The 112044-nt window shown below is 68.6% G+C and carries 108 protein-coding genes and 1 other RNA gene (2 of these 109 only partly in view); 73 read left to right on the plus strand and 36 right to left on the minus strand.

The features are described 5' to 3' along the window. The 9 genes from BLS74_RS06475 to BLS74_RS06515 form a co-directional block, all read left to right on the plus strand. Positions 1–154, plus strand: the 3' portion of a protein-coding gene (locus BLS74_RS06475; RefSeq protein WP_093103875.1) for an acyl-CoA dehydrogenase C-terminal domain-containing protein. 1643 nt of this gene lie to the left of the window's left edge; only the last 154 of its 1797 coding nucleotides appear in the window; the start codon falls outside the window, past its left edge; its stop codon occupies positions 152–154. 5 nt (positions 155–159) lie between these two features. Continuing rightward, positions 160–591, plus strand: a complete 432-nt coding sequence (locus BLS74_RS06480; RefSeq protein ID WP_093103877.1) for a DUF2147 domain-containing protein — start codon at positions 160–162, stop codon at positions 589–591. A gap of 23 nt (positions 592–614) precedes the next feature. Next, positions 615–3014, plus strand: a complete 2400-nt coding sequence (locus tag BLS74_RS06485) for a 3-hydroxyacyl-CoA dehydrogenase/enoyl-CoA hydratase family protein (RefSeq protein WP_093103878.1) — start codon at positions 615–617, stop codon at positions 3012–3014. 25 nt (positions 3015–3039) lie between these two features. Next, the gene (locus BLS74_RS06490) at positions 3040–4236 is read left to right on the plus strand and encodes an acetyl-CoA C-acyltransferase (RefSeq protein ID WP_093103880.1); all 1197 of its coding nucleotides are present in this window, start codon (positions 3040–3042) and stop codon (positions 4234–4236) included. 44 nt (positions 4237–4280) lie between these two features. Beyond that, positions 4281–5186, plus strand: a complete 906-nt coding sequence (locus BLS74_RS06495) for an alpha/beta hydrolase family protein (RefSeq protein WP_093103881.1) — start codon at positions 4281–4283, stop codon at positions 5184–5186. A 28-nt stretch (positions 5187–5214) separates the two neighbouring features. Continuing rightward, a complete protein-coding gene (locus tag BLS74_RS06500) occupies positions 5215–6048 on the plus strand; it encodes an acyl-CoA thioesterase (protein ID WP_093103883.1) in 834 nt (277 codons plus the stop codon). A gap of 4 nt (positions 6049–6052) precedes the next feature. Next, positions 6053–6781, plus strand: a complete 729-nt coding sequence (locus BLS74_RS06505; protein ID WP_093103884.1) for an SDR family oxidoreductase — start codon at positions 6053–6055, stop codon at positions 6779–6781. A 10-nt stretch (positions 6782–6791) separates the two neighbouring features. After that, entirely contained in the window at positions 6792–7388 is a 597-nt protein-coding gene (locus BLS74_RS06510; RefSeq protein ID WP_093103886.1) for a 2-hydroxychromene-2-carboxylate isomerase, read from the plus strand. 187 nt (positions 7389–7575) lie between these two features. Continuing rightward, positions 7576–8340, plus strand: a complete 765-nt coding sequence (locus tag BLS74_RS06515; protein ID WP_093103887.1) for an enoyl-CoA hydratase — start codon at positions 7576–7578, stop codon at positions 8338–8340. A gap of 74 nt (positions 8341–8414) precedes the next feature. Here BLS74_RS06515 and BLS74_RS06520 read toward each other — a convergent pair whose 3' ends face one another. After that, positions 8415–8837 (minus strand): acyl-CoA thioesterase, encoded by a 423-nt coding sequence (locus BLS74_RS06520; protein WP_093103889.1) that lies wholly within the window; start codon positions 8835–8837, stop codon positions 8415–8417. 41 nt (positions 8838–8878) lie between these two features. Here BLS74_RS06520 and BLS74_RS06525 point away from each other — a divergent pair, with 41 nt between their 5' ends. The 7 genes from BLS74_RS06525 to BLS74_RS06555 all read left to right on the plus strand — a co-directional run bounded on the left by BLS74_RS06525 (position 8879) and on the right by BLS74_RS06555 (position 16225). Beyond that, entirely contained in the window at positions 8879–10711 is a 1833-nt protein-coding gene (locus BLS74_RS06525; RefSeq protein ID WP_093103891.1) for an ABCB family ABC transporter ATP-binding protein/permease, read from the plus strand. A 32-nt stretch (positions 10712–10743) separates the two neighbouring features. After that, positions 10744–11682, plus strand: a complete 939-nt coding sequence (locus tag BLS74_RS06530) for a 2-hydroxyacid dehydrogenase (RefSeq protein WP_093103892.1) — start codon at positions 10744–10746, stop codon at positions 11680–11682. 21 nt (positions 11683–11703) lie between these two features. After that, positions 11704–12684 (plus strand): LysR substrate-binding domain-containing protein, encoded by a 981-nt coding sequence (locus tag BLS74_RS06535; RefSeq protein ID WP_093103894.1) that lies wholly within the window; start codon positions 11704–11706, stop codon positions 12682–12684. Positions 12685–13044: 360 nt separating this feature from the next. Continuing rightward, a complete protein-coding gene (locus BLS74_RS06540; RefSeq protein WP_093103896.1) occupies positions 13045–13944 on the plus strand; it encodes an amino acid ABC transporter substrate-binding protein in 900 nt (299 codons plus the stop codon). A 93-nt stretch (positions 13945–14037) separates the two neighbouring features. After that, on the plus strand, positions 14038–14772 hold the full coding sequence (locus BLS74_RS06545; RefSeq protein ID WP_093103898.1) for an amino acid ABC transporter permease: 735 nt from the start codon (positions 14038–14040) through the stop codon (positions 14770–14772). 1 nt (position 14773) lies between these two features. Continuing rightward, positions 14774–15463, plus strand: coding sequence for an amino acid ABC transporter permease (locus BLS74_RS06550; RefSeq protein WP_093103900.1), 690 nt, complete (start codon positions 14774–14776; stop codon positions 15461–15463). Between the two features lie 24 nt (positions 15464–15487). Beyond that, positions 15488–16225, plus strand: coding sequence for an amino acid ABC transporter ATP-binding protein (locus tag BLS74_RS06555; protein ID WP_093104165.1), 738 nt, complete (start codon positions 15488–15490; stop codon positions 16223–16225). 143 nt (positions 16226–16368) lie between these two features. Here the strand turns inward: BLS74_RS06555 and BLS74_RS06560 are convergent, their stop codons facing one another. From BLS74_RS06560 to BLS74_RS06600, 9 genes are all read right to left on the minus strand, one after another. After that, complete coding sequence (locus BLS74_RS06560) at positions 16369–17403, minus strand: DctP family TRAP transporter solute-binding subunit (protein ID WP_093103901.1); 1035 nt, start codon at positions 17401–17403, stop codon at positions 16369–16371. Positions 17404–17426: 23 nt separating this feature from the next. Further along, positions 17427–18725 carry a TRAP transporter large permease gene (locus BLS74_RS06565; protein WP_093103903.1) on the minus strand — a complete coding sequence of 433 codons (1299 nt, stop codon included), beginning with the start codon at positions 18723–18725 and terminating at the stop codon, positions 17427–17429. After that, positions 18722–19282: a TRAP transporter small permease gene (locus tag BLS74_RS06570; protein ID WP_093103904.1), complete on the minus strand. Its 561-nt coding sequence runs from the start codon at positions 19280–19282 to the stop codon at positions 18722–18724. Before BLS74_RS06570 ends, BLS74_RS06565 begins: the two co-directional genes overlap by 4 nt. Positions 19283–19369: 87 nt before the next feature. Continuing rightward, complete coding sequence (locus BLS74_RS06575) at positions 19370–20365, minus strand: Bug family tripartite tricarboxylate transporter substrate binding protein (protein WP_093103906.1); 996 nt, start codon at positions 20363–20365, stop codon at positions 19370–19372. 36 nt (positions 20366–20401) lie between these two features. Then, a complete protein-coding gene (locus BLS74_RS06580; protein ID WP_093103907.1) occupies positions 20402–22315 on the minus strand; it encodes an acyl-CoA synthetase in 1914 nt (637 codons plus the stop codon). After that, positions 22312–23451 (minus strand): acyl-CoA dehydrogenase family protein, encoded by a 1140-nt coding sequence (locus BLS74_RS06585; protein ID WP_093103909.1) that lies wholly within the window; start codon positions 23449–23451, stop codon positions 22312–22314. The genes BLS74_RS06580 and BLS74_RS06585 overlap by 4 nt, the downstream gene beginning before the upstream one ends. Positions 23452–23461: 10 nt before the next feature. Beyond that, on the minus strand, positions 23462–24670 hold the full coding sequence (locus tag BLS74_RS06590) for an acyl-CoA dehydrogenase family protein (RefSeq protein WP_093103910.1): 1209 nt from the start codon (positions 24668–24670) through the stop codon (positions 23462–23464). An 11-nt stretch (positions 24671–24681) separates the two neighbouring features. Continuing rightward, positions 24682–25872 (minus strand): acetyl-CoA C-acyltransferase, encoded by a 1191-nt coding sequence (locus BLS74_RS06595; protein WP_093103912.1) that lies wholly within the window; start codon positions 25870–25872, stop codon positions 24682–24684. 22 nt (positions 25873–25894) lie between these two features. Continuing rightward, positions 25895–28024 carry a 3-hydroxyacyl-CoA dehydrogenase NAD-binding domain-containing protein gene (locus BLS74_RS06600; RefSeq protein WP_093103913.1) on the minus strand — a complete coding sequence of 710 codons (2130 nt, stop codon included), beginning with the start codon at positions 28022–28024 and terminating at the stop codon, positions 25895–25897. A gap of 111 nt (positions 28025–28135) precedes the next feature. Here BLS74_RS06600 and BLS74_RS06605 point away from each other — a divergent pair, with 111 nt between their 5' ends. Then, the gene (locus BLS74_RS06605; RefSeq protein ID WP_093103915.1) at positions 28136–29044 is read left to right on the plus strand and encodes a LysR family transcriptional regulator; all 909 of its coding nucleotides are present in this window, start codon (positions 28136–28138) and stop codon (positions 29042–29044) included. 12 nt (positions 29045–29056) lie between these two features. Here the strand turns inward: BLS74_RS06605 and BLS74_RS06610 are convergent, their stop codons facing one another. The 3 genes from BLS74_RS06610 to BLS74_RS06620 are packed head-to-tail and all read right to left on the minus strand — an operon-like array spanning position 29057 to position 32501. Continuing rightward, entirely contained in the window at positions 29057–30076 is a 1020-nt protein-coding gene (locus BLS74_RS06610) for an alpha/beta hydrolase (protein WP_093103916.1), read from the minus strand. Then, positions 30073–31488, minus strand: coding sequence for an amidohydrolase (locus BLS74_RS06615; RefSeq protein ID WP_244503789.1), 1416 nt, complete (start codon positions 31486–31488; stop codon positions 30073–30075). The genes BLS74_RS06610 and BLS74_RS06615 overlap by 4 nt, the downstream gene beginning before the upstream one ends. Positions 31489–31511: 23 nt before the next feature. Beyond that, positions 31512–32501, minus strand: a complete 990-nt coding sequence (locus BLS74_RS06620) for a Bug family tripartite tricarboxylate transporter substrate binding protein (protein WP_093103918.1) — start codon at positions 32499–32501, stop codon at positions 31512–31514. A gap of 144 nt (positions 32502–32645) precedes the next feature. Between BLS74_RS06620 and BLS74_RS06625 the strand changes: the two genes are divergently transcribed. Next, positions 32646–33713 (plus strand): LysR substrate-binding domain-containing protein, encoded by a 1068-nt coding sequence (locus BLS74_RS06625; protein ID WP_093103919.1) that lies wholly within the window; start codon positions 32646–32648, stop codon positions 33711–33713. A 17-nt stretch (positions 33714–33730) separates the two neighbouring features. Here BLS74_RS06625 and BLS74_RS06630 read toward each other — a convergent pair whose 3' ends face one another. The 3 genes from BLS74_RS06630 to BLS74_RS06640 form a co-directional block, all read right to left on the minus strand. Next, positions 33731–34378, minus strand: a complete 648-nt coding sequence (locus tag BLS74_RS06630; protein WP_093103921.1) for a dihydrofolate reductase family protein — start codon at positions 34376–34378, stop codon at positions 33731–33733. Between the two features lie 74 nt (positions 34379–34452). Further along, on the minus strand, positions 34453–35421 hold the full coding sequence (locus BLS74_RS06635) for a dioxygenase family protein (RefSeq protein ID WP_093103922.1): 969 nt from the start codon (positions 35419–35421) through the stop codon (positions 34453–34455). Between the two features lie 94 nt (positions 35422–35515). Continuing rightward, positions 35516–36247, minus strand: coding sequence for a response regulator (locus tag BLS74_RS06640; RefSeq protein ID WP_093103924.1), 732 nt, complete (start codon positions 36245–36247; stop codon positions 35516–35518). 165 nt (positions 36248–36412) lie between these two features. On the opposite strand from BLS74_RS06640, the gene BLS74_RS06645 reads away from it, so the two are divergent. The 3 genes from BLS74_RS06645 (at position 36413) to BLS74_RS06655 (ending at position 40379) form a co-directional block, all read left to right on the plus strand. After that, on the plus strand, positions 36413–38545 hold the full coding sequence (locus BLS74_RS06645; protein ID WP_093103925.1) for an ATP-binding protein: 2133 nt from the start codon (positions 36413–36415) through the stop codon (positions 38543–38545). Positions 38546–38682: 137 nt separating this feature from the next. After that, complete coding sequence (locus tag BLS74_RS06650) at positions 38683–39888, plus strand: Zn-dependent hydrolase (protein ID WP_280142619.1); 1206 nt, start codon at positions 38683–38685, stop codon at positions 39886–39888. After that, positions 39888–40379, plus strand: coding sequence for an ureidoglycolate lyase (locus BLS74_RS06655; protein ID WP_093103928.1), 492 nt, complete (start codon positions 39888–39890; stop codon positions 40377–40379). The genes BLS74_RS06650 and BLS74_RS06655 overlap by 1 nt, the downstream gene beginning before the upstream one ends. Here BLS74_RS06655 and BLS74_RS06660 read toward each other — a convergent pair. Then, positions 40366–40830 (minus strand): SRPBCC family protein, encoded by a 465-nt coding sequence (locus BLS74_RS06660; RefSeq protein ID WP_093103930.1) that lies wholly within the window; start codon positions 40828–40830, stop codon positions 40366–40368. The genes BLS74_RS06655 and BLS74_RS06660 overlap by 14 nt on opposite strands. An 11-nt stretch (positions 40831–40841) precedes the next feature. After that, positions 40842–41387, minus strand: coding sequence for a GFA family protein (locus BLS74_RS06665; RefSeq protein WP_093104168.1), 546 nt, complete (start codon positions 41385–41387; stop codon positions 40842–40844). Here BLS74_RS06665 and BLS74_RS06670 point away from each other — a divergent pair. Further along, positions 41340–42164, plus strand: coding sequence for an isocitrate lyase/PEP mutase family protein (locus BLS74_RS06670; RefSeq protein ID WP_093103931.1), 825 nt, complete (start codon positions 41340–41342; stop codon positions 42162–42164). The two genes, BLS74_RS06665 and BLS74_RS06670, sit on opposite strands and share 48 nt — an antisense overlap. Here BLS74_RS06670 and BLS74_RS06675 read toward each other — a convergent pair. From BLS74_RS06675 to BLS74_RS06715, 9 genes are all read right to left on the minus strand, one after another. Beyond that, the gene (locus BLS74_RS06675) at positions 42161–42370 is read right to left on the minus strand and encodes a hypothetical protein (RefSeq protein ID WP_093103933.1); all 210 of its coding nucleotides are present in this window, start codon (positions 42368–42370) and stop codon (positions 42161–42163) included. The two genes, BLS74_RS06670 and BLS74_RS06675, sit on opposite strands and share 4 nt — an antisense overlap. Before the next feature lie 123 nt (positions 42371–42493). Continuing rightward, positions 42494–43672: an amidase gene (locus BLS74_RS06680; protein ID WP_093103935.1), complete on the minus strand. Its 1179-nt coding sequence runs from the start codon at positions 43670–43672 to the stop codon at positions 42494–42496. Positions 43673–43692: 20 nt separating this feature from the next. Further along, positions 43693–44682, minus strand: a complete 990-nt coding sequence (locus tag BLS74_RS06685) for an ABC transporter ATP-binding protein (protein WP_093103936.1) — start codon at positions 44680–44682, stop codon at positions 43693–43695. Between the two features lie 47 nt (positions 44683–44729). After that, positions 44730–45767 (minus strand): ABC transporter ATP-binding protein, encoded by a 1038-nt coding sequence (locus BLS74_RS06690; RefSeq protein ID WP_093103938.1) that lies wholly within the window; start codon positions 45765–45767, stop codon positions 44730–44732. A 4-nt stretch (positions 45768–45771) separates the two neighbouring features. After that, complete coding sequence (locus tag BLS74_RS06695) at positions 45772–46671, minus strand: ABC transporter permease (protein ID WP_093103939.1); 900 nt, start codon at positions 46669–46671, stop codon at positions 45772–45774. A 13-nt stretch (positions 46672–46684) separates the two neighbouring features. After that, positions 46685–47638, minus strand: coding sequence for an ABC transporter permease (locus BLS74_RS06700; protein ID WP_093103941.1), 954 nt, complete (start codon positions 47636–47638; stop codon positions 46685–46687). A gap of 99 nt (positions 47639–47737) precedes the next feature. Beyond that, a complete protein-coding gene (locus tag BLS74_RS06705; RefSeq protein ID WP_093103942.1) occupies positions 47738–49405 on the minus strand; it encodes an ABC transporter substrate-binding protein in 1668 nt (555 codons plus the stop codon). Positions 49406–49478: 73 nt separating this feature from the next. Continuing rightward, positions 49479–50252 carry a 2-amino-5-chloromuconate deaminase CnbZ gene (locus BLS74_RS06710; protein ID WP_093103944.1) on the minus strand — a complete coding sequence of 258 codons (774 nt, stop codon included), beginning with the start codon at positions 50250–50252 and terminating at the stop codon, positions 49479–49481. Next, positions 50236–51252, minus strand: coding sequence for a LysR family transcriptional regulator (locus tag BLS74_RS06715; protein ID WP_093103946.1), 1017 nt, complete (start codon positions 51250–51252; stop codon positions 50236–50238). The genes BLS74_RS06710 and BLS74_RS06715 overlap by 17 nt, the downstream gene beginning before the upstream one ends. 80 nt (positions 51253–51332) lie before the next feature. On the opposite strand from BLS74_RS06715, the gene pyrC reads away from it, so the two are divergent. From pyrC to htpX, 4 genes are all read left to right on the plus strand, one after another. Beyond that, entirely contained in the window at positions 51333–52373 is a 1041-nt protein-coding gene (gene pyrC, locus BLS74_RS06720; RefSeq protein WP_093103947.1) for a dihydroorotase, read from the plus strand. Further along, positions 52370–53113, plus strand: a complete 744-nt coding sequence (locus BLS74_RS06725) for an NYN domain-containing protein (RefSeq protein ID WP_093103949.1) — start codon at positions 52370–52372, stop codon at positions 53111–53113. The genes pyrC and BLS74_RS06725 overlap by 4 nt, the downstream gene beginning before the upstream one ends. Continuing rightward, the gene (locus tag BLS74_RS06730; protein ID WP_093103950.1) at positions 53110–53886 is read left to right on the plus strand and encodes a DUF3025 domain-containing protein; all 777 of its coding nucleotides are present in this window, start codon (positions 53110–53112) and stop codon (positions 53884–53886) included. The genes BLS74_RS06725 and BLS74_RS06730 overlap by 4 nt, the downstream gene beginning before the upstream one ends. 183 nt (positions 53887–54069) lie before the next feature. Further along, positions 54070–54942 carry a protease HtpX gene (gene htpX, locus BLS74_RS06735; RefSeq protein WP_093103952.1) on the plus strand — a complete coding sequence of 291 codons (873 nt, stop codon included), beginning with the start codon at positions 54070–54072 and terminating at the stop codon, positions 54940–54942. Positions 54943–55073: 131 nt separating this feature from the next. Here htpX and BLS74_RS06740 read toward each other — a convergent pair whose 3' ends face one another. After that, the gene (locus BLS74_RS06740) at positions 55074–56699 is read right to left on the minus strand and encodes an NAD(P)/FAD-dependent oxidoreductase (protein WP_093103953.1); all 1626 of its coding nucleotides are present in this window, start codon (positions 56697–56699) and stop codon (positions 55074–55076) included. Positions 56700–56783: 84 nt separating this feature from the next. Here BLS74_RS06740 and BLS74_RS06745 point away from each other — a divergent pair, with 84 nt between their 5' ends. The 3 genes from BLS74_RS06745 to BLS74_RS06755 all read left to right on the plus strand — a co-directional run bounded on the left by BLS74_RS06745 (position 56784) and on the right by BLS74_RS06755 (position 58349). Then, positions 56784–57050 (plus strand): ribbon-helix-helix protein, CopG family, encoded by a 267-nt coding sequence (locus tag BLS74_RS06745; protein ID WP_093103955.1) that lies wholly within the window; start codon positions 56784–56786, stop codon positions 57048–57050. Continuing rightward, the gene (locus BLS74_RS06750) at positions 57025–57447 is read left to right on the plus strand and encodes a type II toxin-antitoxin system VapC family toxin (protein ID WP_093103956.1); all 423 of its coding nucleotides are present in this window, start codon (positions 57025–57027) and stop codon (positions 57445–57447) included. The genes BLS74_RS06745 and BLS74_RS06750 overlap by 26 nt, the downstream gene beginning before the upstream one ends. A gap of 119 nt (positions 57448–57566) precedes the next feature. After that, the gene (locus tag BLS74_RS06755; RefSeq protein WP_093103958.1) at positions 57567–58349 is read left to right on the plus strand and encodes a hypothetical protein; all 783 of its coding nucleotides are present in this window, start codon (positions 57567–57569) and stop codon (positions 58347–58349) included. 4 nt (positions 58350–58353) lie between these two features. Here BLS74_RS06755 and cysK read toward each other — a convergent pair whose 3' ends face one another. Then, positions 58354–59274, minus strand: a complete 921-nt coding sequence (cysK, locus tag BLS74_RS06760) for a cysteine synthase A (protein WP_093103959.1) — start codon at positions 59272–59274, stop codon at positions 58354–58356. 58 nt (positions 59275–59332) lie between these two features. Between cysK and rnpB the strand changes: the two genes are divergently transcribed. Continuing rightward, an RNA gene (gene rnpB / locus BLS74_RS06765) (RNase P RNA component class A) lies at positions 59333–59661 on the plus strand. On the opposite strand, the gene BLS74_RS06770 is transcribed toward rnpB, so the two are convergent. Genes BLS74_RS06770 through BLS74_RS06780 form a run of 3 tightly spaced genes read right to left on the minus strand, consistent with a single transcriptional unit; the run spans position 59656 to position 62671 of the window. Next, positions 59656–60297, minus strand: a complete 642-nt coding sequence (locus BLS74_RS06770) for a Pr6Pr family membrane protein (RefSeq protein ID WP_093103961.1) — start codon at positions 60295–60297, stop codon at positions 59656–59658. The two genes, rnpB and BLS74_RS06770, sit on opposite strands and share 6 nt — an antisense overlap. Beyond that, positions 60297–61007 (minus strand): RNA pseudouridine synthase, encoded by a 711-nt coding sequence (locus BLS74_RS06775; protein WP_093103962.1) that lies wholly within the window; start codon positions 61005–61007, stop codon positions 60297–60299. The genes BLS74_RS06770 and BLS74_RS06775 overlap by 1 nt, the downstream gene beginning before the upstream one ends. Further along, positions 61004–62671, minus strand: a complete 1668-nt coding sequence (locus BLS74_RS06780; protein ID WP_093103964.1) for an MBL fold metallo-hydrolase — start codon at positions 62669–62671, stop codon at positions 61004–61006. Before BLS74_RS06780 ends, BLS74_RS06775 begins: the two co-directional genes overlap by 4 nt. Before the next feature lie 114 nt (positions 62672–62785). Between BLS74_RS06780 and BLS74_RS06785 the strand changes: the two genes are divergently transcribed. Continuing rightward, a complete protein-coding gene (locus BLS74_RS06785; protein ID WP_093103965.1) occupies positions 62786–63793 on the plus strand; it encodes a Bug family tripartite tricarboxylate transporter substrate binding protein in 1008 nt (335 codons plus the stop codon). Between the two features lie 273 nt (positions 63794–64066). Here BLS74_RS06785 and BLS74_RS06790 read toward each other — a convergent pair whose 3' ends face one another. Continuing rightward, the gene (locus BLS74_RS06790) at positions 64067–64558 is read right to left on the minus strand and encodes a tetratricopeptide repeat protein (RefSeq protein ID WP_093103967.1); all 492 of its coding nucleotides are present in this window, start codon (positions 64556–64558) and stop codon (positions 64067–64069) included. A gap of 164 nt (positions 64559–64722) precedes the next feature. Between BLS74_RS06790 and BLS74_RS06795 the strand changes: the two genes are divergently transcribed. From BLS74_RS06795 to BLS74_RS06835, 9 genes are all read left to right on the plus strand, one after another. Next, positions 64723–65970, plus strand: a complete 1248-nt coding sequence (locus BLS74_RS06795) for a 3-methyl-2-oxobutanoate dehydrogenase (2-methylpropanoyl-transferring) subunit alpha (RefSeq protein ID WP_093104169.1) — start codon at positions 64723–64725, stop codon at positions 65968–65970. Next, complete coding sequence (locus BLS74_RS06800) at positions 65967–66980, plus strand: alpha-ketoacid dehydrogenase subunit beta (protein WP_093103968.1); 1014 nt, start codon at positions 65967–65969, stop codon at positions 66978–66980. Before BLS74_RS06795 ends, BLS74_RS06800 begins: the two co-directional genes overlap by 4 nt. After that, a complete protein-coding gene (locus BLS74_RS06805) occupies positions 66981–68222 on the plus strand; it encodes a dihydrolipoamide acetyltransferase family protein (RefSeq protein ID WP_093103970.1) in 1242 nt (413 codons plus the stop codon). Between the two features lie 74 nt (positions 68223–68296). Then, complete coding sequence (locus tag BLS74_RS06810) at positions 68297–69643, plus strand: NfeD family protein (protein WP_093103971.1); 1347 nt, start codon at positions 68297–68299, stop codon at positions 69641–69643. A 2-nt stretch (positions 69644–69645) separates the two neighbouring features. Next, entirely contained in the window at positions 69646–70425 is a 780-nt protein-coding gene (locus BLS74_RS06815) for a slipin family protein (protein WP_093104171.1), read from the plus strand. A 134-nt stretch (positions 70426–70559) separates the two neighbouring features. Next, on the plus strand, positions 70560–71534 hold the full coding sequence (gene corA, locus BLS74_RS06820) for a magnesium/cobalt transporter CorA (RefSeq protein ID WP_093103973.1): 975 nt from the start codon (positions 70560–70562) through the stop codon (positions 71532–71534). Then, complete coding sequence (locus BLS74_RS06825) at positions 71531–72733, plus strand: amidohydrolase family protein (RefSeq protein ID WP_093103974.1); 1203 nt, start codon at positions 71531–71533, stop codon at positions 72731–72733. Before corA ends, BLS74_RS06825 begins: the two co-directional genes overlap by 4 nt. Before the next feature lie 14 nt (positions 72734–72747). Continuing rightward, positions 72748–73239 (plus strand): nucleoside deaminase, encoded by a 492-nt coding sequence (locus BLS74_RS06830; RefSeq protein WP_093103976.1) that lies wholly within the window; start codon positions 72748–72750, stop codon positions 73237–73239. Positions 73240–73342: 103 nt separating this feature from the next. Beyond that, the gene (locus BLS74_RS06835; protein ID WP_093103977.1) at positions 73343–74371 is read left to right on the plus strand and encodes a Bug family tripartite tricarboxylate transporter substrate binding protein; all 1029 of its coding nucleotides are present in this window, start codon (positions 73343–73345) and stop codon (positions 74369–74371) included. Positions 74372–74533: 162 nt separating this feature from the next. Here BLS74_RS06835 and BLS74_RS06840 read toward each other — a convergent pair whose 3' ends face one another. Continuing rightward, positions 74534–75388 (minus strand): class I SAM-dependent methyltransferase, encoded by an 855-nt coding sequence (locus BLS74_RS06840; protein WP_093103979.1) that lies wholly within the window; start codon positions 75386–75388, stop codon positions 74534–74536. Between the two features lie 75 nt (positions 75389–75463). On the opposite strand from BLS74_RS06840, the gene BLS74_RS06845 reads away from it, so the two are divergent. From BLS74_RS06845 to BLS74_RS06865, 5 genes are all read left to right on the plus strand, one after another. Next, positions 75464–75907, plus strand: coding sequence for a helix-turn-helix domain-containing protein (locus BLS74_RS06845; protein WP_093103981.1), 444 nt, complete (start codon positions 75464–75466; stop codon positions 75905–75907). Positions 75908–76048: 141 nt separating this feature from the next. Beyond that, positions 76049–77014, plus strand: a complete 966-nt coding sequence (locus tag BLS74_RS06850) for a tripartite tricarboxylate transporter substrate binding protein (RefSeq protein WP_093103982.1) — start codon at positions 76049–76051, stop codon at positions 77012–77014. A gap of 2 nt (positions 77015–77016) precedes the next feature. Further along, positions 77017–77889 (plus strand): isocitrate lyase/PEP mutase family protein, encoded by an 873-nt coding sequence (locus tag BLS74_RS06855; RefSeq protein ID WP_093104172.1) that lies wholly within the window; start codon positions 77017–77019, stop codon positions 77887–77889. Next, positions 77864–78694 carry an amidohydrolase family protein gene (locus BLS74_RS06860; RefSeq protein WP_093103984.1) on the plus strand — a complete coding sequence of 277 codons (831 nt, stop codon included), beginning with the start codon at positions 77864–77866 and terminating at the stop codon, positions 78692–78694. Before BLS74_RS06855 ends, BLS74_RS06860 begins: the two co-directional genes overlap by 26 nt. Positions 78695–78743: 49 nt before the next feature. Continuing rightward, positions 78744–79730 carry a tripartite tricarboxylate transporter substrate binding protein gene (locus BLS74_RS06865; RefSeq protein WP_093103985.1) on the plus strand — a complete coding sequence of 329 codons (987 nt, stop codon included), beginning with the start codon at positions 78744–78746 and terminating at the stop codon, positions 79728–79730. Here the strand turns inward: BLS74_RS06865 and BLS74_RS06870 are convergent. Both BLS74_RS06870 and BLS74_RS06875 read right to left on the minus strand, forming a co-directional pair. Next, the gene (locus BLS74_RS06870) at positions 79718–80614 is read right to left on the minus strand and encodes a LysR family transcriptional regulator (RefSeq protein ID WP_093103986.1); all 897 of its coding nucleotides are present in this window, start codon (positions 80612–80614) and stop codon (positions 79718–79720) included. The genes BLS74_RS06865 and BLS74_RS06870 overlap by 13 nt on opposite strands. Continuing rightward, on the minus strand, positions 80614–82152 hold the full coding sequence (locus BLS74_RS06875; RefSeq protein ID WP_093103987.1) for a SidA/IucD/PvdA family monooxygenase: 1539 nt from the start codon (positions 82150–82152) through the stop codon (positions 80614–80616). Before BLS74_RS06875 ends, BLS74_RS06870 begins: the two co-directional genes overlap by 1 nt. Positions 82153–82173: 21 nt before the next feature. On the opposite strand from BLS74_RS06875, the gene BLS74_RS06880 reads away from it, so the two are divergent. From BLS74_RS06880 to BLS74_RS34310, 28 genes are all read left to right on the plus strand, one after another. Continuing rightward, complete coding sequence (locus tag BLS74_RS06880; protein ID WP_093103989.1) at positions 82174–82809, plus strand: 2-hydroxychromene-2-carboxylate isomerase; 636 nt, start codon at positions 82174–82176, stop codon at positions 82807–82809. 7 nt (positions 82810–82816) lie between these two features. Beyond that, a complete protein-coding gene (dapF, locus tag BLS74_RS06885; protein WP_093103990.1) occupies positions 82817–83683 on the plus strand; it encodes a diaminopimelate epimerase in 867 nt (288 codons plus the stop codon). Then, entirely contained in the window at positions 83680–84369 is a 690-nt protein-coding gene (locus BLS74_RS06890; RefSeq protein WP_093103992.1) for a DUF484 family protein, read from the plus strand. Before dapF ends, BLS74_RS06890 begins: the two co-directional genes overlap by 4 nt. Continuing rightward, complete coding sequence (locus tag BLS74_RS06895) at positions 84366–84983, plus strand: YdcF family protein (RefSeq protein WP_170855527.1); 618 nt, start codon at positions 84366–84368, stop codon at positions 84981–84983. The genes BLS74_RS06890 and BLS74_RS06895 overlap by 4 nt, the downstream gene beginning before the upstream one ends. Continuing rightward, complete coding sequence (locus tag BLS74_RS06900; RefSeq protein WP_093103993.1) at positions 84967–85983, plus strand: tyrosine recombinase XerC; 1017 nt, start codon at positions 84967–84969, stop codon at positions 85981–85983. The genes BLS74_RS06895 and BLS74_RS06900 overlap by 17 nt, the downstream gene beginning before the upstream one ends. Continuing rightward, positions 85980–87182: a class I SAM-dependent rRNA methyltransferase gene (locus BLS74_RS06905; RefSeq protein WP_093103995.1), complete on the plus strand. Its 1203-nt coding sequence runs from the start codon at positions 85980–85982 to the stop codon at positions 87180–87182. The genes BLS74_RS06900 and BLS74_RS06905 overlap by 4 nt, the downstream gene beginning before the upstream one ends. Before the next feature lie 80 nt (positions 87183–87262). After that, on the plus strand, positions 87263–88309 hold the full coding sequence (locus BLS74_RS06910; RefSeq protein WP_093103996.1) for a CobW family GTP-binding protein: 1047 nt from the start codon (positions 87263–87265) through the stop codon (positions 88307–88309). Between the two features lie 567 nt (positions 88310–88876). Continuing rightward, positions 88877–89521 (plus strand): RNA polymerase-binding protein DksA, encoded by a 645-nt coding sequence (dksA, locus tag BLS74_RS06920; RefSeq protein ID WP_093104176.1) that lies wholly within the window; start codon positions 88877–88879, stop codon positions 89519–89521. A gap of 32 nt (positions 89522–89553) precedes the next feature. Then, positions 89554–91143 carry an STAS domain-containing protein gene (locus tag BLS74_RS06925; RefSeq protein ID WP_093104000.1) on the plus strand — a complete coding sequence of 530 codons (1590 nt, stop codon included), beginning with the start codon at positions 89554–89556 and terminating at the stop codon, positions 91141–91143. Positions 91144–91310: 167 nt separating this feature from the next. Next, positions 91311–91856 (plus strand): ATP-dependent protease subunit HslV, encoded by a 546-nt coding sequence (gene hslV / locus BLS74_RS06930; RefSeq protein ID WP_093104001.1) that lies wholly within the window; start codon positions 91311–91313, stop codon positions 91854–91856. A 19-nt stretch (positions 91857–91875) separates the two neighbouring features. Then, positions 91876–93201, plus strand: a complete 1326-nt coding sequence (hslU, locus tag BLS74_RS06935; RefSeq protein ID WP_093104003.1) for an ATP-dependent protease ATPase subunit HslU — start codon at positions 91876–91878, stop codon at positions 93199–93201. A 259-nt stretch (positions 93202–93460) separates the two neighbouring features. After that, complete coding sequence (gene mraZ, locus BLS74_RS06940) at positions 93461–93889, plus strand: division/cell wall cluster transcriptional repressor MraZ (RefSeq protein ID WP_093104177.1); 429 nt, start codon at positions 93461–93463, stop codon at positions 93887–93889. Between the two features lie 8 nt (positions 93890–93897). Continuing rightward, a complete protein-coding gene (gene rsmH / locus BLS74_RS06945) occupies positions 93898–94818 on the plus strand; it encodes a 16S rRNA (cytosine(1402)-N(4))-methyltransferase RsmH (RefSeq protein WP_093104004.1) in 921 nt (306 codons plus the stop codon). 2 nt (positions 94819–94820) lie between these two features. Next, entirely contained in the window at positions 94821–95183 is a 363-nt protein-coding gene (gene ftsL / locus BLS74_RS06950) for a cell division protein FtsL (RefSeq protein ID WP_093104006.1), read from the plus strand. Then, positions 95180–96937: a peptidoglycan D,D-transpeptidase FtsI family protein gene (locus tag BLS74_RS06955; protein ID WP_093104008.1), complete on the plus strand. Its 1758-nt coding sequence runs from the start codon at positions 95180–95182 to the stop codon at positions 96935–96937. The genes ftsL and BLS74_RS06955 overlap by 4 nt, the downstream gene beginning before the upstream one ends. Beyond that, entirely contained in the window at positions 96937–98421 is a 1485-nt protein-coding gene (locus tag BLS74_RS06960) for a UDP-N-acetylmuramoyl-L-alanyl-D-glutamate--2,6-diaminopimelate ligase (protein WP_093104009.1), read from the plus strand. Before BLS74_RS06955 ends, BLS74_RS06960 begins: the two co-directional genes overlap by 1 nt. Further along, on the plus strand, positions 98418–99863 hold the full coding sequence (gene murF, locus BLS74_RS06965; protein WP_093104011.1) for a UDP-N-acetylmuramoyl-tripeptide--D-alanyl-D-alanine ligase: 1446 nt from the start codon (positions 98418–98420) through the stop codon (positions 99861–99863). Before BLS74_RS06960 ends, murF begins: the two co-directional genes overlap by 4 nt. A 16-nt stretch (positions 99864–99879) precedes the next feature. Beyond that, positions 99880–101058, plus strand: coding sequence for a phospho-N-acetylmuramoyl-pentapeptide-transferase (gene mraY / locus BLS74_RS06970; protein ID WP_093104012.1), 1179 nt, complete (start codon positions 99880–99882; stop codon positions 101056–101058). A 5-nt stretch (positions 101059–101063) separates the two neighbouring features. Next, positions 101064–102746: a UDP-N-acetylmuramoyl-L-alanine--D-glutamate ligase gene (murD, locus tag BLS74_RS06975; RefSeq protein ID WP_093104014.1), complete on the plus strand. Its 1683-nt coding sequence runs from the start codon at positions 101064–101066 to the stop codon at positions 102744–102746. Beyond that, positions 102743–104035: a putative lipid II flippase FtsW gene (gene ftsW / locus BLS74_RS06980; protein ID WP_093104016.1), complete on the plus strand. Its 1293-nt coding sequence runs from the start codon at positions 102743–102745 to the stop codon at positions 104033–104035. The genes murD and ftsW overlap by 4 nt, the downstream gene beginning before the upstream one ends. Then, positions 104032–105093 (plus strand): undecaprenyldiphospho-muramoylpentapeptide beta-N-acetylglucosaminyltransferase, encoded by a 1062-nt coding sequence (gene murG, locus BLS74_RS06985; protein WP_093104017.1) that lies wholly within the window; start codon positions 104032–104034, stop codon positions 105091–105093. The genes ftsW and murG overlap by 4 nt, the downstream gene beginning before the upstream one ends. Next, on the plus strand, positions 105090–106547 hold the full coding sequence (murC, locus tag BLS74_RS06990; RefSeq protein WP_093104019.1) for a UDP-N-acetylmuramate--L-alanine ligase: 1458 nt from the start codon (positions 105090–105092) through the stop codon (positions 106545–106547). Before murG ends, murC begins: the two co-directional genes overlap by 4 nt. After that, positions 106544–107503, plus strand: coding sequence for a D-alanine--D-alanine ligase (locus tag BLS74_RS06995; protein WP_093104020.1), 960 nt, complete (start codon positions 106544–106546; stop codon positions 107501–107503). The genes murC and BLS74_RS06995 overlap by 4 nt, the downstream gene beginning before the upstream one ends. After that, complete coding sequence (locus tag BLS74_RS07000; protein ID WP_093104022.1) at positions 107503–108285, plus strand: cell division protein FtsQ/DivIB; 783 nt, start codon at positions 107503–107505, stop codon at positions 108283–108285. Before BLS74_RS06995 ends, BLS74_RS07000 begins: the two co-directional genes overlap by 1 nt. A gap of 16 nt (positions 108286–108301) precedes the next feature. Continuing rightward, a complete protein-coding gene (gene ftsA, locus BLS74_RS07005) occupies positions 108302–109531 on the plus strand; it encodes a cell division protein FtsA (protein WP_093104023.1) in 1230 nt (409 codons plus the stop codon). Positions 109532–109689: 158 nt separating this feature from the next. Next, a complete protein-coding gene (ftsZ, locus tag BLS74_RS07010) occupies positions 109690–110898 on the plus strand; it encodes a cell division protein FtsZ (RefSeq protein WP_093104025.1) in 1209 nt (402 codons plus the stop codon). A gap of 78 nt (positions 110899–110976) precedes the next feature. Further along, entirely contained in the window at positions 110977–111900 is a 924-nt protein-coding gene (gene lpxC / locus BLS74_RS07015) for a UDP-3-O-acyl-N-acetylglucosamine deacetylase (RefSeq protein WP_093104026.1), read from the plus strand. 18 nt (positions 111901–111918) lie between these two features. Then, a protein-coding gene (locus BLS74_RS34310; protein ID WP_170855528.1) for a hypothetical protein crosses the window boundary here: on the plus strand, positions 111919–112044 show its 5' portion. The gene runs 51 nt beyond the window's last position; only the first 126 of its 177 coding nucleotides appear in the window; it begins with the start codon at positions 111919–111921; the stop codon falls past the right edge of the window.

A 112044-nucleotide genomic window follows, 5' to 3' on the forward strand; every position in this document is an offset into this window, starting at 1 on the left:
GATCGCGGCCGGCAACACCGATCCGTTCTACCAGGCCAAGCTGCAGACCGCGCGCTTCTACTTCGCCAAGCTCTTCCCCGAGACCGCGACGCTGATGCGCACCGCGCGCACCGGCAGCGCGCCGCTGATGAACACCGACGCCGCCCTGGCCTAAGCATCATGAAGCGCCTTCTTGCAGCCATCGCACTCGCGTCGGCCGGCTCGGCTTTCGCGCAGATGTCGCCCGTCGGCGTCTGGCAGAGCATCGACGACAAGACGAACGAAGCCAAGTCGCAGATCCGCGTCGCGGAGTCGGGCGGCGCGCTCAACGGCCGCATCGAGAAGCTGCTGCGCAAGGATGCGAAGCAGGATGCGGTGTGCGACGAGTGCACCGACGACCGCAAGGGCAAGCCGCTGCTTGGTCTCGAGATCATCCGCGGCGCGAAGAAGGCCGAGGGCAGGGAGGTCTGGGAGGACGGCAAGATCCTCGACCCCGAAAACGGCAAGACCTACGCGCTGCGGCTCACGCCGATCGACGGCGGCAAGAAGCTCGAAGTGCGCGGCTCGGTGTTCGGCATCGGCCGCACGCAGACCTGGGTTCGCGTTCAGTAAGACACCTATTTGTTGGAAATTCCATGTCCCGATTTCAAGTGAAAAAGGTCGCCGTGCTCGGCGCCGGCGTGATGGGCGCGCAGATCGCGGCCCATCTCGTCAATGTGCGCGTGCCGGTCGTCTTGTTCGACCTGCCTGCAAAAGAGGGTCCGAAGAACGGCATCGTGAGCCGCGCTATCGACAACCTCAAGAAGCTCAAGCCCGCACCCCTGGGCGATGCGGCCGATGCGACGCTGATCGAGCAGGCCAACTACGAAGACGACCTCGCCAAGCTCGGCGAGTGCGACCTGGTGATCGAAGCCATTGCCGAGCGCATGGACTGGAAGCTCGATCTCTACAAGAAGATCGCGCCGCATGTCGCCAAGCACGCGATCCTGGCCTCGAACACCTCGGGCCTCTCGGTAACCAAGCTCAGCGAGGCGTTGCCCGAGGCGCTGAAGCCGCGCTTCTGCGGCATCCACTTCTTCAACCCGCCGCGCTACATGTTCCTGGTCGAGCTGATCAACACGCCGACCACCGAGCCCGGGGTGCTGGACCAGTTGGAAGCCTTCGTCACCAGCACGCTCGGCAAGGGCGTGGTGCGCGCGCACGACACGCCCAACTTCATCGCGAACCGCGTCGGCATCGCCGGCATGCTCGCGACCCTGAAGGAAGTCGAGAAGTTCGACCTCACGCCCGACGTGGTGGACGACCTCACCGGCAAGAAGCTGGGCCGCGCGACCTCGGGCACCTTCCGCACCGCCGACGTGGTGGGCCTGGACACCATGGCCCACGTGGTCAAGACGCTGCAGGACAACCTGAGTGCGGAGACCGATCCCTTCTACGGCAACTTCGCGACGCCGCCGGTGCTGGCCAAGCTGCTGGAACTCGGCAACCTGGGGCAGAAGACCAAGGCCGGCTTCTACAAGAAGGCCGGTCGCGACATCCTGCGCTTCGACCTCGCCAAGGGCGAGTACGTGCCTTCGGGCGACAAGGCCGACGAGGTCTACGGCCGCATGCTCAAGAAGCCGGCGCCGGAGCGCCTGAGGCTGTTGCGCGAAAGCGAAGGCGCGCAGGGCCGCTTCCTCTGGGCCATCCTGCGCGACAGCTTCCACTACGCGGCCGTGCACCTCGCGACCATCGCCGAGAGCGCGCGCGACGTCGACTTCGCGATGCGCTGGGGCTTCGGCATGAAGCAGGGCCCCTTCGAGCTGTGGCAGGAGGCCGGCTGGGCGCAGGTCGCCAAGTGGATCCAGGAAGATATCAATGCGGGCGAGGCGCTCTCCACTGCGCCGCTGCCCTCCTGGGTGTTCGAAGGCCCGGTCGCGCAAGCGGGTGGCGTGCACACGCCCGAAGGGTCGTGGAGCGCATCGCAGAGCAAGTTCATCGCGCCGCGCCGCCTGCCCGTGCATGAACGCCAGCTGTTCCCCGAGAGCGTGCTGGGCAGCAATGCGCCGGACGCCAACAAGGCCGGCACCACGATTCAGGACGAAGGCGACGTGCGCCTCTGGACGCTCGACGGCGAGGTGCTGATCGCGAGCATCCATTCGAAGATGCACGCCATCAGCCCCGACGTCGCCGATGCGCTGGCCGCGGGCGTCGATCTCGCCGAGCGCGAATACAAGGCGATGGTGATCTGGTCCCCCGACGAGATGTTCTCGGTCGGCGCCGACCTGCAGGCGATGCTGCCGGCCTTCGTGGTCGCGGGCATCGGCGCGGTCGAGGGGGCGGAAGAAGAGCTGCAGAACGTGATGCTCAAGATCCGCTATGCCGGCGTGCCGGTCGTCTCGGCCGTGCGCGGCATGGCGCTGGGCGGCGGCTGCGAGCTGGCCATCCACTCGGCCAAGCGCGTCGCGGCGATGGAAAGCTACATCGGCCTGGTCGAAGTCGGCGTGGGCCTGGTGCCCGGCGCCGGCGGCCTGACCTACATCGCGCGCCGTGCGGCCGAGAACGCCGAAGCCTCCACCGGCACCGACCTGCTGCCCTTCCTGACCGAAGGCTTCACTGCCGCGGCCATGGCCAAGGTCGGCACCAGCGCACTGGAATCGAAGAAGCTGGGCTATCTGCTCGAGAGCGACGTGATCGTGCCCAACAAGGACGAGCTGCTCTACGTCGCATTGCAGCAGGCCAAGGCCATGGCCGACGCCGGCTGGCGCGCGCCGCTGCGCCGTCAATTCAAGGTCGCGGGCCGCAGCGGCGCCGCCACCATCAAGGGGCAACTGGTCAACATGCGCGACGGCGGCTTCATCAGCGAGCACGACTTCCACATCGCGGGCCTGATCGCAGGCGTGGTGACCGGTGGCGACGTCGATGCCGGCAGCCTGGTCACGGAGGAATACCTGATGGCGCTGGAGCGCAAGGCCTTCTGCTCGCTGATCCTGCATCCGAAGACGCAGGAGCGAATCATGGGGATGCTTTCGACGGGCAAGCCGCTACGCAACTAAGTAATACCCAGAAGGAGCATCCTCCATGAAACAACTTCAAGACGCCTACATCGTCTCCGCCACCCGCACCCCCATCGGCCGCTCGCACCGCGGCTTCTTCCGCAACATGCGTCCCGACGACCTGCTCGCGACCACCCTGAAGGCGGCGCTCGCGGCGGTGCCCGGGCTCGATCCGAAGGCGATCGAGGACATCATCTGCGGCTGTGCGATTCCCGAGGCGCAGCAGGGCCTCAACGTCGCGCGCATCGGCGCCGTGCTCGCGGGCCTGCCGACCAGCATCGGCGGCATCACGGTCAACCGTTTCTGCGCCTCCGGCCTGTCGGCGGTGCAGATGGCGGCCGACCGCATCCGCGTCGGCGAGGCCGAGGTGATGATCGCGGCCGGCGTCGAGAGCATGAGCATGGTGCCGATGATGGGCAACTCGCCCTCGCTGTCGCCATCGATCTTCGAGCGCGACGGCGACGTCGGCATCGCCTACGGCATGGGCCTCACGGCCGAGAAGGTGGCGCAGCAGTGGAAGGTGAGCCGCGAGGCGCAGGATGCCTTCGCGCTGCAGTCGCACCAGCGTGCGCTGGCCGCGCAGCAGGCCGGCGAGTTCGCTGCCGAGATCACGCCCATTGAGGTGACGGACCGCGCGCCGAACCTCGAGACCGGCGAGGCCACGCCCAAAACCCGCACCGTGAACCTCGACGAAGGCGCGCGCCCCGACACCAGCCTCGAAGGCCTGGCCAAACTGCGCACCGTGTTCGCCGCGCGCGGCTCGGTCACGGCGGGCAACAGCTCGCAGACTTCCGACGGCGCGGGCGCGCTGATCCTCGCGAGCGAGAAGGCCTGCAAGCAGTTCGACCTCAAGCCGCTCGCGCGCTTCGTGAGCTTCGCGAGCAAGGGCGTGCCGCCGCACATCATGGGCATCGGCCCGATCGAGGCGATTCCGGCGGCGCTGCGCTATGCGGGACTCACGCAGGACGCGATCGACTGGATCGAGCTCAACGAAGCCTTCGCCGCGCAGTCGCTGGCGGTGATCAACACGCTGGGCCTGGACCCGGCCAAGGTCAATCCGATGGGCGGCGCGATCGCGCTGGGCCATCCGTTGGGCGCGACCGGCGCCATCCGGTCGGCGACCGTGGTCCATGCGCTGCAGCGCAAGAGACTCAAGTACGGCATGGTCACGATGTGCGTGGGCATGGGGCAGGGCGCTGCCGGGATTTTTGAACGCGTCTGACGTCCGGGCCGGTGCTTGCTCGAAAAGAAAACAAGGAGACAAGCGTGAGACAAGAGACATTGCAGCTTGACGACGGCACGCAGCTCGCGCTGCGGATCTACGAGCCCATCGGCCCGCAGCGCGCCAGCGTCGTGATCGGCGGCGCGATGGGCGTGCGCCAGGCCTTCTATGAACCTTTTGCCCGCTGGCTGACGCAGGAGGGCCTCAGCGTCTGGACCTTCGACTACCGCGGCTCGGGCGATTCGCGGCCGGCGACGGCCGGCGGCTCGTTGCGCGGTTTCGAGGCCGACCTGTTCGATTGGGCGCGCGACTACGAGGCCGTGATCGACGCCGCCAAGGCCGCGCGCTCCGACCGGCCGCTCTACCTGCTGGGCCACAGCCTGGGCGCGCAGCTGCCGGGTTTTCTAGAGCGGCCGCAGCAGGTCGACGGCCTCATCAGCATCGCGGCGGGCAGCGGCTACTGGCGCGAGAACGCGCCGCGTCTCAAGCGCAGCATCCTCTACTTCTGGTTCTTCCTGGTGCCGCTGGCGACGCGGCTCTGGGGCTACTTTCCGGGTCGCAAACTCAAGAAGGTGGGCGACCTGCCGCGCGGCGTGATCCTGCAGTGGCGGCGCTGGTGCCTGAACCCGCGCTACAGCGTCGGCGCCGAAGGCGCTGCGGCCGCCCGCAGTTACGAGCGCGTGCGCTTCCCGGTGCTGGCCCTGTCGATGACCGACGATGAACTCATGACGCTCGAAGGCACCGAGAGCCTGCTGAGCTTCTACGCTGGCGCGCCGCGCGCGATGCAGCGCATCGCGCCGGCCGACGTGCAAGCCCGCCACATCGGGCATTTCGGCTTCTTCCGCGAGCAGTTCAGCCTGAGCCTGTGGCCGCGCCTGGCCGACAGCCTGCACCGGCTCGCGGCGCTGACTTCTGCAGCGCCATCGGGCGTCCCGCACACGACTGCATAAGCCAAGGTCACGGAGGCACACTGCGACGATCATGAGCACACATCCTCTGGACAAGGCCCTCGCGCTCGCGCACAGCGACATCCGCGCCGGGCTTTTCACCGGTGCCACGAGCCCGGACTACTGGAACATGGTCGGGCCCTTCGGCGGCACGACCGCGGCGGTGATGCTGCAGTCGGTGCTGAAGCATCCCGAACTGCTGGGCGCGCCGGTGGCGCTCACGGTGAACTACGCCGCGGCGCTGGAGGCAGGCGCTTTCGAGGTGCTGGCGATACCGGTGCGCACCAACCGCTCGACGCAGCACTGGACCATGCAGATGTCGCAGGCCGGCGCCGACGGCCAGCCGCATGTCACGACCACCGCGACCGCGGTCACGGCACTGCGCCGCGAGACCTGGGGCGCCAACGATCTGCCGATGCCCGAGGTGCCGTCGCCCGAAGAGGTCGAGCGCCTGAGCATCGGCCCCGCGCGCGTGGCCTGGATCTCGCAGTACGAAATGCGTCCGATCAGCGGCGCGATTCCAGCCAAGTGGGACGGCAGCGGCGATCACAGCGAAACGCGCATGTGGCTGCGGGATGCAGAGCCGCGTCCGCTCGACTTCGCCTCGCTCGCAGCCTTGAGCGACACCTTCTACCCGCGCGTCTGGCTGCGCCGCGCCAAGCCGGTGCCGATCGGCACGGTGTCGATCACGACCTACTTCCATGCCGACGCGAGGCACCTGGCGGAGGTAGGCCACGGCTACCTGCTGGGCCGCGCGACGGGGCAACAGTTCCAGAACGGCTATTTCGACCAGTCGGCGCAGCTGTGGAGCGAAGCGGGCGCGCTGCTCGCCACCAGCAATCAGATCGTCTACTTCAAGGAATGACTGAATGACGGCCAGCAGAGCAGCCTTGATCGTCGGCGCCGGCGATGCCACCGGCGGCGCGATCGCTCGCCGCTTTGCGCGCGCGGGCTACGCGGCCTGCGTCACGCGCCGCAGCCTCGACAAACTGCAGCCGCTGGTCGCGCAGATCGAGGCCGAAGGCGGCACTGCGCATGCCTTTGCCAGCGATGCGCGCAAGGAAGAGGAGGTCGTCGCGCTGGTCGAGCAGATCGAGTCGAGCATCGGGCCGATCGAGGTGCTGGTATTCAACATCGGCGCCAACGTGCCCGAGAGCATCCTGACCGAGACCGCGCGCAAGTACTTCAAGGTCTGGGAGATGGCCTGCTTCTCCGGTTTCCTGAACGGACGCGAAGTCGCCAAGCGCATGGTGGCGCGCGGGCGCGGCACCATCCTCTTCACCGGCGCCACGGCCTCGCTGCGCGGCAGCGCCAACTTTGCCGCCTTCTCCGGTGCCAAGATGGCGCTGCGCGCGCTGGCCCAGAGCATGGCGCGCGAGCTCGGGCCGCGCGGCATCCACGTGGCGCACACGGTGATCGACGGCGCCATCGACACCGAGTTCATCCGCAGCAATTTCCCCGAGCGCTATGCGTTGAAGACGGAAGACGGCATCCTCAACCCCGAGCACATCGCCGATGCCTACTGGATGCTGCACGCGCAGCCGCGCGATGCCTGGACCCACGAGCTCGACCTGCGGCCATGGTCCGAGAAGTTCTGAGGAGACCGGCATGACGACGACGCGATCGGTCGAGTTCTATTTCGACTTCGGCAGCCCCGCCTCCTACCTGGCCGCCACCCAGCTGCCGCACCTGTGCGCCGACACCGGCGCCGAACTGGTGTGGAAGCCGATGCTGCTGGGCGGCGTGTTCCAGGCCACCGGCAACCAGTCGCCGGCCGCCATTCCGGCCAAGGGCCCCTACGTGTTCGAGGACCTGGCACGTTTCGCTCGGCGCTACGGCGTGCCGCTGCAGCAGAACCCTTATTTTCCGATCAACACGCTGCTGCTGATGCGCGGCGCCACCGGCATGCAGATGCGCGAGCCGGAGCGCTTTCGCGCGTACGTCGATGCCGTGTACCACGCGATGTGGGTCGAGCCGCGCAATCTCAACGACCCGGCCACGCTCGCTGCCGCCCTGGCCGAGGCCGGCTTCGACCCGGCATCGATGGTCGCGCTGGCCAATGCACAGGAGGTCAAGGACCGCCTCAAGGCCGCGACGCAGGAGGCGGTGGCGCGCGGCGTCTTCGGTGCCCCCACCATGTTCGTCGGCGACCAGATGTTCTGGGGCCAGGACCGGCTCGATTTCGTACGCGAGGCGCTGGTATGAAGCACACCCCCAGGCTTCGCGCACTTCGTGTCGGTACGCCAACCCCCTCGCCGGGGGCAACACCAGCGGCTCGGCAGAGCCGGTTCCGCGGTGTTCCCCGAATCGACCGCGACGGTTTCCTGCGCTGCGGGTCGTGCGCAGCGCGGTGGAACTATTGATACTTACTTCTTTGCAGCAAGGAACTCCCATGAGCGACATCCTCGTCCACACCGAAGCCGGTGTGATGACCCTCACCTTCAACCGTCTCGACAAGAAGAACTCCATCACCCGCGCGATGTACGCCGAGCTCGCCGATGCGCTGGTCAAGGCTGAGCAAGACGGCGCGGTGCGCGCCGTGCTGATCCAGGGCGACGCCACCATCTTCAGCGCCGGCAATGACATCGGCGATTTCCTGGACGCCCCGCCCTCGACGCCGGATTCGCCCGTGTTTCGCTTCCTGCACGGCATCGCAACCTTCCCGAAGCCGATCGTGGCCGCGGTCTGCGGTCCGGCAGTGGGCATCGGCACCACGATGCTGTTCCATTGCGACCTGGTCTACGCGGGCGACAACGCGGCCTTCTCGATGCCCTTCGTCAACCTGGGCCTGTGCCCCGAGGCGGCCTCCAGCCTGCTGGTGCCGCAGATGCTGGGCTACCACCGCGCGGCCGAGGCGCTGCTCCTGGGCGAGCCCTTCATGGCCGAGGCGGCGCTCGAAGTCGGCCTGGTCAACCGCGTGGTGCCGCCCACCGAGGCCAACGCCATCGCCCAGGCGCAGGCGCGCAAGCTGGCGGCCAAGCCGCTCACGGCGCTGATCGAAACCAAGCGCCTGATGAAGAAGTCGCAGCAGTCGGCCGTGCTCGAACGCATGGGCGAAGAAGGCCAGAGCTTCGGCCGCATGCTGCGCGAGCCGGCGGCGCGAGAGGCCTTCACGGCCTTCATGGAAAAGCGGCGGCCGGATTTCTCGAAGATCTGAGGTCAGGCGACCTCTGGTGCGCTGTCGTGTCTGTGAGGTGGTCACAATCCGTGACCACCTCGTAGCGTTGCCGATCAGTCCTTGACGATCGCCCTCGGCCGCCCGTTGTCGTCGATCGCGACGTAAGTGAAGGTGGCCTCGGTCACCTTGATGTACTCGCCCTGCGCCTTGAAGCGCTCGGCGAACACCTCGACCGTGACGGTGACCGAGGTGCGACCGATGCGCACCAGCTTCGAATAGAAGGACAGGATGTCGCCCAGCCGCACCGGCTGCTTGAAGATGAACTCGTTGACCGCGACGGTGGCCATCCGGCCCTTGGCGTAGCGGGCCGGGATGACGGAGCCGGCCAGGTCGCACTGGGCCATGACCCAGCCGCCGAAGATGTCGCCGTTGGCGTTGACGTCGGCCGGCAGCGGAATCACCTTGAGCACCAGCTCCATGTCGGCGGGCAGGCTCTTGAGGGTGGCGGCCACATTGGCACTTGGAGATTCGGACATGGGCACAATCTGAGAACAACAAACAGCCACGATTGTCTCCGATGCGCCGCAGCGGCGAAGCCCTTTCCTCTCCTCACCCCGTCTCTGCGGGCCAGCCCGCGCGCGGCGACCGCTCCGACTGGGCCACGCTGCGCCGCCTGTTCCCCTACCTCTGGCGCTACAAGTGGCGCGTGATGGCCGCGCTCGCCTTCATGGTGGGCGCCAAGGTGGCCAACGTCGGCGTGCCGGTGCTGCTCAAGAACCTGGTCGACACCATGACGCCCAAGCCCGACATGGCGCAGGCGCTGCTGGTGGTGCCGATCGCGCTGCTGGTGGCCTACGGATTGCTGCGCTTCTCGACCTCGCTGTTCGGCGAGCTGCGCGAGCTGGTCTTCGCCAAGGCGACCGAGGGCGCGGCGCGCAGCATCTCGCTGGAGGTGTTCCGCCACCTGCATGCGCTGTCGCTGCGCTTCCACCTCGAGCGGCAGACCGGCGGCATGACGCGCGACATCGAGCGCGGCACGCGCGGCGTGCATTCGCTGATCTCGATGTCGCTCTACAGCATCGTGCCGACCATCATCGAGCTGACGCTGGTGCTGACCATCCTGGGCGTCAAGTTCGACGCGCTCTTCGTCTGGATCACCGCGGTTGCGCTGGTGATCTACATCGTCTTCACCGTCACGGTGACGGAATGGCGCACGCAGTTCCGCAAGACCATGAACGAGCTCGACTCGGTGGCGCAGAGCCGTGCCGTCGATTCGCTCTTGAACTACGAGACCGTCAAGTACTTCAACAACGAGGAGTTCGAGGCCGGACGTTACGACGCCAGCCTCGACCGCTATCGGAAGGCGGCCATCAAGAGCCAGCGCACGCTCTCCATGCTCAACACCGGCCAGCAGCTGCTGATCGCGGTCAGCCTCGTGCTGATGCTGTGGCGCGCGACGGCCGGTGTGGTCGACGGGCGCATGACCTTGGGCGACCTGGTGATGGTCAACGCCTTCATGATCCAGCTCTACATCCCGCTCAACTTCCTGGGCGTGATCTACCGCGAGATCAAGCAGAGCCTGACCGACCTCGACAAGATGTTCGTGCTGATGGAAAAGGAGCGCGAGGTGCGCGATGCGCCCGACGCGAAGCCCCTGGCCGGCACCGATTCGACCGTGCGCTTCGAGGACGTGAGCTTCGCCTACGAAGCCGCGCGGCCGATCTTGAAGCATGTGAGCTTCGAGATCCCGGCGGGCAAGACTGTGGCCGTGGTCGGTCCCTCGGGCTCGGGCAAGTCGACGCTGGCTCGACTCCTCTACCGCTTCTACGACGTACAGCAGGGGCGAATTTGCATCGGCGGCGAAGACATCCGCCAGGTCACGCAGGCCAGCGTGCGGCAGGCCATCGGCATCGTGCCGCAGGACACCGTACTCTTCAACGACACCGTCGAATACAACATCGCCTACGGCCGGCCGGGCGCAAGCCGCGTCGAGGTCGAGGAGGCCGCCCGCGCGGCGCGTATCCACGACTTCATCGCCGCCACGCCCAAGGGCTACGAAACCACCGTCGGCGAGCGCGGCCTCAAGCTCTCGGGCGGCGAGAAGCAGCGCGTGGCGATCGCGCGCACGCTGCTGAAGAACCCGCCGATCGTGATCTTCGACGAGGCCACCTCGGCGCTCGATTCGGCCAACGAGCGCGCGATCCAGTCCGAGCTCAAGAGCGCGGCGCAGAACAAGACCACGCTGGTGATCGCGCACCGCCTCTCGACGGTGGTCGATGCGCACGAGATCCTCGTGCTCGAGGGCGGCGTGATCGTCGAGCGCGGCACGCATGCGGCCCTGCTCGCGCAGCAGGGCAAGTACGCGCAGATGTGGACCTTGCAGAAGATCGAGGCCCAGCCCGTTCTTTGAACTCTTTTTACTGACCCAGGAGCGATTCGAGAATGTCCGAGAAGATTCCCCTGCTGGTGCTCAACAGCCTTTCGAGCGCCCACCAGGCCCAGATTGCCGCGGTCTACGACATGAGCTACGCGCCCACCAAGGCCGAGCGCGCGGCCGCCATCGCCGCGCAGGGCGCGGAGTTCCGCGCCGTGCTGACCATCGGCGTGATCGGCCTCACGCCCCAGGAGCTGGCGGCGATGCCGAAGGTCGAGCTCATCTGCGCGATGGGCGCCGGCTACGAGGGCCTCCCGCTCGAGGCGGCCCGTGCGCGCGGCATTGCGCTCGCCAACGGCGCCGGCACCAACGACGACTGCGTGGCCGACCACGCCTTCGGTCTCTTGATCGGTGCGGTGCGCGGCATCCGCACGCTCGACCGGCAATGCCGCGAGGGCATATGGCGCGAAGAGATTCCGCAGCCGCCCAATGTCTCGGGCAAGCGTCTAGGCATCCTTGGCCTGGGCACCATCGGCCAGAAGATCGCCAGGCGCGCCGCGGGCTTCGACATGGAGATCGGCTACCACAACCGCAAGCCGCGCGAGGGTGCGGCGCACCGTTACTTCGACAGCCTGAAGGCGCTGGCCGCCTGGGCCGACGTGCTGATGATCGCGACGCCGGGCGGGCCGGGCACGCGGCACATGGTCGATGCCGAAATCCTCGACGTGCTCGGGCCTCAGGGCTTCCTGGTCAACATCTCGCGCGGCAGCGTGGTCGACACCGAGGCGCTCGCCAAGGCGCTGCGCGAAAAGCGCATCGCGGGCGCCGGCCTCGATGTCTACGAAAGCGAGCCGAAGCGTCCCGAGCCGCTGGTCGGCCTCGACAACGTGCTGCTCACGCCCCACATGGCGGGCTGGTCGCCCGAGGCGACGCAGGCCTCGGTGAACCGCTTCATGGCCAATGCCGAAGGGCACTTCGCGCGGCGCGGCGTGGTGTCGCCTATTTAGGGAAAGACATAATCAGCCTTCATGGAAACCAAGTGGCTTGAAGACTTCGTCAGCCTTGCCGAGACCCGCAGCTTCAGCCGCTCGGCCCAATTGCGCCACGTGACCCAGCCCGCCTTCTCGCGCCGCATCCAGGCGCTCGAAGGCTGGGCCGGCACCGACCTGGTCGACCGCAGCTCCTACCCCACGCGCCTCACGCCCGCCGGCCAGACCTTGTACGGCCAGGCCATCGAGATGCTGCAGGCGCTGCAAAGCACGCGCGCCATGCTGCGCGGCCACTCGGCCGCGGCGCAGGACGTGATCGAGTTCGCGGTGCCGCACACGCTGGCCTTCACCTTCTTTCCGGCCTGGGTCACGAGTCTGCGCGAACAGTTCGGGCCGATGAAGAGCCGGCTCATTGCGCTCAACGTGCACGATGCGGTGCTGCGGCTGGTCGAAGGCAGCTGCGATCTGCTGATCGCCTACAACCATCCCTCGCAGCCGCTGCCGCTGGACGCCACCCGCTACGAGATGGTGAGCCTTGGCCAGGAGGTGGTCGCGCCCTGGGTCAAGCCCGATGCCGACGGCGCCCCGCGCTACCGCCTGCCGGGCCGGCCCGGCCAGCCGCTGCCCTACCTGGGCTATGCGCCCGGCGCCTACCTGGGCCGCGTGGTCGACCAGCTGCTCAAGGAATCCGACACCGCCATCCACCTCGATCGCGTCTACGAGACCGACATGGCCGAGGGTCTCAAGGTGATGGCGCTCGAAGGCCACGGCATCGCCTTCCTGCCGCAGAGCGCGGTGCGAAGGGAAGTGCGCGCCCGCACGCTGGTGAGCGCCTTGCCGCCGGAGATCGAGAGCCTGGAGGCGACGATGGAGATCCGCGCCTACCGCGAGCGGCCCGCCGCATCGGCGCCGGCCAAGGCTGGTGCGCGCAGCGCCAAGAGCGAGGCCGCCGGCCCGCGGGCCAAGGGCACGGTCGAAGCGCTCTGGGCCTATCTGGTCGGGACCCAGCCGGCGCCTTGAACGAGGCCCGGGTTATTTGTGCACTGCACAATCTATGACGCTGCGGCATGCCGATCTCCGCATTGCGCATTTGCCTGCGCGCGATGCCGGCCCTACAGTCTGGCCCCAAGTTTTGCTGTCGCACACGGTTTTGACGCACGCCCACGCGCGTGCTTTTTTTTAGCCGTGCCTTCGGGCACAAAGGCTGCTTAGTCGAATGCGCTCAAGACGAATGCGATGCGGCGCACCAGTGCGGAACTCCTGCCACACTCGGCGTGTCCGTCATCGGTGCAGGGCGCACCGGGTTGGCCCGGGTACCCCGCAGAATGCGAGTGTCTAGAATTTCGGCGTATCTCTCTCAGTCACACAGGAGTTTTCCAAATGAAGAAGCAAGTATTGGCAATGGCAGTGATGGCGTTGGCCGCCGGCGGCGCTTTCGCGCAAGCCAATGACACCCTGGCGAAGATCAAGGCCGCCGGCAGCATCACCGAAGGGGTGCGCGAATCTTCCGGACTTTCCTACACGCTGGGCGGCGGCCAGTACACCGGCTTCCACTACGACATCTGCGCCAACATCATCAAGGACCTCGAGAAGGCTGTCGGCAAGAAGCTGGAAACCAAGTACCAGCCCGTGACCTCGCAGAACCGCATTCCCCTGGTGCAGAACGGCACCGTCGACCTCGAGTGCGGCTCCACTACCAACAATGCCACGCGCCAGAAGGACGTCGCTTTCGCCGTCACCACCTACGTCGAGGAAGTGCGCATCGCCGTCAAGGCCACCTCGGGCATCACCAAGATCGCCGACCTGAACGGCAAGACCGTCGCCACCACCACCGGCACCACCTCGGTCCAGACGCTGCGCAAGAACGAGCGCGCCACCGGCGTCGACTTCAAGGAGCTCTACGGCAAGGACCATTCCGACAGTTTCCTGCTGCTCGAATCGGGCCGCGCCGATGCCTTCGTGATGGACGGCTCGATCCTCGCCTCCAACATCGCCAAGGCGAAGACGCCGGCCGACTTCAAGATCGTCGGCGAAGTGCTGAGCGTCGAGCCGATCGCGATCATGATCCGCAAGGACGACCCGGCCTTCAAGAAGGCGGTCGACGACAGCATCAAGGCGCAGATCAAGTCGGGCGAGCTCAACAAGCTCTGGGACAAGTGGTTCCTGCAGCCGATTCCGCCGTCGAACGTCAAGATCGGCCTGGCCTTGTCGGACGCCACCAAGAACGCGTGGGCGAATCCGAACGACAAGCCGATGGAAGACTACGCGGCGAAGAAGTAAATCCCGCGCCCGTCGCCGCGCAACGCCCGCCGTACCCGGCGGGCGTTTGTTTTAACGCCCAACATAACAATCAGGTAGAGAAGGAGAGTCCCGATGGGATCGAACTGGGATTGGCAGGTCTTCTTGCAAGACCCCGGGGGGAAGTACCCGACGTATTGGGAGTGGATGCTGTCGGCCTGGGGCTGGACCGTGTCCGTGGCCCTCTTGGCATTGATCGTCGCGCTCGTGCTGGGCTCGCTGATCGGCATCATCCGCACTTTGCCCGACAGCCCCTGGCTGATCCGCTTCGGCAACGCGTGGGTCGAGCTCTTTCGCAACATTCCGCTCCTGGTGCAGATCTTCCTCTGGTACCACGTCATACCGGCCATGATTCCGGTCATGAAGGATGTGCCCAGCTTCATCCTGGTGGTGCTCGCGCTGGGCTTCTTCACCTCGGCGCGGATCGCCGAGCAGGTGCGCTCCGGCATCCAGGCGCTGCCCAAGGGCCAGCGCTACGCGGGCATGGCGGTGGGCTTCACCACGCCACAGTACTACCGCTACGTGATCCTGCCGATGGCCTACCGCATCATCATTCCGCCGCTCACGAGCGAGACGATGAACATCTTCAAGAACTCGTCGGTGGCTTTCGCGGTGTCGGTGACCGAACTCACCATGTTCGCGATGCAGGCGCAGGAAGAAACCTCGCGCGGCATCGAGGTCTACCTGGCCGTCACGGGGCTGTATGTGATCTCGGCCTTCGCGATCAACCGGCTGATGGCGTACATCGAGAAGAAGACCCGCGTGCCGGGCTTCATCGTCTCGGCCAACGCCGGCGGCGGAGGACACTGACATGATGAATCTCGACCTGTCCTTCTACAACTGGGACGTCATCAGCAACTTCGTCGTCAAGGGCTTCTACTTCAGCATCATGCTGACCATCGTCGCCACCATCGGCGGCGTGATCTTCGGCACCATCCTGGCGTTGATGCGGCTGTCGGGCAAGAAGTGGCTCGATGCACCCGCCGCCGTCTACGTCAACGGCATGCGCAGCATTCCGCTGGTGATGGTGATCCTGTGGTTCTTCCTGCTGGTGCCGGGCTCGTTCTACGCGTCCTTCGGCTCGATCGGCAGCAACTACCGCTCCGAGATCTCAGCCGTGATCACCTTCATCGCGTTCGAGGCCGCCTACTTCAGCGAGATCATGCGCGCGGGCATCCAGTCGATCCCGCGCGGCCAGGTCTACGCGGGCCAGGCGGTGGGCATGACCTACGGCCAAAACATGAAGCTGGTGGTGCTGCCGCAGGCCTTCCGCAACATGCTGCCGGTGCTGCTCACGCAGACCATCATCCTGTTCCAGGACACCTCGCTGGTCTACGCCATCGGCGCCTACGACATGCTCAAGGGCTTCGAGACCGCGGGCAAGAACTTCGGCCGTCCGATCGAGGCTTACCTGCTCGCGGCGGTCGTGTACTTCATCATGTGTTATGCCTTGTCCTGGCTCGTCAAACGCCTGCACAAGAAAATCGCCATCATCCGCTGAAGGAGAAAAAAGATGTCCGACAAAATGATCGAAATCAAGAACGTTTCCAAGTGGTATGGCCCGGTACAGGTGCTCCAGGACTGCTCGGTCGACATCGCCAAGGGCGACGTGGTGGTGGTGTGCGGGCCCTCGGGTTCCGGCAAGTCCACGCTCATCAAGACGGTGAACGCGCTCGAGCCCTTCCAGAAGGGCGAGATCACGGTCAATGGCATCCCGCTGCACGACCCCAAGACCAACCTGCCGAAGCTGCGCTCCAAGGTCGGCATGGTGTTCCAGCATTTCGAGCTGTTCCCGCATCTTTCGGTGACGGAGAACCTCACGATCGCGCAGATCAAGGTGCTGGGCCGCAGCGCCGACGAGGCCAAGACCCGCGGCTTGAAGATGCTCGACCGCGTGGGCCTGATGGCGCACAAGGACAAGTACCCTGGCCAGCTCTCCGGCGGCCAGCAGCAGCGCGTGGCGATCGCCCGCGCGCTGAGCATGGACCCGATGGTGATGCTGTTCGACGAGCCGACCTCGGCGCTCGACCCCGAGATGGTCGGCGAAGTGCTGGACGTGATGGTGGCGCTGGCCAAGGAAGGCATGACCATGATGGTGGTCACGCACGAGATGGGCTTTGCGCGCAAGGTGGCCAACCGGGTGATCTTCATCGACGTCGGCGGCCGAATCCTGGAGGACTGCTCGAAGGATGAGTTCTTCAGCCATCCGGAGAACCGTCAACCGCGCACCAAGGATTTCCTGAACAAGATCCTGGCGCATTAGGCTCGCCCCCAGGCTTCGCGCACTTCGTGTCGCGCGCCAACCCCCTGGGGGGGGCGGTGCCAGCCGACCGGCGAAGCCGGATCGGCGGCACCCCACGAACAAAAAAGCCCCGCATCGCGGGGCTTTTTTATTGCATGTGAGCCCTACTTCTTCCGACTGGCAATCGCCTGCTCTGCCTTCGCCACCAGATCGTTGCCGATCGTCGGCTTCCACTTCGCATACACCGGCCGTGTCGCCTTCACGAAGGCCTCGCGCTCGGCCGGCGACAGTTTCGTGACCGTCACGCCGAGCGCGGCGATGTCCTTGAGCAAGGGCTGGTCGGCCTCGGCGAGTCCCTTGCGCGCGATGACGATCTCTTGCTTGCCGGCGTCGATCGCCGCCTGGCGCACGATCGCCTGGTCGGCCGGCGTCCACGAATTCCAGATCTCCTTGTTGACCACGAAGACCAGCGGATCGGCCACGTAGCCCCACATCGTCACGTTCTTCTGGCCCACGGTGTGCAGCTTGGCCGCGGTGAAGATCGACATCGGGTTTTCCTGCCCGTCGACCGCGCCGCTGGCGAAGGCGGGCTGCGCGTCGGCCCAGCTCATCTGCGTGGGATTGGCGCCCAGCGCGGTGAAGGTGTCGACGAAGAGCGGCGAGCCCACCACGCGGATCTTCAGGCCCTTCAGATCTTCCGGCGTCTTGATGGGCCGCTTGGAGTTCGTGATCTCGCGGTAGCCGTTCTCGCCCCAGGCCAGCGGCACCACGCCGGCCTTCTCGAGCGTCGCGAAGATCTCCTTGCCCACCTGGCCCTGAGTCAGCGCATCCACCGCCGCGTAGTCGGGCATCAGGAAGGGCAGCGAGAACAGGTTGAGCTGCTTGACCTGCGGCGACCAATTGATGGTCGAGCCGATGGCCATGTCGATCACGCCCTGTCGCAGCGCGCTGAATTCGCGCGTCTGGTCGCCCTGGATCAGCGAGACGCCGGGATAGAGCTTGATGTTGATGCGCCCCTGGGTCCGCTCGCGAACCAGATTGGCCCAGATCTCTCCGCCCTTGCCCCAGGGGAAGGCGGTGCCGACCACGAGCGACATCTTGTATTCGGGCTTGTAGGTCTGCGCGGGCGCGGCCGCCGAGAAGCCGCCGAGCGCGGCGGCGACGGCCATCAGGCCGAGCAGGGAACGACGGAATTTCATGGGTCAGTCTCCTTTGGAAAAATCTAATAACCTAGCTTTCGGGGCAACCACAGCGCCAATTCGGGCCAGGCAATCACCGCCACCATCACGAGGAACATCGCAACGAGCATCCAGCCGACCCAGCGCACGGTCTCTTCCATGCGCACGCCGGCGATGCGGCACGAGACCATCAGGTTCACCGCCAGCGGCGGCGTGAACTGACCCAGCGCCACCTTGAGCGTGAGGATGACGCCGAACCACACCGGGTCCCACTTGTAGTACTGCACGATAGGCCACAAGAGCGGCACAAAAATCAGAAAGATCGACACGCCGTCGAGGAACATGCCGACTGTGATCAAGAGCAGGATCAGCAGCGACAGCACGCCGTACTCGCCCAGCCCCGAATTCACGATCGCGCGCGTGACCGGATCGATCACGCCCAGCGTCGAGAGCGAGTAGGCGAAGATGCCCGCGAGCGACACCACCAGCAGGATCACGGCCGAGAGCTCGCCCGATTCACGCAGGATCACGAACAGGTCGCGGACCTTGATCGTGCGGTGGATCGCCATGCCGACGAAGAGCCCGTAGAACACCGCGACCACGGCCGCCTCGGTGGGCGTGAACCAGCCGGCGCGCATGCCGCCCAGGATGAGCACCGGCGCCGCCAGGCCCCAGACTGCATCGCGCAGGCTCTTCCAGAAAGGTGGGCGCGGCAGGGTGGATTCGAGTGCGCCCATCTTGTGCTTGCGCGCCAGCCACACGGCCGGGACGATCAGCGCGATACCGGCCAGCACGCCCGGCACCATGCCGGCCGCGAACAGCGCCGGCACCGAGGCGCCCGGCACCAGCACCGAGTAGACGATGAAGGCCACCGAGGGCGGGATCAGGATGTCGGTGGCCGCAGCCGCGCCGACCACGCTGGCCGAGTACGCATTGGGGTAGCCCGCGCGCGACATCGCGCCGATCATCACCGCGCCCACGGCCGCCGCGTTGGCCGGGCCCGAGCCCGAGATGCCGCCGAGAAACATCGCCACCACGATCGCCACCAGCGGCAGCATGCCGGGCCCGCGCCCGACGATCGCGATCGCGAAATTGACGAGCCTGAGCGCCACGCCCGAGCGGTCGAAGATCGAGCCCACCAGCACGAACATCGGTATCGCGAGCAGCGGGTATTTGCCCAGGCCGGCATAGAAGTTCTGCGGCACGGCGAGCAGGCCGAACCACTGCGCGTCGGCATTGGCGAGCCCGATGGCGACCGCGCCCGCGAGGCCGAGCGCTGCGCCGATCGGCACGCCGACCAGCATCATCAGGATGAAGGCGACGAAGAGCAGCGTCGGGATCATTCGCCCGAGCCCCCGGCGCGCATCTCGCGGCCGCGCCGGACGAACAGGCCTACCGCGCGCAGCGCGATCGCGGAGCACACGATCGGCAGCCAGATCGAGTACCACCACTGCGGCACGCCGATGCCGGGCGAGGTTTCCTCGAAACGGTAGTTGTCCCAGACCACGCGCACGCTGAGCGCGGCGATCAGGAAGAACAAGAGCGCCACCATCAGCGCGCCGAACTGCGCGAGCCGCTTACGCCTGGCCATCGACCCGCCCTCGGCGAAGTACTCGATGCGGATGTGGCGGTCGCGCGCGACGGCGGCCGAGCCCGCGACCATGGCCAGCAGGATCATGAGGAAGACCGAGAACTCCTCGGTCCATGCGAAGGAGGAGTCGGTGAAGTAGCGCACCAGCACGTTGGCGAAGGTGATGCAGGCCAAGAGGCCCATGATGATCACCGTGGCCCAGTCCTCGATGGCGAGCGGCACGCGCGTGGGCTCGTCGGCGGCTTCGATTTCGGGGGGCAGGGGACTGGCGGCGTCCAGCAAAGGGCCGGACTCAGGGGGGGAGGACATCGGGGGAACGGGTCAGCGGCCGGAATTCGACCAGCGCAGATCGTAACGATCCATAACCGTTCGCCCCATCGGGGCTTTCCTTGAGCCCTACTCGAGCTTGGCGCCCGATTGCTTGATCAGCCGCTCCCACACCGGGCGCTCGGCCTTGTAGGCCGCGGCAAAAGCCTCGGGCGAGCTGTCCTTGAGCTCGAAGCCCATGGCCGCGACCTTCTGCTGCACGTCCGGCTGCTGCGTGGCCTTGCGGATCTCGTCGGCGAGCCGCTGCACGATCGGCTTGGGCGTGCCGGCGGGCGCTGCGACGGCCAGCCAGCCGGTCAGGCGATAGGCCTCGTCCTTCAGGCCCTGCTCGGCCAGCGTGGGCACGTTGGGCAGGGTGCTCATGCGGCGTTCGCCGGTCACGCCGATGGCCTTGAGCTTGCCGGCCTCGATGTGCGGCTTGGCCTGCAGCGCACTCGCGTAGGCCATCTGGATCTGGCCGCCGATCAGGTCCTGCACCATCGGCGCCTCGCCCTTGTAGGCCACGTGGTTCATGTCGGCGTCTTGCGTGAGGCTCATGTGCGCGCCGGCCAGGTGCGGGTAGGCGCCCAGGCCGTAGGAGCCGTAGGCCAGCTTGCCCTTGTTGGCGGCCACGTACTTCAGCAGCTCGGGCGCGGTCTTGACCGGCACGCCGGGATGCACCACCAGCACCAGCGGGCCCATCGCGACCTGGTAGACCAGCGTCAGGTCGCGCTCCGGGTGGTAGGGCAGCTTCTCGTAGAGGAACTGGTTGGTGAGCAGCGCGTTGGAGAGCGACATCACGATGGTGTAGCCGTCGGGCGCCGCCTTGGCGACCGCGTCGGTGCCGATGATGCCGGCCGCGCCGGGCTTGTTGTCGATGACGACCGGCTGGCCCAGGCCGGCCGCCAGCTTCTCGCCGATCACGCGCGCCAGCACGTCGGTGCCGCCACCGGCGGCGAAGGGGACGACCATCTTGATCGGCTTGTTCGGGTAGGCCTGGGCGTGCGCAACGCCGCCCGCGCCCAGCGCGAGGGCCGAGGCCGCGGCGCAGAGCCAGGCGCGGCGGTTCAGGGAGTGGGTGTTCATGTGTGTCTCCTGTACGGCTTTTTTGGAATGGGGGGCTTATCGCAGGACGACCTGCGTCTTGAAGGGCAGGCGTCCGAGCGCCTCCGTAAGCCGCGCCAGCAGCGGCGCGGCCTGCGCCCCGGCCGCGGCCGCATCGATCACGACCTTGAGCGCGCTCTCGCCATCGGCCTGCACCTCGGGCCGTGCCGCCAGGCCGAGCGCGGCGCAGGCCTCGCCGACCAGCGCCTCCGCCACCTTGCGCGCGGCCAGGGCACGCAGCTCGGGCTTGTAGATCTTGCCGACGTTGGTCATCGGCATGTGCTCGATCACGACCACCGACTTCGGCTTGGCCGGCGCTTCGTCGACGCGCGCGGCGGTGAAGGCCAGCAGTTCGGCTTCGCTGGCCGTCATGCCGGGCACCAGCGTGGCGAAGGCCACCGGCAGCTCGCCCGCGTAGGCATCGGGCGCGCCGACCGCGGCGCACAGTTGCACCGCCGGGTGTGCGCCCAGCGCGTCCTCGATGGTCTTGGGGTCGATGTTGTGGCCGCTGCGGATGATCAGGTCCTTGGAGCGGCCGCTCAGGTTGAGCCGCTCCTCGCCGTCGAGCCAGCCCAGGTCGCCGGTGGCGAGCCAGCCGTCGGCGGTGAAGGCACGGGCCGTGTCGGCTGGATCGACGAAGCCCGAGAACAGGTTGGGCGACTTGAAGAGCACCATGCCCTGCTCGCCCGCCGGCAGTTCGCGATCGCTCGGGTTGCCGTGCTCGTCGAGCGCGACGATGCGCAGCTGCGAATACGGAAGCCGGAAACCCACGCAGCCTGCCGGCCCGATCACGCCCGGGGGCGTGATGGTCGAGATGCCGGCCATCTCGGTCATGCCCAGGCTTTCATGCACGTGCAGGCCGAACAGGCGCTCGAAGCGCGCCGCGAGTTCGGGCGCCAGCACGGCGGCGCCGGTGCGGCAGTAGTGGATGGAGGAAATGTCGGCGCCGTCCAGCGGCACGTTGGCGAGTGCCGCCAGCACCGTGGGCACGGCCGACAGCGAGGTCGGCCGGTACTTCTCCACCAGCCGCCAGTAGTTGGCCAGTACCTGCTTGTTGCGCAGCAGCGCCGTGGTCGGAATGATCACCTCCACGCCGGCCGACAGCGCCGACAGCGAAGCCGGCAGCACGCCCGCCACGTGGAACAGCGGATAGCCGTTGATGGTGACGTCGCTGCTCTTCAGGCCTTGCAGCTTCACGCTGGCCCAGGCGGTGAAGACCTGCGCGCCATGGCTGTGGCACGCGAGCTTGGGTGCGCCGGTGGTGCCGCCGGTGTGGAAGTAGGCGGCGATGTCGGCAGGCGCGATGTCGCGGCCGCTCGCGAGGCGGTCGGCCGGCACGTGCGCGCACATCGCATTGAAGTCGGCCACGCCCTCGGGCAGCTCGCCGGCGCTGCCCACGGGCTCGTCGTGCGGCGCCACGCGCAGCACGGTCGTGAGCGTGGGCACCTGGCCGCGCAGGCGCATCGCCTTCGACCACATGCCCGATTCGTCGTCCGAGCCGTAGGCGATCAGCACCTTGGCGCGGCCGGCCGTCATTAGCGAGACCAGCTTCTCGTCGGCGAGCAGCGGGTTGAGCGGCTGCACGATGCCGGCCGCTTCTCCGCCCCACAGGGCCAGGTGATACTCGAGGCAGCCGGGCAGCAGCACGGCCACCGCATCCTCCGGCCCGACGCCCAGCGCGTGCAGCACGTTCGCGGTCTGGTGGATGCCGGCCAAGAGTTCGGCGTAGGACCAGCGGATCGGCTCGTCGGCCGGATCGGCCGTGCGCAGGAAGGTCAGCGCCGTCTTGTCGCCGAAGGCCGCGGCGGCATTGCGGAAGATCTCGTAGGTGCTGCGCACGGTCAGCGCCTCGGAAAGCGGCGTCTCCTCGAGCCTTCGCACGTCCTCGATGCTGCGGACGGGGAACGACGGGCTGAAGGGCGCGGTGCTCATCTTGCCTGCCTGCCGAAGGCGATGAAGCGCTGCAGGTGATGGTCCTCGTCGCCCAGCTGGTGGTCGATCATCACGAGGCGCTTGGCATAGTGGGCCAGCGGAAGCTCCCAGGTCATGCCGATGCCGCCGTGCATCTGGATGCTTTCCTCGGCCACCAGCGCGCCGATGCGGCCGATGCTGGCCTTGGCCGCCGACAGCGCGCGCTCGCGAGTGGCGCGGTCGGTGACGTCGATGGCGGCGGCCGCATTGATCACGGCCGAGCGGGCCTGCTCGATCTCGAGCAGCAGGTCCGCCATGCGGTGCTGCAGCGCCTGGAAGCTGCCGATGAGCGTGCCGAACTGCTTGCGCGTGCGCAGGTACTCCAGCGTCGCCGTCTTGGCGGCTTCCATCGCGCCCAGGCTTTCGGCGCACAGGGCCAGCACGCCACGCCCGACGGCGCGTTCCAGCACGGCGTGGCCCTGGCCTTCGGCGCCGAGCAACGCATCGGCGGGGAGCGTCACGCCGTCCAGCACCACTTCGGCCACGCGGCCGCCGTCGATGGCCGGGGCGCCGCGCACGTAGACGCCTTTTGTCTTCGCAGGCACCAGGAACAGCGAGATGCCGGCCTCGTCGTCCGGCGCGCCCGAGCTGCGGGCCGAGACCAGGAACAGATCCACCTGCTCGCCCTGCGGCACCACGGCCTTGGCGCCGTTCAGCAGCCAGCGGTCGCCGCTGCGGTCGGCGCGGGTCTGCACGTGCGCCAGTTCGTAGTGCGTGCCGGGTTCGTCGTGCGCGAGCGCCGCGATGGTGCCGCCGCCGATGATCTCGGCCAGAGTTTCCTTCTGCGCCTCGCTGCCGGCGGCTGCGATGGCGTCGCCGACCATGACCGCGCCGAGCAGGGGCTCGACCACCAGGCCGCGGCCCAGTGCCTCGAAGACCACGGCCAGGTCGAAGCCGCCGCCGCCGAAGCCGCCGTCTTCTTCGCGGAACAGTGCGCCGATCACGCCGAGCTCGGCGAACTGCTGCCAGATCTCGGTGCTGAAGCCCTGGGCCGACTTCGCGATCCGGTCGCGCGTCTCGAAGGCGTACTGCTCGGCGATGAAGCGGTTCAGGCTGTCGGCGAGCATGCGCCGGTCTTCGGTGTGTTCGAAGTTCATGGCAGTTTCCTCACAGGCCCAGGATCATCTTGGAGATGATGTTTTTCTGAATCTCGTTCGAGCCGCCGAAGATCGACAGCTTGCGGTTGTTGAAGTACTTGGCCGCTGCGGGTGCGGCATAGTCCGGGCCGATCGGTACGCCGTCGAAGCCCTCTTCGAGCGCCTCGGCGACGAAGGGCCGCGCGTAGGGCCCCATCGCGCGCCGGATCAGCGACGAGATCTCCTGCCGGATCTCGGTGCCGCGGATCTTGAGCATCGAGCTCTCGGCGCCCGGCACGCCGCCGCCGGCCACGGCCGCGATCACGCGCAGGTTGGTGGTCAACATGTTCTCGAGGTCGATCTCCACCCGCGCCATGCGCGCGGCGAAGGCCGGGTCTTCGGCGAGCGGCTTGCCGTTCTTTGTCTGCTTCGCGGCGATGGCCTTGAGCTGCTCCAGCGCAGCCACCGAGAAGCCCACGCCCGCGATGTTGGTGCGCTCGTAGGTCAAGAGGTACTTGGCGCAGGTCCAGCCCTTGTTCTCCTCGCCCACCAGGTTCTCGGCCGGCACGCGCACGTCGGAGAAGAAGACTTCGTTGACCTCGTGCTCGCCGTCGAGCGTGATGATCGGCCGCACTTCGACGCCGGGCGTCTTCATGTCGATCAGGAGGAAGCTGATGCCTTCCTGCTTCTTGGCCTCGCGGTTGGTGCGCACCAGGCAGAAGATCATGTTGGCGTGCTGGCCCAGCGTAGTCCAGGTCTTCTGGCCGTTGACGATGTAGTGATCGCCCTGGGCATCGGTGCCGCGCACCGCGGAGGTCTTGACCGAGGCGAGATCGGAGCCCGCGCCGGGTTCCGAATAACCCTGGCACCACCAGTCGGAGCCATCGAGGATGCGCGGCAGCCAGCGGCGCTTCTGTGCCTCGCTGCCGTACTTGATCAGCACCGGCCCGAGCATGTTCACGCCGAAGGGCACGATGCGCGGCGCATGGGCCAGCGCGCATTCGTTCTCGAAGATGAATTTTTCCACTGCGGTCCAGCCGGGGCCGCCGTACTGCTCGGGCCAGTGGTTGGCGAGCCAGCCGCGCGCATGGAGGATGGCGTGCCATTCCTCCATGTCGGCCTTGCCCAGGTGCTTGCCGCTCGCGACCTTGTCGGAGAGGCGCTTGGGCAGCTTCTCGGCCAGGAAGCTGCACACCTCGTCGCGGAAGGCTTGCTCTTCGGTGGTGAAGTTCAGGTCCATGTCCTTGCTCCTCAGTAGATTTCGAACAGCCCGGCAGCGCCCATGCCGCCCGCGATGCACATCGTGACCACGGCGTACTTGGCGCCGCGCCGCTTGCCTTCGATCAGCGCATGGCCCGTGAGCCGCGCGCCCGTCATGCCGAAGGGGTGGCCGATGGAGATCGCGCCGCCGTCGACATTGAGCCGCTCGGCCGGAATGCCCAGCTTCTGCTGGCAGTAGATGGACTGCGAAGCAAAGGCCTCGTTGAGTTCCCAGAGATCGATATCGTCGACCTTCAGGCCGTTGCGCGCCAGCAGTTTCGGCACCGCGAACACCGGGCCGATGCCCATCTCGTCGGGCTCGCAGCCCGCGATCGCGAGGCCGCGGAAGGCGCCCAGCGGCTTGAGGTTGGCGCGCTCGGCGTCCTTGGCCTCCATCAGCACGCAGGCCGAGGCGCCGTCGGAGAGCTGCGAGGCGTTGCCGGCGGTGACGAACTTGTCCGCGCCCATCACCGGCTGCAGCTTGGCCAGCGCCTCGTAGGTGGTGCCGCGGCGGTTGCAGGTGTCGACGTCGATCGTCACCTCGCGATGGCTCACTTCCTTGGTGTCCTTGTCGGTCACGGCCATGGTGGTGGTGCAGGCCACGATTTCCTCGCGGTAGCGGCCGGCGAGCTGCGCTTCCTCGGTCTTGCGCTGGCTCTCGGCCGAGAAGCGGTCCTGCGCCTCGCGGCCGATGCCGTAGCGTTGGGCGACGATGTCGGCGGTCTCGATCATCGCCATGTAGAGCGCGGGCTTGTGCTCGACGATCCACGGGTCCATGCCGCTGTCACCGCTGTCGGTGGCGCTGCGGGTGCGTATCTGCGAGATGCTCTCCACGCCGCCCGCGATCATGGCCGGCGCGCCCTCGACGACGATGCGGCCCGCGGCCATCGCGATGGCCTGCAGGCCCGAGGCGCAGAAGCGGTTGACCGTGGTGCCGGCGATGCTGATGGGCAGCCCCGCGCGCACGATGCTCTGGCGCGCGACGTTGCGGCCGGTGGTGCCCTCGGGGTAGCCGCAGCCGAGGATGGCGTCCTCGATCAGCGCCGGGTCCAGGCCCGAGCGTTCCACCGCGGCGCGCACCGCGAAGGCGGCCAGCGTGGGGCCGGGCGTTATGTTGAACTCGCCGCGGTGCGCCTTGGTGAGCGGCGTGCGGGCGGTGGAAACGATGACGGCTTCGCGCATGGTGTTTGTCTCCTGGTTCGGCTTACTCGGATTGATTGAGGCTCGCGAAATCGGCGCCGCGCTCGACCAGCTCCACCAAGAGCGGCGAAGGCTGCCAGAACAGCGGGTCTTCCTTGGCGAATTCGCGGATGTCGGCCAGCACCTTGGCGAGGCCCACCGTGTCGGCGTACTTCATTGGCCCGCCGCGATGGCGCGGAAAGCCGTAGCCGTAGAGAAAGGTCACGTCGACGTCCAGCGGGCGCAGCGCGATGCGCTGGTGCACGACGTTGGCACCCTCGTTGATCATCGCGGCCATGTAGCGGCGCATGATTTCTTCGTCGCTGAACTTGCGCGGCGCGACGCCTGCGCGCTGGCGCTCGGCATCGATGATGGCCTCCACCTCGGGGTCCGGCGTGCCGGTGCGCGCGCCCTCGGGGTAGAGGTAGTAGCCGCGGCCGGTCTTCTGGCCGAACCAGCCGCGCTCGCAGATGCGGTCGGCGATCTGCACGTAGCGCGCCTTCGGGTCGCGGGTGGCGGCCTTGCGCTTGCGCGTGGCCCAGCCGATGTCGCCGCCGGCCAGGTCCGACACCTGGAACGGGCCCATCGGATAGCCGAAGTCACGCACCGCCTTGTCGATCTGGTAGGGCGAGGCGCCGTCCTCCATCATGTGGTCGGCCGCCTGGCGATAGACCGCAAGGATGCGGTTGCCGATGAAGCCGTCGCAGACGCCCGCGCGCACCGGCGTCTTCTTCAGCTTCTTCGCGAGCTCGAAGCCGGTGGCGACCACGTCGGCGCTGACCTTCGCCGGCACCACGATCTCCAGCAGCTTCATGATGTTGGCCGGCGAGAAGAAATGCAGGCCCAGCACGTCGGCCGGGCGCGAGATGCCGGACGCGATCTCGTCGATGTCGAGGTAGGAGGTGTTGGTGGCGAGCACCGCCCCCTTCTTGCACACGCGGTCGAGTTCGGCGAAGACGGCCTTCTTGACCGCCATGTCTTCGAACACGGCTTCGACCACGAGGTCGACGTTGGCCAGCGCGTCGTAGGCCGTCGAGCCCGAGAAGCGCGCCATCACCGCGGTCTTGGCCTCGGCCGTCATGCGGCCCTTCTGGATCAGGCCGTCGTAGACCTTTTCGACGTGGGCCCGGCCGCGCGCGAGGCTGGGCTCGTCGCGCTCGATCATGGTCACCGGCAGCCCGGCGTCGAGCATCGCGACCGCGATGCCGGCGCCCATGGTGCCGCCGCCGACGATGCCGCAGGATTCGATGGGCCGCGGCTTGGCGGCCTTGGTCTCGGGCGCCTTCAGCACTTCGCGTTCGGCGAAGAAGGCATGGATCAGGCCGGCGCGCTGCGGGCTCTCGATGCACTGCAGGAAGAGCTTGCGCTCCAGCGCCATGCCTTCGTCGAAGGGCAGCGTGAGCGCGGCCTCGGTGGCCTCGACGATCTTCATCGGCGAGAAGAGGCTGCGGCTTTTCTTGGCGGTGTAGTCGCGCGCGGCTTCGAGTGCGGCGCGTTGCGCCTCTAGCTCGGCCAGCGCGTTCGCGTCGCGCGTGCGGCGCACCGGCGCCTTGGCCGCGACCAGTTCCTTTGCATAGGCCAGGCCTTCGACCAGCGCGTCGGCACCTTCGCCCAGTCGATCGACCAGGCCCAGGGCCAACGCTTCCTTGGCACCCGCATGGCGGCCGCTCAACATCAGATCAAGTGCGGCTTTCACGCCGATCAGGCGCGGCGCACGTTGCGTGCCACCGGAGCCGGGTATCAGCCCGAGCTGCACCTCCGGCAGGCCCAGCTTGGCGGAAGGCACGGCCAGGCGGTAGTGCGCCGACAGTGCGATCTCCAGCCCGCCGCCGAGCGCGGCGCCATGGATCGCGGCCAGCACCGGCTTGCTGCAGTTCTCGATGCGGCTGCACACCTCGGGCAGCGAGGGCGGCAGCGGTGGCTTGCCGAATTCGCGGATGTCGGCGCCGGCGATGAAGTTGCGGCCGGCGCCGACGACCAGCACCGCGGCCACGGCGCCGTCGGCCTCGGCGGCGTCGATGGCCTCGACCAAGCCGCGGCGCACATCCACGCCCAGGGCGTTGACCGGCGGGTTGTAGATGGTGACGACCAGCACATCGGCCTGGCGCTGGAAGGTGACGGGATCGGACGCAAGAAGGGTGTCAGTCGTGGCCATGGTCTTTGTCTCCGGGTGAACCCAGCATTCTTGGCCCGGCTCGTCGCTTTGACAATTGCATTGGCGATTGACAGACTGTCAAAGAATTTTTGACACAATGCCCGCCTCATCATGGATTTGCAATCGCTGACCCTGCTGGTCGAGATCCTCGATGCCGGCAACCTGAGCGAGGCCGCGCGCCGACTCAAGATGAGCCGCGCCAACGTGAGCTACCACCTGAACCAGCTCGAGCGCTCGGTCGGCGCGCAGCTCGTGCGGCGCACTACGCGGCGCGCCGAAGCCACCGAGATCGGCCAGCGCCTCTACCAGCACGGCCTCGCCATCCAGAGCGAGCTCCAGGCCGCGCGCGAGTCGGCGTCGGCGCTGGGCCAGGGCCTGGTCGGGCGCGTGCGGCTCAGCGTGCCCAGCGGCTACGGGCAGCTGGTCATGTCCGACTGGCTGATCGATTTCAAGCGCCAGTACCCGGGCATCGTGCTCGACGTGCTGTTCGAGAACCGCATCGAGGACCTGCTGCGCGACGAGGTCGACATCGCGATCCGCGTGATCCCCGAGCCGCCGCTCAATCTGGTGGCGCGAGCGCTGGGCCCGGTGCGCTATGTCGCCTGCGCTTCGCGTGCCTACGCGCAGGAGCACGGCCTGCCCACCCAGCTCGACCAGCTGACGGCCGCGCCCGTGGTCACCGCGGCGGTCATCGGCCGGCAACTGCGCATCTCGGCCTACCAGGGCGAGGAGCGGCGCGAGGTGCTGCTGGAGCCGACGCTGATCTCCGAGAACTTCCTGTTCCTGCGCCAGGCCATCCTGGCCGGCCTCGGCATCGGGCTGGTGCCCGACTACGTGGTGCAGGAGGACGTGCGGCGCGGCGAAGTCCTGACCACGCTGGACGACTGGCGGCTCAGCATCTTCGGCACGCAGATGTTCATGCTCTACATGCCGAACCGGCAGCACACGCGGGCGACGCGGACCTTCATCGATTTCATCCTCGAGCGGGCGCGGGGCACACCGGACGAGGGATCGCGCTGAGGCAGGGCCGCCTCAGGGCGCACGCTGGCCGATCCAGCGGTCGACGATCTGCGCGATCTGGTCGCTGTTCCTGTCCATCATCAGCATGTGCGAATTGCCGTGCAGGCCGGTTGCCGGCAGGTCGATCCAGTCCGAGACGCCGCCCGCGGCCCGGTGCGCATCCCGGAAGCGCCGGACGGCAGGCAGGACCTGCTGGTTCCAGTACACGCTGGTGTCCAGGCGATCGCCCCAGACGTAGAGGATCGGCGTGTGCTTCAGCGCGGTCATGTCCTGGGTCGCCGCCTCGGGCGCCCCGCTGGGCTCGACCAGCACCAGCGCCCGGACCTTGGCCGGCGCCCGCAGCGCGGCCTGGAAAGCGAAGTTGGCGCCCTGGCTGTGCGCCAGGATCACGCAGGGACACGCCTTGTCGACCAGGGCGTCATAGGCCTGTTGGGTGACCGCGTCCGTGGTCGTCCAGCGCGGGACGCTCTGCTTCATGAACTGATCGAAGGCGCCGACCGGAAACTGGGTGCCGGGGAAGGCGGTACGTCCCTGCGGGCCGCCGTCGAACGCAGGCCCGATGCGGAACACCTCCCATGCCTCCTTCTTGGTCCTGAACAGCGGCTCGCCGGCAAAGATCTCCGGATAGCGGGACCAGGACGCCCGGCCGCGCTCCATCGCGTCGCTGACATAGGTGTCGTAGCCGGCGCGCATGAAGAAGTCCTGCCAGCCGCGCTGGCCGTCGGGCTTGGTCTCCCAGGTCACGCCGCTCAGGCCGCCGCCATGCCACAGGAGCAGAGGCAGGCTGCGCGCCGGCGAGGCCAGCCGCACGTATTGCACATACATCTGGCCCGACTCGAAGTCCCCGTTCGGATCGCGACGAACGGGCGGCGTGGATGGTGTGAAGCGGATCTCGCGTGCGGGCAGGCCGGACAGCGTCACCTGTTGGCCACCGACGTGGAAGCTGCCGATCTCGCGCACCCGGATGGCGTCTGTGCTCGTACAGCCCATCGAGGTCAGCGCGACCAGGATCGCGGCCGGGATTCCTTTCATGGCTTGGCTTCGCGCGCCGGCGGCGGCAGTACCTCCTCGGGAATCGGACAGCGGTAGGCTGCGCCACCGCGCTTGGCGCGCAGCTCGTTCTCCGCCTCGCACAGCAGCTCGGGACGCCCGGCCAGCGCGACGCCGGTCGCGGCCAGGCACTTGGCGGCCAGCAGCATGCCCTTGTGCGCCAGCGAGGTCTTGCCCTGCGCGACCATCTGCCACGAATGGAAGGCCGTGCCCCACGCGAAGCAGGCGGTCAGGCACTGGGTGGTCGGCGCGGCCCAGCTCACGTCGCCCATGTCGGTGGAGCCGGTCACCGGGCGCGCGGCGTCGGGCCGGTAGGGCTGGATGCCGGTGGCGATGGGCTGCGGGTCGCGCAGCGCGGCGGCGAAATGCTTGGCGCTGCTGGCCAGCTCCTCGCCCGAGATCGTGGCCTGCATCTTGGCGGCGAAGCGGCGCTCGTCTTCGCTGACCTCGAGCGCGCCCACGGCCTCCATCTGCTCGGCCATGACGCGGTCGAGCGTGTCGTTGTGCAGCACATTGGAGACTGCCTTGTCGAACACCATCTCGACCGTGGTGCCGGTCATCATCGCCGCGCCGCGCGCCACCTGCTCGACGCGCTCGAACAGCGCCAGCGCCTCGTCGATGCGTGTCGCCCGCACGGTGTAGAGCAGCTCGGCATGGGCCGGAATCACGTTGGTCGACGGACCGCCCGAGTCGATGTAGGCGAAGTGCACGCGCGCCTGCTCGGGCATGTGCTCGCGCAGGTAGTTGACGCCGACGTTCATCAGCTCAGCCGCGTCGAGTGCGCTGCGTCCCAGGTGCGGCGCGAGCGCGGCATGCGCCGACTTGCCGCGGAAGCGGAAGTAGGCCTGCACGTTGGCCAGCGTGGCGTTCATGAACACCGAATTGGCCACCGACGGGTGCCAGGACAGCGCGGCATCGAGATCGTCGAAGAGCCCGGCGCGCGCCATGAAGGTCTTGCCGGCGGCAGCCTCCTCGGCCGGACAGCCGTAGAAGCGCACCGTGCCGGGCAGGTCATGGCGCCTCAGGTGGTCGCGCGCGACCACCGCCGCCAAGTGCGCTGCCGTGCCCAGCAGATGGTGGCCGCAGCCATGGCCCTGGTTGAGCGCGCGTTCCGGATCGGGCCGGCACTCGAGCGCGCCGCTGGCCTGGTTCAGGCCCGCGAGCGCGTCGTACTCGCCGAGAAAGCCGATCACCGGGCCGCCGCTGCCGGCCTCGGCGACGAAGGCGGTGGGCATCCCGGCCACGCCGCGCGTGACGCGGAAGCCCTCGGCCTCGAGGGCCACCGCGTGCAGCTCGGCCGACTCGAACTCGCGATAGCGCATTTCGGCCAGGCCCCAGATGCGGTCGGCGATCTCGATGTAGGGGCGGCGCCGCGCCTCGACGGCGGCGGCGATCTCGGCGACGGCGGAGGCGGGCTTCACTTCTGCGTCTCCAGCTGGGCGGTCGCCACGAACTTCCGATAGCGTGCGTCCTCCGCGCGCATCAGCGCAGGCAGGTCTTCGTCCTCGATCATCGGCAGCCCGCCCAGGTCGTTGAAGGTTTGGCGCAGGCGGGCGTCCTTCAAGGTCTCCTTCAGCGCCGCCTTGAGCTTCGCGATGACCGGCTCCGGCACCGCCTTGGGTGCCATCAGCGCGAACCAGCCGGTGAGCTCGTAGCCCTTGAGCTCCGGATGCTCGGCCAGCGCGGGCACGTTGGGATAGATCGGCGCCCGCGTGCCGCTGGTGACGGCGATCGGCACCACCACGCCGGCGTCGATGAGCGGCTTGGCCGGCCCGGTGCCCATGTAGCCGAACTCCACCGCGCCGCCGGCCAGGTCGTTGCCCAGCGCCGGGACGCCGCGATAGGCCACGTGTGTGATCCGGGTGCCGGTGCGTTCGCGCACCAGTTCGCCGGCGAAGTGGAACATCGAGCCGGTGCCCGAGCTGCCGTAGTTGTACTTGTCCGGGTTCTTGCGCAGCAGCTGGATGAACTGGTCGGTAGTCTTGACGCCCGACTGGCGCGACGCCAGCAGCATGCCGCCCTGGTGGTTGACCACGCCGATCGGCGCCAGGTCCTTCTGGCCGTCGTAGGGCTGCTTCGGATTGATCAGCTTGGTCGCGATCAGCTCGCTGTTGCCGCCCATCAGGAGCGTGTAGCCGTCCGGCTTTGCGGTGACCACCTTCAGCGCCCCCAGCGCGCCGCCGGCGCCGCTGAAATTTTCGACGATCACGCGGGTCTTCAGCACGCGGCCGAACACCTCGGCGAAGGGCCGTGCGACGCTGTCGGTCGAGCCGCCGGCGGAATAGCCGACGACCAGCGTGATCGGCCGCGAGGGGTAGTCGTCCTGGGCGGGGGCCACGGTCGCGACCGTGCCGGCGAACACGGCCGCGAAGAGGCGCGGGAGAGGGGATCGGCAATGGGCCATCATGGTCGGGAAGGGCGTGGGGATGAATCTGGCCCGATCCTAGGATTTGCCGCCCGTGTGCAACAGTCCTGCAACGGTGGCGCTGTTGAGCGCTGGTTGCCGGGTACGCATCTTGCGGCCCGCGCCTCACATTTTTCGGAGACGCGCATGAAGGTTCACCAGTTGAAGGCCCTCGTCGCCGTCGGCGACCACGGCAGCATTCGCGCCGCGTCGCGCGCCGCCGGGCTGTCGCCGGCGGCGGTGACCAAGGCGGTGCGCGAGCTCGAGGAAGATGTCAGGACGCTGCTCATCACGCGCGAGGCCAAGGGCGTGACCTTCACCGATGCCGGCCGGGCGCTGCTGGTGCACGCGCGGCTGGTCGTGGGCCAGCTGGCGCGTGCCGAGGAAGAGATGGAGCAGCTATCGGGCCGCGGGCGGGCGCCGCTGCGCATCGGCGTGAATTCGTGGCTCGCCCTGACCTGCCTGGGCGACGTCGTCAAGCTGTTCCAGCAGCGCATGCCGACGGTGCGCCTGGAGTTGATGGAAAGCGTGCTGACGGTCTCGATCCCGAAGCTGCGCGACGGCACGCTGGACTTCTGCATAGGCCGCGCCGGCCCGGCGTCCACCCATGAGGACATGGCTCATGTGCCGCTGTTCCGCACCAGCTCGGCGGTGGTGGGGCGCGAAGGCCATCCGCTCGCGCACAGCCGATCGCTGGCCGAGCTGCGCGATGCGCAGTGGCTCTTGAACTGGACGCCCGGCGACGACCCGGCAGACCCGCATGAGGACGTGTTCGCCCGCTACCTGCGCGAATGCGCGCCGACTGTCCACGTGGCGCATTCGACGGTGATCGTCACCAGCCTGATCCGCAGCACCGACATGCTGACGCTGATGCCCTGGCCCCTGGTGGAGGCGATCGCCGGCCGCGAGCGGCTCTGCGTGCTGCCGCTGGCCGAGCGCCTCAACGAGACGACGGTGAGCCTGATCTCGCGCCGCGGCGACCCGATGAGCGCGGCCGCGCGCTGCTTCATCGAATGCTTCAACGCGGTGGTTTACCGCGCGCTCGGCTCCGACGATCCTGCGCGCCGTCGCTTGTTCCATTCGATCGACGGACTGGCGCTGAACGACCAGGCCTTGAGCGAGATGGCGCGCGCGCAGGGGTGGGACAGCCGGGTGCTGCTCGACCCCGGTGCGACGATGCTGCCGCCCGACCCGGGCAGCGCGGCGGCGCACTGAGATCTCACGCCTGCCGATCAGCCGCGCTTGGCGAACTTGAGGTGCGTGACGCCCGGCGCGGCCACCGTCCGCACGAACTCGAGGCCATGGAGCTGGTCGCCGACGTTCTCGAACAGCCTTTCGCCGCTGCCGAGCAGCGTCGGCACCAGGCTGATCTCCATCTCGTCGACGAGACCGGCTGCCAGATGCTGCTGCGCGGCCCTGGCGCCGCCGGCGAGCGATATGTCCTTGCCTCCGGCGGCGCGCTTCGCCATCTCCAGCGCGTCCTCGATGCCGGTGGTGACGAAGGTGAAGCGCGTTCCGCCCTCGCATTCGAGCGGCTCGCGCGCGTGATGCGTGAGAATGAAGACGGGATGATGGAAGGGCGGGCTGTCTCCCCACCAGCCGTTCCACGGCGTCTTCGCATCCCAGGAGCCGGGATGCCCACCGAACATGTTGCGTCCCATGATCGTCGCGCCGATGTTGGCCAGCGATTCCTCGACGACCGCCGTGCTTGCATTGACTTCCCCGCCTTCCTGGCCATGGAGCCTGCGAAACACCTCGAGCTGGAAGGCCCATTCGTGCAGGCGCGTGCCGCCGATGCCGAGCGGGTTCTGCACGCTCTGATCGGGACCGGCCACGAAGCCGTCGAGTGACATGGCAATCTTGAAGCGCAGTTTGGGCATGTCGCGTCTCCTGGTGATCCTGCATTGTCAGCCCACCAACATCACGCTGGAGGCGATGGGGGGCTAACCCGGCGCTAGCGCGCGATGCCGATGGTCGCGGTCGCGGTGTAGCCGGCCGTGATGCTGCCGGTCATGGCGGGCGTCATGGCGGCGATCTGCGCCGCGGTGTTGTCGCTGAACACGTTGTCGGTCGTGAGCGAGACGGCGGCGAAGTTGTTCACGCTCGTGGTGTAGCCGGTGGCGTAGGGGTAGACCGCGCTGCACGCCGCGCTCGGCATCGCCAGCTGCGAGGTCAGCACCGCGTTGCGGCCGGTGGTGGCCGTGGCGAGGCTCGCGAACACCTCGAAGTGCATGTGCGGCCAGCGGCCGGCGTAGCAGCCGGGGAAGATCGTCGTGAAAGTGACCTGGCCGTTGGCATCGGTAACCTGCACGCCGCGCAGGTAGCTTTCGGCCGCGGCCGTGTACAGCGAGTAGTTGCCGTCGCGGTCGCAGTGCCAGAGGTAGATCGCGTAGCCGGCCAGCGGAGCACAGCTCGAATTGGTGTTGACCAGCGTCAGCGTGAGCGTGGTCAGCACGCCGGGTGCCTGCGTCGTCGTGCTGATGAAGCTGCTGCGGATGTCGCTGCGGACGATGCCGCTGGCGGTGAGCACGTCGGAGGTCGCGCCGGAGGAGCTGTTGGTGCCGTCGGCCGGGTAGGGGCCCGCCGTCTCGCCGGGCAGCGCGGTGCAACTGCTGCTGCTGGACGTGCTTGTCGTCGTGGAGCCGCTCGAGCTCGAGGTGGAGGAGGTCGTCGTTCCGCTCGACGACGCCGTGGTGCTCGTCAGGCCCGCGAGGCTGCTCCCGTCGGAGCCGCCGCCACCGCAGCCGGCCAGCAGGAGTGCCGAGCCGGCGGTGGTGGAGCCCAGCCATGCCAGCGCTCTGCGGCGCTGAAGGAGCTGCGCCGAGATCAGCGGAAGATCGTCGGCCAGATGGTGGCCATGCGACGGTTCGGTGAAAGCGTGGCTGTTGTTGTTCCGCGTGGGGTGTGAGTCGTGGACTGGCACTGTGGCTCCGTGGGTGGGTGGAGCCCCGAGCTTCGAGCCGCGATGTTGCCGGCGGATTTCGCCGCCTTGCGGCTTTGTTGCGAAGCCGGCGGAACTACCCGCGCGTCACGGCAGGCACGAACATGTAGCCCTCGTTGCGCACCGTGCGGATCAGGTCGGCGCGTGCATCGCCGAAGCTGAGCTTGCGCCGCAGGCGGCTGACCTGAACGTCGATCGCCCGGTCGTAGGAGTCGCTGTCCGAGCCCAGCGCGTAGTCCACCAGTTGGTCGCGCTGCAGCACGCGCCGCGGATGCTGCGTGAAGGCGCGCAGCAGGCGGAATTCGCCGTCCGACAGGCTGACGACCGCGTTCGCCGGGTCGTACAGCACCCGCTCGGTCAGGTCGATGCGCCAGCCGGCGAAGCAAAGCGTGTCGCTGGATTCGGGCCCGGGCGCGGGCGGGGCGGCGGCCGGCGGTGCCGACGCGCGGCGCAGCACGGTGCGGATGCGCGCCAGCAGCTCCCGCGGATTGCAAGGCTTGGCCAGGTAGTCCTCGGCGCCGATCTCCAGGCCCACGATGCGGTCGATGTCGGTGCCGACGGCCGACAGCATGATGACCGGCGGCCCGCTGCTTCTCTGCAGCTCGCGCAGCGCCGTGAGCCCGTCTTCGCCCGGCATCATCACGTCGAGCACGATCAGCGCATAGGCGTTCTGCCCCAGCTTGCCGCGCATCTCGGGGACGTCGGCGGCCGTGTCGACCTGGAAGCCGTGCTTCTCGAGGAAGGAGGACACCAGGCCGCGGATGCCGGCGTCGTCGTCGACGATGAGGATGCGGGTGCAGAGATTCACGGTCGGGCAGGGGATGGAGGGCAGGCGCTATTGTCGATGCTGGGGCGGGGGGAAGCCCGGCCGGTGCAATGAAGCGACACACGCTGAAATCTTTCAGCAAGCTCGCGCTTCCAAACTGCGAGGCCCATGCGTGACATCGTCCTGCGTCCATGCCAGCATCGGCGCATGAACATGACAGGTGCAGCGCGCCGCTGGTCCGGTCCCCCGCTCGCCCTGCAGATGATGGGCCTGCTGCTGGGCGGGCTGGTGGTGGCGCAACTCGTGACGCTGGGGCTGACGATGCTGTTGCCGCCCGAGCCGCAACGCCAATGGGAGCTGGAAGACATCGCCCGTGTGCTGGCCGGTGCCGGCGCGGAGATCCGGGGCTCGCGAAGCTTGCAGCGGGAGCTGCAGGCCGGCCCGCCGGAGCCGAGCGGCCCCGGCTGGCTGACCTCCGAGCGTTCCCGCCGCGAGCTGGCGCAGCTGCTGGGGCGCAACGAAACCGAGGTGCGGCTTTATTTCTATACGCCGCTGCCTTTTGCCGGCACGACGCGTGCGTCGCCTCGCGCCGACCTTCGCGGGGGCTTCGTGCTGGCCGACTTCCAGGTCGCTCAGGCCGGCCGCGGTCCCGGCGGACCTGGAGGGCCGGGCGGCGGAGGTTTCGGTCCAGGCTTTCCCGGCATGCCGCCGGGCGGTGGACCGTTCGGTGGTCCGTTCGGCGGCCCGGCAGGGGGCGGCGGTGCGCCCATGCCGGCGCCTGCCGCACCTTCGCGCGCCCCGGGCGATGCGAGCCCGCCTGCCGCACCGGCAGAGATGGCGCGTGGCGGGCCTACACCCGCCGCGCCCGCAGCCGGACCGCCTGCCGACGCGCCGTCGGCAGGACGAGCGCCCGATGCGCCGGCCGCGGGGCCCCAGCCGCAGGGCGCAACCGCGCCGGGGCCGGGGCCGGCAACGGGAGGCGCTGCGCCCTCGGCGGGCGCGCCGCCGCCGCTGCCTCCGGGCGGCACTCGGGCCGCCGCCGCGCCCTTGGGCGAGCCGTCGCCGATGCCGTTCCTGCCGTCGCCGGCGCCTTCGGGACTGGACGGCGTGTCGCCAAGAACGCCTGCCGTGCTGCCTCCCACGGCGGCACCGGCACCGGTACCCTCACGCAAGGCCCGCCCCCTTCCTGCCGACACGCCGCAACCGGCGGCCGCCGAGCCAGCGGCGCTCGTCCCACCCGCTGCATCCGTTCCGTCCGTCCCGGCGGCGCCTTCCGCGCTGCAGCGCGTGCCGGCGGCGCGGCCCGCCGAGCGGCCGGTGCCCGAGGAAAAGAGCGTGTCCGTCAACCCGCCGGCGCGCGGCCTGTTCGGCCTGGCGCCGGCGCCCTTCGTCGAGGGCGACTTCATTGCCGCGATGCGGGTCGGCGATGGTAACTGGGCCACGGTGCAGCCCGTGCCCGAGCCCTTTCCGAACGCCTGGCAGCGCCGCGTGCTGCTGTGGTTCCTGATCGCCGCGGCCGTGGTCGCGCCCGCGGGCTGGATGTTCTCGCGCCGGCTGGTGCGGCCGATCGCCGGCTTCGCCCATGCCGCCGAGCGGCTCGGCCGCGACCCGGCGGCGCCGGTCCTCGCGCTCGAGGGGCCGGCGGAGCTCGGCCGCGCGGCGCAGGCCTTCAACCTCATGCAGAGCCGGCTGCGCAGCTTCGTCGATGACCGCACCGCGATGATCGGCGCCATCAGCCACGACCTGCGCACGCCGCTCACGCGCATGCGCTTCCGCATCGAGGACGTGCCGGACGACATGCGCACCGGCATGCTGCAGGACATGGAGGAGATGGAGCGGATGATCAGCTCGGTGCTGGCCTTCATCCGCGACGCCTCGGAGCCGGGTTCGCGCGAGCGGCTGGACCTGTCGAGCCTGCTCAAGGACGTGGTGGACGACGCGGCCTTCGTCGGCAAGGACGTGCGCCTGGAGCGCAGCGAGCAGGCCGCGGTCGAGGTCGACGCGATCGGCGTTCGCCGGCTGCTCGACAACCTCATCGAGAACGCGGTGAAGTACGGCGAGCAGGCGCGGGTTCGACTCTTCATCGACGAGGACAACGCGGTGGCCGAGGTCAGCGACAGCGGACCGGGGCTGCCGGACGATGAGCTGCAGCGGGTCTTCCAGCCCTTCTACCGCGCGCCCGCCGCACGTGCGTCCGGCAAGCAGGGCAGTGGCCTGGGCCTGGCGGTCTGCCGCTCCATCGCACGCGCGCATGGCGGTGAGGTGCAGCTCAAGCGCGGACCGCGCGGGCTGGTGGCGCAGCTGCGGCTTCCGCTGGCCTATCGCGAGGCTCTGGTCTAGCGACATGCTTGGACGCTGGGCACGCTTTCTGCTGTACTCGCGGCATGAACGATGTCGCCTTGAGCACCCCCACACCTGCGGCCGGCCGCGCCGCCGCTCCACTTTCGATCGACCCAGAGCGCCTCTGGGATTCGCTGATGCGGCTCGCGAAGCTCGGTGCTACCGAGAAGGGCGGCGTCTGCCGCCTCGCGTTGACCGATCTTGACCGCCAGGGCCGCGAGCTCTTCGTGCGCTGGATGAAGGAAGCCGGCTGCAGCGTGCGCGTCGATGCGATCGGCAACCTGTTCGCGCGCCGCGAAGGGCAGGACGCGAGCCTGCCGGCCGTGGCCACCGGCAGCCACATCGATACGCAGCCGACCGGCGGCAAGTTCGACGGCAATTACGGCGTGCTTGCGGGCCTGGAAGTGCTGCGCACCCTGAACGATGCCGGCATCCGCACCGTGGCGCCGCTCGAGGTCTGCGTCTGGACCAATGAAGAAGGCTCGCGCTTCGTGCCGGTGATGATGGGCTCGGGCGTCTATGCGGGCGCCTTCACGCTCGCGCATGCGCTCGCCGCCACCGACCGCGAAGGGGTCACGGTCGCTGATGCGCTCCAAGCCATCGGCTTCGCGGGCGACACGCCGGCCGCCGTGGACGACGGCGCACCGCGCTTCGGCGCCTACTTCGAGGCCCACATCGAGCAGGGCCCGGTGCTGGAAGATGCCGACATTCCGCTCGGCGTGGTCACCGGCGCGCTGGGCCAGCGCTGGTACGACGTGGTCGTGACGGGCCAGGAAGCGCATGCCGGCCCCACGCCGATGCAGTTGCGCCGCGACGCGCTGCAGGGCGCCACCGGCCTCATGCAGACCGTGCATCAGATTGCGATGGGCGAGCAGCCCAACGCCCGCGGCACCGTCGGCTATGTGCAGGTGCATCCAAATTCGCGCAACGTGATTCCCGGCCGCGTGACCTTCACGGTCGATTTGCGGCACACGGACGACGAGGGTCTCGACCGCATGGACGCGCAGCTGCGTGCGGCCTGCGCGGCCCTGCAGGCACAGGGCGGGCTCACGGTCGAGGTCGAGCAGACCGTCTACTTCCCGCCGGCCCACTTCGCGGAGCCGCTGGTGCGCGCGGTGCGCGAAGGTGCCGAGCGTGCCGGTCTTGCGCATCTCGACATCGTGAGCGGCGCCGGGCACGACGCGGTGTACGTCGCGCGCACGGCGCCCACAGCGATGATCTTCGTGCCCTGCAAGGACGGCATCTCGCACAACGAGATCGAGGATGCCAAGCCCGAGCACCTCGCGGCCGGCGCCAACGTGCTGCTGCACGCGATGCTGGACCGCGCGGGGATCGCGCAGTGATGCTGCTTGCGCAGCCGCTTACCGCAGAAGCCTTTGCGCCTTACGGCACCGTGCTCGCGGCCCCCGCGGGCGAGGGGCGTCTCATCAACGGCGGCAATGCCGAACGCTTCGATCTGGTCGACGACCTGCAGCTCGGCGCCGAGGGCGGCCGGCCGATGCTCGCGCTGTTCCGCGCGCAGGCGCGCCGCTTTCCACATGCAGTGACCGAGATGGAACGGCACGCGCTGGGCAGCCAGAGCTTCGTGCCGCTCGGCGAGCGCCGCTTCGTGATCGTGGTCGCGCCCGCGGGCCCTGCGCCCGCCGGCGAGGCGCTCGCCGCCTTCGTCACCGACGGCCGCCAGGGCGTGACGCTCGCGCCCGGCACCTGGCATCACGCGCTGCTGGCGGTGGATGCGGGCGACTTCGTGGTGGTGGAGCGGATGGGCGCCGCGGTCGACTGCGACACCGTGGCCTTGGCAGTGCCGGCAGACGTCGGGTTCATTCCACGTTGAGTACCTCGGTGGCGAGGCGATCGAGGTTCTGTTCGTTCGCCTCGACCACGACCTTGGCAATGCGCTGCCGTTCAGCCTCGGTGTCGAACACTTGGTGCCATCCGACCAGTGTCTTGGCTCCCCGCGCGTCAAATGTGATGGTCAATTGGAAGTGATGCTGAGACATGTGCTCGAAGACGATTCGCTCCGGCGCAACGACTTCGACGAAGACGCTTTCGTTGGGGTAGTTCGCACCGTCAGGCCCGTGCATGACGAAGCGCCAATTGCCACCGGGGCGCAGATCGAACTCGTGAAACGTGCTGGTGAATCCGTTCGGACCCCACCAGCGCGCCAGGTGGGCGGGATCGCTGAAGGCCTTGAAGACCCGCTCGCGCGGCGCGTCGATCAAGCGCGAGTGGACGAACGCGCGGTCCACGGTGGATTCGGCATCGGCAGGGGGCTTTTCGTTCATGTGCAGCGTCCTCAATTGGAGCCGTTTGCCTTGGTGGCTACGGCGGAACTGTTCGTTGGAAAGCGCGGCAACGCGTCGTCGATGCGAAACCATGGGACCTGCTGCTGCGTCCACACGTGATCGTCGATACGCACGCGCTGCGGTTCGTCCAGGCTGCCGACAGTGATCTGAACACGGTCCGCAAGCACTTCCTCGTGCATGCTGAGGGTGCTTCCGCATACCGGGCAGAAGCCGCGTTCCGCGAATGCGGAAGATCGATAGCGGGCGGGCTCGCCATGTAGCCAGCTGAAGTCCTGCGTGCGGAAATGAACGAAGGCCAATGCCGGCGCGCCGGAGTGCTTGCGGCACATGGCGCAGTGGCAGATGACGCCACGGATAGGCGCCGAGATGGCGCGATACCGGATCGCGCCGCAGAGGCAGCCGCCTTCGAAGACCGTCGCTTCGCTCATGATTGCCCCCTTGTGCGTCGTTGCGTTCAAAATCCAGCCCATCCCCAAACCGAGATTCCCATGACCCGCACTGTCGCCGAAAAACGTGCCGCCTTTCGCGCCCTCCATACCGAAGGCTGCTTCGTGCTGCCGAATCCCTGGGATGTGGGCAGCGCCCGTTTCCTGCAAGGCCTGGGCTTCAAGGCGCTGGCCACGACGAGCTCGGGCTTCGCCTGGTCGCGGGGCCAGGCCGATGGCGCCCTCTCGCGGGAGACCATCCTCGCTCATCTGCGCGAGATCGTCGCTGCAACCGATCTGCCGGTGAACGCGGATTTCGAGAGCGGCTTCGCCCCTGATCCGCAAGGCGTTGCCGAAAGCGTGCGGATGGCCATCGAGACCGGCGTGGCCGGGCTGTCGATCGAGGATTCGACAGGTGACGCGGCGCATCCTCTGCATGACATCGACGTCGCGGTCGCCAGACTCCGCGCTGCACGCGGGGCGATCGACGAGGCGGGCGGCGACACCTTGCTGGTGGGACGCGCGGAGAACTTCTTTCAAGGCCGGCCGGACCTCGACGACACGATCGCCAGGCTCAAGGCCTATGCAGAGGTGGGCGCCGACTGCCTCTACGCGCCGGGCATCCGCACGCGCGAGCAGATCGCGGCCGTGGTGGCTGCCGTCGCACCCAAGCCGGTCAACCTGCTCGTCGGATCGACGAGCGAGCTCACCCTGCAGGACATTGCCGAACTCGGCGTGCGGCGCGTCAGCGTCGGCGGTGCGCTGGCGCGAGCGGCATGGGGTGGATTCATGCGCGCGGCCCGCACGCTTTCGGAAGAGGGGCGTTTCGACGGCTTCGCGGACGCCGCCTCGGGCAACGAGCTCGATGCGTTTTTCAGTGGGCGCTAGCCCGCCTGCTGCGCCCGCGTCAGCACCGTTCGTACGGCGTAGCCGTCGCGGTACACGCCCTCGATCGTTCCCATGACGGGATCGTTCATGGCCGCCGTCACGAACTTTTCGTCATCGGTCCTGTAGACGACGATGGTTCGCGCCGAACGCGCGCTGAGCGTGCGAGCGACTCCGGTGGCCTGATTCAGCGTGCGATAAGTGTTCATGCAAGTCCCCTTTGGCGCGCGAATGCTAACGCGAAGGTACTCAATGCGGCCCGGTGTCGAGCGTGGGATCTGGCCTCAATACGGCAAAAGGCCACATTTTCCGAAGGTATCTGAGCCGGGCGGCTATCCCGCGATGCGCTCCGCCAACGCGATCAAGGAACGATCCGACCCCGCCGGCCCGAGCAGCGAAATGCCCAGCGGCGCGCCCTCGCGCTGCGCCAGCGGCATCGAGAGTTGCGGAAAGCCGCTGAGTCCGGCCACGCACAGCATGCGGATCGCGCGGTTTCGGTAATCCTCGAGGCTGCTGTCGGCGGCGTCGCGCTGCGGGGCGATGTCGGGCATGGTGGGCATCAGCAGGACGCCGTCGGTGCCGAGCAATTCTGCGAGTTGAGTGCGGAAGGCGATGCGGAAGGCGCGCGCGGCGTTGACCTGCGCGTCCGTCACGTCGCGCGACCAGGCGAAGCGCTCGGCGACGCCGGGGCCGAGCGGCGGCGCGTAGCGCTCGATCAGCGGGCCGTCGGTGAGCCAGGACTCGCGTCCCTGCACGTAGCGGAAGTTCCAGTACATCGCGTCCCAGGATTCGAGCGCGACCTCGACCGGCGACGCCTTGCCGAGCAGCGACTGCACGCGCTGCGCCGCGCCGTCGAGCGCGTCCTTGACCGGCGCCTCCAGCATCGCCCACAGGTCCGTCGGCCACAGCAGCCGAAGCCTGGCCGGCAGCGGGTTGGCATCGGCCTCGAGCAGCACGTCGGCCACGCGCGCGAAGGTGCCGATGTCGCGCGCAAACCAGCCGCAGGTGTCGAGGCTGGGCGCAAGGTCGAGCGCGCTTTCGAGGCTGACGCGGCCGTGCGTGGGGCGCAGGCCGTACAGGCCGCAATGGTTGGCCGGCGCGCGTACCGAGCCGCCGGTGTCGGTGCCGAGCGCGAAGTCGCACAGGCCCGAGGACACGGCCGAGGCCGAGCCCGAGGACGATCCGCCCGTGATGCGGTCCTTGGCCGCGCCGTTGATCGGCGCGCCGAAATGTGCGTTGTTGCCGTTCATCGAGAACGCGAGCTCATCGGTCACGGTCTTGCCCGCGAACCGGGCGCCGGCGTTGAGCAGCTTCTGCACGGTCGGCGCGGTGCGCGTCTTGATGCCCGACATCGCGAGCACCGTGGGGCTGCCGCCGCCCGTGGGGTAGCCCGCGACGTCGAACAGGTCCTTGACGCCGAAGCTCAGGTCGGCCAGCGGGCCGGTCGGCGCGCCGCGGACGGGCACGTCGGGGTAGGGGACGAAGGCGTGGGCGGGGTCGTGCAATGGCATGGTGGCGTGTTGAGTAAGGTTCAGGCGACGACCACCGGCGCGATGGCCGCGGCGGCGCCGGTATGGATGCAGCGCGCGCGATGGCCCGGTGCGAGTTCGACCACCGGCGGCTGCGCCGCGCGGCAGGCTTCGCTCGCGAGCGCGCAGCGTTCGGCAAAGGCGCAGCCCGGCGGCAGCGCCGACAGGTCGGGCGGCGCACCGCCGATGGTTTCGAGCCGGCTGCCGCGCGCCAGCGCGCCGTGGGCGCGGCTCTTCAGCAGCGCGATCGTGTACGGGTGGCGCGGCGAGCGGATCAGCTCGCGCGCCGTACCCTCCTCGACGATGCGCCCGGCATACATCACGGCGATGCGATCGGCCACCTCGACGGCGGCGCCGATGTCGTGCGTGACGAACACCACCGAGAGGCCCAGGTCGCGCTGCAGTTCGCGCAGGAGCAGCAGGATCTGGATCTGCACCGTGGCGTCGAGCGCGGTGGTGGGCTCGTCGGCCAAGAGCAGCTGCGGCCGGCAGGCCAGGGCCAGCGCGATCATCGCGCGCTGCCGCATGCCGCCCGACATCTCGTGCGGATAGGCCGCAAGCCGGCGCTCCGGGCTCGGGATGCGCACGCGCTCGAACAGTTCCAGCGCGCGCCGGCGCGCCTCGGCGGCGGACACCGGCTCGTGCCGGCGGATCGATTCGACGATCTGCGCGCCGACCGAGTAGACCGGGTCCAGCGCCAGGAGCGGCTCCTGGAAGATCATCGAGGCCACCTTGCCGCGGAAATCCGTGAGCTCGGACTGCGTCATCGCCAGCACGTCGCGCCCGGCCACGCGAACCTGGCCGCCCATGCGCGTGCGGCGCTCGGGATGCAGGCGCAGCAGGGTGCGCATGGTCACGCTCTTGCCCGAGCCCGATTCGCCGATCAGCGCGACCACTTCGCCGCGCTGCACCTCGAGGCTCACGCCGCTCACCGCATGCACGGGCTTGCGGCCGCCAGAGAAGGTGACACTGAGATCGCGCAGGCTCACCATGGGTTCGGGCGCGCAGGAGGGTGTTGATGAGGTGTCGGACATGGAAGTCATGCGGCCTGCGCCAGCGCTTGAGCCATCGGATGCCCGCTGCCCGGCTCGTGGATCAGGCAGCTCACGGCCTGCTGGGCGCCGGCGATCACGCGCGCCGGTACCTGCTGGCTGCACACCGGCGCGGCCAGCGCGCAGCGCGGATGGAAGCGGCAGCCCGAGGGCGGGTTGATCGGATTGGGTGGGTCGCCGGCCAGCGCCGCCTCCTCGGTGCGGTGGTCGGGGTCCATCGAGGGCATCGACGAGAGCAGGGCGCGCGTGTAGGGATGCGCCGGCGCTTCGTAGAGCGCGTTCGAGGGGCCGATCTCGGCCACCTGGCCCAGGTACATCACCATCACGCGGTCGCTCATGTAGCGCACCACGTTCAGGTCGTGGCTGATGAAGACGTAGGTCAGGCCGAACTCGGCCTTCAGGTCCAAGAGCAGGTTGATCACCTGCGCCTCGACCGACTTGTCGAGCGCGGACACGGCCTCGTCGAGGATCACCATGCGCGGCTGCAGGGCCAGTGCGCGCGCGATGTTGACGCGCTGGCGCTGGCCGCCGGAGAGCTCGTGCGGATAGCGCTCGGCAAAGCGCTGCGGCTCCAGGCCCACGCGCGCGAGCAGGTCGCGCGCGCGATGCACCGCCTCGTTGCGCGCCACGCCGTGCACCTGCGGGCCGAAGGCGACCGAGTCCTCGATCGTGAGGCGTGGGTTCAGCGAGGCATAGCTGTCCTGGAACACCATCTGCACCTGGCGGCGGAATTCCTTCAGCGGCAGGTCGCGGCTGCCCACGGCGCGGCCGTCGAAGATCACCTCGCCGGCCGTCGGCGCGATGAGCTGCATCAAGAGCCGCGCGGTGGTCGACTTGCCGCAGCCCGATTCGCCGACCACGCCGAGCGTTTCGCCCTTGAGTACCTCGAAGTCCACGCCGTCGACCGCGCGCACCACGCCGCCGCCGCGGCCCAGCGGGTCTTTCTTGAGCGGGAAGTGCTTCTGCAGTCCGCGGATCGCGAGCAGGGGCTGCGCGGGGCCGCCGATGTCGTTGATTGCTTCCATCGGATCAGCCCTTGTTGTCCATCGCCGAGCGCAGGCCGTCGGAGAGCAGATTGAACGAGATCGAGGTGACGAAGATCATCACGCCTGGCAGCGCCGCCACCCAAGGCTGCACGTAGATCGCGGTGCGCAGGGTGTTGAGCATCAGGCCCCACTCGGGCTCCGGCGGCTTCACGCCCAGGCCCAGGAAGGAGAGTCCCGAGGCCAGGATCATCGAGACCGCGATCAGGCTGGTCGCGTAGACGAAGATCGGCCCCAGCACATTGCCCAGCACGTGCACGCGCACGATGGTGAAGGCGTTGGCGCCCGAAGCCCGCGCGGCCTCCACGTAGTCGCGCCCGCGCACCTGCGTGGTCACGCTCTCGGCCACGCGCGCGATCTGCGGGATGAACACGATAGTCAGCGAGATCAGCGAATTGACCACGCCCGCACCCAGCACGCCCGACAGCGCGATCGCCAGCAGCACCGAGGGGAAGGCATAGAACACGTCGATGGTGCGCATGATCGCGGTGTTGACGATGCCGCCCGCATAGCCCGCGAGGATGCCGATCGCCGCGCCGAGGACGAAGGCGCAGATGACGGGCGTGATGCCGATGAAGAGCGACAGGCGCGCGCCGACGATCAGGCGCGAGAGCATGTCGCGGCCCAGCTCGTCGCTGCCCAGCGGCAGGCCTTCGGTGCCGATCGGCTTGAGCCGCTTGAGCATCGACGATTGGTACGGGTCCGCCGGCGCAAGCCAGGGGCCGAAGACGGCCAGCGCGATCAAGATCAGCACGACCAGCGCCGCGCCCATCGCGACCGGGTCGCGCGTGAAGCGCAGCATGGCCGAAGTCCAGTAGCCGCGCGAGCGCTGCATGGGCAGCGACGAAACAGTCGAAGCAGAGAGGGGAGCTGGCAGAGCCGACATGGTCGTCCTCGTTTCAGGCGCGAGCTATTCGGGGGTCGAGCAGCGTCTGCAGCACGTCGACCACCAGGTTGAGCAGCACGAAGAACAGCGCGAGCACGAGGATCGTGCCCTGCAGCAGCGGCAGGTCGCGCTGGAAGATCGCGGAGTTCAGCAGGAAGCCGGTGCCGGGCCAGGAGAACACGGTCTCGATCAGGATCGAGCCGCCCAGCAGGTAGCCCAGCTGCAGGCCCATCACGGCCAGCGCGGTGGGCGCCGCGTTCTTCACCATGTGGCGGAACACGCCGAAGTGCGTGAGCCCCTTGGCGCGCAGGCCGACGATGAACTCCTGCTCGAGGATCTCGGCCACCAGCGCGCGCACGGTGCGCGCGATGATGCCCATCGGGATGACCGACATCGTGAGCGCGGGCAGCACGAGGAACTGCAGGTGCTCCCAGTCCCAGGCCCAGTCGTTCGAGCCGCCCGGGCCGGCGCCGGTGGCGGGCAGCCACATGAGCTGCGAGGAGAACACGATCACCATCACCATGCCCAGCCAGTAGTGCGGCACGCTCACGCCCAGCACCGACAGCATGGAGGCCGCGCGGTCGAGCCAGGAGTTGCGGAAGTAGCCGGCGACGAAGCCGAACAGGCAGCCCAGCACGAAGCCGATCGCGGTCGCGACCACCGCCAGGCGCAGCGTGTTGCCGACCGCCGTCAGCACCTCGCCGGCCACCGCGCGGTTGCTCGCGATCGAGACGCCCAGGTCGCCGTGCATCGCGCGCCACACCCACAGCACGAACTGCTCGGGCAGCGAGCGGTTGAAGCCGTAGAGCTCGCGCAGCTGCGCCTGCAGGTCGGCCGAGGCATCGGGCGGCAGGATCGACACCAGCGGATCGCCCGGCGCCAGGTGCACGAGCGCAAAGCACACGAAGGCCACGCCGATCATGATCGGGATGGCATAGAAGACGCGGCGCAGGAGGTAGGTGAGCATTGAATGGGTTCTCCAGACCCCGTTCGCCCTGAGCTTGTCGAAGAGCTCGCCCCAGCGGGGTCCGGCTTCGACAGGCTCAGCCCGAACGGTTGGGCGGTCTCAGTCCATGCTCATGGTTGCAATATCGATGAACCAGCTCTTGGGCTGCACTACGTTCTTGACCTTGGCCGACAGCGCGCGCGGGCCGACGTCATGCGCGATCCAGACGAAGGGCGCGTCGTCCACGATGTACGCATGCAGCTTGGCGAGCGCGGCGTCGCGCGCCTTGTCGTCGAAGCTGGTGCGGGCGTCGGCCACCAGCTTGTCGACCTCGGGGCTGCCGTAGTAGCCCCAGTTGTTCGACACCGGCGGGAAGGCCTTGGTGCTCACGAAGCGCACCATCGCGAAGAAGGGGTCCATCGCCGCGAAGCTCACGTTGGTGGCATTGGCGCCGTTGGCCGATGCGTCCTTGGCGCCCTTGCGCCAGTTGGTGAACAGCGTGTTCCATTCGATCACGTCGAACTGCACGTCGAAGAAGCATTGCTTCAGCGACTGCTGCACGAACTCGTTCATCGGCAGCGGCTGCATCTGGCCCGAGCCCGAGGCCGAGATCTGGACCTTGACCTTCACCGGCTTGGCGGCCGAGAAGCCGGCCTGCGTCATGAGCGCCTGCGCGGCCTTCACGTCGTACTTCATGTCGAACTTGGGGTTGCCCCACCACGGGTGGCCCGGCGCCACCGTGCCCTTGGGCTCGGCCATCATGCCGCCCAGCAGCTGCTTCAGGCCGCCGCGGTCGACGCAGAGGTTGGCCGCCTGGCGCACGCGCTTGTCGAGCCAGGGCGAGCCTTCGACGAAGGAGAGCTGCCAGGGCCAGACGTGCGGCTGCGCGTTCGAGTAGATCTTGAAGCCGCGCTGCGTGATCTGCGGCATCGCATCGGGCGCGGGCGCCTCGATCCAGTCGACCTGGCCGCCCAGCAGCGCGGCCGTGCGTGCATTGGCCTCGGGCATCGGCAGCATCACGACCTTGTCGATCTTGGGCACGCGCTTGGCATCCCAGTAGCTCTTGTTGGCGGCCAGCTCCAGGCGCTCGCGCGCGACGAAGCGCGTGACCTTGAAGGGACCCGAGCCCGCGGGGTCGGCCGCGAAGGCGGTCCATGCGGCCTTCGAGCGCTCGGCCGGCACCGTCACGCTGGCCGGCACGGCCTTCAGCTTGGCATCCCACTGGGCCGGCGAGGCCATGAACAGGTTGGTGAGGTTGATCGGCAGGAAGGCGTCGGGCTCGCTGGTCGTGAGCTCGATCGTCAGGTCGTCGATCTTGCGGGCGCTCTTGAGCGTCGGCATGCGCGAGGCCGTCACGCCGACCTGGCTGGGGTCGAACTGCGGCGCTTCCTTGTCGAGCACCTTGGCCACGTTCCAGACCACCGCGTCGGCATTGAAGGCCGAGCCGTCATGGAACTTGACGCCGGGACGCAGCTTGAAGACCCACTTGGTCTTGTCCTTCGCGTCCACCGCCCAGGAAGTCGCGAGCGCGGGAATCACCACGCTGGGCGAATCCGCCTTCGAGAGGTCCCACTGCGTGAGCGAGTCGTAGATCGGGATGCCGGTGAAGCGGTTGCCCTCGAAGCCCTGGTCGGGCTGGCCCAGCGTGCGCGGAATGTCGGCGGCGGTCATCGCGATGCGCAGCGTTTTCTCCTGCGCGAAGGCGGCGGGTTGCGCCAGCGCCAGCATCAGCAGCGCCGCGCAGGCGGCCAGGGGTTTCAGGGGCAGAGACGGAACGACACGCTTCACGGAGAACTCCTGTTCAGGACAACAAAAATGGATTCGATGAGAAGTCATGCACGAGCCGTGCCAGTGCGGCCTTTCACGGGCGCGACCACAGCCGTTCGCAGCGCACGCGGCGCAGGTCCATCTCGACTTCCATGTCGACGATCGGCGGGCGCGTGAGCTGCCAGGTCAGCCCGCAGCCCAGCTCGCCGCGCCGGACGATCTCGTCGAACGCCAGCGCGCCGATGTCGTGCACGGTGTAGGCCTGCACGGCGCTGGCGTCGGCCCAGCCGAAGCCGAGCGCGGCGCTGCGCCGTTCCATCTCGCCCATGACGTAGCGCAGCTTCTCGCGCAGGCCTTCCCGGCTGGTGTCGCCGAGCCGCACCATGCCTTCGCGGTAGCTGCCCTGGCCGTCGCGCGCCTCGCCGCCGCCCGAGACGACGAAGCTGGCCGGGCCGGGCGCGTCGCTGATCTCGACGGTGTAGGAGAAGGCATGGAAGGCCGGCGTGGCGGGCACCCTCACGAGCGGGCAGACGTTGGTGCGCGCCACCGGATTGCGCTCCCCGCGCGCCAGCCCCCAGCGTTCGAGCGTGCCCGCGTAGTGGCGGTTGAAAGCCTCGAAACCCGCTTCGGAGAACGGCGCGGGCGAACGCAGCTCGCAGGCGCACAGGGCCGCGAGCGGGCGTCCCAGCGCGGCCAGGTGGGCTGCGATCGCCTCGAAGCCCTCGGCCAGCGGCAGCGCCTCGGGAAACACCATGCGCTCGATCGCGTAGCCGGGCAGCGCAGCCACGCCGCCCGAGTACTGGAACACGCCCTTCAAATAGCGATAGCCCCCTTCGGGGAAGTCCACCAGCTCAGCTGCTGCTGCCATTCGGTTCCTCCAGATCGGCAACCACTTTAGGCAAGGGCTGCGCCGGAGAGAAGGCCGATTCAGGCATGCGCATGTTGCCGAAATCAGAACGCCCGCCGGCCTTGCCGCCGTAGCGGCCCATGGCGATGGCGAGCAGTTCCAGCAGCGAGCGCGCGGCCGGCGAGAGGCGCTGCGTCGGCAGGGTGACGAGGCTGGTCGCGGTCTGCGCGAAGTCGCGCTCCTTGAGAGGCACGGCGCAGAGGTCGCCGTTCGACACCTCGTGCAGTGCGGCATAGCGCGGCATCAGCGTGACCAGGTCGCCGTTGCGCACCACGCCGCGCGCCATCTCGAGCGTGTTGGTCTCGACCGTGAGCTCGAGTTCCACGCCCAGCTTGGCCGCGATGCGGTCGACCAGGTGGCGGATCTGGAAGCTGCGGTCGGGCAGGGCCACGCGCTGCCCGGCGAGTTCGAGAAAAGACACCGAGCGCCGCTGCGCCAGCGGATGCGTGGGCGCGACCAGCGCGCAGAGCGGTTGTTCCAGCCGCGCATGCTCGCGAAACGGATGGCGCTCGGCCAGGTTGAAGGCCAGCGCCATGTCGATGCGGCATTCCTGCAGCGCTTCGAGCACCGCCCGCGAGCCCACCACCGAGACCTGTACTTTCACTTCCGGGTGGCGCTTCTGGTAGCGCGCCAGGTTGCAGGACAGGAAGTGCCCGACCATGCCCTCGATGCTGCCGATGCGCACCGTGCCCGAGGGCTTGCCGACCAACTCCTCCAAGGCGGCGCGCAGGGCCGTGCTTTCCTGCAGGGCCGATTCGGCATGCGCGAGCACCAGTTCGCCGGCCGGCGTCAGGGTCGTGCGGTTGGCGCGCCGGTCGAGCAGCAGGATCTTGAGCTCGGTCTCGAGGTTGGCGATCTGCCGGCTGACCGCGCTGGGTGCGATGCCAAGGATTTCGGCCGCGCGGCGCAACGATCCGGCGCGCGCCGTTTCGCGAAAGTAGAGCATCGAAGTGGACAGCATCGTGGGGGTCTTCCTGTGGGTCCTCGCGGGCAAGCAATTGGCATGCCCTCGGGCCTGCGGCGCAATGGGACAATCCCGCCATGACAAGACCTGCAGACACCCTCACCATCACCCGCCCGGACGACTGGCATCTGCACGTGCGCGACGGCGCCGCGCTCGGGGCCGTGGTGCCGCATTCGGCGCGCCAGTTCGGCCGCGCGCTGATCATGCCCAACCTGCGCCCGCCGGTGACGTGCGCCGACCAGGCCATCGCCTACCGCGATCGCATCCGTGCTGCCGTGCCCGAGGGCTTGAGCTTCGAGCCGGTCATGTCGCTCTATCTCACCGACAAGCTGCCGCCCGAGGAAATCGCACGCGCTGCCGCGGCCAGCGTCTGCGCCCTCAAGCTCTACCCTGCCGGCGCCACCACCAACAGCGATGCCGGCGTGACCGACATCCGCAAGACCTACAAGACGCTGGAAGCGATGCAGAAGCACGGCCTGCTGCTGCTGGTGCACGGCGAGGTGACGGACCCCGCGGTCGACCTCTTCGACCGCGAGGCCGTGTTCATCGATCGCGTGATGATCCCGCTGCGCCGAGACTTCCCCGAGCTCAAGGTGGTGTTCGAGCACCTGACGACGAAGGAGGGCGCTCACTACGTGCGCGATGCCGGCCGCTTCACCGCCGCCACCATCACCGCCCACCATCTGCTCTACAACCGCAACGCCATCTTCACCGGCGGCATCCGGCCGCACTACTACTGCCTGCCGGTGCTCAAGCGCGAGACGCACCGCGTGGCGCTGGTCGAGGCCGCCACCAGCGGCAGCGACCGCTTTTTCCTCGGCACCGACAGCGCGCCGCATCCGGCGCACCTCAAGGAGCATGCACTGGGCTGCGCCGGCTGCTACACCGCGCTGACCGCGCTCGAGCTCTACGCCGAAGCCTTCGACAATGCCGGCGCGCTCGACAAGCTCGAAGGCTTTGCGAGCTTCCACGGCGCCGACTTCTATGGCCTGCCGCGCAACACCGACACCGTGACCCTGAAGCGCGAAAGCTGGACCGTGCCGGAAACGGTGCCTTACGGCGATGCAACCTTGAAACCCTTGCGCGGCGGCGAAACCGTGGCGTGGAGACTGACATGATCCCCACCCCGTGTGTGATGCTGCTGATCGACGCCGACAACGTCTCGTCCGACGTGATCGAGCAGGCCGTGCAGCGCACGATGGCCGAGCACGGCGCGATCCACGTGCGGCGCGCGTATTGCAATGCCGAGACCGCGTTCAAGCAGCAGGCGCTCTTCAAGCGGCTCTCGGTGCGGCCCATGGTCAACCTGTCGGCCGGTAAGAACAGCACCGACATCGCGCTCGCAGTCGATGCCATGGATCTCGCGGTGGCCGAGCGTCCCGACATCGTGGTGCTGGTGTCCTCCGATTCCGACTTCGCGCCGCTGGTGATCCGGCTGCGCGAAAAAGGCTGCCGCGTCTGCGGCATCGGGCAGCAGGGCAAGACCGGCGACGAGACCGTCGCGGTCTACGACAGCTTCATCGACCTCCAGCACCATCAATCCGAGCGGCCGGCCGTCGCCAAGCCGGCGGCCAAGCGGGCGGCGCGCGCACCGCGCGGCACCAAGGCCCCGGCACCCCCGGTGGCGCGCATGCCGGCGCTGCCCGAGGACGTGCTGCGCATCCTCGACGCCGTTCCCGAACTGGGTGCGGGCGGCAAGATCGAGCTCAACCACGCGGCCGAGCGGCTGCGCGGCGCCAAGCTGCTGGGCAAGAGCGCGAGCTCGCCCAAGCTGTTCAAGAAATACCCCGAGCTGTTCGCGCTGACGCCGGAGAAGACGCCCAACAAGGTGCAGTACGTCGGCCCGCTGCCGTCGTGAACCCCGCCTGGCCCGTCGATACGGCGCGGCCATGGCTGGCGCCCTATGCGCCGCGGGCGGCCGCCGCGGGTGCGACGCTTGCCCAAGGCCTCGGCGTGGCAGAGGCGCTGTCGAACCAACCCGTGCCCATCGGGCTGCCGGCCGGCCCCTTGCGCTTCGTGCCCGTGCACACGGCGCCGGCCGATGAGGCCTACGAAGCCTTCATCTTCCGGACCGCGCAGGTGCCCACGCGCGACAACCTGCACGACTTCTTCAACGGCCTCGTGTGGCTGCATTTCCCCCAGGCCAAGCGGCGCCTCAACGAACTGCAGGCGGGCGAGATCGCGCGCGCCGGCATCGGCGCCGAGCGCGGGCCGCTGCGCGATGCGCTCACGCTCTTCGACGAGAACGGCGCCGTGCTCGATGCGCCGCCTGCCTTGTGGGAAGCCTTGCTTGCGCGCGACTGGCAGCGGCTGTTCGTGGCCGAGCGGGCGTTGTGGCGGCAGGCGCGTCTCCTGGTCTTCGGCCATGCGCTGCTCGAAAAGCTGAGTTCGCCACGCAAGCCGATGACCGCGCATGTGCTCTGTGCGCCGGGCGCCAGCCGATCGGTCGCGATCGACGATGCGGCGATCGCAGCAGCGCTGGACGCTGCCCATCTCGCGAGCAAACCCTTCGCCCCACTGCCCGTGCTCGGCGTGCCCGACTGGTGGGCGCCGAACGAGGCACCCGGTTTCTATGACGATACCGAAGTCTTCAGGCCACCGCGGCCGGCGGGCCGGCTTTACCCGGAGTGAGCGTGGTGGCGTGCGCTTGACGCAGAACTTTTGCTCCTATCATCACTCTGTACGCCTGAGCCACGCGGGGCTCCACAACCAAGAACAACTGCCTGCCCCGACCGTCCACCGCTTGAAACCAGGGTGGCGGCCCTCATTTGCTCGCCACGGCGAGCCATCGTCTGTACCCACGGAGAAATCAACTTGAAACGCATCCTTCTGTTCGTCCTGACCAACGTCCTGGTGGTCGCGGTGCTCGGCGTCGTCGCCAGCCTGCTTGGCGTCAACCGCTACCTCACGGCCAATGGTCTCAACCTCACAGCGTTGTTGGGCTTTGCGCTGGTCATGGGCTTCGGCGGCGCGATCATCTCGCTGCTGATCAGCAAGCCGATGGCCAAGTGGAGCGCCGGCGTGCGCATCATCAACGAGCCGCAGTCGCCCGACGAGGCCTGGATCGTGCAGACCGTGCGCAAGTTCGCCGACAAGGCCGGCATCGGCATGCCCGAGGTCGGCATCTTCGAGGGCGACCCCAATGCCTTCGCCACCGGCGCGTTCAAGAATTCCTCGCTGGTCGCGGTGTCGACGGGCCTCTTGGCCAACATGACGCGCGAAGAAGTCGAGGCCGTGATCGGCCACGAAGTGGCGCACGTGGCCAACGGCGACATGGTCACCATGACGCTGATCCAGGGCGTGATGAACACCTTCGTCGTGTTCCTTTCGCGCGTGATCGGCTATGTGGTCGACGGCTTCCTGCGCCGCGGCAGCGACAGCACCGGCCCGGGGATCGGCTACATGATCACCACGCTGGTGCTCGACATCGTGCTCGGCTTCGCCGCCGCGATCGTGGTGGCCTGGTTCTCGCGCCAGCGCGAGTTCCGCGCCGACGCCGGCGCGGCCCAGCTGATGGGCCGCAAGCAGCCGATGATGAATGCGCTCGCGCGCCTGGGCGGCCTGCAGCCCGGCGAACTGCCGAAGGCGGTCGAGGCCATGGGCATCACGGGCAGCATCGGCAAGCTCTTTGCAACGCACCCGCCGATCGAGGAGCGCATTGCTGCGCTCCAAAATGCACCGGCCTGAGCTTCAGTGCCTGCATCAAAGCCGCCTTCGGGCGGTTTTTTTGAGCCGATCAAACACCCCCGTTCGCCCTGAGCCTGTCGAAGGGCCGGCCCCGGCTTCGACAAGCTCAGCCCGAACGGTGGTGAGGGGGCTCAGGCCCGCGCAAGCACGCTGCGCGCGACCGCTTCCGCCACCTTGATCCCGTCGACGCCGGCCGAAAGAATGCCGCCCGCATAGCTCGCGCCCTCGCCGGCCGGGTAGAGGCCGCGTACGTTGAGGCTCTGGAAATCGTCGCCGCGCGTGATCCTGATCGGCGAGGAGGTGCGCGTCTCGACGCCGGTCAGCACTGCGTCGTGCAGATCGAAGCCCTGAATCTTTCGGCCGAAAGCGGGGAAGGCCTCGCGCATCGCCTCGATCGCGTAGCTGGGCAGGGCGGCGTGCAGGTCGGTCGACGTCACGCCCGGCTTGTACGAAGGCTCGACGCTGCCGAGCGCGGTCGAGGGCTTGCCGGCGACGAAATCGCCGACCAGCTGGCCGGGTGCGCGGTAGTCGCCGCCGCCGAGCACGAAGGCATTCGATTCGAGTTCGCGCTGCAGCGCGATGCCGGCCAGCGCATCCCCTGGGAAGTCGCGCGGATCGATGCCCACCACGATGCCCGCGTTCGCATTGCGCTCGTTGCGCGAATACTGGCTCATGCCGTTGGTCACCACGCGGCCCGGCTCGCTGGTGGCGGCGACCACCGTGCCGCCCGGGCACATGCAGAAGCTGTAGACCGAGCGGCCGTTGCTCGCGTGGTGCACCAGCTTGTAGTCGGCCGCGCCCAGCAGCGGATGGCCGGCATGCCGGCCCCAGCGCGCGCGGTCGATCAGACCCTGCGGATGCTCGACGCGAAAGCCGATCGAGAAGGGCTTGGCTTCGATGTGCACGCCGCGCGCATGCAGCATCTCGAAGGTGTCGCGCGAGCTGTGGCCGAGCGCCATCACCACGTGGTCGGCGCGCAGCTCGCTGCTCTCGCCTGTGCGCTGGTCGAGCACGGTCAGGCCGCGCAGCTGCCCGTCCTCGATCAGCACATCGGTCACGCGCTGCTCGAAGCGGATCTCGCCGCCCAACGCAGTGATCTGCTCGCGCATGTTCTCGACCACCTTCACCAGCTTGAAGGTGCCGATGTGCGGATGCGCGACGTAGAGAATCTCGGGCGGTGCGCCGGCCTTGACGAACTCCTCCATCACCTTGCGGCCGAGGAAGCGCGGGTCCTTGATCTGGCTGTAGAGCTTGCCGTCCGAGAAAGTGCCGGCGCCGCCCTCGCCGAACTGCACGTTCGACTCGGGGTTCAGCACGCTCTTGCGCCACAGGCCCCAGGTGTCCTTGGTGCGCTGGCGCACGGTCTTGCCGCGCTCGAGCACGATCGGCTTGAATCCCATCTGCGCAAGCATCAGCGCGCAGAAGATGCCGCAGGGGCCGAAGCCGACCACCACGGGGCGCAGCGGCAACCCAGCCGGCGCCTGGACCGGGGCGCGCCACACCATGTCGGGCGCAGCGCCGATGTGCGGATGTCCGGCGAACTTCGCGAGCAGCGCGGCTTCGAGCGCCGGGTCCGCGATCGTCGCGTCGACGATGTAGACCTGCAGGAGTTGCGGCTTGCGCGCATCGAAACTGCGCTTGAAGACCTTGAAGCCGGCGATCGCCGCGGCAGGCGTGCCGAGGGCCGTTGCGATGGCTTCAGGGAGTGCCGCATCGCCGTGGTCGAGCGGCAGCTTGATTTCGGAGATTCGGAGCATGGCTTTGAGGCCCGTGTCGATCGGGCAAAGGCTGTGGCCGGAACCTTGGATTGTAATACAATTCTGTATTACAGGAGCCTGATCATGACACTGTCGATTCGATTGCCTGCGGAAGACGAGACCCTGCTGGAGCGCGCGGCGGCTGCGTTGCACATCAGCAAGTCGGAGTTCATCCGCCGCAGCATCGCTGCCTACGCGGGCAAAGTGATGCCGGTCGAGCGCGCGGCGGCAGAGATCGATGCGCTCTATATCGGCAAGGGTGGTGGCCTGCGTCGTCCTGAAAGCGTTGCCAACCTGGCCAAGCGAGCGATCCTGGAGCGGCTGCGTGAAAAGCACGGATACGCTCGCTGACACGGGTTTCCTGGTCGCGCTGTTCAACGACGGCGATACGCACCACGCGGGCGCCGTCGGCATGTTGCAGCAACTCGCCGGCCAGCGTCTCTACACGGTCTGGGAGGTGCTCACCGAGGCCGGCCACCTGCTCGACGACACGGCTTGGCTCAATCTGCTGCGCTGGGCTGCCGCCGGTCGGCTGACGGTGCTGTCGAGCGACCCTGCCGATCTTTCGGAGATCGCCGACTTCACCGAGCGCTATGCCGACGGCGGTGCGGACCTCGCCGATGTCGCGCTGGTCTTCGCGGCCGATCGCACCGGCATCTACAACGTGCTGACTGTGGATCGCAAAGACGTCGATCGCTATCGCAGCCCGCGCGGAAAGCGGCTCAAGCGGCTCTGGCTGAAGGACTGAATCAGACTTCGACATCCCGCGAATTTCGGCGACTTTCCTGTGAACGATTGCACAAGTTGCGGAACCGACTACCGATAGCCGACCAGACAATCGCGTCGCTTCAGCAAAGGGTGGATGGCATGCGCCATCGACGCACGGCGCTTTGCGCCACCTTGATCCTGGCCCATGCGATGGTGTTCGCGCAACCGGCCGACACCCTGCCGGCCGATGCAAGCTCGGCGATGCCCGAGGTCGTGGCGCCATTGCCGGCAGCCGGCGAAGGCGCCTCCGCTCCGAGCGCCGACCCCATTCAGGCGACACCCCCGAAGGTCGAGTTCTCGCGCGGCAGCTTCCGCGAGGGCATCGAAACGCTGCGCATCGTGCGCCGCGAAGACACGAGCCGGAACATCGCGGTGCAGGTCGGACTGAATGTGGCGCTCATCGCGCTGACCGGTGGGGCGGCGTTGAGCGCCAGGGGTTTCTCGAAGGACGACCTCGCAGGCACCGCCGTCGAAGGGCTCGACGACGAGCGCCTGCGCGACAACCCGGCGCGTGCCGAACTGCCGCAGGCGATCGGCCTGCGCCTGGCGCAGCTCTACAGGGAGCGCGCGGCCGCGGGCGAGCCTGTTCCGGAGGACGAGCAAGCGCCGGTGCGGGTGACGCCGGGCCCATGGCACCTGGTGTACGAGTCGCTGATGAACGACGACCAGCTCTTTCGCCTCAAGTGGGGTGCCGCCATCGTGCCCCGCGCCCCGCGCATGTTCCGCATGCCCAAGCGGCCCGTGCAGTGCGCCTACGAGTCTGAGCCGGCGACCCTGGCAGATTGGCAGGCCGACGATTGGAGACGCTTGCGCGACGAGCGCGTCAAGGCGCTCGCTGCCTGCGATCGGCCGCTCGACGAGGGGTTGAAAGACATGCTCTGAGGCTTCAAGCCGGCAGGAAGCCGTCGACCGACAGATAGCGCTCGCCGGTGTCGTAGTTGAAGCCCAGCACCACCGCGTTGGGTGCCAGTTCGGGCAGCTTCTGCGCAATCGCGGTGAGCGTGGCGCCCGAGGAAATGCCCACCAGCATGCCTTCTTCAGCCGCGCAGCGGCGCGCCATCTCGCGCGCCGGTTCGGCATCGACCTGGATCACGCCGTCGAGCAGTTCGGTGTCGAGATTCTTCGGAATGAAGCCGGCGCCGATGCCCTGGATCGGGTGCGGCGACGGCGCGCCGCCCGAGATCACGGGCGAGGCGACCGGCTCCACCGCGAACACCTTGAGCTTCGGCCATTTCTTCTTGAGCACCCGCGCGCAGCCCGTGATGTGACCGCCGGTACCCACTCCGGTGATGAGCACGTCCAGCCCATCGGGAAAGTCGGCCGCTATCTCCTCGGCAGTGGTGCGCACATGCACCTCGACGTTGGCGGGATTGTTGAACTGCTGCGGCATCCAGGCGCCGGGCGTGCCGGCGACGATCTCCTCGGCGCGCGCGATCGAGCCCTTCATGCCCTTCTCGCGCGGCGTGAGGTCGAAGCTTGCGCCGTAGGCGAGCATGAGGCGGCGGCGTTCGACCGACATGCTGTCGGGCATCACGAGGATCAGCTTGTAGCCCTTGACGGCCGCGACCATCGCGAGCCCGATGCCGGTGTTGCCCGAGGTGGGCTCGACGATGGTGCCGCCGGGCTTCAGCGCGCCGGACTTCTCGGCGTCCTCGACCATCGAGAGCGCAATGCGGTCCTTGATCGAGCCGCCGGGATTGGCGCGCTCGGACTTGATCCACACCTGCTGCGTCGCTCGGCCGAACAGGCGCTGGATGCGGATATGCGGCGTGTTGCCGATGGTCTGCAGGATGCTCTGAGCTTTCATGGGTGATTCTTTCGTGGCGCGCGAAGCGGGCTGCCATTGTCGCGATAATCCATGGTGTGAAGCGCGCCAGACCGCCGCTGGTGCAAGTCTCGAAAGAGCGCACTGGAGGAAGGTCCGGACTGCACAGGACAGCGCAGGAGCTAACGGCTCTCCACCGCGAGGTGAGGATCAGAGCAACAGAGACGAGTCGGCCGGGGGCAACCCCGGTCGGGTGAAACGGGCAATCTCTGCGCGCAGCAACACCAAGTAGGCCAGCGTCGATGTGGTTCCGCAGAGCTGGCGGGTAGGTGGCACCGAGCCGTTTGGCGACAAACGGCCCAGAGTAATGGCGGTCACGTTGGGGGCAACCTCAACGCACAGAATCCGGCCTACAGGCGCGCTTCACACTTTTTTCGGGGTCGGCTTCTTGCGGCCGATCGCCACCAGCAGCGCGGCGACCAGCGAGAAGCCGATCAGCACGCCCACCGCATTGAGCGCGGTGCGGCCATAGCCCAGCGCACCCACGTCGATGAAGGGGTACGGATAGACCCCGGCGATCGCGCCGCGCACCAGTGCATAGACAAGATAGCCCAGCGGATAGGTCCACCAGTGCGGGATGTCGCCCCCGCGCAGGCCGTGCGCGGGCACCGCGATCCACCAGTAGACGAGAAAGAGCACCGGCATCAGGTAGTGCAGCTGCACGTCGGCCAGCCACAGCAGGCCCAGCGGATTCCAGATGTGGCGCAGCACGAAAAAGTAGACCAGGCCCACCACCGCGATGTTGGCGCCGATCGCGCTCGCCACGCCGGGCCTTCGGAAGAAGCGCCACAACGCGCCTTGCGCAACGGTTGCCGCGGCCGTCAGTGCCAGCGCGGCGAGCAGGTTGGTCAGGATGGTGAAGTAACCGAGGTACATGAAGACGCCCCAGCCGGCCGGCCTCCCGCCGGCCGTGGCCAGCCCGATCGACAGCACCAGCTGCAGCGCGAGTGCGGCCCAGCCGATGAGTGCGGCTGCGGCGGCGAACCGGCGCACGGGCGTGGGCATCAGAAGCGCTCGTTCGGCAGCAGATAGCGCCACTGGCCGGGCAGCAGGCCCGCGAGCGGCACGCGGCCGATGCGGATGCGCTTCATCGCGAGGATGCGCAGGCCCGCCTCGTCGCACAGGTGAGCGATCTGCCCCGGCCGCGGACCTTTGATCGCAAAGCGCAGGCCGGTGTGGCCTTCGGCCTGCTGGCCGATGCTGACGCGCGCCGCAGAGGCGCGTTCGAGCCGCGCCAGCACATCGGGCCCGACCGGCCCGGCCACGTCGACCATCACTTCGTTCTCGAGGATGCCCGCGTCTTCCTGCAGCTTGCGCTCGATGCGCCACTCCTGCGTGAAGACCACGAGCCCGCTGGCGCCGGTTTCGAGCGGCGTCATGCAGCGCTGGGCCGCCACGTGGCGCGGCAGGAAGCGCAGGCCCGCGCGTTCGGGCTCGTGGTGGTTGGCGGGCACCAGCAGACGGTGCGCGTTGTCGGTCGGCGTGCCGGCCGGCTTGTGCAGGAGCAGCGTGACCGGCACCACCGGCTCGGGCCGCGCACCGGGCTCGATCTCGACCTGCTGGTGCGCGCGCACGCGCGTCTGCGGCAGCAGTGCCGGTTCGCCGTCGATGCGCACCGCGCCGTTCTCGATCAGCAGCTCTGCTTCGCGCCGCGAGCAACCGGCCATCGCGGCCACGCGCTTGGCCAGGCGGATGCCTTCGTCGCTATCGGTCATCGAGCTTGCGCCAGTTGCCGGATGCGTTCCAGATGCGCGGCCAGGGAGCGCGCGGCCACCGGCCACATGCGTTCGGGCACGTCGTCGTAGGCGAGCGGCAGCCAGTCCTCGGGTGTGCCCTGCGGCAGGCGCTGCATCGCGGCGGCGATCTTGGCTTCGCGTTTCAGGCGGTGCGCCTTCAGGTAGGCGATGGCGGTACGCGCCTCGCCGAGCACGTAGCCGTGCGCCGGCAGGATGAAGCGCACCTCGCCCTCGGCGCAGAGCGCATCCAGCCTGTCGAGCGAATCGAGGTACGCGTTCATGTTGCCGTCCGGCGGATCGACCACCGTGGTGCTGCCGTTGAGCACGTGGTCGCCGGAGAACAGGAGTCCGTCCTCCTCCAGCACCAGGCACAGGTGGTTGGCCGCGTGGCCGGGGGTGTGGACGGCGCGCAGCGTGTGCGTGGTGCCGTCCGGGCCGTGCAGCACCAGGCGTTCCTGGTCCTGCAGCGTGCGGTCCGGCGCGAAGCGCGCCGAGGCGCGTGCCGTCGGCGCCGAGGCCAGGCCGAGGATGGCCGGCTTCGATGCTGCGCACAACGCCTGCAGCGGCGCCGCGCCCGGCGAGTGGTCGGCATGCGAATGGGTGCAGACGATCATGCGGATGTCGTCGCCGGTCGCGCGGTGCAGCCGCTCGATGTGGCCCGCGTCGTTCGGTCCCGGGTCGATCACGATGTAGCCGCTGGCCGCATCGCCCACGATGTAGCTGTTGGTGCCGGGCCCGGTCATCGCGCCGGGGTTCGGCGCGGTTAGCCGCTGCACGTTCTTCAAGAGCGGCACCGGCGCCTCGCTTTGCCAGTCGAGCGCATGCACGATCTGCCCGTCCGGGCAGACCAGCGCCAGCTCGCCGTAGGGCGATTCGTGCTCCATGTAGCGCGCCTCCTGGCCGCGCAGCAGGCCGGCGCGCGGGCAGCTGGTGAACAGCGGGCCTTCGCCGTCTGCACGGTGGGCGCAGGCGTCGAGCAGGGCGTCGACCGAGTCGTAGGCGGCCATGCGCTCCAGCGTGCGCACGGTCGGGAAGATCATGAGGAAGCCGCCCGCCTTGTGGCGCGCGAGCGCATCGGCCGGCCGCACCCAGCAGGGCTCGAACTGCTCGGTCTCGTCGGCCGTCGGCGTCTGGCCCTCGGGCATGCGCGCCACCAGGAAGGGCACGTCGAAGCGCTTGGGCAGGTCGCGGTCGGTGATCCAGTGCGCGAAGGTGAAGAGCTCGTTGGTCGCCAGCCGCAGTCCGCGCGCCGTGCACTGGTCGGCCAGGGCGATGGCGCTGGCGGCCGTGCTGCGGTCCATCGCCGCCACCTCTTCGGTACTCACGGGGCGGCCATCCTCGTGGCGCGCGAGCAGCACGCCGAGCTCCTCGAAGCTCTCGCGGACCGCAGCCACGGCCTGCGTGAGCTGCTGTTCGCTTTGCGTGGGCCGGCGCAAAGCGATGCGGTGCGCGGCGCGGTCGCCTTCGTCGATGCGGCCGCCGGGGAACACATAGGCGCCGGGCGCGAAGCTCGCGCTGGCGGAGCGCCGCGTCATCAGGACCTCGATGCCTTCGGGCGTGTCGCGCAGGAGCAGCACGGTGGCGGCGGCGAGCGGCGGCGCCGGTTCGCGCGGGGGATGGAGTTGTTGGGCGGGGCGGACCATGGGGCGCAATTATCGAGAGGCGATCAGAGAGCTGTGCTGCATAAGCTTCGACAGGGTTTCGCATGAGCCTCGCGCCACAATCGGCGCTTGCTCCATCCGCTTCGAAGGACAGTCATGCCCCATTCTCTCTCCAGCCGTTCGCGCCGTCTGTTCGCTGCCGCCGGCCTCGCCCTCGGCGCCTGCGCCGCGCCCGTTGCTCTTGCCCAGGCCGAGTGGCCGCAGCAACCCGTCACGCTGATCATGGGCTTCCCGGCCGGCTCGGGTGTCGACGTGGTGGCGCGCACGATCCAGGAGCCCTTGCAGCAGAAGCTCGGCCAGCCGGTGGTGATCGACTACAAGTCCGGCGCCGCCGGCAACATCGCGAGCGAGTACGTGGCGCGCGCCAGGCCCGACGGCTACACGCTCGCCTTCGGCACCGCCGCCACGCACGGCAGCAATGCGGCGCTCTACAAGAAGCTGCCCTTCGACGTCGAGGCCGACTTCGTGCCCGTGGCGCCGGTGCTCGACGTCTCCAACGTGCTCACGATCAATCCCGAGGTGATCAACGTCAAGACGCTCAAGGAGTTCGTCGAACTCGTGAAGGCCAACCCCGGCAAGTACAACTATGCCTCCACCGGCAACGGCGCCGGCACCCACATGGCTTTTGCCGAACTCAACTCGCGCCTCGGCCTGCAGATGGTGCACGTGCCCTACAAGGGCGGGCCGGAGGCCATCGCTTCGGTGGTGCGCGGCGAGACCTGCTGCATCATGAACCAGGTGCAGACCGTGCTGCCGCAGTACAAGGCGGGCAAGGTGCGGCTGCTGGGCGTCACCACCGCCAAGCCGGTGGCGGCGGTGAAGGAAGTGCCGACCATTGCCGCGAGCGGCATCGCCGGCACCCAGGGCTTCGACAGCTCGATCTGGTTCGGCGTCTTCGCGCCCAAGGGCACGGATGCGCGCATCGTCGACAAGCTCAATGCCGCGATCAAGTCCGTGCTCGAACAGCCCGAGATCCGCGAGAAGTTCGAGGGCCAGGGCAACACGGTGCGCATCGAAACGCCCGCGCAGTTCAAGGCCACCGTTCACGCCAACCGCGTGAAGTGGGCCGAGGTGGCGAAGGCGGCGAACGTGAGTATCGACTGAGGAGGCGCCAGCCCCTTAGACGCATGCCGGGCTTCGGGGGGTGGATGCGACCCAGGCTCCTCCACGGCTGCGGGCGGTGTGCCCTGGGCCGACCGTTGAGGCACCGCCGAGCGGCACAGCGGCAGGCGGAAAAAGGGCCGCGCGTGTTTGAGCGAAGCGAGTTTGCGCGGACCCCGCCTGTCGCGAGCAGCGCAGGGAAGCCCGAAGGGCCGGTGACGTCGGCCGGCACAGGGCACACTGCCCGCCTCCGCGCCCCCACATCGTCAACAGAACCTATTCGCCGGCGCGCGAGCGCTTGAACTTCGCGATCTTCTCCTTCAGCTCCGTGTACTGCTCGCAGGGGAACCAGCAGAGCTTGTCGAGCGCCTTCAGGTGCTTCTCCGCGCCTTCGAGCTGGCCGACCTGCAGATAGGCCTCGCCCACGTACTCGTGCGCGTCGCGGTGGCCGGGGTTGAGCTGCAGGGCGCGCTCGTAATGCTTGAAGGAGTTGTCCATGTCGCCCAGGTGGCGATAGGCGAAGCCCAGCAGGTTCCATGCGTCGGCATTTCTGGGATCGGTCCGGAGGGCCGCCTGGAGCGGGGGCAGGGCTTCGGCCCATTGCTCGGCCTTGACGGCGGCCTGGCCAGCGCGGTAGTCGGGGTCCAGCTCTTGCTGCGACGGGCCGCCACCGCCCCCGCCTCCACCTCCACCTCCACCGCCCGCGGGCCATGCGGGCAGGCTTAAACCAACAAGACAAGCCATCGTCGCCAAGATCTTCTTGCGCATGATGTGCTCCTGATGAGTGCTCCGCCGCTCTCTCTCCCGATCGAATTCGAGTCCTACCGGCCCTGCGTGTCAAGCGAGATACGCGCGATTGACCGGGTGCGCCGGAGCCTGAAATTCGCTAGGCTTTGCTGGCGAGCGATCCCATCGAGCGCGGAGACAACGCGATGAGCCAGGGCGCACCTCTTCGTCTGCATGTGCCGGAGCCCACCGGGCGGCCGGGCCATGAGACCGATTTTTCCTACCTGCATATTTCGCGCGCCGGCCAGGTGCGCCGGCCGCCGCTGGACGCATCGCCGGCCGACACCAGCGACCTCGCCTACACGCTGGTGCGCGTGCTCGACGACGAGGGCCGTGCCGTCGGCCCGTGGGTGCCGGAGGCGGATGCAGCCTTGCTGCGCCGCGGCCTCGTCTCGATGCTGAAGACGCGCATCTTCGACGCCCGCATGCTGATCGCGCAGCGCCAGAAGAAGATCTCCTTCTACATGCAGTGCCTCGGCGAAGAGGCCATCGCCATTGGCCATGCGCTGGCGCTGCAGCAGGGCGACATGTGCTTTCCCACCTACCGCCAGCAGGGCCTGCTGCTGGCGCGCGAGGACGTGTCGATAGTGGACATGATCTGCGAACTGATGTCCAACGAGCGCGACCCGCTCAAGGGGCGGCAGTTGCCGGTGTGCTATTCGATGAAGCGCGTCGGCTTCTTCTCGATCTCGGGCAACCTGGCCACGCAGTTCATCCAGGCGGTGGGCTGGGGCATGGCCTCGGCGATCAAGGGCGACACCCGGATCGCCTCGGGATGGATCGGCGACGGCGCCACCGCCGAGTCCGACTTCCACACGGCGCTGACCTTCGCCCACGTCTACCGAGCGCCGGTGATCCTCAACGTGGTCAACAACCAGTGGGCGATCTCGACCTTCCAGGCCATCGCCGGCGGCGAGGCCACCACCTTCGCGGCGCGCGGCGTGGGTTGCGGCATCGCCTCGCTGCGCGTCGACGGCAACGACTTCCTCGCCGTGCTGGCCGCCTCGCGCTGGGCCGCGCAGCGCGCCCGCAGCAACCTCGGGCCGACGCTGATCGAGTGGGTCACCTACCGCGCCGGGGCGCATTCGACCTCGGACGATCCCTCGCGCTACCGGCCGGCCGACGACTGGGCGCACTTCCCGCTCGGCGATCCGATCGCGCGGCTGGCGCAGCACCTGACGGGCATCGGCGCCTGGTCGCAGCAGGAGCACGAGGAGACGCAGGCGAAACTGGAGGCCGAGGTCAACGCCGCGCTGAAGGAAGCCGAGCGCTACGGCTCGCTGGCCGATGGGCACCTGTTCAGCGCCGCGGCGATGTTCGAGGATGTCTACAAGGACATGCCGGAGCACCTGAAGCGGCAGCGCGAGCAGATGCAGTCCGGAGCAGCGTCATGAGCGCCATGACCATGATCCAGGCCTTGCGTTCGGCCATGGACGTGATGCTCGAGCGCGACGACAACGTCGTCATCTATGGCCAGGACGTGGGCTACTTCGGCGGCGTTTTCCGCTGCACCGAGGGCCTGCAGGCCAAGTACGGCCGCTCGCGCGTGTTCGATGCGCCGATCTCCGAAGGCGGCATCGTCGGCTCGGCCATCGGCATGGGCGCCTACGGCTTGCGCCCGGTGGTCGAGGTGCAGTTCGCCGACTACTTCTATCCGGCCTACGACCAGATCGTTTCCGAAGCGGCGCGGCTGCGCTACCGCTCGGCCGGCGACTTCAGCGCGCCGATCACCATCCGCATGCCCTGCGGCGGCGGCATCTACGGCGGCCAGACGCACAGCCAGAGCCCGGAGGCGCTGTTCACGCACGTCTGCGGCGTGCGCACGGTGATGCCCTCGAATCCGCGCGATGCCAAGGGCCTGCTGATCGCCTCGATCGAGAACGACGACCCGGTGATCTTCCTGGAGCCCAAGCGCCTCTACAACGGCCCCTTCGACGGCCACCACGACCGGCCGCTGGTGTCCTGGTCGGCCCATCCGCTGGGCGAGGTGCCCGAGGGCTACTACACGGTGCCGCTCGAATCGGCCACCGTGTTCCGCCCCGGCGCCGACCTGACGGTGATCAGCTACGGCACCATGGTCTTCGTCTCGGAGGCGGCCGCGCGCGAAGCCGGCATCGATGCCGAGATCATCGACCTGCGCAGCCTGTGGCCGCTGGACCTGGAGACCCTCGTCGCCTCGGTCAAGAAGACCGGCCGTTGCGTGATCGTGCACGAGGCCACGCGCACCAGCGGCTTCGGCGCCGAGCTGACGGCGCTGGTGCAGGAGCACTGCTTTCATCACCTCGAGGCGCCGATCGAGCGCGTGACCGGCTGGGACACGCCCTATCCGCATGCGCAGGAGTGGGCCTACTTCCCGGGCCCGGCACGCGTGGGCGCGGCCTTCCGGCGCGTCATGGAGAACTGAATGGGCACGCATGCGATCAAGGTGCCGGACATCGGCGAAGGCATCGCCGAAGTGGAACTGGTGGCATGGCGGGTCCAGCCCGGCGACACGGTGGCCGAAGACCAGGTGCTGGCCGACGTGATGACCGACAAGGCGACCGTCGAGATCCCGTCGCCGGTCGCGGGCAAGGTGCTTGCGCTCGGCGGCGAAGTGGGGCAGCAGATGGCGGTGGGTGCGGAGCTGATCCGCATCGATGTGGAGGGTGGCGACAACACCGGCGCGGCGCCGCCCACGCCCACGCCCGCGGCCACGCCTGCACCAGCACCAGCACCAGCACCAGCACCAGCACCTGAGACCGCGCCAGCCGAACGCACGAGCCTGCCATCCACCGGCAAGCCGACTGCCTCGCCCGCGGTGCGCCATCGGGCCGCGGCGCTCGGCATCGATCTGCAGCAGGTGCCGGGCAGCGGCGTGGACGGCCGCATCCTGCACGAGGACCTCGACGCCTGGCTGGTCCGGCGGCCCGGTCCGCAGGCGGCGAGTGCGGCGCGCTACGCGCAGCAGGACGACGAGGAAGCCGTGCCCGTGACCGGCGTGCGCCGCCGCATCGCCCAGCGCATGCAGGATGCGATGCGCCGCATCCCGCACTTCACCTACGTCGAGGAGATCGACGTGACCGAACTGGAGTTGCTGCGCGCGCGGCTCAACGAACACTGGGGCCGCGAGCGGGCCCACCTGACGCTGCTGCCGCTGCTCGTGCGTGCCGTCGTGCTGGCGGTGCCGCGCTTCCCGCAGATCAATGCCCGCTTCGACGACGAGGCGGGCGTGCTCACGCGTCACGGCGCAGTGCACGTCGGCATCGCGACCCAGACCGCGGCCGGCCTCATGGTGCCGGTGCTGCGCCACGCGGAAGCGCGCGACCTGTGGTCCAGCGCGGCCGAGATCGCGCGCCTGGCCGAGGCCGCGCGCGCGGGCCGGGCCACGCGCGACGAACTGAGCGGCTCGACCATCAGCATCACCAGCCTCGGCGCCCTGGGTGGCATCGCCTCCACGCCGATCATCAACGCGCCCGAGGTGGCGATCGTCGGCGTCAACCGCATCGCGCTGCGCCCGGTGATGCAGGACGGCGCGGTGGTCGCGCGCCGGATGATGAACCTGTCTTCCTCCTTCGACCACCGCGTGGTCGACGGCCAGCTTGCGGCCGAGTTCGTGCAGGCCGTGCGGGCCTTGCTCGAATGCCCCGCCTTGCTCTTTGTCGACTAGGGCCTGTTGCAGTGTGTGACAGCGGCGCCCGCGACTCCTAGAATCCAGCTATGAGGTCCGCCAGAACATGGTTGATGGGACTGGTCCTCCTGGCCCAAGCTGCGGCTGTGGCCAGCGCCGAAGCTGTGTCTGCCGCGGCTCCCGAGGCGCCCCGCGTCGTGGTCCTGATGCAGGTCGAGGGCGCCATCGGGCCCGCTTCCGCAGACTATGTGCGCCGCGGCCTCGCGCTGGCTGCCAAGGAACAGGCGCAGCTCGCCGTGCTGCAGCTCGACACGCCGGGCGGGCTCGACGCCTCGATGCGCAACATCATCAAGGACATCCTCGCTTCGCCCGTGCCGGTGGCGACCTTCGTGGCGCCCAGCGGCGCCCGCGCCGCGAGTGCCGGCACCTACATCCTCTACGCGAGCCACATCGCAGCCATGGCACCGGCCTCCAACCTCGGCGCGGCGACGCCGGTGGCCATCGGCATGCCGACGCCGGGCCGGCCGGAGCCGAAGCCGCCGTCCTCTTCCGAGAAGGGTGCCGAGCCCGCTCCCGATGCGATGAGCGCCAAGCGGCTGGCCGATGCCTCGGCCTACATCCGCAGCCTGGCGCAGCTGCGCGGGCGCAATGCCGACTGGGCCGAGCAGGCGGTGCGCGAGTCGGTGAGCCTGTCGGCGCAGGAGGCGTTGGAGAAAAAGGTCATCACCCTGGTCGCGCGCGACGTGGCCGACCTGCTGATGCAGGTGCATGGGCGCGAAGTGAGCCTGGCGCATGGCACCGTGCGGCTGGCCACCCAGCGCGCGCAGCTGCTCGCCTTCGACGCCGATTGGCGCAGCCGGCTGCTGTCGGTGATCACCGAGCCCAGCCTGGCGCTGATCCTGCTGATGGTCGGCATCTACGGCCTCCTGTTCGAGTTCTCCAACCCCGGCTTCGTGCTGCCCGGCGTGGTGGGCGCCATCTGCCTGACGCTGGCGCTGTTCGGCCTGCAGATGCTGCCGGTCAACTACGCGGGACTGGCGCTGATCCTGCTGGGTGTGGCCTTCCTCATCGCCGAGGCCTTTCTGCCGAGCTTCGGCGTGCTGGGGCTGGGCGGCATCGCGGCCTTCGCGATCGGCGCCGTGCTCCTGATCGACAGCGACGCGCCGGGCTTCGGCGTGCCGCTGTGGGTGGTGGCGGTGATCAGCGCGGTCTCGGCCCTGTTCATCCTCGCGGTCGCCGGCATGGCCGCGAAGGCGCGCCGGCGGCCGGTGAAGAGCGGCATCTCGGCCCTCGTGGGCACCACCGGCGAACTGGTCGAGTTCTCGGACGGCGAGGGCTGGGCGCAGATCCAGGGCGACTACTGGCGCGTAACCGGCGCGGGTGACCTGCATACCGGCGGACGAGTCCGGGTCAGCGGCGTGCAAGGCGTCGTGCTGCAGGTGGCCCCGGACGGCCAATGACCATGTTCTTCAATTTCAGCGTCGCGCTCATCGCGCTGCTCCTGGTGCTGGCGGTGATGCTCGCCGCGGCGTCGCTGCGCATCCTGCGCGAGTACGAGCGAGGCGTGGTGTTCCAGCTCGGCCGCTTCTGGAAGGTCAAGGGGCCGGGCCTGGTGATCCTGATCCCCGGCATCCAGCAGATGGTGCGCGTGGGGCTGCGCGTGATGGTGCTCGACATCCCGAGCCAGGACGTGATCACGCGCGACAACGTGTCGGTGAAGGTGAACGCGGTGCTCTACTTCCGCGTGATCGATGCGGAGAAAGCGATCATCCAGGTCGAGAAGTACCTCGAGGCCACCAGCCAGCTGGCGCAGACCACGCTGCGCGCCGTGCTCGGCAAGCACGAGCTCGACGACTTGCTGTCCGAGCGCGAGCGCCTCAATCTCGATATCCAGAAGATCCTCGAGGCGCAGACCGACATCTGGGGCATCAAGGTGACCAACGTCGAGATCAAGCACGTCGACCTCAACGAGAACATGGTGCGCGCCATTGCGCGGCAGGCCGAGGCCGAGCGCGAACGGCGCGCCAAGGTGATCCATGCAGAGGGCGAACTGCAGGCCTCGGTCAAGCTGGCCGAAGCGGCCGAGATTCTGGGGCGCCAGCCGCAGGCGCTGCAGTTGCGCTATCTGGAAACCCTGACCGTGATCGCCGCCGACAAGAATTCGACCATCGTGTTTCCCTTGCCGCTGGAGGTCATCGGACCCTTGCTGCAATGGATCAAGAAGAAGGCCGACGCGCCGTAGCGCCGGCGCATGGGCGACCTACAGCGTCTTGGTCAGCGTGACGACCAGTGGTTGCGCGTAAAGACTTCGCACCCTTGCGACGCCGCTCGCGCGTGGCAAGATGCCTCGTCTTCCCTATTGCCCCGGCGCCCCGCATGCTCATCAACTGCGTTGTCTACGAAGACGGCACCAAGCTGGCCGACATTCCCGTTTCCGAAATCAGCGAGTACGCGTCGCTGCCGCGTTGCTTCGTCTGGGTGGCGCTGCGCGACGCCACGCCCGAAGAGCTGGCCGAAGTGCAGGCCGAGTTCGGTCTTCATCCGCTGTCCGTGGAAGATGCCCACAACGGCCACCAGCGGCCGAAGGTGGAGGAGTACGCCGATTCGCTCTTCGTCGTCATGCACCTGCTCGAAGCGGGTGCCGGCGAGCCCGCCACGCTCACGGTCGGCGAGCTCGACGTCTTCGTCGGGCGCAACTACGTGGTGTCGGTGCGCAACCGCAGCGATCACGGCTTCACCGAAGTGCGCGAGCGCTGCGAGCGCGAGCCCGAGCTGCTCAAGAACGGCCCGGGCTTCGTGCTCTACGCGCTGATGGATGCCGTGGTCGACCGCTACTTCCCCATCATCGATGCCTTCGAGGACGAACTCGACACCATCGAGCAGCGCATCTTCACCAAGGGCGCCGCGCGCGACAGCATCAAGCGCCTCTACGAACTGAAGCAGCGGCTGACGCTGCTCAAGCACGCGGTCGCGCCGCTGCTTGAAGGCACCGGCAAGCTGCACGGCGGCCGCGTGCCGCAGATCTGCGTTAGCACGCAGGAGTACTTCCGCGACGTGGTAGACCACCTGAGCCGCATCAACAACACCATCGACTCGATCCGCGACACCATCGGCACCGCGATCCATGTCAACCTCTCGATGGTCACCATCGAGGACGGCGAAGTGACCAAGCGCCTCGCGGCCTGGGCCGCCATCTTCGCCGTTTGCACCGCCTTCGCCGGCCTCTGGGGCATGAACTTCGAGCACATGCCCGAGCTGAAATGGCGCTACGGCTATGCGGCCGCGCTGGCGCTCATCGCGAGCCTTTGCGCCTACGTGTACTACCGCTTTCGGCGTGCGGGCTGGGTGTGAGCATGCTTCTGATCCGCCATGTGCGCCCCATGGGCGCCGCCCCTGCCGACGTGCTGGTGCAGGACGGCCGCATCGCGGCCCTCGGCCCGGCCTTGCACGCCGCAGCCGGCTGCGCGGTGGAGGAGGGCGGCGGCGCGCTCCTGCTGCCCGGCCTGGTCGAAGGCCACACGCACCTGGACAAGACGCTGTGGGGCATGGACTGGTACCGCAACGAGGTCGGCACCCGGCTCATCGACAGGATCGACAACGAGCGCGCCTTTCGCCAGGCCAGCGGCCATGACGCGGCCGCGCAGTCGCTGGCATTGGCCCGGGCCTTCCTGGCGCGCGGCACGACGCGGCTGCGCACCCACGTGGACATCGACACCCAGGCAGGGCTGCGCCATCTCGAAGGCGTGCTGCAGACGCGCGACACGATGCAGGCGCTGCAGCAGATCCAGATCGTCGCCTTCCCGCAATCGGGCCTCCTGGGCCGGCCCGGCACGGCCGAGCTGCTGGACCAGGCCATCGCCCGCGGGGCCGACGTGCTTGGCGGCCTGGACCCGTGCGCGATCGACGGCGATCCGGTGCGCTCGCTCGACGCGCTCTTCGCCATCGCCGAGCGCCGCGGCTGCCCGCTCGACATCCATCTGCACGAGCCCGGCGCCATGGGCGCCTTCTCGCTCGACCTGATCCTCGCGCGCACGGCAGCGCTCGGCATGCAAGGCAAGGTCGCGATCAGCCACGGCTTCTGCCTGGGCGACCTGCCCGAGCGCGAATGCGAGGCGCTGCTGGCGCGCATGGCCGCGCTCGGCGTGGTGCTGGTCACCAGTGCGCCGCCTTCGCGCAGCGTGCCGCCGCTCATGGCCTGCCGCCGCGCCGGCGTCACCGTGCTCGGCGGCAACGACGGCATCCGCGACACCTGGACGCCCTACGGCAGCCCCGACATGTTGGAGCGCGCGATGCTGATCGGCCTGCGCTACAACCTGCGGCGCGACGACGAGATCGAGGTCGCGCTCGACTGCGTCACCCATGCGGGCGCGCGCGGCTTGCGCTTCGAAGCCTATGGCCTGGCGCCGGACTGCCGTGCCGACCTGGTGCTGGTCGATGCGCAGACCGTCGCCGAGGCGGTGGTGGCGCGGCCGGTGCGGCGGCTCGTGGTGGCGGGCGGCCGCATCGTGGCGCGCGATGGGGCGCTGCTGTCGGATGCGGTTCCCGTGTGAAGGAGCAGACGACGATGTACCAGGAAGAATTCATGCGGCGCGCCATCGCGCTCTCGGCGCAGGCGCTGCACACACCGGGCACCGAACCCTTCGGCGCCGTCGTCGTGCAGGACGGCCGCGTGGTGGGTGAGGGCTTCAACCACTCGGTGGCCCATTTCGACCCGACCTCGCACGGCGAGGTGGAGGCCATCCGCGATGCCTGCCGCAATCTGCAGCGCGTGGACCTGAGCGGCTGCGAACTCTACACCTCGTGCGAGCCCTGCGCCCTGTGCGTGGCCGCCATGCGCATCGCGGGCATCGCCAGGCTCTACTACGCGGCCTCGCTTGCGCAGTCGGGCCAGGCCTTCGCCGGGCTGCCGACAGAGGCGCGCCACCCGATCGACATCGAAGACCTGCGTGCCGAGGCCGGTGCGCCGATCGAGCGGCGGACGCTGCCCGCGGAGCAGAAGATGGATCGCGAAGCGGTGCAGATCCTGGCGACCTGGGCCGCGTCGAAAAAGGCTTGAGCACCGGTGGGCGTGCGGGCCCGACGAAGCATTTGGTTGTCTTGCGCCGGAAGACGGTGTCGCGTAACGTCGTGTTACTTATTTTTGCAACATCCGCCGCTTCATGATCTCCAAACGCCGCTTGCTCCAAAGCCTCGCTGCCTCGGCCTGTGCCCCGGCCGCGTGGGCCCAACAGGCAACGTCTTCCACCGCGCCGCGCGCCGCGCGCCCCGCCGGTTCCGCCGCCCCCGGCGCCTGGCCGACCCAGCCGGTGCGCATCCTGGTCGGCTTTCCGGCCGGCGCCTCGCCCGACCTCGCGGCGCGTGCCATCGCCGAGCCGCTTTCCAAGCTGCTGGGCCAACCGGTGACGGTGGAGAACAAGCCCGGCGCCAGCGGCAACCTCGCGGCCGACCTGGTGGCCAAGGCGCAGGACGATCACACCATCGGCGCACTGATCAATGGCAACCTGACGATCGCCAAGCTGCTGAATCCCGCCACGCCCTTCGACCCCGAGAAAGACTTCGCGCCCGTGGGCCTGATCGGCACCGCGCCACTGGTGCTCGCGGTCTCGGGCGACGCCGTGGGCAAGAACGCCACCGAGCTGCTGCTGTGGGCGCGCAACCTCGGCGACAAGGGCAAGTACGGCACGCCCGGCGTCGGCACCGTGGGCCACCTGGGCATGGAACTGCTGAAGACCCGCACCAGCATCTCGCCGCAGCACGCGCCCTTCAACGGCAATCCGCAGGTCATCGCCGCCATGCTGGCGGGACAGATCCAGATGGCGCTGCTGCCGCCGGGCCTCGCGAAGCCTCATGTGGCCTCGGGCAAGTTCAAGGCCCTCGGCGTCACTTCTCCCCTGCGCAGCCCGCTGTTCAGCGAGCTGCCCACGCTGCGCGAAGCCGACGTGCGCGGCGCCGACCTCGAGATCTGGACCGCGCTCGCGGCGCCGGCCAGCCTGCCCAAGCCGGCGGTGGCCAGGCTCAACGCGGCGCTGGGCGAGGTGCTTCGCTCCGCCGAAGTGCAGCAGCAACTGCTGAAGGCGGGCTGGCAGGCGCAGGCCGGCACGCCACAAGCGCTGGCCTACCGGATGCGCTCCGACACCTCGCAGTTGGGCGGCGTGATCCTGATGCGGGGCATTCGCTCGGAGACTTGAACTCCCCCAGGCTTCGCGCACTTCGTGTCGCTACGTCAACCCCCTCACCGGGGGGCAACACCGACGGCCCGGCAAAGCCGGTTCCGTGGTGTTTCTGGAACGGGCTTCGATTAAGAGCCGCTCCACTGCCCCTCAGACACTGGCGGCCTCCTCCTGTGCGGCTTACGCAGACGGCGCTCGGGCACTGACCATCCAGCAGGCGGCGGCGAAGCGAACCTCGGTTCCGTGCACATAGGGATCGAAGGCGGCGCGGACGGTGTCGATGACTTGCGCGCGCGTCCGCTCGTCCACCTCCTGAAGGATCAGGCCGACGGGACCGAGCCGGGTGAAGTAGCCGACCAACTCCTTCTCGGGCAGGGTGCAGTCGACATCGATCGGCCGGATGTCGCTCTCGGCCCAGCCGCTCTCTTCCAGGATGGCTGCGACCCGATGCCGGTCTGCGAAGGAGAACTGTCCCGGCGCGCCCGGCTGGCGGGCGGGCATGTTCGGCAGCAGCGGTGCCGCCGCGCGCTCGGCCGTCGTCATGAACGGGTTCTCCGCGGCACTCCGCCAGACGATGAAGCGGAGCCTGGCGTGGTCCCGTGCGGCGCGCCGCAGGTTCGAGAAGGCCAGGACCGGGTGGTCGAAGAACATGACGCCGAAGCGCGACATGATCAGGTCGAAGCTCGCGGGCTCGAAGGCGTGGGTCTGCGCGTCGGCACGGATGAAGCTTGCCGGCGTGTCTTCCCGTTCGGCGCGTGCCCGGGCGGCGGCGATCAGTAGGTCCGAAATGTCGACGCCGATGCAGTGGCCCGTCGCGCCGAGCAGCCGCGCAACGGCGAGCGTCGTGCTGCCGGTACCGCAGCCGACGTCGAGCACCCGCTGCCCGGATCCGGCGCGGACCACTTCGACGAGCAGGTCTTCGAAGGGCTCGAGCACCTGGTCGATCACCTCCTGTGCCTCGACCCAGGCACGCCCTGCGCGGCCGTTCCAAAGCGCCGTCTGCTCGTTGTTGTCGGTCTGTTGCGTGACATCCATGGTCGTTTTCCTTTGCTTGCCCTCGAGAGGCGGAAGCTAGACTGTGCAACTTCAAGTCGACTTGAGGTCAAGAGAATGATGCACCTGGACATCGCCGAGGTGGCGCAGCGATCCGGCGTTCCCGCGTCGACGCTGCGCTTCTATGACGAAAAGGGGCTGATCGCCTCCACCGGCAGGCGCGGCCTGCGCCGCCTGTTCGATCCCGGCGTGCTGGAGCGGCTGGCGCTGATCGCGCTGGGGCGCGCGGCCGGCTTCTCGCTCGACGAGATCGCGCTCCTGTTCACGCGCGAGGCGCAGCCGCGCATCGACCGCCAGATGCTCGCGGCCAAGGCGCAGGAGCTGGACAAGACGATCCGCAAACTGAGCGCCATGCGCGACGGCCTGCTGCACGCCGCTGCCTGCCCCGCGCCGAGCCACATGGAATGCCCCACCTTCCGTCGCATCCTGCAGGCCGCCGCGACCGGCGCTGTCGGAGCGCGAAAGAAGAGGGCTCCGCAGCCACCGGCACGCATCGCCTGATCCTGCGCAGCGCCGCGCGCCCATAAGCCGCGCTTATGTAAAAGCAACGCAAAACGGCGTTCCCTTCAGTACTGTGCGTGTCGATACTTGCCGCCAGCCACGCTGCAGCATCCCTCACAACACGTACCTGGAGACATCGCCATGCATCTTTCTTCCCGACTCGTCCTGCTCGCCGGCCTGGCAGCCGCGCTGGCCTGCGGGACTGTGTCCGCCCAGACCTGGCCCGCCAAGCCGATCCGACTGGTCGTGCCCTTCGCGGCCGGCGGCGCCAACGACCTGATGGCGCGCGCTGCGGCCGAAGGCGCATCGAAGGCGCTGGGCCAGCCCATCGTGGTCGACAACAAGCCCGGCGCCGGCGCCACGCTGGGCGCGGACATCGTCGCCAAGAGCGCGCCCGACGGCTACACCTTCCTGGTGAGCGCGGCCGGCGTGATCTCCAACAGCATGATCAAGAAGCACCTGCCCTACAAGGACAGCGACCTGGTGCCGGTCGGCATGATCGGCCTCGCGCCCTCGGTGATCCTGGTGCCGGCCGACGCGCCCTACAAGGACCTGAAGGAATTCATCGCGGCCTCCAAGACGGGCGCCGGCTTCCACTGGGCGACCGCGGGCACCGGCAGCACGCCGCATTTCGTCGAGGGCATGCTGGAGACGAAGTACGGCGCCAAGCTCGACGTGGTGCCCTACAAGAGCGGCTCGGAGTCGATCACCGCGGTGCTCGGCAAGCAGGTCGAGGCGACGTCGGAGGCCAGCATCGTCGCGCTGCCCTACCTCAAGAGCGGCAAGCTGAAGGCGCTGGCCAACACCTGGACCACACGCATCTCGGCCTATCCGGAGCTCTCCACGGCCTCGGAGCAAGGCTTCCCGGACGTGCGCATCGCTCACTGGGCCGGCGTGCATGCGCCGCACGGCACGCCCGAGGCGGTGCTCGACAAGATGAGCGCCGCCATCGACGCGGCCATGAAGACCCCGGCCATCGCCGACAAGCTCAAGGGGATGGGCATCGAGCCGATCGGCGGCACGCGCGCCTCCTTCGTGCAGTTCGTCGATGCCGAGCGCGCGCGCCTGGGCGCGGTGGTCAAGGCCACGGGCATGAAGGACGAATGACGATGACGAAGGCCATCCATCCCGGCACGCTGTTGCGGCAAAAGGTCGAAGCCAAGCGCGGCCTGCTGGTGCCGGGCGCGGCCAACGCGCTGGCCGCGCGCGTCATCGAGGAGCTCGGTTTCGAGGCCGTGTACCTGAGCGGCGCCGGGCTCACCAACACCTTCTACGGCATCCCCGACCTGGGCTTCGTCCACCTGGGCGATCTCGCGCAGCACACGGCCGCGCTGCGCGATGCGGTGAAGCTGCCCATCATCGTCGACGCCGACACCGGCTTCGGCAACGCGCTCAACGTGCAGCACACGGTGCGCACGCTGGAGCGCGCTGGCGCCAACGCGATCCAGCTGGAAGATCAGGTGAGCCCCAAGAAGTGCGGGCACTTCGAGGGCAAGGCGGTGATCGCGCAGGGCGAGATGCTCGGCAAGGTGAAGGCGGCGGTCGATGCCCGGGTGCATGCCGACTTCCTGGTGATCGCGCGCACCGACGCGGCCGCGGTCGAAGGCATCGACGCTGCGATCGCGCGCGCCGCGGCCTATGCCGAGGCCGGGGCCGACATCACCTTCGTGGAGGCGCCCGAGTCGCTCGAAGCGCTGCGTCGCATTCCGCGCGAGCTGGCCTGCCCGCAGGTGGTCAACGTGGTGATCGGCGGCAAGACGCCGACGCTGGACGCGGCCGAGTTCGGCGCCATGGGCTTCGGCCTGGTGCTCTATGCCAACGCGGCGCTGCAGGGCGCGGTGCGCGGCATGACGCTGGCGCTGCAAGGCCTGCGCGAGCGCGGCCGGCTGGACGAGGCGAGCGGCCTGGTCGCCACCTTCGCCGAGCGCCAGGCGCTGGTGCGCAAGAAGGAATTCGATGAGCTCGATGCGCGCTACGCCTGAGCCGATCGCCGCGGTCGACAGCCACGCCCACGTGTTCCGGTGCGGCCTGTCGCTGGCGCCGGTGCATCGCCACGCGCCCGACTACGACGCGCTCTTGCCCGACTACCTCGCGCTGCTCGACGCGCATGCGGTCTCGCATGCGGTGCTGGTGCAGCCGAGCTTCCTGGGCACCGACAACAGCTTCCTGCTCGATGCGCTGCGCGCCTGTCCAGAGCGGCTGCGCGGCGTCGTGATCGTCGAGCCGAGCATCGGCGAGAGCGAATTGGCGGCGCTGGAGCGGCAAGGCGTCTGCGGCATCCGGCTCAACCTCGTCGGGCTGCCCATTCCCGACTTCGCGCTTGCCGAATGGCAGCGCCTGTTCGAGCGTGTGCGTGCGCTCGACTGGCATGTGGAGCTGCATCGCGAGTCGCGCGACCTGCCGCTGGCCGGGCAGTCCATCCTCGATGCCGGCTGCAAGCTGGTGGTGGACCACTTCGGCCGGCCCGGCCCGGCGCCCGGCGACGACGAAGGCTTCGCCTGGCTGCTGCGCAGCGCTTCGACCGGGCGCGTGTGGGTCAAGCTCTCAGCGGCCTACCGCAACTGGCCCGACCAGCGCGGCAGCGCGGCCCGCGCCGCTGCACAGGCCCTGCTGCAGGCGCTGGGTGCCGGCCGCCTGCTGTGGGGCAGCGACTGGCCGCACACGCAACACCAGGATCTGGCCGATTACGGATCCACCCAGGCGGCGCTGGCCGACTGGGTGCCGGATGCCGAGGCGCGCCGGCGCATCCTGGTCGACACACCCGCCGCGCTGTTCCGTTTCGCCTGAGTCATCAACAGAAAAGGGGTGCCGGCATCGGCGCCCGAAGGAGACACCGATGTTCCATCCCTCACGCTTCGCGCGCGCCTTCATCCGTGCCGCGGGCGGCGCGACCCTGCTGCTCGCAGCCCTCGGCGCACAGGCGCAAGCCTGGCCGGCCAAGCCGGTGCGCCTGGTCGTGACCTATCCGCCGGGCGGCACGGTCGATGCGGTGGCGCGCATCATCGGACCCAAGCTCTCGGCCCGGCTCGGCCAGCCGGTGGTGATCGACAACCGCGGCGGCGCCGGCGGCGCGATCGGCGGCGAGCTGGTCGCCAAGAGCCCGGCCGACGGCTATACCTTGATGCTCGACGCCTCCAACCATGCGCAGAACCCGGCCCTGCGCAGCAAGATGCCCTTTGACACGCTGCGCGACTTCGCGCCGGTCTCGCTCTTGGTCAAGGTGCCCAATATCCTCGTGGTGCATCCCGGTGCGCCGATCGCGAGCGTCAAGGACCTGATCGCCCAAGCCAAGGCGCGGCCGGGGGAGATCAATTACGCCTCCTCGGGCAACGGGTCCTCGCCGCATCTGGCGGCCGAGCTCTTCGATTCGATGGCCAAGACGCGCATGACGCACGTGGCCTACAAGGGCGGCGGCCCGGCGCTCACCGACGTCATGGCGGGCCAGGTGCCGGTGTTCTTCGCCAGCCTGGGTTCGGGCATGCCCTACATCCAGAGCGGCAAGCTGCGGCCGCTCGCAATCGGCGGCAAGACGCGCTCGCCGGTGCTGCCCGAGGTGCCGACCCTCGCGGAGTCGGGCCTGCCGGGCTACGAGATGTACGAGTGGAATGCGGTCTTCGTGCCGGCGGGCACGCCGGCTGCGGTGATCGCGCGGCTCTCGAAGGAGATCGCCGCCACCGTCAAGGACCCGGAGGTGCGCCAGCGGCTGGAGGCCATGGGCGCCGAGGTGATCGGCTCCGATCCGTCAGAGCTCGATGCGTTCCGCCGCGCCGAGCTCGCGAAGTGGAGCCGGCTCGCCAAGGAGAACAAGCTTCAGCTCGATTGAGGTACGGGGCCCAGCAATTCGGCGAACGCATCGGCAAAGGTGGGTCGCGAGCGTGCCAGCCACATCGCCGACAGCTCGAAGGCGGGCAGGTCCGCGCCGTCGCGCACCTCGGCATAGCGCACGCCTTCATGGCGCAGCGCATGCACCGAGCGCGGCAGCAGCGACCAGCCGAGGCCTGCGGCCACACAGGCCAGCACGGTCAGCGTGCGGTTGGCGTCCTGCACCACCTGCACTTGGTGGCCGGCGCGGCGGATCGCGCCCAGCAGCTGGCTGCGCAGGGCCGGAATCTGTTGCTCGGGAAACCAGACCAGCCCATGCTGCGCGATCTCGGCCAGGGACACGCAGCCGTCGGCGGCCACCTCGTAGGCGGCGGGCAGTGCGGCCACCATCGGATCCTCGCCCAGGCGCTGCTCGTTCACCTTGGCATTGAAGGACACGGGCGGATGCAGCAGCGCGATGTCGATGCGGCCGCCCGCCAGTGCGTCGACCTGCTCGGCATTGCTCATCTCGCGCAGCACCACGTCGAGCTGCGGATGGGCGGCGCGCAGCAGGCGCAGCGCGCGCGGCAACACCTCGTAGATGGCATGGGTCACGAAGCCGATGGTGAGCCGGCCTGCGCGGCCCGCCGCCATGGCCCGGGCGCGCTCGGCCGCCGCGTCGGCGTGGGCCAGGCTGGCGCGAACGTCCTCCACGATCGCGAGGCCGGCCTCGGTCAGCGTGGCGCCGCGCCGCGTGCGCGTGAAGAGCGGCGTGCCGATCTCGCGCTCGAGCCGGTTCAGCGTCTGCGTGAGCGCCGGCTGCGCGAGGCCCAATTGCTCGGCCGCGCGCGTGAGGCTGCCGGCCTCGCTGACCGCGAGGATGCAGCGCATCTGGCGGGTGTCCATCAGCTTCGCTTGTCCGGCGCGTACCAGCGGGTCGCGATCAGTTCCGGCTCATCGTGTGCCAGCAGGCGCGCCCAGTGGCGGTCGGCGTCCTCGACGAACAGGTCGCGCGCGATCGCGTGGGCCAGGCGCGTGGCACCGATCGCGAGGCCGGGGATGTCACCCGCCAGCGCGCCGTGGCTCATGGTGGCGCCCCAGTTGAACAGGCGCATGCGCGAGAGCGCCTCGGCCTCGGTGCTGCCGGCGACGCCCGTGCGGCCGCGCAGTTCGAAGCCCGCACCCAGGTAGGGGAAGCGCGCCGGCTCGGGATAGCGCTGCGCCTCCTCGGGCAGCACGTGCTGGGCCCAGGTGTCGACCAGCGGCGTGTAGCGCGCGATCTCGGGGCGGTCGAGCAGGTCGACGTCGAAGCCGGTGCCGAAGATCACGGCGTCGAAGCGTTCGCTGCCGCCGTTCGGCGTGCTGACCTCCACGCCTTCCGCATCGGGCGCCACGTCCAGCCAGGGCGTGCCGAGCAGCAGTGTGAAGGCCGCGTGCGCATCGCAGCGGCGCACGGTTTCCCAGGGCGGCGGCACCTGCTCGTCGAAGATGTAGGTATAGACGCGCCACTTGCGCGCATCGTCCAGGCCTTCGAAGCCGCGCAGGAAGCCGTGGCTCGATGCGGCCTTGCTCTTGTTGACCTGCGGCAATTGCGGCCGGCGCGCAAACAGCACGACCTCCGCGGCGCCGGCCTCCAGCGCGCAGGCCGCGTTGTCGAAGGCCGAGGCGCCAGCGCCCAGCACGCCGATGCGCTTGCCGGCCAGCGCGGCGAAGTCGATCGCGTCGGCCGAATGGAACACCCGGCCGGCCGTGTGCGGGTCGTCGCGCCGCAAGGACGGAAAAGACGGCCAGCGCGGCGCGCCGCTGCCGTCGCGGCCCAGCGCCAGCACCAGCTGCCGCGTGCGCACGGTTTCGCGCCGGCCCTGCGGGTCCGTGAGTTCGACCGCGAGCAGCCGCCCATCGTCGCTGTGCGACACGGAGCGCAGCGCGACGCCGTTGTCCACCGGCAGGCCGACGGTGTCGCGCACCCACAGCAGGTAGTCGCGCCAGTCGATGCGGCCGATCTTGTGCAGCGCAGCCCAGCCTTCGATGCCGTGCTGCGCCTCGTACCAGGCGCGGAAAGAAAGCGATGGCACGCCGAGCTCGGGGCCGCCGACCTGCTTGGGGCTGCGCAGCGTGAGCATGCGCGCATAGGTGCCCCATGGGCCTTCGTCGCCGCGCGCGGCGCGGTCGATCACGCGGATGTGGGTCACGCCTTCCTTGCGCAATGCGAAGGCGGCGGTCTGGCCGCACATGCCGGCGCCGGCCACCAGCACGTCGAGCACCGGCGTGTCGGCATCGGCCGATTCGGCCGGCAGCACCCAGGCGGGCGGCGGCAGGTTGATGCGCTCGAGATCGGCGCGCACTTGCGCAGCCAGCTTTTCGAGCGCCGCCGCATCGCGCGGGCTCGCGGTGAATTGCACAGGCACCGGCGGCAGGGCGTCGGAAGAGAGGTCGTCAGGCATCGCCTGAAGATAATCCAGAACATGATCGAACTCGACTGCTACTACAGCCTCTCTTCGCCCTGGGCGTATCTCGGCGGTCCGCAACTGCAGGACATCGTGCGCCGCCACCACGTGCGGCTCGTGCTCAAGCCCTACGATTTCCAGGCCGTGGTGCCGCAGACCGGCGGCATTCCGCTCAAGACGCGGCCCGAGCCGCGCCGCACCTACCATGCGCTCGAACTCGCGCGCTGGCGCGAGTATCTGGGCATGCCGCTCAACCTGGAGCCGAAGCACTATCCCAAGGGCCCGCCGGCCGATCCGAACTGGAACAAGTACCCGGGCTGGATGGTGATCGCCGCCCAGCTGCAGGGGCTCGATGCGCAGCCGCTCTCGCATGCGCTCTTGCGCGCGCTGTGGGCCGAGGAACGCGACACCTCGGATGCCGCGGTGCGCATCGCGGTCGCCGACGAGAACGGCTACGACGGCGCCGCGCTGCAGGCGCTGGAGCAGGGGCCCGAAACCCAGGCCCGCTACCGTGCCAACAGCGCCGAGGCGGTGGAGAAGGGCGTGTTCGGCGCGCCGACCTTCATCCTCGAGGGCGAGCGCTTCTGGGGGCAGGACCGGTTGGCCTTCCTCGACCGGGCGATCGACCGGATCAGGGCTGGCCGCGGCGGATAATCCCCCGATGCGAATCCGCTTCACCAAGATGCAGGGCGCCGGCAACGACTTCGTCGTGCTGGACGAAACCCGTGGCGCGCTGGGCCTGAGTGCGGCGCAGTACCGCTTCCTGGCCGACCGCCACTTCGGCGTCGGCGCCGACCAGATCCTCACCGTGCGGCCTTCGCCGGCGGCGGGCATCGATTTCCAGTACGTGATCCACAACGCCGACGGCGGCGAGGTCGAGCAGTGCGGCAACGGCGCGCGCTGCTTCATGCGCTTCGTGCGCGAGCACGGCCTCACGCCGAAGGACACGGTGCGCGTGCAGACGCTCTCGGGCGTGATCGAGCCGCACATGGGCGCCGACGGCCGCGTGACGGTCGACATGGGCGCGCCGATCTTCGAGCCCGCACGCGTGCCCTTCGACACCGCCGGCCTCGACCCGCAACACGACGGCGCCTGGCACACCTGGCACCTGACCCTGGGCACGCACGCCGAAAGCGCCAAGGTGTCGGTGGCCGTGCTGTCGATGGGCAACCCGCATGCGGTGCAGATCGTGCCGGACGTCGAGACGGCGCCGGTGGCCACCCAGGGTCCGGCGATCGAGCACCATCCGCGCTTCCCGCAGCGCGTCAACGCCGGCTTCATGCAGGTCGTCGACCGCACGCACGTGCGCCTGCGCGTGTTCGAGCGCGGCGCCGGCGAAACGCTGGCTTGCGGCACCGGCGCCTGCGCCGCGGTGGTCGCGGGCATCCGTCTCGGCCGCCTCGACACCGGGGTCGACGTCCAGACCCGCGGCGGACTGCTCACCATCGAATGGGCCGGCGACGGCGCTCCGGTGCTGATGACCGGGCCCGCCGACACCGTGTTCGAAGGCGAAATCGAAGTGCCATGAACAAATTCAACTCCAACGCCATGAACCCGATCACCGAAGACGACATCGCCAACTACCTCTCGAACACGCCGGACTTCTTCGAACGCCATGCGCAGCTGCTGGGCCAGGTGCAGCTCACCAGCCCGCACGGCAACCGCGCAGTGAGCCTGCAGGAACGGCAGGCCGAGATGCTGCGCGAGAAGATCAAGGCGCTGGAGCACCGGGTGATGGACATGGTGCGCCATGGCACCGAGAACGTGGTCACGGCCGACCGGCTGCAGCGCTGGACGCGCGGCCTGCTGACCACGCGCGACCCGCGCGGGCTGCCGACCCAGATCGCCGAGCAGCTGCAGACGCTGTTCCTGGTGCCGCAGACCGCGATCAAGATCTGGGACTGCGACAGCAGCTACCTCAACGAGCCGTACGCGCAGTGGGTCAGCGACGACGTGAAGGCGCTGGCCACCTCGCTGACGGCGCCGTACTGCGGCCTGAACGCCGGCTTCGAAGCCGCCAACTGGCTGGCCGAGCCGCGTGCCGCGGTGTCGATCGCGCTGATTCCGCTGCGGCCCGACGCCGAAGCGCCGGCCTTCGGCCTGCTGGTGCTGGCATCGCCCGACGCGCAGCGCTTCAATGCCGAGATGGGTACCGACTTCCTGGAGCGCATCGCCGAGCTGGCCTCGGGCGCGCTCTCGCGGCTGCGGCCTTGATCCGCGGCTTCAGGCGCGCGGTACTCGGCGCGCTGGGGGTCCTGCTGCTGGGCTATGCAGCCATCGCGATCACGATCTGGCTGCATGCGCTCGACCTGCTGGGCCATCCGCCCCAGCGCGCGGCCGATGCGGCACTGATCCTCGGCAACCGCGCGTATCGCGACGGCAAGCCCAACCCCTGCCTCACCGGCCGTGTCGACACCGGCATCGCGCTGGCGCGGGAGGGACGCGTGCGCCAGCTCGTGCTGTCCGGCGGCATCGACCGCGAGGACGGGCGCGTCGAGGCCGAGGTGATGCAGCAGCATGCGCGCGACGCCGGGTACACGGGCACGCTGCTGTTGGAGCCCGTGTCGTCGACGACGCGCGAGAACCTCTCGATGTCGCGCGCCGTGCTGCAGGCAGCCGGCGTGAAGAGCGTGATCATCGTGTCCGAGCCCTACCACCTGTGGCGCGTGGAGCGCCTGGCGCGCGCGGCCGGCTTCGACCGGATGTTCGAGCTGCAATACGCCGCGGCGCCGACCTCCTGCTGGCGCCGTTGGGGCATGCTCTTCAAGGGCGCGTTGCGCGAGCCGCTTGCCATCGTGAACAATGCCGCCAATGGATACCTCCACTGAGTCGCAGATCGCGACCCCGGCACTGGTCGAGAAGTACCTCGAGCACGTGCGCGTGGAGCGCCGGCTCGCGGCGCGTACCGTCGAGCTCTACGCCATCCATCTGAAGACGCTGGCCGAGAAGACCCAGGCGGGCGGTCTGGCGCTCGACAAGGTTCAGACCGTCCACGTGCGGCGCTGGATGGCGCAACTGCACAGCGCCGGCCGCGAAGCGCGCGGCATCGCGCTGGTGCTCTCGTGCTGGCGCGGCTTCTACCGATGGCTCGGCAACGAGGGGTTGGTGGGCGCGAACCCGGTGCAGGACGTTCATGCGCCCAAGGCAGCTCGGCCCTTGCCGAAGGCGCTGGCGGTCGACGAGGCCGTGCAGCTGGCCGACCTGCACGACGCCGATGCCGACCCCTGGGCCGAGGCGCGCGATCGCGCGATCGTCGAACTGCTCTACGGCTGCGGCCTGCGCGTCGGCGAACTGACCGGATTGGACGTGCGCGCCAGCAACACCGCGCGCGGCTGGGTCGATCTCGATGCGCAGGAAGCCAGCGTGCTCGGCAAGGGCAGCAAGCGCCGCATCGTGCCGGTGGGCGGCAAGGCGGCCGGGGCGCTTGCGGCCTGGCTCGCGGTGCGCAACGAATGCAGCGCGCTCGAGGCCGCCCGACTGCGCGATCCGGCGAACGCCGCCGCGCTATTCATCGGCCGCAACGGCCTGCGTTTCTCCCCCCATTCGGTCTGGAAGCAGCTGCGCCAGCGCAGCCTCAAGGCCGGCCTGGCCGCGCCGGTGCATCCGCACATGCTGCGCCATTCCTTTGCCAGCCACGTGCTGCAGTCCAGCAGCGACCTGCGCGCGGTGCAGGAGCTGCTGGGCCACGCCAACATCGCAACCACGCAGGTCTACACGCGGCTGGATTTCCAGCACCTGGCCAAGGCCTACGACGCGGCGCATCCGCGGGCGCACGCGCGCGACGAGGGCGCATCGGTGCGCGCCCAAAAAAGCAAGAACAAGCCATGAAACTTCTGCGTCTTCGGCCCGGCAAGGAGCGCTCGCTGCAGCGCCGCCATCCATGGGTCTTCGAATCGGCGATCGCCAAAGGCGGCGGCGATGCGGGCGAGACGGTGCGCATCGAATCGGACGAGGGCAAGTTCCTCGCCTGGGCGGCCTTCAGCCCGCATTCGAAGATTCGCGCCCGCGCCTGGAGCTTCGACGAGAAGCAGCGCATCGACGCGGCCTTTTTTGGGGCGCGTGTCGCGAGTGCGGTCGCAGCCCGGCAGCTCTTCGACCTGCAGAGCGACGGCGTGCGGCTGGTCCACGGCGAGGCCGACGGCCTGCCGGGCCTGATCGTCGACCGCTATGGCGACACGCTGGTGGCGCAGTTCCTGTCGGCCGGCGTGGAGCGCTGGAAGGAGGTGCTGGCCGATGCTTTGCTGGCTGCCACCGGTCTTGCAAAACTTTACGAACGCTCCGACGCGAGCGGCCGCGAGCGCGAGGGCCTCGCGCCGCTGACCGGCTGGCTGCGCGGCAGCGGTCCCACAGAGCTCACGATCCGCGAGCACGACTGGCAGCTCACGCTCGACATCGCGACCGGCCACAAGACCGGCTTCTACCTGGACCAGCGCGACAGCCGCCGGCGCTTTGCCGAACTGGCCCGGCATCGCCGCTTTCGCCGCGTGCTCAACTGCTTCTGCTACACCGGCGGCTTCACGGTCGCGGCGCTCGCGGGCTTGAAGGCGGCCGGCGCGGTCGAGGGCGCCGAGCTGGTGTCCATCGATTCCTCGCTGCCAGCGCTGGAGCGCGCGCGTGCGCATGTCGCCTTGAACGGCTTCGAAGGCGCGCGCACCGAGTTCCTCGATGCCGACGTCAATGCCGCGCTGCGCCGCTTCATCGAGGAGGGCCGGGTGTTCGACGCCATCGTGCTCGATCCGCCCAAGTTCGCGCCCACCGTCGCCCACGCCGAGCGCGCCGCGCGGGCCTACAAGGACATCAACCGGCTGGCGCTCAAGCTGCTGGCGCCGGGCGGCGTGCTCTTGACTTTTTCGTGCTCGGGCGGCATCGGCGCCGACCTGTTCCACAAGATCGTGGCCGGCGCCGGCATCGATGCCGGCGTCGACGGCTACATCAGCGAGCGCCTGGGCGCCGCGCCGGACCACCCGATGACCATCGAGTTCCCCGAGGGCGAGTACCTGAAGGGCCTGGTGGTGGTGCGCAAATAGCTTTTGCCCTTGCCGGAGCGCGGCCGGACCGCCGTCGCTAAACTTTCCGCCTTTCCCCGATTCCACCCCCGGAGCACTTCATGGCCCTCATTCCCGCCACCATCCTGACCGGCTTCCTCGGCGCCGGCAAGACGACCTTGCTGAAGCGCATCCTGAACGAGGCGCACGGACAGAAGATCGCGGTGATCGAGAACGAATTCGGCGAAGAGAACATCGACACCGACATCCTGGTCACCGAGTCGAAGGAGCAGATCGTGCAGATGAGCAACGGCTGCATCTGCTGCACCATCCGCGAGGACCTGCGCGAGGCGCTGCAACTGCTGGCGGCCAAGAAGCGCAAGGGCTTGCTCGATTTCGACCGCGTGGTGATCGAGACCACCGGCCTGGCCGACCCCGGCCCGGTGGCCCAGACCTTCTTCATGGACGACGAGATCGCCGAGAGCTACCTGCTCGACTCGATCCTCACGCTGGTGGACGCCAAGCATGCGCCGCAGCAGCTCAACGACCGCCAGGAGGCGCGCCGCCAGGTCGGCTTTGCCGACCAGATCTTCATCAGCAAGAGTGACCTGGTCGCCGCCGACGAGACCGAGGCGCTGATCCACAGGCTCAAGCACATGAACCCGCGCGCGCCGCAGCAGAAGGTGCATTTCGGCGAGGTGCCGCTGAAAGACGTGTTCGATCTGCGCGGCTTCAACCTCAACGCCAAGCTGGACATCGACCCGGACTTTCTCAAGGAAGACGAGCACGAGCACCACGACCACGAACACGGCGAGGACTGCGACCACCCTTCGCATGCGAACGAGGGCCACGGCCACCACCATCACCATGACGACGACGTGAAAAGCTTCGTCTACCGCGCCGACCGGCCCTTCGACCCGGCGCGGCTGGAGGATTTCCTGGGCGCCATCGTCAACATCTACGGCCCGCGCATGCTGCGCTACAAGGGCGTGCTCCACATGCAGGGCACCGAGCGCAAGGTGATCTTCCAGGGCGTGCACCAGCTGATGGGCAGCGACCTCGGCCCGGCCTGGGGCGCGGACGAAGAACGCAACAGCCGCATGGTCTTCATCGGCATCGACCTGCCGCGCGAAATCCTGGAGCAGGGCCTGGAGCAGTGCCTGGTCTGATGATCGAGCGCGAGGCGGCCGCCGCCGGGCCGCCCCAAGGCGAGCTGCGCCTCCCCCTCGGGGGGTGGAGTTACACGCAGCGTAGCGAAGTGAAAAGCCGAGGGCCAACATTCTTTGTCTATACAATCGCGCGCCTGTTCCGGGAGCGCACCTGTCCTGTCTTTATGGGGATGTGTGACTTTCGGCATAGGACTGCGCACGTTTCTGGCCTGCTTTCGGGGGTATAACCCCGGGGTTCGCCACCGGCGAGCACCCTGACAACGTTCGTCGAAGGAGCCAGTCACCGTGAAGAAACCCGTCGCCAAAGCCAAGCCCGTGACCAAGCCGGCGGTCAAGAAGACACCGGCTGCCAAGAAGGCTGTGCCCGCGGCGAAGAAGGTTTCTCCGGTCAAGCCAGTCAAGTCTGCCGCGCCGTCGAAGGCCCCTGCCAAGAGCAAGACCACGACGGCGAGTGCAGGCGCTTCGTCAACCAAGGCGGCCGGCCCTCGTGCCACCGCACATGCTGCATCACCGACTCCCGTGAAAAAAGCGGCTGCCGCCTCCACTCCCGCCACGGCGACACCTTCCATGACCACTCCGACCACCCCCACCAATACCCCCGCCGCCACACCTGCCCCCGCACGCGGCGGACGCGTTTCGCGGCTGTCGCAGCTGACCGTGCCCTCCATGCCCCAGTCGGTGGCCTCCACCGCGGCCAAATCGAGCTTCGTCCAGATCACGACGAACCCGCTGGTGCCGCCGCCGCCCATCGCCGTCAAGAAGGACCCGAAGCTGGCCAACAACTGGAAGAGCAAGCCGGCCCACGAACTCACCGATGCCGAGGTGATCGCGATGCCGGATTCGGAGTACATGAACGAGAAGCAGATGGCCTTCTTCCGCCTCAAGCTGCAGGAGCTCAAGCGCGGCATCCTCGAGAACGCCGGCGAGACCACCGAGCATCTGCGCGAAGACACGGTGGTCGTGCCGGACCCGGCCGACCGCGCCACCATCGAGGAAGAGCATGCGCTCGAACTGCGCACGCGCGACCGCGAGCGCAAGCTGCTCAAGAAGATCGAGCAGTCGATCCAGCGCATCGACGCCGGCGACTACGGCTACTGCGACGAAACCGGCGAGCCGATCGGTGTCGGCCGCCTGCTGGCCCGGCCGACCGCCACACTGTCCCTGGAGGCGCAACAGCGTCGTGAACTGAAGCAGAAGATGTTCGGCGACTGATCTTTCACGAAGCCGAAGGGGAGACGCTGCGCATGGCCAAGGAAGATTCCGGTCGCTTGTTGTCGAAGGTTGCGAAGTTCGTTCGCAATCCGCTCAAGGATTGGTCCGAGCTCGACGCCGAGGAGTCGTCGCAGCTCGAGAACGGCTACAGCCGCGAGATGCTCAAGGAAATGATCGAGCGGCGGCAGCGCAACGACTTCGTGCGCCGCCGTGAGTTCGACATGCTGCGCAAGTTGCGCCAGCGCGAGGCGGCCGGCGGCCGGGATGCCGCGGCCACGCCGTCCTCCTTCAACGTCAGCAGCACCTCGGGCAAGACCGAGGGCCGGGCGCTCACGCTCAAGAAGATCGACGAGATCGAAGAGCAGATGTCGCAGCAATGGTGGAAGAACCGCGGGCCTGGAGGCGCAGCCGGCCCCGACGGCGCGGCTTCCCGGAACTCCGACATGGCCGCTCAGCATGCGCGCGCCTATGCCGACACCGTGCCCGGCGTGCCGCCGCCCCCCGGGGCGACCGGGCAGCAGGGCGCACGCTCCGTCTACGACGGCAGCATCGAGGAAGCCGCCATCCGCTTCGCCCACGGCGACGATGCCGGCGCCGAAGCCATCCTGTTGCAGACGCTGGCGCCGGACAGCCCGAGCGCCGATCACGACGACACCTGGCTCGCCTTGCTCGACCTTTACCGGGCCACCGGCGATGCCGAGAAGTTCGCGGCCGCCGGCGTTCGCTATGCGCAGCACATGAAGCGGGCTGCGCCCGAATGGATTTCGCTGCGCGCGCTGGCGCGCAATGTCCAGGCCTCGGCGGCTGCCGATAGCGAATCGGCGCCGAGGGCGGCACCGGTCGGCGGCGCCGACTGGGCGAGCCCCGCGCGGCTGACGCGCGAAAGCCTGCTCGGCCTCACCCGTGCGCTCGCCGCGGCCGGCGCATCGTGGAAGCTCGACTGGAATGCGCTCGACGCCATCGAAGCCGATGCCGCCGGGCCGCTGCGCGCCTTGTTCAACCACTGGGCCGATTCGGCGGTGCAACTGCGCTTTGCCGGCAGCGATCGCCTGCTGATCGTGCTCACCGAGGCCACGCCCGTCAACAACCGCCAGGTCGATGCGGTCTGGTGGCAGCTGCACATGGCCGCCTTGCGAGTCATGCACCGGGCCGACGAATTCGAACTGCTGGCGCTCAACTACTGCATCACCTACGAGGTGTCGCCGCCGCCCTGGGAAGACCCGAAGGGCGATTTCGGCGAGCTCGAAGCACAGCCGCAGGGGCCCGCACCGGAGCCGGCGTCCGGATTCGCGATCTCGGCCATCGACGACGAGCCCGGCGACGACCTGGCGCCGGCCGGACCCATCGGCCACAGCACGCTGGCGGGGGAGCTCGTGGGCGAGTCGCTCTCGACCTGGGAGCGACTCGATACGGAGCTGGTCGGCGCACCGAACTTGTCGGTGTCGTGCGCGGCGCTGGTGCGCATCGATTTCGTGGCGGCCGGCACGCTCCTGAACTGGGTCACGGCCCGCGATGCGCGCGAACAGCGCGTGGCCTTCGTGGACGCGCACCGGCTGATCGCGGCCTTCTTCGGCGTGATCGGCATTGCCGACCACGCCGAGGTCGCAGTCAGAGCGAACTAGGCCCCCGGCTTTTCACTTCGCTTCGCTGCGTGTTTTTCTCTCCACCCCCCGAGGGGGGCTCGGCCGCCTTGGGGCGGCCCGGCGGCGGCCGATATAGTCTCTCAAGCTCACGAGGGCACTACGCTTATTCGGCTTGCATTCGCGCCAGCCGTCGCCATATTGCTTCGATGGAACAATTTCACGGAACCACGATCATCAGCGTGCGGCGCAAGACCCCGAACGGCGACCAGGTCGCAATCGGCGGCGACGGCCAGGTCACCCTCGGCAACATCGTCATCAAGGGCAGCGCACGCAAGGTGCGCCGGCTCTATCACGGCAAGGTGCTCGCCGGTTTTGCCGGCGCGACCGCCGATGCCTTCACCCTCTTCGAGCGTTTCGAGGCCAAGCTCGAAAAGCATCAGGGCCACCTGGCGCGCGCCGCCATCGAGCTCACCAAGGACTGGCGTACCGATCGCGTGCTGCGCCGGCTCGAGGCGATGCTGGCGGTGGCCGACGCCACCACCTCGCTGATCATCACCGGCAACGGCGATGTGCTGGAGCCCGAGAACGGCATCATCGCGATCGGCTCCGGCGGCGCCTACGCGCAGGCCGCGGCCAAGGCGCTGGTCGACCACACCGAGATGAGCGCCGCCGACATCGTCAAGAAATCGCTCGAGATCGCGGGCGAACTCTGCATTTACACCAATATGCATCACACGGTAGAGACCCTGTGAGGCCGCTCCGAGTCCATCCATGTCCATGACCCCCCAGGAAATCGTTTCCGAACTCGACCACCACATCGTCGGCCAGCCCGACGCCAAGCGCGCGGTGGCGATCGCGCTGCGCAATCGCTGGCGCCGCCAGCAGGTCGAGGAAAAGCTGCGCGCCGAGATCACGCCCAAGAACATCCTCATGATCGGCCCCACCGGCGTGGGCAAGACCGAGATCGCGCGCCGGCTTGCGCGCCTGGCCGATGCGCCCTTCATCAAGGTCGAGGCGACCAAGTTCACCGAGGTCGGCTACGTCGGCAAGGACGTCGATTCGATCATCCGCGACTTGGCCGAAATCGCCGTCAAGCAGACGCGCGAAAGCGAGAGCGCCAAGGTGCGCATGCGCGCCGAGGACGGGGCGGAAGAGCGCATCCTCGACGTGCTGCTGCCGCCGGCGCGTTTGGCCGATGGCGCCGCCACAGACGGCAGCGGCAATGCCACGCGGCAGGCCTTCCGCAAGAAGCTGCGCGAACACCAGCTCGACGACAAGGAGATCGAGATCGACCTGGCCGAAGCGCGCGCGCCGCTCGAGATCATGGGCCCCGCCGGCATGGAGGACATGACCGAACAGCTGCGCGGCATGTTCGGCCAGCTGAGTCAGGGCCGGCGCAAGACGCGCAAGCTCAAGATCGGCGAGGCGATGCATTTGCTGATCGACGAGGAGGCCGCCAAGCTGGTCAACGAGGACGAGATCCGCACCCAGGCGATCCACAACGCCGAGCAGAACGGCATCGTCTTCATCGACGAGATCGACAAGGTCGCCACGCGCACCGAGGCGCAGGGCGCCGACGTGTCGCGCCAGGGCGTGCAGCGCGACCTGCTGCCGCTGGTCGAAGGCACGTCCGTGACCACCAAGTACGGCGTAGTGCGCACCGACCACATCCTTTTCATCGCGAGCGGTGCCTTTCACCTGAGCAAGCCGAGCGACCTGATCCCCGAATTGCAGGGCCGCTTCCCGATCCGCGTCGAGTTGCAGTCGCTCTCGGTGGCGGATTTCGAGAGCATCCTGACCCAGACCCAGGCCTCGCTGGTGAAGCAGTACCAGGCGCTGTTGGCGACCGAGGGCGTGACGCTGGAATTCGCGCCCGACAGCATCACGCGGCTGGCGAGCATCGCCTACGATGTCAACGAGCGCACCGAGAACATCGGCGCGCGGCGCCTGTCGACCGTCATGGAGCGGCTGCTCGACGAAGTGAGCTTCGACGCCACCAAGCTCGAAGGCCAGGCGATCCGCATCGATGCCGCCTACGTGGACGCACGCCTCTCGGCACTAAGTCACGACGAAGACCTCTCTCGATTCATCCTCTGATCGGCGCTTTTCACTTGTACGGTTCACGCATCACATTCATTGCGTGAGCTAAGTGCTTCATCTGCAACGAAATTCGGTGTTCTTGGAATTGCAAAAACACCGCTAAGTCGTTGATTCCATTACAAAAAATACCTGCGACGGCCCGTTGCGCGCTAAGTGTTTCCTGCTACAGTGCAAAAAAGTGCAGTTAAGTGGGAAAAAGTGTCGAGCGGTGCCTCTTTTGGGTGCGCGACGCCTCCCACCACAGGGGTTCGTGGTCGTGTTTCAAGGCGCTTCATCGCTCAGTCTGGATGCCAAGGGGCGGCTCTCCGTGCCGACCCGGCATCGTGACGTCCTGAGCGCCACCGCGGCCGGTCAGCTCACGATCACCAAGCATCCGCACGGATGCCTGATGCTGTTCCCTCGTCCCGAGTGGGAGAAATTCCGCGAGCGCATCGCCGCGCTGCCGATGTCGGCACAGTGGTGGAAGCGCGTTTTCCTGGGCAATGCGATGGACGTCGAAATGGACGGCACCGGCCGTGTGCTGATCTCGCCCGAGCTGCGCTCGGCGGCGGGGATCACGCGCGACGTTCTGTTGCTGGGCATGGGCAACAACTTCGAGCTCTGGGACAAGGCCACCTACGACGCCAAGGAGGCCGAAGCCACGCAGGGCGAGATGCCCGATGTTTTCCAGGACTTTTCGTTCTGAGGCCGGCAGTGGAACAGGCATGGACCCATACGACGGTTTTGTTGAAGGAAGCGGTGGAAGCCCTCCTTCCCGATGCGTCGCGGGCCTCCGGCACCTACGTGGATGCCACCTTCGGCCGCGGCGGCCATTCGCGCGCCATCCTCGAGAGGCTGGCGCCGGCCGGCCGGCTGATCGCGTACGACAAGGACGCGGAAGCGGTGGCCGAAGCAGCGCGCATCGAGGATGCGCGTTTTTCCATCCGGCACCAGGGTTTCAAGGACGTGGGGGAACTGCCGCCGGCGAGTGTGGCCGGCCTGCTGATGGACCTCGGCATCAGCTCCCCCCAGATCGACAACCCCGCACGGGGTTTTTCTTTTCGTTTCGACGGCCCGCTCGACATGCGCATGGACACCACGCGCGGCGAGAGCGTGGCCGAATGGCTGGCAACGGCCGAACCACAGCAGATTGCGGAGGTGATTCGTGACTATGGCGAGGAACGGTTTGCTGTTCAGATTGCAAAGGCGATTGCAGCTCGCCGACAAGAACGGGGCGCAATTTCAACCACCGCCGAGCTGGCCGAGCTCGTGGCTGGCGCGGTCAAAACCCGCGAGCCGGGCCAGAACCCTGCAACGCGCACATTTCAGGCTCTTCGGATTTTCATCAACGCCGAGCTTGAAGAGCTGCAACAGGCGCTAGAAGCGAGCCTTACCGTGCTGCAACCCCAAGGCCGGCTCGCGGTGATCAGCTTCCACTCGCTGGAAGACCGCATCGTGAAGCAGTTCATCGCCAAGCATTCGCGCGAGGTCTACGACCGCCGCGCGCCTTTTGCTGCACCGAAGGCGATGAAGCTGAAGGCTTTGGGACGCGTCAAGCCGTCGAAGGCCGAGGTGGACGGCAACCCCCGCGCGCGCAGCGCGATCCTGCGCGTCGCCGAGCGCACGGAAGCCTGAACATGGCCCGCCTCAACCTGCTGCTGCTCATGGCCGTGCTGGCCTCGGCGATCTACCTGGTGCACACGCAGTATCTGTCGCGCCAGCTGTTCACCGAGCTGCACCGCGTGCAGAACGAGGCGCGCCGGCTCGAGCTCGACCATGACCGGCTGCAGGTCGAGAAGCGCGCGCAGGCAACGCCGCTGCGCGTGGAGAAGCTGGCCAAGGAGCAGCTCAGGATGCGCACGACCACGCCGGCCATCACCCAGTACGTGCGGCAGGACGGCACCGTGATCCCGGCGGTTGCAGCGGTGCCCGCGGCTGCAGCCGCGCCAACGCCGGCCTCGCCGGCGCGTGCGGCGACGACGCGGAGGGCCACGCCATGAGTCGCCGCAGCAGCCGCAGCGTGCAATACACGACCAGCCCCTTGCTCGCGAGCAAGACGCCGGTTTGGCGCAGCAAGTTCATCGTGGCCGGCATCGCCTTCGGCTTCCTGGTGCTGGCCGGCCGCGCGGCCTACGTGCAGGTGATCGGCAACGATTTCTTCCAGCGCCAGGGCGAGGTGCGCTTCACGCGCACGCTGGAGCTGCCGGCCAACCGCGGCCGCATCCTCGATCGCAACGGGCTCTTGCTCGCCTCCAGCGTGGTGGCGCCCAGCATCTGGGCGATTCCGGAGGACATCGAGCGCGACGACCCCGAGGTCAAGGCCAAGCTCAAACAGGTCGCCAGGCTGCTGGAGATGACGCAGAAGGACTTCGACAAGAAGCTGGAGGACGAGGACAAGACCTTCGTCTGGATCAAGCGGCAGGTCGACGAGCCCATCGCCAAGCGCATCGCCGAGCTCAACATCAAGGGCATCTACCAGCGCAAGGAATACAAGCGCCAGTACCCCGAGGGCGAGGCGGCCGCGCACGTGGTGGGCTTCACCAACGTCGAGGACAACGGCCAGGAAGGCATCGAGCTCGCGTTCAACAAGGAGCTGGCCGGCAAGGCGGGCGCGCGCCGCGTCATCAAGGACCGGCTCGGCCGCGTGGTCGAGGGCGTGGGCGAGCAGATCCCGCCGGTCGACGGCCGCGACATCCAGTTGAGCGTCGACAGCAAGGTGCAGTTCTTCGCCTACCAGAAGCTGCGCGATGCGGTGACGGCCAACAAGGCCAAGGCCGGCAGCGTGGTGGTGCTCGACGCCGTCACCGGCGAGGTGCTGGCGCTGGCCAACTACCCGAGCTACGTGCCCGACAAGCGGCAGAACCTCACTGGCGAGCAGCTGCGCAACCGCGCGCTCACCGACACCTTCGAGCCCGGCTCGACGATGAAGCCGATCACGGTCGCGATGGCGCTCGAAGCCGGCCGCATCAAGCCGCAGACGCTGATCGAAACCGGCCCCGGCCGATTCAGCATCGGTGGCTTCACCATCAGCGACACCCACAACTACGGCACGCTGACGGTCGAGGGCGTGATCCAGAAGTCGAGCAACGTCGGCGCGCTCAAGATCGCGCAGAAGATGAGCCCGCACGAGATGTGGGACACCTACACGGCGCTCGGCTACGGCCAGAAGCCCCAGCTGCAGTTCCCCGGTGCGGTGACGGGGCGGCTGCGGCCCTGGAAGAGCTGGCGCCCGGTCGAGCAGGCCACCATGGCCTACGGCTACGGCCTGTCGGCCTCGCTGTTCCAGATGGCGCATTCCTACACCTCCTTCGCGCACGACGGGCAGATCATTCCCGCGACCATCCTCAAGAGTCCCGACCCGGCGGTGGGCGTGAAGGTGTTCTCGCCGCAGAACGCGCTCGCGGTGCGCAAGATGCTGCAGATGGCGGCCGGTCCCGGCGGCACCGGCCAGCGCGCGCAGACCATCGGCTACTCGGTGGGCGGCAAGTCCGGCACCGCGCACAAGCAGGTCGGCAAGGGCTACGCGAGCAACAAGTACCGTTCTTGGTTCACCGGCATGGCACCGATCGAGAAACCGCGCATCATCGTGGCGGTGATGATCGACGAGCCGAGCGCCGGCCAGTATTTCGGCGGCCTGGTGGCAGCGCCCGTGTTCAGCGAGGTCGTGCAGCAGACGCTGCGCATGATGAACGTCCCGCCCGACATGGCAGTCAAACCGCTGGTCGTGACCAACGGCGTGGAAGAGAGCTTCTGATGCTGACGCTGCACAGTCCCCTCGAGGCCGCCGGCTGGCTCAAGGCCCGCGTGCGCGGCGTGCTGCATGCCGACAGCCGGGCGGTGGGCGCGGGCGACGGTTTCGTCGCCTGGCCCGGCGCGGCCACCGACGGCCGGCGGCATGTCGCGGCCGCGCTGGCGCAGGGCGCCGCGGCCTGCCTGGTCGAAGCCGAAGGCGTCGAGGCCTTCGGCTTCGAAGGCGAGACCATTGCGCGCTACGTCGGCCTCAAGGCCGCGACCGGGCCGATCGCGGCGGCCTACCACGACGATCCTTCGACCCGGCTTGACGTGCTTGCTGTCACCGGCACCAACGGCAAGACCTCCACCGCCTGGTGGCTGGCGCAGGCTCTCTCGGTCCGCTCGCCCTGTGCCGTGATGGGCACGCTGGGCATCGGCGTGCCGCCGGACCTGAGCTATACCGGCCTGACCACGCCCGACCCGGTGATGCTGCAGCGCGAGCTGCGCAACTACGCGGACCGCGGCTTCGGCGCCTGCGCGATCGAGGCCTCCTCGATCGGCATCGCGGAGCGCCGGCTCGACGGCACGCGGATCGCGGTCGCGGTGTTCACCAATTTCACGCAGGACCATCTCGACTACCACGGCAGCATGGATGCCTACTGGCAGGCCAAGGCCGAGCTGTTCGGCTGGCCGGGCCTGCGCGCCGCGGTGGTCAACATCGACGACGTGCACGGCGCCAGCCTGGTCGCGAACCTGATCGAGCGCGGCGTCGGCGCGCTCGACGTCTGGACCGTGTCGGCCGCCGGCGCGCCGGCCCGCCTCCGGGCGACGGAGATCGGCTACGACGCGCAGGGCCTGCAGTTCTCGGTGGTCGAGCAGGGCGTGCCGGCCGAACACCTGAAGACGCAGCTGATCGGCCAGTACAACGTCGCGAACCTGCTGGGCGTGCTGGGCACGCTGCGCGCGCTCGGGCTGTCGCTGAAGGAAGCGGTGGCGGCCTGCGCGCGGCTCGACAGCGTGCCGGGCCGCATGGAGCGCGTCGCCATCGCGGGCCAGCCGCTGGCGGTGGTCGACTACGCGCACACGCCCGACGCGCTCGACAAGGCGCTAGCTGGCCTGCGTCCGCTGGCGCGGCTGCGCGGCGGGCAGCTCTGGTGCATGTTCGGCTGCGGCGGCGACCGCGACACCGCCAAGCGGCCCATGATGGCCGCGGTGGCCGAAAAGCAGGCCGACCGCGTGGTCCTGACCAGCGACAACCCGCGCAGCGAGAAGCCCAACGCCATCATCAGCCAGATCCTCCTCGGGCTCGCGCGTCCCGAGGCAGCCCAGGTCGAGCCCGACCGCGCGAAGGCGATCCGCGAGACGCTGGCTCAGGCCGCGCCCGAAGACGTGGTGTTGCTGGCCGGGCGCGGCCACGAGGCCTGGCAGGAAATCGCCGGCGAGCGCATCGCGTTTTCCGATCGAACGCATGCGATCGAAGCCTTGACGCTAAGGAGTGGCGCATGAGCGTTCATCAGCCAGGAACACCCATGATGACGCTCGGCCAGGCGCAGGCCTGGATTCCGGGCGCGCGCCTGGTCGGCGATCCCGCCACGCCCATCTCGCGCGTGCACACCGACACGCGCACGCTGGCGGCCGGCGACCTGTTCGTCGCCCTCAAGGGCGAACGCTTCGACGCCAACGACTTCCTGGCCGATGCGCGCGCGCGCGGCGCGGTCGCTGCGATCGCGCACCGCGGACTGGCGGCCGCCGGGCTGCCGGGGCTCGAGGTGCCGGACACGCTGGCTGCGCTCGGCGCCCTGGCTGCGGGCTGGCGCGCGCAGTTCGAGCTGCCGCTGGTCGCGGTCACCGGCAGCAACGGCAAGACCACCGTCACGCAGATGATTGCGTCGATCCTGCGCGCCGCCGGTGCCGAGCGCGCGCTCGCGACGGCCGGCAACTACAACAACGAGATCGGCGTGCCGCTGACGCTGCTGCGCCTGCGCGAACAGCACCAGCTCGCGGTGGTCGAGCTCGGCATGAACCACCCGGGCGAGATCGCGCGGCTGGCGGCGATTGCGCGTCCCACCATCGCGCTGGTCAACAACGCGCAGCGCGAGCACCTGGAATTCATGGCGAGCGTCGACGCGGTGGCGCGCGAGAACGGCGCGGCGATCAGCGCGCTGCCGGACAGCGGCACCGCCGTGTTCCCCTACGGCGACGCCTTCACCTCGCTGTGGAACGAAATGGCGCACGAGGGTGCATCGCGCCGCTGCCTGACCTTCGGCGAGCGGCCCGACGCGGACATCGCGCTGGCCGGCGCCGAATGGCGGGGAGACGCCTGGCGCTTCGAGGCGCGCACGCCGCTCGGCGACATCAAGTCCACCCTGCGGATCGCCGGCCGGCACAACGTGGTCAATGCGCTCGCCGCCGTGGCCTGCTCGCTCGCCAGCGGCGTGTCGCTCGAGAAGATCGCCGAGGGGCTGGCTGCGTTCGAGCCGGTCAAGGGGCGCTCGAAGGCCACCGAGCTGCGTTTCGCGGGTCGGCACACGATCACGCTGGTCGACGACAGCTACAACGCCAACCCCGACTCGGTGCGCGCCGCGATCGATGTGTTGAGCGGCCTGCCGGGCCCGCGCCTCCTGGTGCTGGGCGACATGGGCGAGGTCGGCGACCAGGGACCGCAATTCCACGCCGAGGTCGGTGCATGGGCGAGCCAGCGCGGCATCGAAACACTTTTCGCGCTCGGCCGCGAATCGGCGCACGGCATCGCGGCCTTCAAGGCCGCCGGCGGCGGCGAGGCCCGGCATTTCGACGACATCGCGGCACTAAACGCGGCGGTCCTGGCGCAGGTGCCGCGCACGGCCAGCATGCTGGTCAAGGGCTCGCGCTTCATGCAGATGGAGCGTGTGGTGCAGGCCGTCGCGGCGGCTGCCAAAGAACAACAAGACAAGGAGGGCAGCCAATGAACCCGGCCTGCGCATCATGCTAGTGAGCCTCGCCCTGTGGCTGCAGACGCTCTCGCCGGAGTTCGGCTTCCTGCGCGTCTTCCAGTATCTGACCTTCCGCGCGCTGATGGCCGCGCTGACCGCGCTGCTGGTCGGCCTCCTGGCCGGGCCCTACGTGATCCGCCGCCTTGCCGCGCTCAAGATCGGCCAGCCGATACGCGGCTACGGCATGGAGACGCACCTGACCAAGAGCGGCACGCCAACTATGGGCGGCGTGCTGGTGCTGTTCTCGATCGCCTTCGCGACGCTGCTGTGGTTCGACCCGTCCAACCGCTTCGTCTGGATCGTGCTGTGGGTCACGCTGGGCTTCGGCGCCATCGGCTGGGTCGACGACTGGCGCAAGGTGGTGCGCAAAGATCCGGAAGGCATGCGTTCGCGCGAGAAGTACTTCTGGCAATCGGTGGTCGGGCTGGTGGCGGGCTTCTACCTGCTGTTCAGCATCTCCGAAAGCTCCAACTGGCGCGTGCTCGAGCTGTTCTACAGCTGGGTCGGCTCGGGCTTCGACCTCGACTTTCCGCCCAAGATCAACCTCCTGGTGCCCTTCTTCAAGGAAGTGAGCTACCCGCTCGGCGGCATCGGCTTCGTGATCCTGACCTACCTCGTGATCGTCGGCGCCAGCAACGCGGTGAACCTGACCGACGGGCTCGACGGCCTGGCGATCATGCCGGTGGTGATGGTCGGCTCCGCCCTGGGCGTGTTCGCCTACGTGACCGGCAGCGCGGTCTATTCCAAGTACCTGCTGTTCCCGCACATCCCGGGCTCGGGCGAACTGCTGGTGTTCTGCTCGGCCATGGCCGGCGCCGGGCTCGCCTTCCTCTGGTTCAACACCCATCCGGCGCAGGTCTTCATGGGCGATGTGGGCGCGCTCGCGCTGGGCGGCGCGCTCGGCACCATCGCGGTGATCGTGCGCCAGGAAATCGTGTTCTTCGTCATGGGCGGCATCTTCGTGGTCGAGGCGATCTCGGTGATGGCGCAGGTGACCTACTTCAAGTACACCAAGAAGCGCTTCGGCGAAGGCCGCCGCGTGCTCAAGATGGCGCCCTTGCACCACCACTTCGAGAAGAGCGGCTGGCGCGAGACGCAGGTCGTGGTGCGTTTCTGGATCATCACCATGCTGTTGTGCCTGGTGGGTCTTTCCACCTTGAAGCTGCGGTAGGACACATGCGGCATCTTCAAGACCAACACGTGCTGATCCTGGGCCTGGGCGCCTCGGGACTGGCGATGGCGCGCTGGTGCGCGCGCCATGGCGCCAGGCTGACCGTGGCCGACACCCGCGAGGCGCCGCCGCAGCGCGATGCGCTGCTTGCCGAGCTGCCCGAAGCGGATTTTGTCGGCGGGCCGTTCTCGGCCGCACTGGTCGAAGGCACGTCGGTGCGCGCCGTCTATCGCTCGCCGGGCCTGTCGCCGGCTTCGATCGCGGTGGTGGTCGATGCGGCGCGCGCCATGGGCCTTCCCGTGGGCGGCGAGCTCGATCTGTTCGCGCAGGCGCTGGCGGACCTGCGCACCGTGGAAGCTGCCGACGCAGTTGATGCGCCGGTGGAAGAGGCCGAGCCGGCGCCGGTGTCGCCGCCGCAGGAGCAGGAAGCCGAATCCGCCGCTATCGAGGACGACGACGACGACGCCGAAGCGCCGACCCCGATCCTCGTGCCCGTCCCGCCGGCGCCCCAGGGCTACACGCCGGCGGTGCTGGCCGTGACCGGCACCAATGGCAAGACGACGGTCACCGCGCTCGCCGGCCAACTGGTGGAACGCGCCGGCAAGACGGTCGCGGTGGCCGGCAACATCGGCCCCACCTTGCTCGACACGCTGGCCGCGCACCTCGACGCCGGCACGCTGCCCGAGGTGTGGGTGCTCGAGCTCTCGAGCTTCCAGCTCGACGGCGTGCAGGGCTTCGAGCCGACCGCGGCCGCGGTGCTCAACCTGACGCAGGACCACCTCGACTGGCATGGCGACATGGCTTCTTACGCAGCGGCCAAGGCGCGTATCTTCGGCGCCAAGGGCACCATGGTGCTCAATCGCGAGGACGAGGCGGTGATGGCGATGCGGCCCGCGCCGGTGAAGCTGGCGAAGGGCCAGTCGCCGCGCAGCATCGTCACGTTCGGCGTCGGCATGCCGCTGCGTCCCGGCGACTACGGGCTCGAACGGCTGAATGGAATGCCCTGGCTGGTGCGCGCGCTGGAAGCCGACGAGACGCAGAAGCGCAAGCGCGGCGCCGCGGCCGAAGAGGAAGAGATCCACATCCAGCGCCTGATGCCGGCCGATGCGCTGCGCATCCGCGGCCGGCACAACGCCCTCAACGCCCTGGCGGCGCTCGCGCTCGCCGCCGCGGCCGGCTGCCAGCTCGCGCCCATGCTCTACGGCCTGCGCGAATACCGTGGCGAGCCGCATCGGGTCGAGCCGGTCATGATCGTCGACGAGGTCGAGTATTTCGACGACAGCAAGGGCACCAACGTGGGCGCGACGGTCGCGGCCCTGATCGGGCTGGGCGAAGAGCGCCGCCTGGTCGTGATCCTCGGCGGCGAGGGCAAGGGCCAGGACTTCGCGCCGCTCGCGGAACCGGTGCGCCAGTACGTGCGCGCCGTGGTGCTGATCGGCCGCGACGCGCCGCTGATCGAGGCGGCGCTGGCATCGACCGGCGTGCCGCTGCTGCCCGCCGCCTCGCTGCCCGAGGCCGTGACGCTGGCCGCCGGCCGCGCGCATCCCGGCGATGCCGTGCTGCTGTCGCCGGCCTGCGCGAGCTTCGACATGTTCAAGGACTACGAACACCGCGCGACGGTGTTCTGCGAGGCGGTGCAGGAACTCGCCGAGGCACCGCGGGGCACCGGCGGGGAGGAGCTCGCATGAGCACGACCGCCGCAGCCACCCCCAACAAGACGAGCCGCTTCGCCGGCTGGTTCAGCCGCGCCACGAGCGGCATCGACGCGCTGCCCATGCACCTGCCGGTGCGTCTCGGCAATGCCGGGATGACGCAGACCAAGGCGGCGCCGGTGCGCGTGCTGGGCTTCGACCAGGCGCTGGTCTGGGTCACGGTCGCCTTGCTCGCCTGGGGCCTGGTGATGGTCTATTCGGCCTCCATCGCATTGCCGGACAACCCGCGCTTCGCGCGCCAGGGCTACGGCCCGGCCTTCTTCCTCACGCGCCATGCGGCCTCGGTGGTGATCGCCTTCATCGCCGCGCTCTTGGCCTTCCAGATACCGATGGCGATCTGGGAGCGCGCGGCGCCCTGGCTCTTCGTCGCCTCGCTGCTGCTGCTGGTCGCGGTGCTGATTCCGCACATTGGCATCAACGTCAACGGCGCGCGTCGCTGGCTGCCGATGGGCTTCATGCGCTTCCAGCCTTCCGAGCTGGCTAAGCTCGCGATGATCCTCTACGCCGCCAGCTACATGGTGCGCAAGATGGAAATCAAGGAGCGCTTCTTCCGCGCCGTGTTGCCGATGGGCATCGCGGTGGTGGTGGTCGGCATGCTGGTGATGGCGGAGCCCGACATGGGCGCCTTCATGGTGATCGCGGTGATCGCGATGGGCATCCTGTTCCTCGGCGGCGTCAACGCGCGCATGTTCTTCGTGATCGCCGCGCTGGTGGTCGTCGCGTTCGGCACCATCGTGGCCACCAGTCCGTGGCGGCGCGAGCGCATCTTCGCCTACCTCGATCCGTGGAGCGAAGAGCATGCGCTGGGCAAGGGCTATCAGCTGTCGCATTCGCTGATCGCGATCGGCCGCGGCGAGATCTTCGGCGTCGGCCTCGGTGGCAGCGTCGAGAAGCTGCACTGGCTGCCCGAGGCGCACACCGACTTCCTGCTCGCGGTGATCGGCGAGGAGTTCGGCCTGGTCGGCGTGCTGCTCGCGATCGGCCTCTTCCTCTGGCTCACGCGCCGCATCATGCACATCGGCCGCCAGGCGATCGCGCTCGACCGCGTGTTCTCCGGCCTCGTGGCGCAGGGCGTCGGCATCTGGATCGGCTTCCAGGCCTTCATCAACATGGGCGTGAACCTGGGGGCGCTGCCGACCAAGGGGCTGACCTTGCCGCTGATGAGCTTCGGGGGCTCGGCCATCCTGATGAACGTAGTCGCGCTCGCGATCGTGCTGCGCATCGACTATGAGAACCGGGTGCTCATGCGCGGAGGCCGCGTATGAGCAGGACGGCACTGGTCATGGCGGGCGGCACGGGCGGGCATATCTTCCCGGGACTGGCCGTGGCCGAGGCCCTGCGCGAGCGCGGCTGGCGCGTGCACTGGCTGGGCGCGCCCGGCAGCATGGAAGAAAAGCTGGTGCCGCCGCGCGGCTTCGCCTTCGAGCCGGTGCATTTCGGCGGCGTGCGCGGAAAGGGTCCGATCACGCTGTTCCTGCTGCCGATGCGCCTCTTGCGTGCGTTTTTGCAGAGCATCGCCGTCGTTCGCCGCGTCAAGCCCGATGTGGTGGTTGGCCTCGGCGGCTACATCACCTTTCCGGGCGGCATGATGAGCGTGCTGCTCAACAAGCCGCTGGTGCTGCACGAGCAGAACTCGGTCGCCGGGCTCGCCAACAAGGTGCTTGCCAGCGTCGCGGACCGCGTCTTCACCGCGTTCCCGAACGTGATGAAGAAAGCCCAGTGGGTCGGCAACCCGCTGCGCGCGGCCTTCACTTCGCAGCCCGACCCGGCCACGCGCTTCGCGGGCCGCAGCGGTCCGCTCAAGCTGCTGGTCGTCGGCGGCAGCCTGGGCGCGAAGGCGCTCAACGCCGTCGTGCCGAAGGCGCTCGCGCGCATCGCACCCGAGCAGCGTCCGACGGTCACGCACCAGAGCGGCGCCAAGCAGATCGACGAGCTGCGCGCCAACTATGCGGCTGCTGGCGTCGAAGGCGAGCTCACCCCTTTCATCGAAGACACCGCAAGCGCCTATGCCGACGCCGACCTGATCGTCGCGCGCGCCGGCGCGAGCACCGTCACCGAAATCGCGGCCGTCGGCGCAGCAGCGCTGTTCGTGCCATTTCCATCCGCCGTGGACGACCACCAGACCACCAATGCGCGCTTTCTTGTCGACGCAGGCGGCGGCTGGCTCGTTCAGCAAACCGAATTGACTCCCGAATTGTTGGCCGACTTGCTACAGAAAACCGGGCGCCCTGCGCTCATGGAACGCGCCGTGAAGGCCAAGACGATGCAGAAAACCGAGGCGGTCAACGTGCTCGTGCAGGCCTGTGAGGAGCTTGTCAAATGAAGCACGCAATTCGTCATATCCACTTCGTCGGTATCGGCGGCTCCGGCATGAGCGGCATCGCCGAGGTGTTGTTCAACCTGGGCTACAAGATCACCGGCTCCGACCTGGCCGACAGCGCGACGCTCAAGCGGCTCGCGGGGCTGGGCATCACCACCTTCGTGGGCCACGACGCGGCGAACATCGCGGGCGCCGACGCGGTCGTGACTTCCACCGCCGTGAATGCCGACAACCCCGAGGTGGTCGCCGCGCGCGAGAAGCGCATCCCTGTCGTGCCGCGGGCGCTGATGCTGGCCGAGCTGATGCGGCTCAAGCAGGGCATCGCGATCGCCGGCACGCACGGCAAGACCACGACGACCAGCCTGGTCGCGAGCGTGCTCGCGGCGGCAGGGCTCGATCCGACCTTCGTCATCGGCGGCCGGCTCAACAGCGCGGGCGCCAATGCGCAGCTCGGCAGCGGCGACTACATCGTGGTCGAGGCCGACGAGTCGGACGCTTCTTTCCTGAACCTGCTGCCGGTGATGGCGGTGGTCACGAACATCGATGCCGACCACATGGAGACCTACGGGCACGATTTCGCGAAGCTCAAGAAGGCTTTCGTCGATTTCCTGCATCGCATGCCTTTCTATGGCACGGCGATCCTCTGCACCGACGATCCGGCGGTGCGCGAGATCGTGACCGAGGTGTCCTGCCCGGTCACCAGCTACGGCTTCAGCGAGGACGCGCAGGTGCGTGCGGTCAACGTGCGCGCGGTCGGCGCGCAGATGCACTTCACCGCGCAGCGGCGCAACGGCGTTACGCTGCCGGACCTGGACATCGTGCTGAACCTGCCCGGCGAGCACAACGTGCGCAATGCGCTGTCAGTGATCGCGGTGGCGGTCGAGCTCAACGTACCCGACGAGGCGGTGCAGCGCGGCCTGGCCGACTTCAAGGGCGTGGGCCGGCGCTTCCAGCGCTACGGCGAGGTCAAGCTGCCGCGCGCACACGGGCCCGGCAGCTTCACGCTGATCGACGATTACGGCCACCACCCGGTCGAGATGGCGGCCACCATCGCCGCCGCGCGCGGCGCTTTCCCGGGGCGGCGCCTGGTGCTGGCTTTCCAGCCGCACCGCTTCACGCGCACGCGCGACTGCTTCGAGGATTTCGTCAAGGTCATCGGCGCGGCCGACGCGGTGCTGCTGGGCGAGGTCTATGCGGCCGGTGAAGCGCCGATCGTGGCCGCCGACGGCCGCTCGCTGGCACGCGCGCTGCGCGTGGCGGGCAAAGTGGAGCCGGTGTTCGTCGACGAGATCGCGGACATGCCGCAGGCCATCCTCGACAACGCGCGCGAGGGCGACGTGGTGATCTGCATGGGTGCGGGCTCGATCGGCGCCGTGCCCGCCAAGGTGGTCGAGCTCGGCGGCGCGGCCTCTTCCAAGAAGTCGGAGCGCTTCACGCGCGAAGGGAGAGCACTGTGAACCCGCAGGACTTCGGCAAGGTGGCCGTGCTTTTCGGCGGCACGTCGGCCGAACGCGAGATTTCCATCATGTCGGGCACCGGCGTGCTGGAGGCACTGCGCTCGCGCGGCGTCGACGCCCACGCCTTCGATCCGGCCGAGCGCGAGCTGGTCGAGCTCAAGCACGAAGGCTTCGCACGCTGCTTCGTCGTACTGCATGGCCGACACGGCGAGGACGGCACGGTGCAGGGCGCGCTGGAACTGCTCGGCATTCCCTACACCGGCTCCGGCGTGATGGCCTCGAGCGTGGCGATGGACAAGGTCATGACCAAGCGCATCTGGCAGGCCGACGGCCTGCCGACGCCGCGCTATGTGCGCCTGGCCTTCGACCAGCAGAGCCGCGAGCAGGTGCTGGCCGTGCCCGACGTGCTGGGGCTGCCGCTGATCGTGAAGCCGCCGCGCGAGGGTTCCTCCATCGGCGTGACCAAGGTCGAGGGCTACTCGCAGATGCAGGACGCCGTGACGCTGGCCGTCGGCTACGACACCGACGTGCTCTGCGAGGAGTTCATCGAGGGCGAGGAAGTCACCTGCGCCGTGCTCGGCGGCGGCCTCGGCGCCGAGGCGCTGCCGGTGGTGCGCATCGCCGCGCCCGAGGGCGCCTACGACTACCAGAACAAGTACTTCACCGACGACGTGAAGTACCACTGCCCGAGCGGCCTGTCCGATGCGGAGGAGCAGGAGATCCGGCGCATCACGCTGGCGGCCTACCACCAGCTCGGCTGCCGCGGCTGGGGCCGCGCCGACCTGATGATCCGCGCCAGCGACCGCAAGCCCTTCCTGCTGGAGATGAACACCTCGCCCGGCATGACCACCCATTCGCTGGTGCCCATGTCGGCGCGCGCGGCCGGCATCTCCTACGAGGACCTGTGCCTGCGCGTGCTGGCATCGGCCACCCTGGACTCGAAAGCGGAGGTCTGATGGCTGCCAGCATCCCCGTGCCCTTCGACGTCAAGCTCATGAACGTGACCGCGACCCTGGTGTACGCGTTGTTCGCGCTCGTGTTGCTGGCGGCGGGCGCATGGTGGGTGCTGCGCCAGCCCTTCTTCCCGCTGGCCGGCATCAAGGTCGACGGCGAGGTCACGCACAACAACGCGGTCACGTTGCGCGCCAACGTCGCGCCGCAGCTGGCGGGCAACTTCTTCACGGTCGACCTGGCGCGCGCGCGTGCCGCCTTCGAGGCCGTACCGTGGGTGCGCAAGGCGGTGGTGCGGCGCGAGTTCCCGAACAAGCTGCGCGCCACCCTCACCGAGCATGTGCCGGTGGCGCACTGGGGCGATGAGGCGCAATCGCGCCTCATCAACGGCTTCGGCGAAGTGTTCGAGGCCAACGTGGCCGAGGTCGACGACAGCCTGCCGCGGCTGGACGGGCCGACCGAGCAGTCCGGCCAGGTGCTGGGCATGTACCGCGTGCTGCAGCCGCTGTTTGCGCCCTACGAGCTGTCGCTCGACACGCTCGCGCTGTCGAGCCGCGGCAGCTGGCGCGCGGTGCTGGACACCGGCGCCGCGATCGAACTCGGCCGCGGGCAGAGCGAGGAAGTGGCGGCGCGCACGCAGCGTTTTCTGGTCACGGTGGCGCCGGTCGCGCGGCAGTACGGGCGCACGGTCGCTTCGGTCGAGGGCGCCGACCTGCGGCACAACGAAGGCTACGCGCTGCGCTTGCGCGGTGTCACCACGGTCGTCACCGACCCCAAGAAGAAATAGGAACTGAGGAAGCTTCATGTCCAAGGAATACAAAGACCTGGTTGTCGGACTCGACATCGGCACCGCCAAGGTGATGGCGGTGGTGGCCGAAGTGCTGCCCAACGGCGAGCTCAAGCTGGCCGGGCTCGGCATTGCGCCCAGCAACGGGCTCAAGCGCGGCGTGGTGGTGAACATCGACGCCACCGTGCAGAGCATCCAGCAGGCGCTCAAGGAAGCCGAGCTGATGGCCGACTGCAAGATCAGCCGCGTCTACACCGGCATCACCGGCAGCCACATCCGCGGCATCAACTCGAGCGGCATGGTCGCGGTCAAGGACAAGGAAGTCACGCAGGCGGACGTGGCCCGCGTGGTGGAGACGGCGCGCGCGATCAACATCTCGAGCGACCAGCGCCTGCTCTTGGTGGAGCCGCAGGAGTTCGTGATCGACGGCCAGGACGTGAAGGAGCCGATCGGCATGAGCGGCATGCGTCTCGAGGCCAAGGTGCACATCGTCACCGGCGCCCAGAGCGCGGCCGAGAACATCATCAAGTGCGTGCGCCGCTGCGGCCTGGAGGTCGACCAGCTGATGCTGAACCCGCTGGCCTCCAGCCTGGCGGTGCTGACCGAGGACGAGCGCGAGCTGGGCGTGGTGCTGGTCGATATCGGCGCCGGCACCACCGACGTCGCGATCTTCACCAACGGTGCGATCCGCCACACGGCGGTGATCCCGATCGCCGGCGACCTGATCACCAGCGACATCGCGATGGCGCTGCGCACGCCGACCAAGGACGCCGAGGACATCAAGGTCGAGAACGGCTATGCCAAGCAGCTATTGGCCGATCCGGACACGCAGGTCGAGGTGCCCGGCCTGGGCGACCGCGGGCCGCGCATGCTGAGCAAGCAGGCGCTGGCCGGCGTGATCGAGCCGCGGGTGGAAGAGATCTTCTCGCTGGTGCAGCAGGTGGTGCGCGAGTCGGGCTACGAAGAGGTGCTCTCCTCGGGCGTGGTTCTGACCGGCGGCAGCGCCGTGATGCCCGGTATGGTCGAGCTCGGCGAAGACATCTTCCTGAAGCCGGTGCGGCGCGGCATCCCGAAGTATTCGAGCGCGTTGTCGGACATGGTGGCGCAGCCGCGCGCCGCGACCGTGATGGGCCTGCTCGAGGAGGCGCGCTATGCGCGGCTGCGCGGCTTCAAGGTGGCGCAGAAGAACGGCTCTGTCAAGACGGCCTTCGGACGCTTCAAGGACTTCATCGTGGGGAACTTCTGATCATGAACTTCTACCCACTTTGGTTGGCACGCGGAAGTCCTCAACGTCATTTCAACGAGCGATGGCGACGAACCGGCCCACCGTTCGATCGTTGACGGTTCCCTAGAAAAAATTCACTCATACATACACGGCAACTGCAAATATTCAAGGAGTCAGAAATGGCCATCGAAATGATCGAAATCGAAGAGTTCAACCTAGGCACGCAGATCAAGGTGATCGGCGTCGGAGGCGGCGGCGGCAATGCGGTCGCGCACATGATGGAGCGCGGCGTGCAGGGCGTTCAGTTCGTCTGCGCCAACACCGACGCGCAGGCGCTCTCGCGCAGCAACGCGCACAAGACCATCCAGCTCGGTACCAACGGGCTGGGCGCCGGCAGCAAGCCCGAGAAGGGGCGCGATGCTGCGGAAGCCGCGATCGACGACATCCGCGAAGCCATCGCCGGCGCGCACATGCTGTTCATCACGGCCGGCATGGGCGGCGGCACCGGCACCGGCGCGGCGCCGGTGATCGCGCGCGTGGCCAAGGAGATGGGCATTCTCACCGTGGGCGTGGTGACCAAGCCCTTCGACTGGGAAGGCGGCCGCCGCATGACCAACGCCGATGCCGGCCTGGCCGAGCTCGAGGCGAATGTCGATTCGCTGATCGTGGTGCTCAATGAGAAGCTGCTCGACGTGCTGGGCGAGGACGTCACGCAGGACGAGGCCTTTGCGCATGCCAACGACGTGCTCAAGAACGCGGTCGGCGGCATCTCGGAAATCATCAACGAGTACGGCGGCGTGAACGTCGACTTCGAAGACGTGCGCACCGTGATGGGCGAGCCCGGCAAGGCCATGATGGGCACCGCCGCGGCCGCCGGCCCGGACCGCGCGCGCATCGCCGCCGAACAGGCCGTGGCCTGCCCGCTGCTCGAAGGCATCGACCTCTCGGGCGCCAAGGGCGTGCTGGTGCTGGTGACGGCGTCGAAGTCCTCGTTGAAGCTCAGCGAATCGAAGCTCGCGATGAACACCATCCGTGCCTACGCTTCGCCGGACGCGCACGTGATCTACGGCGCTGCCTACGACGACAACCTGGGCGACGAGATGCGCGTGACCGTGGTCGCGACCGGCCTCTCGCGCGCGGATGCGCGCCGCCAGGCGCCGACGCTGGAAGTGATCCGCACCGGCACCGACAACATCCCGTTCAACGTGCCGACGCTCGGCGGCGCGGGCCACGGGCATGCGAGCGGCCAGCCCAACTACGACGGCATGGCGGTGCCCAGCGTGTGGCGCACCAACCGCACCATGGCCGCTGCCAAAGTGGATGCGCTGTCCTCGGGTGGGATGGATGATTTCGAGATCCCGGCCTTTCTCCGCCGCCAGGCCGATTGACCGTCCCAGATGGCAGCTATCACGGACATAGCGAGGCGCACGGCACGCCGGGCGCCTCGCCCTCCTAAAATCGCTGCCGTGCTCCAACAACGTACCCTCAAATCCATCACCCGCGCGGTCGGCGTGGGGCTGCACAGCGGGCAGCGCGTGGAACTCACGCTCAGGCCGGCGCCCATCGATGCCGGCATCGTGTTCCGCCGCGTCGACCTGCCGGAACCGGTCGAGATCGCGATGACGGCCGAGGCCGTCACCGACACGCGGCTCGCGTCCACCGTGTCGTCCAAGGGTGCCAAGGTCCAGACCGTCGAGCACCTGATGTCGGCCTGCGCGGGCCTCGGCATCGACAACCTCCTGATCGACATCACGGCCGACGAGGTGCCGATCCTCGACGGCTCGGCATCGTCCTTCGTGTTCCTGCTGCAAAGCGCGGGCATCGAGCTGCAGAAGGCGCCGCGCCGCTTCATCCGCGTCACCAAGCCGGTCGAGGTGCGCGAAGGCGAGGGGGCCGATACCAAGTGGGCGCGGCTTTCGCCCTACCACGGCTACAAGCTCAGCTTCGAGATCGACTTCGATCATCGCGTGGTCAATTCGACCGGCCAGCGCGTCGAGTTCGACCTGGGGTCGGGCTCGTACAGCCGCGACATCGCGCGCGCGCGCACCTTCGGCTTCACCAAGGAGGTCGAGTACATGCGCTCCAAGGGCCTGGCGCTCGGCGGCGGGCTCGACAACGCGATCGTGATGGACGACACCAAGGTGCTGAATGCGGGCGGACTGCGCTACGACGACGAGTTCGTCAAGCACAAGATTCTGGACGCCATGGGCGACCTCTACGTCATCGGCCGGCCGCTGCTCGCGGCCTACAGCGCGTTCCGCTCGGGCCACGCGCTCAACAACAAGCTGCTGCGCGAACTGCTCGCGCACGAAGACGCCTACGAGATCGTCACTTTCGACGACCAGAGTCGCGCGCCGGCTGGCTTCGCCGAAGTCGCGCGCGCCTGGTAGCGCGGGGCCTTCCAGGCGATGCTGCTGTTTCGCTGGGCCATCCTGCTGCTTCTGCTGGTGGCCGGCATCTCTTTCGCCTTCTTCGCCGGCACCGGGCAGCCCAAGTACAAGCGCTTCGGCTGGATCGTGCTCAAGTGGACGCTG

This window comes from Variovorax sp. CF079 (assembly GCF_900101545.1).
Lineage (GTDB): Bacteria > Pseudomonadota > Gammaproteobacteria > Burkholderiales > Burkholderiaceae_C > Variovorax.

Coding starts and splice junctions, on each gene's coding strand:
- BLS74_RS06480 (WP_093103877.1), top strand. CDS start 160: ATGAAGCGCCTTCTTGCAGCCATCGCACTCGCGTCGGCCGGCTCGGCT.
- BLS74_RS06485 (WP_093103878.1), top strand. CDS start 615: ATGTCCCGATTTCAAGTGAAAAAGGTCGCCGTGCTCGGCGCCGGCGTG.
- BLS74_RS06490 (WP_093103880.1), top strand. CDS start 3,040: ATGAAACAACTTCAAGACGCCTACATCGTCTCCGCCACCCGCACCCCC.
- BLS74_RS06505 (WP_093103884.1), top strand. CDS start 6,053: ATGACGGCCAGCAGAGCAGCCTTGATCGTCGGCGCCGGCGATGCCACC.
- BLS74_RS06510 (WP_093103886.1), top strand. CDS start 6,792: ATGACGACGACGCGATCGGTCGAGTTCTATTTCGACTTCGGCAGCCCC.
- BLS74_RS06515 (WP_093103887.1), top strand. CDS start 7,576: ATGAGCGACATCCTCGTCCACACCGAAGCCGGTGTGATGACCCTCACC.
- BLS74_RS06520 (WP_093103889.1), bottom strand. CDS start 8,837: ATGTCCGAATCTCCAAGTGCCAATGTGGCCGCCACCCTCAAGAGCCTG.
- BLS74_RS06525 (WP_093103891.1), top strand. CDS start 8,879: ATGCGCCGCAGCGGCGAAGCCCTTTCCTCTCCTCACCCCGTCTCTGCG.
- BLS74_RS06530 (WP_093103892.1), top strand. CDS start 10,744: ATGTCCGAGAAGATTCCCCTGCTGGTGCTCAACAGCCTTTCGAGCGCC.
- BLS74_RS06535 (WP_093103894.1), top strand. CDS start 11,704: ATGGAAACCAAGTGGCTTGAAGACTTCGTCAGCCTTGCCGAGACCCGC.
- BLS74_RS06540 (WP_093103896.1), top strand. CDS start 13,045: ATGAAGAAGCAAGTATTGGCAATGGCAGTGATGGCGTTGGCCGCCGGC.
- BLS74_RS06545 (WP_093103898.1), top strand. CDS start 14,038: ATGGGATCGAACTGGGATTGGCAGGTCTTCTTGCAAGACCCCGGGGGG.
- BLS74_RS06550 (WP_093103900.1), top strand. CDS start 14,774: ATGATGAATCTCGACCTGTCCTTCTACAACTGGGACGTCATCAGCAAC.
- BLS74_RS06555 (WP_093104165.1), top strand. CDS start 15,488: ATGATCGAAATCAAGAACGTTTCCAAGTGGTATGGCCCGGTACAGGTG.
- BLS74_RS06560 (WP_093103901.1), bottom strand. CDS start 17,403: ATGAAATTCCGTCGTTCCCTGCTCGGCCTGATGGCCGTCGCCGCCGCG.
- BLS74_RS06565 (WP_093103903.1), bottom strand. CDS start 18,725: ATGATCCCGACGCTGCTCTTCGTCGCCTTCATCCTGATGATGCTGGTC.
- BLS74_RS06570 (WP_093103904.1), bottom strand. CDS start 19,282: ATGTCCTCCCCCCCTGAGTCCGGCCCTTTGCTGGACGCCGCCAGTCCC.
- BLS74_RS06575 (WP_093103906.1), bottom strand. CDS start 20,365: ATGAACACCCACTCCCTGAACCGCCGCGCCTGGCTCTGCGCCGCGGCC.
- BLS74_RS06580 (WP_093103907.1), bottom strand. CDS start 22,315: ATGAGCACCGCGCCCTTCAGCCCGTCGTTCCCCGTCCGCAGCATCGAG.
- BLS74_RS06585 (WP_093103909.1), bottom strand. CDS start 23,451: ATGAACTTCGAACACACCGAAGACCGGCGCATGCTCGCCGACAGCCTG.
- BLS74_RS06590 (WP_093103910.1), bottom strand. CDS start 24,670: ATGGACCTGAACTTCACCACCGAAGAGCAAGCCTTCCGCGACGAGGTG.
- BLS74_RS06595 (WP_093103912.1), bottom strand. CDS start 25,872: ATGCGCGAAGCCGTCATCGTTTCCACCGCCCGCACGCCGCTCACCAAG.
- BLS74_RS06600 (WP_093103913.1), bottom strand. CDS start 28,024: ATGGCCACGACTGACACCCTTCTTGCGTCCGATCCCGTCACCTTCCAG.
- BLS74_RS06605 (WP_093103915.1), top strand. CDS start 28,136: ATGGATTTGCAATCGCTGACCCTGCTGGTCGAGATCCTCGATGCCGGC.
- BLS74_RS06610 (WP_093103916.1), bottom strand. CDS start 30,076: ATGAAAGGAATCCCGGCCGCGATCCTGGTCGCGCTGACCTCGATGGGC.
- BLS74_RS06620 (WP_093103918.1), bottom strand. CDS start 32,501: ATGATGGCCCATTGCCGATCCCCTCTCCCGCGCCTCTTCGCGGCCGTG.
- BLS74_RS06625 (WP_093103919.1), top strand. CDS start 32,646: ATGAAGGTTCACCAGTTGAAGGCCCTCGTCGCCGTCGGCGACCACGGC.
- BLS74_RS06630 (WP_093103921.1), bottom strand. CDS start 34,378: ATGCCCAAACTGCGCTTCAAGATTGCCATGTCACTCGACGGCTTCGTG.
- BLS74_RS06645 (WP_093103925.1), top strand. CDS start 36,413: ATGAACATGACAGGTGCAGCGCGCCGCTGGTCCGGTCCCCCGCTCGCC.
- BLS74_RS06650 (WP_280142619.1), top strand. CDS start 38,683: ATGCGGCTCGCGAAGCTCGGTGCTACCGAGAAGGGCGGCGTCTGCCGC.
- BLS74_RS06655 (WP_093103928.1), top strand. CDS start 39,888: ATGCTGCTTGCGCAGCCGCTTACCGCAGAAGCCTTTGCGCCTTACGGC.
- BLS74_RS06660 (WP_093103930.1), bottom strand. CDS start 40,830: ATGAACGAAAAGCCCCCTGCCGATGCCGAATCCACCGTGGACCGCGCG.
- BLS74_RS06670 (WP_093103931.1), top strand. CDS start 41,340: ATGACCCGCACTGTCGCCGAAAAACGTGCCGCCTTTCGCGCCCTCCAT.
- BLS74_RS06665 (WP_093104168.1), bottom strand. CDS start 41,387: ATGGAGGGCGCGAAAGGCGGCACGTTTTTCGGCGACAGTGCGGGTCAT.
- BLS74_RS06675 (WP_093103933.1), bottom strand. CDS start 42,370: ATGAACACTTATCGCACGCTGAATCAGGCCACCGGAGTCGCTCGCACG.
- BLS74_RS06680 (WP_093103935.1), bottom strand. CDS start 43,672: ATGCCATTGCACGACCCCGCCCACGCCTTCGTCCCCTACCCCGACGTG.
- BLS74_RS06685 (WP_093103936.1), bottom strand. CDS start 44,682: ATGGTGAGCCTGCGCGATCTCAGTGTCACCTTCTCTGGCGGCCGCAAG.
- BLS74_RS06690 (WP_093103938.1), bottom strand. CDS start 45,767: ATGGAAGCAATCAACGACATCGGCGGCCCCGCGCAGCCCCTGCTCGCG.
- BLS74_RS06695 (WP_093103939.1), bottom strand. CDS start 46,671: ATGTCGGCTCTGCCAGCTCCCCTCTCTGCTTCGACTGTTTCGTCGCTG.
- BLS74_RS06700 (WP_093103941.1), bottom strand. CDS start 47,638: ATGCTCACCTACCTCCTGCGCCGCGTCTTCTATGCCATCCCGATCATG.
- BLS74_RS06710 (WP_093103944.1), bottom strand. CDS start 50,252: ATGGCAGCAGCAGCTGAGCTGGTGGACTTCCCCGAAGGGGGCTATCGC.
- BLS74_RS06715 (WP_093103946.1), bottom strand. CDS start 51,252: ATGCTGTCCACTTCGATGCTCTACTTTCGCGAAACGGCGCGCGCCGGA.
- pyrC (WP_093103947.1), top strand. CDS start 51,333: ATGACAAGACCTGCAGACACCCTCACCATCACCCGCCCGGACGACTGG.
- BLS74_RS06725 (WP_093103949.1), top strand. CDS start 52,370: ATGATCCCCACCCCGTGTGTGATGCTGCTGATCGACGCCGACAACGTC.
- BLS74_RS06740 (WP_093103953.1), bottom strand. CDS start 56,699: ATGCTCCGAATCTCCGAAATCAAGCTGCCGCTCGACCACGGCGATGCG.
- BLS74_RS06745 (WP_093103955.1), top strand. CDS start 56,784: ATGACACTGTCGATTCGATTGCCTGCGGAAGACGAGACCCTGCTGGAG.
- BLS74_RS06755 (WP_093103958.1), top strand. CDS start 57,567: ATGCGCCATCGACGCACGGCGCTTTGCGCCACCTTGATCCTGGCCCAT.
- cysK (WP_093103959.1), bottom strand. CDS start 59,274: ATGAAAGCTCAGAGCATCCTGCAGACCATCGGCAACACGCCGCATATC.
- BLS74_RS06770 (WP_093103961.1), bottom strand. CDS start 60,297: ATGCCCACGCCCGTGCGCCGGTTCGCCGCCGCAGCCGCACTCATCGGC.
- BLS74_RS06775 (WP_093103962.1), bottom strand. CDS start 61,007: ATGACCGATAGCGACGAAGGCATCCGCCTGGCCAAGCGCGTGGCCGCG.
- BLS74_RS06780 (WP_093103964.1), bottom strand. CDS start 62,671: ATGGTCCGCCCCGCCCAACAACTCCATCCCCCGCGCGAACCGGCGCCG.
- BLS74_RS06785 (WP_093103965.1), top strand. CDS start 62,786: ATGCCCCATTCTCTCTCCAGCCGTTCGCGCCGTCTGTTCGCTGCCGCC.
- BLS74_RS06790 (WP_093103967.1), bottom strand. CDS start 64,558: ATGCGCAAGAAGATCTTGGCGACGATGGCTTGTCTTGTTGGTTTAAGC.
- BLS74_RS06795 (WP_093104169.1), top strand. CDS start 64,723: ATGAGCCAGGGCGCACCTCTTCGTCTGCATGTGCCGGAGCCCACCGGG.
- BLS74_RS06800 (WP_093103968.1), top strand. CDS start 65,967: ATGAGCGCCATGACCATGATCCAGGCCTTGCGTTCGGCCATGGACGTG.
- BLS74_RS06805 (WP_093103970.1), top strand. CDS start 66,981: ATGGGCACGCATGCGATCAAGGTGCCGGACATCGGCGAAGGCATCGCC.
- BLS74_RS06810 (WP_093103971.1), top strand. CDS start 68,297: ATGGGACTGGTCCTCCTGGCCCAAGCTGCGGCTGTGGCCAGCGCCGAA.
- BLS74_RS06815 (WP_093104171.1), top strand. CDS start 69,646: ATGTTCTTCAATTTCAGCGTCGCGCTCATCGCGCTGCTCCTGGTGCTG.
- corA (WP_093103973.1), top strand. CDS start 70,560: ATGCTCATCAACTGCGTTGTCTACGAAGACGGCACCAAGCTGGCCGAC.
- BLS74_RS06830 (WP_093103976.1), top strand. CDS start 72,748: ATGTACCAGGAAGAATTCATGCGGCGCGCCATCGCGCTCTCGGCGCAG.
- BLS74_RS06835 (WP_093103977.1), top strand. CDS start 73,343: ATGATCTCCAAACGCCGCTTGCTCCAAAGCCTCGCTGCCTCGGCCTGT.
- BLS74_RS06840 (WP_093103979.1), bottom strand. CDS start 75,388: ATGGATGTCACGCAACAGACCGACAACAACGAGCAGACGGCGCTTTGG.
- BLS74_RS06845 (WP_093103981.1), top strand. CDS start 75,464: ATGATGCACCTGGACATCGCCGAGGTGGCGCAGCGATCCGGCGTTCCC.
- BLS74_RS06850 (WP_093103982.1), top strand. CDS start 76,049: ATGCATCTTTCTTCCCGACTCGTCCTGCTCGCCGGCCTGGCAGCCGCG.
- BLS74_RS06855 (WP_093104172.1), top strand. CDS start 77,017: ATGACGAAGGCCATCCATCCCGGCACGCTGTTGCGGCAAAAGGTCGAA.
- BLS74_RS06860 (WP_093103984.1), top strand. CDS start 77,864: ATGAGCTCGATGCGCGCTACGCCTGAGCCGATCGCCGCGGTCGACAGC.
- BLS74_RS06865 (WP_093103985.1), top strand. CDS start 78,744: ATGTTCCATCCCTCACGCTTCGCGCGCGCCTTCATCCGTGCCGCGGGC.
- BLS74_RS06870 (WP_093103986.1), bottom strand. CDS start 80,614: ATGGACACCCGCCAGATGCGCTGCATCCTCGCGGTCAGCGAGGCCGGC.
- BLS74_RS06875 (WP_093103987.1), bottom strand. CDS start 82,152: ATGCCTGACGACCTCTCTTCCGACGCCCTGCCGCCGGTGCCTGTGCAA.
- BLS74_RS06880 (WP_093103989.1), top strand. CDS start 82,174: ATGATCGAACTCGACTGCTACTACAGCCTCTCTTCGCCCTGGGCGTAT.
- dapF (WP_093103990.1), top strand. CDS start 82,817: ATGCGAATCCGCTTCACCAAGATGCAGGGCGCCGGCAACGACTTCGTC.
- BLS74_RS06890 (WP_093103992.1), top strand. CDS start 83,680: ATGAACAAATTCAACTCCAACGCCATGAACCCGATCACCGAAGACGAC.
- BLS74_RS06900 (WP_093103993.1), top strand. CDS start 84,967: ATGGATACCTCCACTGAGTCGCAGATCGCGACCCCGGCACTGGTCGAG.
- BLS74_RS06905 (WP_093103995.1), top strand. CDS start 85,980: ATGAAACTTCTGCGTCTTCGGCCCGGCAAGGAGCGCTCGCTGCAGCGC.
- BLS74_RS06910 (WP_093103996.1), top strand. CDS start 87,263: ATGGCCCTCATTCCCGCCACCATCCTGACCGGCTTCCTCGGCGCCGGC.
- dksA (WP_093104176.1), top strand. CDS start 88,877: ATGACCACTCCGACCACCCCCACCAATACCCCCGCCGCCACACCTGCC.
- BLS74_RS06925 (WP_093104000.1), top strand. CDS start 89,554: ATGGCCAAGGAAGATTCCGGTCGCTTGTTGTCGAAGGTTGCGAAGTTC.
- hslV (WP_093104001.1), top strand. CDS start 91,311: ATGGAACAATTTCACGGAACCACGATCATCAGCGTGCGGCGCAAGACC.
- hslU (WP_093104003.1), top strand. CDS start 91,876: ATGTCCATGACCCCCCAGGAAATCGTTTCCGAACTCGACCACCACATC.
- ftsL (WP_093104006.1), top strand. CDS start 94,821: ATGGCCCGCCTCAACCTGCTGCTGCTCATGGCCGTGCTGGCCTCGGCG.
- BLS74_RS06955 (WP_093104008.1), top strand. CDS start 95,180: ATGAGTCGCCGCAGCAGCCGCAGCGTGCAATACACGACCAGCCCCTTG.
- BLS74_RS06960 (WP_093104009.1), top strand. CDS start 96,937: ATGCTGACGCTGCACAGTCCCCTCGAGGCCGCCGGCTGGCTCAAGGCC.
- murF (WP_093104011.1), top strand. CDS start 98,418: ATGAGCGTTCATCAGCCAGGAACACCCATGATGACGCTCGGCCAGGCG.
- mraY (WP_093104012.1), top strand. CDS start 99,880: ATGCTAGTGAGCCTCGCCCTGTGGCTGCAGACGCTCTCGCCGGAGTTC.
- murD (WP_093104014.1), top strand. CDS start 101,064: ATGCGGCATCTTCAAGACCAACACGTGCTGATCCTGGGCCTGGGCGCC.
- ftsW (WP_093104016.1), top strand. CDS start 102,743: ATGAGCACGACCGCCGCAGCCACCCCCAACAAGACGAGCCGCTTCGCC.
- murG (WP_093104017.1), top strand. CDS start 104,032: ATGAGCAGGACGGCACTGGTCATGGCGGGCGGCACGGGCGGGCATATC.
- murC (WP_093104019.1), top strand. CDS start 105,090: ATGAAGCACGCAATTCGTCATATCCACTTCGTCGGTATCGGCGGCTCC.
- BLS74_RS07000 (WP_093104022.1), top strand. CDS start 107,503: ATGGCTGCCAGCATCCCCGTGCCCTTCGACGTCAAGCTCATGAACGTG.
- ftsA (WP_093104023.1), top strand. CDS start 108,302: ATGTCCAAGGAATACAAAGACCTGGTTGTCGGACTCGACATCGGCACC.
- ftsZ (WP_093104025.1), top strand. CDS start 109,690: ATGGCCATCGAAATGATCGAAATCGAAGAGTTCAACCTAGGCACGCAG.